Raw genomic sequence first — 115,343 nt, 5'->3', positions numbered from 1 at the left:
TGGGTAATTTGATTAGGTGTTAACTTCATCGTCATCAATTGCTGATAAATAGCATGACGTTTATCAAGATATTCGTTCGAGTAAACAATGTTTTCTTCTGTAACTTTTTTATTATTTGTTTCTTGACCTAATATCAACACAGTATTTAAAGACTTTAAAGCGCTGCGTGCCTCATCAAAAGAACTAAAACTATCACTCTTATCAGTACAACCAACAAGATTTAAACACAATAACAATGATACAAAAAACGTTTTATACATAGTGATCCTAATAAAAAAAGCCCCAGAGGGGCTTTTTAAAAATTACTAATGTTAGCTAATATTAAATTTTAACACCGTTGCGAGCGGCTTTATCTTTAATATAAGTAGACCAACCTTTTGCAAACTTACGTGTGCGTGGGTCGTCCATAGCTTTAACAATAGCAGCATAAGCTTGCTTGTACTTACCTTGGTAGTAATACGCCTCAGCTAAATCTGAATAAATTGTACCTTTTTTGTCAGAGCCAAGCTCTAACGCCTTGTTCAAGCGAACAACGGCAGCACTGAATTTCTCAGATTGTAAAAGTAATGAACCTGCTTTGCGGTAAAGCTCAGCGTCGTCATCAAATTTAGCAGCTTCTTCATAATACTTAGCAGCTTTCTCTATATCTTTAGAGCGATGATAGTTACTTGCAACAGCGTTGACATTTTGCTTAGTACGTTTAACTTTTTCTTCTTTAATTGCCTTTTCAAGCGTTACTGCTGCTTTGTAAGGAATTTCATTTAAAGAGTAAAAGTTAGCAAGTACTTTGTATTCAACTTCGTTTTCAAAGTAACCGTTTTTGAAAGCCACTTCCATTGTTGCAAGGCCTTTCTGATATTCCTCGGTTTGTAGGTAGTATTTACCTAAACCAATCCAAGCTTTTTTATCATCAGGCCAAACTCTAACAATTTCTTCACCCACTTTAACCATGTTAGCAAAATCTTTGGTTTCAAAGTATGCGCCAAGTTTAAGCTGGTAAGGGCCTTTGTTAGGCTCTTTTTGAAGAGCTATTGCTTTGTTAGCAGGCTCAAAAACATCACTGAATTGCTCTAACCGAAAGTTGGCTTGCGCAATACGAGTATATACAGTTGGGTCTTCCTCACCTGTGAAGTCCATCCAAGCTGTGTATGCCTTTTTTGCTTCTTTGTATTTCTCAGTACCCGCGTACAAATCACCTAATAACTTAAGTGTTTGTTCATGGTCTGCAAAGTTCAAAATATCAGGCGCTACTGCTAGCTTGCTGTATTTGATTGCATCAGCGTAGTTTTCTTTCTGCGCGTACATGCTACCTAAGTAACGATTTACAGTCGCTTTATCAAACTCATCTGAAGGGTCAATCTCTCTCAGCAATACAATCGCTTCGTCAACTTTTTCTTCGTTATACAAGTCAAACGCTTTAATTACTTTTTTACCAGTACGCTCGCCCATGATCTTAGTTTTTGCTTTCTTACGCTCTTCAATTTTTGCGTAATCTGGCGCCGCTAATACAGATGAACTTAAAGTTACACCTGACACAGACATAAGAATTGCAAGAGCAGTTACTTTAGATAAATTTCTCATTACTCGCCTCCTTAGCCCTGATTAAGTTTAAAGTCTAGTTGAACTTGTAAACCAACTTGTTTTTGTGGCTTACCATCAATAATTTTCGGACGGTATTTCCACTTACGAAGTGCACGTTTAGCTTCACGGTCAAAGATACGTTTAGGCTCTGCGTCGATTACATCAACGTCAATAACCCCACCTAACTCATCAATTGTGAACGAAAGTTGTACCCAACCCTCTTTACCATCACGCGCTGCTTGCGTTGGATATTTTGGTTCAATACGAACGATAGGTGTCGCATCACCATCTCGTCCAAATGCACCCGGACCACTTAGTCCACCAGCAGAACTCCCTACGCTGATGCTTGGCATATTAAATGACATTGCACCTGGGTTAGGATTAGTATCCGGCTGGGGCGGCTGCGGTTTAGGCGGCTGCTTTGGCGGTGGCGGAGGCGGAGGCGGTACACGCTTCCTCTCCTGCACCTTAGATTCAGGCGGATTCGTCATAATTTCGACTATGATCTGCTCTTTTTGTTCCGTATTACGGTCAGCCCCACCAGAGATGAGGTAAGCCATGAAGTAGAACAAGCCGAAAGTAACTGCCCCACCTGCAATCAGTGAAAACAGAAAACGAATCATTACTGATCTCCAGCTATTGAAATTCTTAGGTTATCGCCCGTTGCTTTAATCTGGTCCATAACTTTAACCACTGTGCCGTGTTTTGCTTCTTTATCAGCCTGCAAAATTACAACGTCAGTAGGTTGTTCCGCTAGTAAGCTTTCAATTTTCGCTGAAACACGTTCAACGTCAACTTGCTGCTTATCAATCCAGATTGCGCCATCACTGCGTATAGCAATAAAAATGTTTGCATTTTTTTGCTTCGTAGCTTGGGCAGCTTTAGGTTTATTGACCTCGATACCAGCCTCTTTAACGAACGATGTAGTTACGATAAAGAAAATAAGCATGATAAATACGATGTCAAGCATTGGTGTCATATCTACCGCTGCTTCTTCTTCTTCACGAAAACGTTGTTTACGTGCCATATTTAATTCTCTCTCTAGTGATGAGGCATGCTATCTACAAGTTTGGCTTTCACCATTCTCGCTCTTGCCTCAAGGCGTGAGCTAAAGAAAACTCCAGATAGTGCCGCAACCATTCCAGCCATTGTTGGGATTGTTGCCATTGAAATACCTGATGCCATTAAACGTGCATTACCAGTACCTTGGGTTGCCATGGTTTCAAAAACCGCGATCATACCCGTTACAGTTCCAAGTAAGCCTATTAAAGGACAAACAGCTACTAATGTTTTAATCAACAACATACGCTGATCTAATTTTTCAGACGCTTCAGAAATCCATGCTTCACGGATTCTGTGTGCGTACCAAGACGTAGTGTCTTGGCGGGCATCCCACTTAGCAACAATATCCTTCGTTAAACGAGGAAACTCTGCAAGTAAGAACCAATAGCGCTCAATCATTAAAACCCACATCAGAAAGAGTGCTATCGCGACCACGTATAAAACCTGGCCGCCTGTGCCAACAAAATCCCTGATAGATTCCCATATCTCCATCAGGACTAGCATTAGGCTTTCTCCTTCTCCGCGTGAGTAGCGACGATACCCGCGCTTTGCTCATCAAGGATATGTAATACCGACTTACTACGACTTGCAACAATAGAGTGAAGTAGAATAAGTGGTAATGCTGCGATTAGACCTAGCGCTGTAGTTACAAGTGCTAGAGAGATGTTACCAGCCATGATCTTCGGATCGCCCGTACCGAACAATGTGATTGTTTGGAACGTTAAAATCATACCGATTACCGTACCTAGTAGACCTAGTAATGGTGCGATAGCAGCAAGGATCTTGATGATATTAATACCAGCTTCGATGCGTGGCGTTTCACGTAGAATCGCTTCATCAAGTTTAAGTTCAAGGTTTTCAACATCTTGAGATTTGTTGTCAGAGTACACTTTAAGAATACGACCCAGTGGGTTGTTTGTATTCGGTGTAGACAAGTTCTTAAGTTGTGATTTGATCTTAGAAGTAGTAAGCGCTAAGTCAAGGAAACGAACTAAGAAGATTAATAGACCTACAGCAAGTAGTACAGTGATGATGTAACCAACTGTATCACCCTGGTGGTAGTATTCCATTAGCGTTTTCTTCTGCGTATTAATACGTAAGATTGCGCCGCGTGTAGGGTCAATGTAAACGCCCGCGTAGCTATCAGAAGATGTTGCTTCTAGGTTTGAAATGCCATCTAAAATGTAGCTATCAGGTTGTTTACCTAAAGGCTGGATAGACTTTGTTTCTGGCGAGTAGATTAAGTAACCTTCGTCAGCAACTAAGTTAAAGTTACCAATACGAGTGATTTTCTTAACCGCAGTGTTTCCGTCAAGGCCAGCAACTTCAGATTCAAAAGTAGATACTTTTGCTGATTCTGTCATTTCTGTTTGAAGTGAAATCCAAAGCTCTTCTAACTCACGAACTGTTGGAAGTTCTTTAGCTGCTGCTAATGAACGAAGTACTTCAGCACGACCTGGCTTTTCAGCACTTACTAAAGATGCTTCGATAGAACCGATAGCGTCTTGCGCTGCACGACGTACAACACCGAACATCTCACCTAACGTACCTTGAGCATTTTGAAGAGCTTGCTCTTTTTCCGCTAAAGTGTTTTCGTTTTGTGCGTATTGCTTAGCTAAAGAATCACCACGTGCTTTTTCAGCAGCTAGTTGGCTTTTAGCTTTATTAAGTAAAGATTGCTTGTCAGCACGTTCTGATAAGAACTCTTGCTCACGTTGCTTATTGATCTTACCTTCTGAGATACGCTCTTGCTTAACTTGCTCAAGAATTTTGTCTAAAGCGTCAGTGTTTGCGTGTGCGTTAAGCGCGGTACCTGCAGAAACAGATAGTACTGCTGCAACAGCAAAACCTTTAAATAGTTTCTTCATTATTGATTACTCCGCGCCAAAGATTGGTAGTTTAACAAGTTCTAGTGTCGCTTGCTTACGTGCCATGCGGATCACTTCTTTAACAGGTTTTAGGTATTCTTCACCTAATTTTTTCCACTGTTTAGTGTTGTTATCCCACACCCAAGCATGTTTCAAGTCAAAAGACTGAGCAACATAAGTAATACGACCTAAACGACCGATATCTACGTTGATATTTTTGCCATCAATTTCAAGCGTACCTTGAGAAGCAGTTACTGCAGAGCTGTAAGCTGTTTCAACTGTGTATGCTTCAAGAACTTGACGGAATTTTTCAGACGTAGTAACAGAGGCAGATGCCATGATGTCACGAAGTCTTTCAACACGGCCTAGACGCGTTTCAAGATTGAATGGAACGTCCGCTTTGATGAATTGCTCAAGCGTATCGATCATGCGATACATCAAAGGCACAACGTTTTGTTTAGTGTTATCGATAGTCGCGATTTGACGATCGAACGACTCAATCGATGCATTTTGGTCAGCGACCAAACGTGCAACGTGATCGTTATACACTTTCATAAGTTCAGTCTCATCAACGATGCTACGGTACTCAGCGATTAGCTCTTGAGTTTGACCATATACATTGTCAATTTTAGTTTGAGACTTAACAGCAGCCTTTTGAATTTGTTGACCTGCTTTTTGCACGTCATTCAAAGGATCTGCAATCACATTGCTGCTTGCAAATGCAAAAGCGCCAACCAACGCTGTTGCTACAAGACTCTTTCTGATTTTAACAGACATAGTTCCCAACCAATTAAGTAATGTTACTTTTATAATTTAATTATCCTCCGAGGAGAACAACCCTGATATCTTTTAATAGATATCAACCTTTCAATAATGCTAAATGCAATAAGCGCTGTCAACTTGATGTTAGGTGTAATTAGCAAATAAATCACCTGCCGATGGACTACATTAAAGTAGCACCAATAAAATGTTAACATTATTGCAACCAACTGTATTATCAACAATCCTAGCAAACCCCAATAAGGTTGATGTTTAACTGGATAGACCTCTAAACAAACAACATAAATGCAACATTTAGTTCAAACTAGATGTATGTAAAAAAAAAATAAAAACATTTAAAAAAAAACTCTTTTAGGGGCTCTATTTGACGGTTTTTTATCATTTTTAAGCACTTTAACTCAAAAAAGGAACGGTTTAACGCACAAAAATCAAACGTTACACATATTGGAAGTTGTAAAGCTAATAGAAGGATTTCAATATTGAATTTGTGAAGGTTTTTTGACACTCAATTACAATCAAGCAACGCTCTACACTGATAGACGAAATAAGGCCTCATTAATGGCTTGGGCACAATCAACATTAAAAAAAGCTTACTTTAGTTAATCATTCTTATGATGTTCAAACCGAGTCTTGCCTAAGTTCACTGTATGTTACTTCTTAGCTCACTATCCAAACTCTAGGCTTTGTCGTTTATCCATATAATCCAGTTTGAGGCTGAGTTTTGTAAATATTAATACTTCTAAAACTTGCAAGTTAATCTAGGAAGGTAATAAAAATATTAGAAATTTATAGGCAGCACAAAATTAATAATACATAGAATTCTGTTTAGCGTATTTAATTAAAATTAGGTTTTATAGCAAAATTAAACCATATAATGGTCTTTTGGAGTTTAGATATAATAAATGAGCGCTATTAATGATTGGAGGTATAGTGGTTTATGGGTATATGAGGAACTTACTGAGCATGTGAGAAATTTTAAGGAATAATGGTGAAACAGAGACCTGCTTCACCAAGATGAACATGAGTTCACATAATTAAAATTATGCTGCTTCAACGTTCTCAGCTTCAGGGCCTTTTTGACCTTGTTTGATGCTGAATGTCACTGCTTGACCTTCGCTAAGAGTGCGAAAACCAGAACCAGAGATTGCGCTGAAGTGTACAAACACGTCAGGACCGTTTTCTTGTTCAATGAAACCAAAGCCTTTAGCTTCGTTGAAAAACTTTACTTTACCAGAAACCGACATACTAAATTTTCCTGTAAGTCAATAATTAAAAATTCTGCCACGTTATTGTGGCAATAGCCTCCTTGAGTCAATGCTCATAAAATAGAGGTATAGTACAGGAACAAGTAATAACCTAACTGGTAACCTTAAACGCAGCACAATATCCGTAAATTCAATTCATAAAAACTCAAAGCAAAGTAAGATTAACACATTCTATTTTTTTTCGCTCTATTAATTGAAAATAATTTCTAAAAAAACTTACTCCGTGACTAAAAATAGATAAGACATTGATTAAAATAAATAAAAATAAAATATTATTGTAATATTTATTATAAAATCCTAATAAAAATACAGCGATTGTTAACTCTTAGCAGGCTGATTTCTGTTCATACTAAAACAAACAAGAAATAATGATTAAGTAACAAGCCAATTTACAACTTTTTTTACAAGCCGTGAGCCTAAATATTTACATAAAAAAAGCCGCTTAAGTAAGCGGCTTTGATTTCAAATACTTAATTTTACTTTAAAACAGCCCAATCAATTACGGATTCTGCTTTTATTGGTACGACTTCAGAATCACCAAGCGTATAACTTGCAGGCACAGTCCAAGGCGACTTTTGCAGTGTAATTGTATCGCTATTACGCGCTAAACCATAAAAGTCTGGCCCAAAGTGGCTTGCAAAGCCCTCTAGCTTATCTAATGCACCAGCTTCTTCAAATGCTTCTGCGTAAAGCTCAATAGCAGCATGAGCCGTGTAAGCCCCTGCGCAACCGCACGCAGCTTCTTTCTTATCTTTATAATGAGGCGCTGAGTCAGTACCTAAAAAGAACTTTTTACTGCCACTCGTAGCTGCAGCCATAAGTGCTTGCTGGTGAATATTACGTTTGAGTATAGGCAAACAGTAATAATGAGGACGAATCCCGCCTGCTAACATGTGGTTTCGATTATACAGTAAATGGTGGGCAGTAATCGTTGCCGCAACATTACTTGGCGCATTATTGACAAAATCAACCGCATCTTTTGTCGTTATATGCTCAAGTACTATTTTAAGCTCTGGAAAGTCGTTAACTACATCACCTAGAATCGTATCTAAAAACACTTTTTCTCTGTCAAAAATATCAATTGAAGAATCCGTCACTTCACCATGTACAAGCAAAAGCATACCAACATCTTGCATAGCGCTAAGCACTGAATATATATTTTTGACGGACGTTACACCAGAATCAGAGTTGGTTGTCGCGCCGGCAGGGTAAAGTTTAGCAGCAAATACTTTGCCAGATGCCTTAGCCTTAATTATTTCTTCAGGTGTTGTCTTATCAGTGAGGTATAACACCATCAAAGGCTCAAAGTTACCTTGTGGCTTAGCAGCCATTATACGTTCTCTGTAAGCTAAAGCGGTGTCCGTGCAGGTCGCTGGAGGAACCAAATTTGGCATTATAATAGCGCGCCCCATATAGCGGCTAATATCGCGCACAGTGTCTTTAAGCTGATCACCATCGCGTAAATGCACATGCCAATCGTCAGGTCGGGTAATTGTTAACGTTTTTACAGAGTTTGTATTATTACTGGTCATCACTTCATTCCACAGCTGAATTTATGTGATCATAGGCATATGATGTTTTCGAGTAAAGATTTTATTCATATAATCGGCTACTAAATTGCCCTATTTTATTTACAGCTTGGTTAAAACGTTTATCGTTTTATTTTGTAGAACAGTTGATATTAGGTTAACTTAATGTGGTGTTTATAAAAAAAGAATAATAAATTTTGCCTATGTCGAACAGTATCGATACCTCTAAAGCGCTTGAAGTAAAAACAGATCAGCTAAGTATCATAAATCAGTTTTCATCAAGCCTATTACAGCTAGACACCTTAGATGAGCTATTTGAATATGTAACGACTCAAGTTGTAAATCGTCTTGGATTTGTTGACTGTGTTATTTATCTCGCTGATGAATCAGCCTCTAAACTGAACCTTGTTGCTTCTATGGGAATCGATCGCCAAAGATATAAGTATAAAGCCCAACGAAAAGTAATTAATTTTAACGAAGGAATATCAGGTTTTGTTGCAACAACAAAAAAGGCAATAATTTTAGATGATGTCACAAAAGATAGCCGCTATATTGCAGACGAACGCCCTGCTCAATCAGAACTTTGCGTGCCTCTTGTATACAAAGAACGTATTCTAGGTGTTATTGATTGTGAACACCCCGCCATGAACTACTTCACTAATGCACACCTTGAAATATTAACAACAGTGGCACACCTTTTAAGCGCTAAAATAAACCAAGTTAACATGGTAAATAGCCTGCAATCGACTGTTGAGCAGTTAAATGACGCGCAAAAGCTTGAAAATAGTCTTCTTCAAATAGCCAACTTAACCTATAAAGCCAGTGACTTAGATACATTTTTCGAATCTTTGCACACTATTATTAATAGCTTATTAAGGGCTGATAACTTCTTTATTGGCCTTTACGATAAACAAATCGACATTCTAGATATTGTTTACATTGTTGAAGCTGGAATTCAAACAAACACACATCAAAAAATCTCTAAAGAACAACTTAAAGACACCGCGTCTTACTTTTTATTGCAAACTGACCAAGCGATGTTATTAACAAAACAAGACTACATTGATCATATAGAGCAAGGTCATTTTAAATTAATTGGTCGTCAAGCCGAATCTTGGCTAGGTGTACCATTTAAAGCCAATGAACGTATGAGTGGTGTCATTGTTGTGCAAAGTTATCATGAGGCACATCATTATAATGAGCACGATAGTGCTTTGCTTACCTATGTGAGCAGGCAAATAAGTATGGCAATAGATAGGCAGTTAGCTAGGCAGGAGCTTGAACACAAAGCTTTACATGATGGATTAACTGGGCTTGCTAATCGTTCATTACTTATTGAACGAATAAAGCATGCAATTTTACGCTTAACGCGTGTAAAAAAAGGCACTGTTCATGCCCTACTTTATTTAGATTTTGACCGTTTTAAAAGCATCAATGATGCGCTCGGCCACGAAGTTGGCGATCACTTTTTAATTAAAATTTGTGAGTTGATCAAAGGTACAGTTCGTAACACTGACACTTTTTCACGCTTGGGTGGCGACGAGTTTGCTATTTTAATGGAAAACATTACACATCGTAATCAAGTTAAAGAGGCACTAGGGCGCATAAAAGAAGCACTTTCTAAACCAATAAATGTTGATGGCCATTTATTGCAAGCCTCTACCAGCATAGGTATTGCCTATACTGATAATGTTGACGATAAAGCATACCTGTTACTGCAACAAGCAGACGCCGCTATGTACGAGGCTAAATCAACAGGCCGCGGACAAGTTAAGTTTTTTAACAACACAATGAGAAAAAAGCTTAAAACACACGCCGACATAGAAAACGACCTACAGCACGGTATTGAACACAACGAATTTGAACTCTACTTTCAGCCAATTTTTACAATCTTAGATAACCACGTTATTGGCTTTGAAGCACTTGTGCGTTGGCACCACCCTAAAAAAGGGTTTGTTTCACCTAATGACTTTATTCCTATTACAGAAAAAACAGGCCAAATAATTAACCTGGATTTACACCTACTCGACTTAGCTGCACAGCATATTTCAAAGTGGCACCAACAAGGTCATCGTTTCTTAAAAGTGACAGTAAATGTATCATCGCGTCATTTTGCAAGCCTAGATTTTGTAGCTCAGGTCCACGCTATCTATAACAAATACCAATTGCCTTTAGGTTCTTTGTGCTTAGAAATAACCGAATCTGGATTAATAGAAAACTTAGAGCTCGCCACACAAATTATCGAAGGGCTCTCACCTCTAAAAGTAAAACTATGTCTTGATGATTTTGGAACAGGTTACTCTGCACTAGGCTACTTACATCAGCTGCCCATTCATATTCTGAAGATCGATAAAAGCTTCATCGATCATGTACAAGATTCAACAAATCCCTTGGTTGAGGCTATTTTGTCACTTGCTAAGTCGTTAAAACTTGAAGTTGTTGCTGAAGGAATTGAAACCACCGGACAGCTAGAGACTTTGCAAACTACGCATTGTGAATACGGACAAGGTTATTTAATGTCAAAACCAGTTCCAGCAAAAGAAGCTATATTACTAATTAATCAACCACTTTAGCCCCACATCTGTAAAGTTAAGGCTTGGGGCACTTTGAGCGCGGCGCGAGGTATATAACCTAGTGGGGTAAATAAATACCCAGCAACAAAGAGCAAATAGCCCCAAAAATAACCCAAAAGGCAGCATACTTTTGGGTTTATTGTTCGTTATTGCCTATTTATTAGGAATGACCACAATACATAAATTATGTTTGCCTGCATGACAAACTGACAGCTGTAAAGTCAATCACCAAAGATCAACCTTCCTACACTCCAAAGTATTTTTATTTTCTACAAAGGTCACTACTTTTTTATCTATTAGCGTTAGTTAACTAAGCGAGTTAAAAATTTTTTATACCAGCCCCTTTACCTTTAAACATGAAGTAAATTAATACAAGCAGTAAAAAATCGGCTTTAATCTAGTTACTTACGCTAAACTATAAAAATATTAATCAGTAAAACTATATTTATTAGGTTAATTTAGACGTCTAGACGTTGAAACGTTTTTTATATAAGCGTAGTATTGAAAAATAATGAGCACTACTCAAATTTTCCATGAGAATTATTAAAGATGATTGGTATAAAACACTTAAAAACTATTGCAACCCTTAAAGAAACCGGTTCATTAGTGAATACTGCCCGCGAATTATTCTTAACTCAGTCGGCTTTATCACATCAAATTAAAGACTTGGAAAACAAGTTAGACTGCCAGCTGTTTGAACGCAAAACGCAGCCTGTGCGTTTTACCCCGCAAGGCATGTTATTGCTTGAGTTAGCCCACGAAATACTGCCGAAAATTGAAGCAACTAAATGTCGTTTAAAAGAGAGCCTTAATCAGCCAATTTCAAAATTACGTTTAAGTGTAGAATGCCATGCTTGTTTTCACTGGCTACTTCCAACAATTAAAGATTTTAATAACTTTTGGCCAGATATAAAAATTGATTATGAACGTGGTTTTAGTTATGACGCAATTCCAGACTTACTTAACGATGAATTAGACCTAGTACTCACATCAGACATTCGTGAACCCGATAAGCTAGAGTATGCCCATTTATTCGACTTTAAGTTAAAGTTAATTGTTGCACCTGATCACGATCTTGCTAAAAAAGCATACGTTACAGCGTTAGACTTAAAGAATGAAACCATTATTTCTTATCCTATTCCGCGCGAACGCCAAGATATATTTAAACATTTCATTCAAAATGCACGTTTTGACGGAACGTTAAAAAACGTAGATCAAGGGCTACTAATTTTTCAGCTAGTCAGTGCTGGAATGGGTGTAGCTGCATTACCTGATTGGTTGGTTACACCATACGAAAGCCAAGGACTCATCAAATCGATTCCACTAGGTGCACTAGGTTTAACTCGACCAATGTACTTAGCGATGAAAAAAGATATGAAAGATAACCCTGTATATCGCCACTTTTTAAATACGTGTAAGTTAAATAACGGTCGATAAACTACTCATTAATGAGTAACATAACTTAAATTATTGCTTTTATGTTGCTCATTATGTTCGCTTTGAAAAAGTTACTTGGCGGCTTGCTTATGCCGCTCCCTTTACTTGGTTTTTTTGCACTTATAGCTTTGTTTTTGGCATTCAAGGGTCGCAAGTTTTCTTTAGTAATTGCATTTTTTGGGCTTTCAACATTGTTGGCAATCAGTACACCATTTGTTGCTAACCAAATTTTAAAAAACAACGAGCCAACAAGCCTTTCTTTTCACCCTTCAAAACACCCAGAATTAGACAAAATAGTAGTGCTTGGGTGCGATATAAATCCTAACCCTGTCTTAAGTGCCAATAACCAATTAGGTAATTGCGCGCTAACCCGACTAGTTGAAGGAGTCAAACTCGCTAAGTACTACCCAAAATCACAGCTTATTGTTTCTGGCGGCGGTTATGAGAATATTACTAACAGCAGCTTGATGTATCAAACCGCCATTGAGCTAGGCATTAATAAAAATAGGCTTTTGCAAAACCCAAAGGCAATGGATACAGCGCAAGAAGCGGCGCTACTGGCGCCTAAGCTAGTTGATTTTAAAGTAGCGTTAGTAACTTCGGTATTGCATATGCCAAGAGCCCAGGACTTGTTTTTAGCCCAAGGTGTAATAACCATTCCTGCAGCAACTGACTTTCACAATTTTTCAGCGCTTCCTTTTCATAAACAGCTCGTTCCAAATGCGCAAGCACTACTAGCCGTAACGCAATACAGCCATGAAGTTGTAGGAACAACGTGGATAAAAGTCCGTCGATGGCTAGACCCTGAGGCACTTTAAACAACTTGCATAAAGCCAACTGTTAACCTGTAAATTTGATTTGTTTACAATGAATGTTTGTCGAGCAAAGCACAAAGTATCAATAATTTATGATATGTGGGTAAAGCTCTTCGCTAGATTTTTTGCTAAACAATAACGTCACTTTACTGTAGTTGTTTTTGTAGGTGGGTGTTTTGTCCAAAGCCGATAGAGTATAACTAAAAATATCCCTAACAATAATATACTCAGTGCGGTTAAGCTCTCTACACCTTTAGACTCAAATGTAGCTCCAAAAGTATAGCCTCCGCCAACTAAAATAATGACCCATAAAGCAGCTGAACAGGCATTTAAGGTGCTAAATAGGGGCCAAGATATATCGGTTAGCCCTACAGGGAGTGCTCCAATTGTGCGCATACCTTTGGGGTATCGATATAAAAAAATGTAAGCCATGCCGTAACGGTTAGCAAGCGCACTCGCTGTTTTAAATAGTTGACCAATTTTATTAGGTTTTTCAAGCCATGAACTGCCATAAGCTCTTGCAAGAGCAAACCGTATCTCATCGCCAATATACCCTCCCATAAAAGTAGCTAAAATAACTAATTTAATATCAAGCGCGCCGATTTGAGCAGCATAACCTGCAAATAAAGGTAACCAGCCGCTTTTCAATGCACAATAGCCAAATAGCAATAGGTAAACAAATAAGCCGTACTGCTCAAGTAGAGCTAAAACACCTTCCATTGCGGTCCTTATAAGGTCATTTTTAATAAAACTAGAAATACATAACGAATTAAGTAAATTAAAAGATCTTTATGAGAGACCAAACCACTTACCTTACTTTTACAACCGGTTTATTTTATTTGCTTTCATTTAAGCAGTGTATATAAAGAAAGCGTGTCTACTTCCCTCGCTCTGAACACTCTCAATTTATACTCAACTCACTAGACAACAAATTTAAACACGCCCTCACTTCAATATAAGTAAATAAAGTCTATTAGAGCAGAGCTTGTACACTATCCGTTGTCGCCCCTATTTAACTGGCGTTAAATTCAAGGCTTTAAATTTTAAAATATAACGAGTACTAAAATTAATAATCTTAAATATCACAGCACCTTAAACAGGATTATCAATATCAATAAAGCTAACCTCAAAACCGTACTCCAGAGCAAGTAGCTCGCCCAGAGCTTTTATACCGTAGCGTTCGGTTGCATGATGCCCTGCTGCAAAAAAATCAATATTTTGTTCTCGTGAACTATGAATAGTTTGCTCAGACGCTTCACCTGTTAAATAAGCGTCAATACCTTGCTCCGCAGCTAAATCAATATAACCTTGACCTCCACCAGTGCACAGCGCAATAGTTTGTATTTTACTTGAACGAACTAAGCTTGTGAGAGGGGCTCGATTAAGCACCTTAGCTATTTTTGATGCAAATTCATCTCCACTTAGCGCTGTTTTAAGGCGCCCTTTCACTGCTACACTGTTAGCAACAGGCTCAAGGCCTTCTTGAATTTCAATATCTAATAATTTTGCAAGCTGCGCGTTATTACCAATCTCTGTGTGAATATCTAAAGGGAGGTGATAAGCAAATAAATTAATATCGTTAGCCAATAAGGCGCCTATTCTTCGCTTTTTCATCCCGGTAATAGGTTGAGACTCGCCTTTCCAAAAATAACCATGATGGACCAAGATAGCGTCTGCTTGCTCATCAATTGCAGCGTCAATTAAAGCTTGGCTCGCTGTTACTCCGGTAACAATTTTTTTTATTTCATTTTTACCCTCAACTTGTAATCCATTTGGGCAAAAATCCTTAATATTGTGAGGCTTTAAAATATCATTTAATAATTGGTTAAATTCTTGACGTTGCATACGCGTAACCTTACTTTGCACTGAATTTTGTGCAAATTTTGGCGTTTATTGCTTTAAAATGGAAGGAAAATCGCAAAAAATTGAAAAACTGATTCAAAATAGGTATAAATAGCTTCTCTTTATCTGTGTTCACAACGTATAGGGTCTCTGATGAGCAAACTAGACAAAACAGAAGTACTATCTGCCTTTGAAGCAGCGTATGAAGCTGCTAATGGTAAAAAACCTGAAATTACAACTAAACCAGGCTGGTACAGCATCGATGGCGGAAAAAACTTACGCCTAGCTGACGTAGCTGAGCTAACTAAAGAATTAAGCAGTGGTAAAGCAACACCGGCACCTGCTGAAAAAGCGCCAGCTAAAAAAACTAAAACCAAAAAAGCTGCGCCTGTTACTGCTCAGAAAAAAGCGCCATTCACTGTGGTTACACAAAGTGAAGATGGTTACACCGCAGAAGAATTGTGGATTGTAATCCTAGCGCGTAAAGATCATGACTGTCGCCTACCGCGCGGTGTTGTTTAATCAACATTAATGATTTTAAAAGAAACCGCGTTAAGCGGTTTTTTTATGCCTGCTGTTTATAATTTGTAAAATAAAAAAGCGGCATAAAAGCCGCTTTTTAAAGACGTTAATTAAAATTCTTACTTTTCAAAATAAAGCGGCTGGCGTGCTTTTTTGCCAACCTCATTCATCGTTTCTGCATTAAATAAACGACCATTAATCATTGTATAATCAACCTTATCAGAGCTGCGAATATCAATTAACGGATCGCCATCAATCACCATTAAATCAGCCAGTTTACCCACTTCAAGCGAGCCTACGTTTTTATCAAGCCCTAAGTACTTAGCTGGATCGAGTGTTGATGCGCGTATGGCTTCTAGTGGCGTCATGCCACCTTGGGCAAACATCCACATTTCCCAATGTGCACCTAACCCCTCACGTTGACCATGCGCTCCTAAGTTAACTAAAACACCTAAGTCTTGTAGCTCAGCCGACACACGTGCGTTGTTAAAATGATTATAGTGATGATCGGGTGCTTTAACACGACGCATAGAACGCGGCAGCAACTGATTTTGAGGCACAAACTTACTTAAACGTGGATGGTTCCACACGTCAGTTTTATCATACCAATAGTTTTCACCCCATATACCACCATAGGCAACAACAAGCGTTGGTGTGTAACCCACATCACTTTGTGACCATAATTGTTTTATATCATCGTATATGTTTTCTACAGGAATGGAATGCTCAATACCTGTATGCCCATCAACCACCATGCTCAAATTATGTTGCAGTAGCGAACCGCCTTCTGGCACAACCATCATTTCAAGTTCGCGACCTGCTTCAACGACTTGTTGGCGCTGCTCACGACGGGGTTGATTGTATGATTTAACACTAAAAGCACCGACTTTCTTTAAGCGTTCTAAGTGAAATTTAGCATCTTCTAACGAATCAATATGCGAGGTATAACCCGGCATATTAGCCCCATACAAAATAGTTCCTGTAGAGAAAATACGCGGACCAACAATCATGCCTGCTTTTTGCATTTCGCTTGCAGTGAATATTTCGGTGGTGTCGTTAGAGGGATCATGAATAGTCGTAACACCTAAAGCTAAACCTGCAAAGTTTTTCCAATTTTGCTGAGGAATTATTTCATTGCTCCCTTGAGAACCATGAGCATGGGCGTCAACAATACCTGGCATGATGGTTTTACCTGTAACGTCTATAACGTCTGCATCTTTTGGTATGCTTAATTCAGAAGCTGGGCCTACAGCTTTTATATGCTTGCCATCAGTAATTATTACTCCGTTTTCAATGACTTTATCACCATTCATCGTAATAATTTTACCGCCAGTTAAAGCAATCATGCCTTTTGGCTCATTCACCTTCTTACTAAATCCGATGTTTTCGCCATTTTTAACTTTAAAATCAGCGTCGCTTTTACTGTTAATCGCAAATACACCGTTTAAATTTGCATGGTAAAGCTCAGGCCCTAGTGTCCAATAAAGTTTGCTGCTATCGGCACTCCAGCTAATACTTTCACCAGCACGCACAGATAGCTGCTCTATAGGGAATTTACTGTCTTTAGGTCCAATATTTATGGCCTTCCCACTTTCAACTAATGGCGTTACATACACTTTAAATCGCTCAGCAAAAGCAAGATACTCCCCATCTGGAGATACTCTAAATTCAGTAGCATGCTCAGATTCATAAAGTTTAGATACTTTTTTGCTCTCTAGCTCTACAACACTCAGCGATGGTTTTGGCCATGGACTCATTACAAATACACGGTCGTTGTCAGCCCCAAATTGTGGCTGATATCCACTTTTAGAAATCAGTTCACTTTCACCGCCTTTTGCGCTAACGCTATAAATACCTGGGTTCAATGACCATTTAGGATTTAAAATACTGCCACCGCTGGCTTTGCGATAAACAACCGTTTTACCATTTGGGCTAAACGTTGGTTCTACATACTTGCCTGGCTCTTGTGTAATTGTGTCGCCTCGACCACTGCGAGAAGATACAACGCGCACTTGCCCTTGCTTGTTATCGTTCCACGTGGTGTAAACTATTTTTTTACCATCGCGAGAATACTGCGGAAATAATTCAAAATGATCTGTTTGTTTTGTTAAACGCTTAATTTTTCCAGATTCTAAATCGCGTTTATAAATATAGCCTAACGCTTCAAAAATAGCGGTTTCACCGTCGGGGCTTACTTGTACATTACGCAGCATTTTTACGTCAAATTCATCAGTGTCTAAATTTTGAGTAAAACGAAGCGCTGGTTGAATCTTTTTAGTGGTTTCTACTTTAAATGCAATCGGACTAACTGATTTGTCAGTCACGTCAACAGATTGAATTTTACCACCCGCCCAAAATACCAATTCTTTATTATCGGGTGTCCAGGCAATTGTAGGATAAACACCGTGAATAGCCCACGTTTCTTGCATGTCACGCTCTAACTTATCGTATACCTGAGTGTGCTCACCCGTGCTTAAATCATAAAGATACAAACTAGTTTGAAAGTCGTCTCGCTTAATGTAAGCAAGCGTTTTTCCATCTGGCGATGGAGTTGGTCTAATTGCGCCACCCATACCATCAATAATTGTTTCTATTTCACCTGTTTCACGATCGTAGCGCTTAATTTTATATATACCCGCTACAGAATCCTTCGAATAGTGAAACGTTTTGCCTGGTGTAGCATCATGAGAAAAATACACATAACGCCCATCAGGTGAAAACATTGGCTCACCTAAATCTTTTTGGTCGTTCTCGCGTTTAGTCAGCTGAACCCCTTTACCACCCGCTTTATGGTATAGCCATACTTCACCAGCACCTAGTGAACGACTAGCCGTAAAGTGTTTACGCGCCACTAAAAAATCGCCATCAGGGCTCCACGCTGGACTATTTAATAATCTAAACGTTTCGTTGGTTACTGCACTTTGGTTCTCACCGTTTAAATCCATAACCCAAATATTGTCGCCGCCACCTTGATCAGAAGTAAACGCAATGTGTTTACCATCGGGGCTAAAACGAGGTTGCATTTGCCATGCTATATCAGAGGTTAATTGTGTTGCTGTACCGCCACTCATTGGCATTGTGTAAATGTCGCCTAGTAAGTCAAATACAATGGTTTTGCCATCTGGGCTAATATCAATGTTCATCCATGTGCCTTGTTCTACGCTAATTTTAGCGTCAACAAATTGCCCTTTAGGAGAATCTACTTGCCATTTTTGTTCATCTTTTTTATCGGTTGATTCAGCATGTGCTTGCCCAAGAGCTAATGACACTGACAAAGCCAACGCCGTATGCAGCAATTTCTTCATAACTTTCTCGCTTATTATTGTTGCTGTTTGTTTTAACCGATTGCAACAAAAACAACCAAAAGTTACCAGCGTTATTTGATAAAGCGCAGTTTATTACGTTTAATGCCAAGAAATGGGGTCAAATTGATAGTAGTTAACCAGCATTCTATATATTTCTGGATCGTAGCGCCGTAACTCTGCTGGTTTTTCAATAAAGGTTTCGGTGATCACCGCAAAAAATTCGGCCTCGTTTGTTGCGCCATAACTATGAACAACGTGAGGCATACTATACGCCACATGACTTTTAAGCTGCGTAAAGGCACGACTAAATACCCTTGCCCACTCTTTATAATCCGCCGAGCTTTTTAAAAGTGGCGTACCTGTTGTTTTACCTGTTTCCTGATCTAACTGATGAGCAAATTCGTGAAACACCAAGTTATGCCCATCACTGGGTAAGCGGCTTCCTTCTAATACATCATGCCAACTGAGTACCAATGTTCCCCCAGGCCACGATTCACCTTGTCTCACCGTATTATGATAACTGACTAAACCAGCACTATCGCGCGTGGTTTGCGGTGCGTAATAAGCACTTGGGTACAATAGTATTTCTTTTACATTAGTATAAAGAGGCCACGGCTTGTTAAGCACGAGTACGCAGGCATCAGCAGCAACAATAAGTTTCATGGCAGGTGTGAGCTTTAATCCATCGCAGCCAATAAAGCGCTTTTCATTTAAAAACCAAACAATATGTCTCTCAAGTTTGGCTCTATCAGCATCCGTCATCTTTCGGTAAATAGGCATACAGCGCAATAAGATATCTTTTTGCTGAGAGCTTAAACCCATACGTTGATACTTATTGCGCCAAAGGGAGGCTTGGATAGAAGGCCATTGCCAAAGTATCGCCACAAATAACACTAAAACACCAATTAACAGTCCATTTATCATGGCAATACCCTAAACATATATGTGCCTTTATAAATATGTTCACCGGGATGAATTTTCAACTGCTGTGGTTATTATAGATTTTTAAAATACTTTTTTTACTACCGTCATTTACATTTAAAATGATCACACTCAGCTTGTAACACCTTTACAAAGCGCGCAACGTGTAGACCATCCATTAAAGAGTGATGTACGTCAACAGACAGTGGCATCGTGCCAGCTTCTTTGTCGTATTGACCAAATACAAATTTAGGGATCCCTAAACTTTGCCCTTCGCTAAATGCATGTGAAAAAGCGCTAAAATTAAGCCATGGTAAAACAGATATATGAATTAAATCAGCTTGCCCCTCTGTATTGGCAAATGCGTCGCTAAATAGTGAGTTTGACTTAGATTGTTTACTTACTTTGTCGCTATTGGCTGAGAACTCTTTGAAAGAGCCCAAATAATCAAAATAACTAAATACAAAGCACTCGTCTTCATCAAGTTCAACAACACTTGCACGGATGCTTGTAAGTAACCAGGGCTTGGATTCTATAATTCGTAACATAATTGGTTCATAAGCGAAGCAAGCTTTTAGTGTGCAATAAACATAGGCTTGAAAAAACGATATATTTTGAGCCTTACAGTAATCAAACAGTTTTTGTGCGTTTAGCTGAACACACACATTAAAGTATGGCTGGGTAAAATTTTTAAATAGTTCAAAATGTTGTTTACGAGGCCAGCTATCAAAGTCGATAGGCTGCATATTCGAAGTTGACGTCATTATACATACCACACTTAATTAAAAATAAAGTGTAACGTTGTTTCATAAAAATAGCATTAATAACAAAAAAGGGGACGCAAATGCATCCCCTTTCTTCAAGACCTAAATATAAACCTAAAGGCCATTTTGTATTATTTCTTGAGCAAGCTCATCTGCAATTAAGTGCGTCGATTTTTGCTCTTTTTCGCTGCGAGCAAAAATTTCTGTTAGCGTATTAAAAATACCCTCAACGTGTTTATTAGAGGCCTCAACGGTATAACCTTCTGGCGCAGTTTCGTAATAAACATTAATAATACCCCCTGCGTTTATAACGTAATCTGGCGCATACAAAATGCCTTTTTCACGAATAATTTCACCATGGCGTGATTGTGCTAACTGATTATTAGCACAACCAGCAATAATGGTTGCTTTAATACGAGGTATAGTGTCATCGTTTATGGTTGCGCCTAATGCACAGGGTGCATACACATCTACATCTAAGTCATAAATGTCATCAATACCAACAGCTGTTGCACCAAAATCGTTAACAACACGATCAATTGCAACCTGGTTTATATCTGTCACAAACAACTTAGCACCTGCATCAGCTAAGTGCTGACACAAGCCGTAAGCAACAGCCCCTAAACCTTGTACAGCTACTTTTATGCCCGAGAAGTCTTGGTGGCCGCGTTGATGTTGCAGTGCAGCTTTAATACCTAAAAAAGTGCCGTATGCAGTAAAAGGAGATGGGTTTCCACTTTTGCCTTCAAGGCCAAGAACGTAATTTGTTTCTTTGTTCATTAAAGCAACGTCGGCACACGTAATATTGACGTCTTCTGCTGAATAATAGCTACCATTTAAACGCTCTAATTGGCGACCAAATGCACGAAAAAGTTGTTCCGATTTAATTTCTTTGGCGTTACCAATAATGACAGATTTTCCACCACCAAAAGGAAGGCGCGCAACCGCGTTTTTGTAAGTCATCCCTTTTGATAAACGCAAAACATCATACACTGCGTCTTCATCTTTAGCGTAATCCCACATTCTACACCCACCAACAGCAGGCCCCAACTTGGTACTATGCACAGCAATAATTGCTTTTAAACCTGACTCTTTGTCAGAACAAAAGACTACTTGTTCATGGTTATCAAATTCAACTTGATTAAACACAGCCACTTAAAATACTCCGAAAAATTGACCCGTGAGAGGGTGTACGCGCTGGAAATTGTCGAGACTTTACCACTTCAAGATAGTGTTCGCCACACATCAAGATGATAAAGCTAACAAACACCAAGTGATTAAATTAAATAATCAACTTATAACTTATTAACAAATAAAAAATTTAAAATAAATTACAAAAATAGACATTAAAACTAAAATAACACAAGGGTACACTTCTTTACGTTTACGTTAGCGTAACTATTGATTTTTACGTAAAGTTTTTAATACATCCACCATTAACACGCAAGCAATTGTTATTTAATGATTTATATTTATATAAACAATTACCACACAACTGGTAAGATCAGTTTTCACTCAATATTGATGATTTTAAAATAAAAAAGCGAGCACATGGCTCGCTTCATAAACAAAGGTAACAATTACTTTAATTTGCTATCAAGCTCAGCAATTTTTGCCTTCCAAATCGCAGGACCTTGCGTATGTGCATTGGCACCTTCGCTATCTACTGCAACCGTTACAGGCATGTCTTCAACTTCAAACTCGTAAATCGCTTCCATACCTAAATCTTCAAACGCAACTACACGCGCTTTTTTAATCGCTTTAGATACTAAATACGCAGCACCACCTACAGCCATCAAGTAAACAGATTTATGCTCTTTGATTGATTCAACCGTTGCAGGGCCGCGCTCTGCTTTACCAATCATGCCTACAATGCCAGTTTTTTCTAGCATCATATCGGTAAATTTATCCATACGTGTTGCTGTAGTTGGGCCTGCAGGGCCCACCGCTTCATCACCAACAGCGTCTACAGGGCCAACGTAGTATATAAATTTATTATCAAAATCAACGCCTTCAGGTAAGCCTTCGCCAGAGTTGATCATGTCTTGCAAACGTTTATGCGCTGCATCACGGCCAGTTAAAATGGTGCCTGAAAGTAAAACGGTTTCACCCATTTTCCATTCTTGAACATCATCTTTCGTCAGCGTGTCTAAATTTACACGACGTGTCCCCTCACCCACTTCAAAAGTCACTTCAGGCCAATCCTCAAGCTTTGGCGCTTTTAAATCAGCAGGACCTGAACCATCCAAAGTAAAGTGCACGTGACGAGTTGCTGCACAGTTAGGGATCATCACCACTGGTTTTGAAGCTGCATGGGTAGGAGCGGTTTTAATTTTAATATCAACAACCGTTGTTAACCCGCCCAGGCCTTGTGCACCAATACCTAGTTTGTTTGCACGTTCGAATATTTCTAGACGAAGCTTTTCTTCTGTAGTTTCCGCCCCACGCTCCATAAGCTCATGGATATCAACCGGATCCATCAATGACTCTTTAGCCATTACTGCAGCTTTTTCTGCTGTGCCACCAATACCTATACCCAGCATGCCTGGTGGACACCAACCAGCACCCATTGTAGGCAGTGTTTTTTCTACCCAGGCAGCAACATCGTCTGAAGGGTTTAACATAACCATTTTACTTTTGTTTTCAGAGCCGCCACCTTTTGCTGCAACCATGACTTCTACTTCGCCACCAGCTACCAAATCGATGTGAACAACCGAAGGTGTATTATCTTTTGTGTTTTTACGAGTACCAGCAGGGTCTGCAACAATAGAAGCACGAAGCGGGTTGTCTGGATTCAAATACGCACGGCGAGTACCTTCATCAACCATTTGTTGAACTGTTAAGTCTGTTTTATCCCACTTAACATCCATACCCACTTTTACAAAACACGTAATAATACCTGTATCTTGACAAAGCGGACGCTTGCCTTCAGCCGACATGCGCGAGTTAATTAAAATTTGCGCAATAGCATCTTTAGCAGCTTTACTTTGTTCTTTGTTGTAAGCTTTTTCTAATGCTTGAACAAAATCAAGTGGATGGTAGAACGAAATATATTGCAATGCATCTTCAATGCTATCAATAAAGTCTTGCTGACGGATTGTACTCATAATGGTTCCTTAAGTTAGCTTTACGCTTAAGCGTAATCTATACCAAACCGGTGACGGTGGTTTGTACTGTTTTAATTACAACGTTGATTTTATACTAAACGCTGCCAAAAAAATTTGACTTATGATACCCTCCCAGCCCGTTTGGAGCCAGTTCTTATAGGGGTAGTAAATGCTAAACAATAAAAATAATTGTATAAAATTATCAATAACACAAAATTGTATTGATGTATTTTCGCATTTTTCTCATCTGCCTCATGCCATACTGCTCGACTCTGCTTATAGCGACCATGTAAATAGTCGCTACGACATAATTTCCATAGAACCTGAACACTTGCTTGAAGTGAGCGATAACAAAACATTATTCAATGGCGAGCAAAGTGAGCTAAGCTGTTTTGAGATAATGAATACCCATTTGCGCAAACTCAGTGACACAAAAGCACCTTTTGACTTGCCATTTAATGGAGGCTGGTTAGGTTATTTCGGCTATGACTTGGGTCGTATAATTGAAAAAATGCCAACCATAGCAGAGCAAGATATACACTTACCGCAAATGGCTGTAGGCCTTTATTTAGATGCACTTATTTTTGATAGACAGCAAAATGCGTGGTTTTATGTTTCACAGCCACATGTTGAAAGACGCGCGCTTTACGAGAAGTATCTAGCATCAACTCCAATTGACGCAAAGTTTGAGTTAACGTCTGAGTGGTTTTCTAATATGAGCCAAACACAATACGCCAAAAAGTTTGCTGTAATTGAAGACTATTTAAAAAGCGGTGATTGTTATCAAATTAATCTAGCGCAGCGCTTTAAAGCCCAATATAGCGGTGACCCTTGGTCAGCGTATGTTAAATTACGCGAAGCTAATAAAGCGCCTTTTTCAAGTTTTATTAATCACCCTGCAGGCGCTATTTTGTCAATTTCGCCTGAGCGCTTTATATCGATTCAAAACAATATTGTAGAAACTAAACCAATAAAAGGGACACTTGCACGTAAAGCTGACGCCCACGAAGATAGTGCACAAGCGTTAAAACTTGCAAACTCATCCAAAGATCGCGCAGAAAACGTGATGATTGTAGATTTACTTCGTAACGACTTAGGTAAAGTAGCCAAACCCGGCAGCGTTAAAGTGCCTTCTTTATTTGCAATTGAAAGTTTTCCGGCCGTACACCATTTAGTAAGTACAGTGACCGCCGAACTTGATATTAATAAAACAGCCGTTGATCAACTCGAGGCCGCTTTTCCTGGGGGGTCTATTACTGGAGCACCCAAAATACGCGCGATGGAAATTATAGAAGAACTAGAACCTCATCAGCGCAGTGTTTACTGTGGCTCTATAGGTTATTTAAGTGCCTGCGGTAATATGGATACCAGTATTACTATTCGAACTTTAGTTTGTTATGAGCAGCATATTTACTGTTGGGCCGGAGGCGGAATTGTCGCTGATTCTAAAGTCGAATTGGAATACCAAGAGACTTACGATAAGGTAAATAAAATTTTACCTTTATTAAAGAGTAGGTGATCTTGAATAGTGACTTTATTAAAACGCGTTTTCAATTAAGCCCAACCGCTGCGCCAAATCAAATAAAAGACTCTCGAAATAAACGCGCCAGTGCCGTTATGCTGCCCATTATAGATGTAGCTGGGCATGCACATATTTTACTGTGTAAGCGCCCTACTTATTTGCATCATCACCCAGGTGAAATTTGCTTACCCGGTGGTAAATATGAGGCAAGCGACAAAACGCTTCGTACAACGGCACTACGTGAATTGAAAGAAGAGTTAAACATTGCGCACAAAGACGTAAATGTCCTTGGCAATTTACCAGAGTACTCCACTTTAACAGGGTTTAGTATTCGTCCCTACGTATGTGTTTTGCATAAAAATACGCAGTGGGTAAACGATCACAATGAAGTACAGGCTAGCTTTTTACTCTCTTTAAATGAATTAAGCACTGAAGCTAACTGGCAACCTTTGCCATTTCAACGTTTTGGTAAAGAAATAACCCTACAGGGGTTTGTTACCCCCCATGGGTTACTTTGGGGAGCAACTGCTAGCATTATAAAAAACTTTACAAAACAACTAGCCTTACCAGTTTAAATCTTCGTTAATAATAGTTACATGCTAACAATTCCGCGTTATTATGCTCGACCGTTCAAAGAGCAGCCTCGGGCTGAGTAAATTAATAAGAGACACACACTATGATCAGTGCATTTGATATGTTTAGCATTGGTATTGGCCCTTCGTCATCACACACCGTTGGCCCAATGCGCGCATCACGCTTATTTGTTAATGAACTCCATGAAAAACAGCTATTAAAAAGTGTTACCGATATAAAAGTAGAGCTATATGGATCGTTAGGTCAAACAGGTATAGGTCATGGTTCTGGCAAAGCTGTTGTACTTGGCTTAGCAGGCTATGACCCAGAAACAATCGATGCCGATTTAGTCGATGATATTTTATTAACTATCGAGCAAGAACAAGTTATTTATTTAAACCAAACACACAAAGCCAACTTTCCTAAGCAAGGTGCTATTATTTTTCATCGTCGTAAAACGCTCCCAAAGCACTCTAATGCAATGGAGATTATTGCTTCAGCTAATGGTGAAAAGCTTTATAGCAAAGTGTACTACTCTATCGGCGGCGGCTTTATTGTTACCGACGAAGAATTTGAAAACGAAAAGCAAGCAGCGCTCGATATTAGAGAAGAAAACCCAGCGCCATATCCTTTTAGTAGCGCAAAAGAGCTACTTGAAATGTGTAAAGACTCAGGCCTGAGTGTATCTAGCTTGATGATGAAAAACGAACGCACACTTCGAACCGAAGACGCTATAAAAGATGAGTTATTTCATATTTGGCAAGTAATGAAAGCCTGTATTGAGCGCGGAATGCGTACAGAAGGAATTTTACCTGGCGGTTTAAAAGTAAAACGACGTGCACCCAGCCTATACTTAAAACTGAATATCGAAGTGAGCAACGATCCACTCAGAGCAATGGATTGGGTCGACCTATTTGCACTTGCCGTTAATGAAGAAAATGCCGCCGGTGGACGAGTGGTAACAGCTCCTACTAATGGTGCTGCTGGCATTCTACCCGCTGTGCTTATGTACTATCATACATTTGTAAAAGAAGTAGACCGCGACATTGCCACGCGTTATTTACTAACAGCCGCTGCAATTGGTATTTTATATAAAAAGAATGCGTCTATTTCTGGTGCCGAAGTGGGCTGCCAAGGCGAAGTAGGTGTTGCGTGTTCAATGGCCGCCGGAGCATTAACTGAAATTGTGGGTGGTAATGTTGTACAAGTTGAAAACGCAGCTGAAATAGGCATGGAGCATAATTTAGGTTTAACGTGCGACCCTGTTGGCGGCTTAGTGCAAGTTCCTTGTATTGAACGTAATGCGATGGGGGCTATAAAAGCCATCAATGCTTCTCGATTGGCAATTCGTGGTAGTGGCGAGCAAAAAGTATCACTTGATAAAGTAATAAAAACCATGCTTGAAACAGGTAATGATATGAAAACAAAATACAAAGAAACCGCGCGCGGTGGTTTAGCCGTTAACATTATCGAGTGTTAGGCTAACCTTAAACAAAAAAACCGACTATCAATAAATAGTCGGTTTTTGTTATCAGACCCAGTGCTACTTTACAGGTAACTCTATATCTTCAAATAACTTATCTACATCGTCTTGATTACGTAATAAACTCGCGCGCTCCACTCGCTCTTTAGTTAAATGCGGCGCAAATCGTTCTATAAAGTCATACATATAAGTACGTAAAAAGCTGCCTTTTCTAAAGCCAATTTTTGTAGTGCTAGCTTCAAATAAGTGACTTGCATCAATGCAGACTAAATCAGTATCAGTGATTTCATCAATCGCCATTGAAGCCACTACCCCTACGCCAAGCCCTAAACGCACATAGGTTTTAATTACATCGGCATCAGTCGCCGTAAATACAATATGCGGCTCTAACCCATGGGCGCTAAATGCTTTGTCTAATTCAGAGCGACCCGTAAAACCAAATACATAAGTAATTAGCGGGTATTCGGCAATATCTGCTACCGTTAAACTATTGGCTTTTTTAGCAAGTGGATGATCCTTTGCAACAACAATACTGCGATTCCAATGATAACAAGGCAACATAACTAAATCAGAGTATAAATGAAGCGCTTCAGTTGCAATGGCAAAATCGGCATCGCCCCTTGCTGCGGCATCAGATATTTGTTGCGGTGTACCTTGGTGCATATGCAATGATACTGCAGGGTATTTTTTCATAAACCCCTGAATCACACTAGGTAAAGCATAACGTGCTTGAGTGTGCGTTGTTGCTATATTGAGCTTACCTTGGTCTGGTAATGTGTGCTCGTTAGCTACCGCTTTTATACCTTCTACCTTTGAAAGTATCTCACGCGAGATATTTATAATATCTTCACCGGCACTAGTTACATGCGTTAAATGCTTGCCACTTCGCCCAAAAATTTGAACACCTAACTCATCTTCTAACATACGTACTTGTTTAGAAATACCAGGCTGTGAGGTAAATAAACTCTCAGCCGTTGCTGAAACATTTAATTTATGATTTTGTACTTCTACTATGTATCTGAGTTGTTGTAATTTCATGGTTGCATTTTTACGTTGTAATTTATTATAAATAAAGGCAATTCTATAAAGCTAGATCAGTTTTACTGGTAGCGTTGATTAAGCTTATAGCGTGCATTTATCGAAGTGGTGCTCAAGGCTAGCATAATAAATATACTTGAGGTAGCCAAGATTAGACGAATTAATCTCATAGTCCTTATATTTAACGACAGTTAATTTACCTAATTTGAAGTTAATTCGCGCAAAACTACCCCGATGGCTTATATTTAATGTAATATTAAAAAATTAGGTTATGAATCCGAGAATTACACCATGATCGTGTCTATTATAATTGTCCTTATAGTTGCTTTGGTTGTGATTGCACTTTGGGTAAGTGCTGTTCAGCAACACAAAGAAAAACAAGAAAATGAGCGCCGAAAAGAACTCACAAAACAAAAGGCGATCATTGAAGAAACTGAAGAAGCATTAATGAACCAGGCTAATATTCCGCTATCTGAAAACGTTATTAGGGTTCTACAAAGCCGAATTGCCGAAGCACTCAAAACAATGGTTACGCATTCGCCAACCTCAAAAGCGCTAAAGAGCCGTTTAGAAGAAATGAAACAGCATCTCTCTAACCCGGTGCAAGGAACCAGTAGTGAGTCATTAGCATTACCAAGTAACGACAAACAGCTTGTTGCGCTAATTCAAGGGATTAAAAAATTACGTGTGATCCTACGTTCTGAACACACTAAGGGCCGTGTTAATAGCCAAGTATTTACAGGCGAAGACAAACTGCTTGAGAAATTGCAGCTTAAAATAAATATAGAAAGCCAAATTAAACGCGGTATTTCGGCACGTTCTGCGAGTATGGTTGGCTCTGCTAGACAATATTTTGAAAAAGCCTACGCAACGCTTAGTGCAGTGCCTTATTCAGACGAATATGTAAATGCTAAACGTCAAGAAGTGGAACGTTACTTAGAGGAAATTAGCGTCGAGCTAAAAGCATCTAACGCAAGCGCCCTAAAAAAGAAAAACGAGCAAGAACAAGACGATTTAGATGTGCTGTTTGCTCCAAAAAAGAAATGGTAACAGCAGCTTTCCACTGAATAATATAAAAGCCCATACTGTGTATGGGCTTTTTTAGCATTAAATTTTATAACCGAGAGTTTAGCTTCCCCAACAGGGATAAATCACATAACGTCGCTGGTAGTTATATATCAAAACAAAACTTTGTTATTTATGATAAAAACGCGAATTTAACAATAAATAACACGGTTAATATCCATACACTAATTGTTATTTCACTGCGTTTACCACAAAGCAACTTAACCGCCGTATATGAAATAAAACCAAGCGCAATACCATGCGCAATTGAAAACGTAAGCGGCGTCATTAACAGCACAACGGCTACTGGAATAGCGTCAGTCATATCGTCCCAGTCCACAAACTTTAGGTTTTGTAGCATAAGTACAGCAACATATAAGATTGCGCCCGCTGTTGCATAAGCTGGTACCATATTAGCTAACGGTGCAAAGAACATCATTAGCAAAAAGCAGCAACCAACTACCACTGCAGTTAAACCTGTACGCCCACCAACAGATACACCCGCAACTGACTCTATATAAGATGTGGTTGTTGAGGTACCTAACATTGCACCTGCAATGGTGGCTGAGCTATCGGCACTGAGTGCACGTCCTAACCGTGGCATGTTTCCTTTTTCATCTGCAAGACCAGCCTTTTGCGTTACAGCTACAAGTGTACCTGACGTGTCAAACAAATCGACAAACAAAAATGCAAAAATAACACTAAGCATTGAAAGTTCTAAAGCAGCAGCAAAATCCAACTGCATAAAAGTAGGTAAAATTGAAGGCGGTGCAGCAATAATTCCCTGGTATTCAACTAAACCTAAACCAAGTGAGATAGCAGTAACCAATAAAATACTGATCAACACTCCACTTTTAAAATCACGATATAACAATGCCGCAATAATAAAAAAGCTAAATATAGCCAGTAACGGTCCCGCAGATGTTATGTCACCCAACTGCACAAATGTAGCGGGGCTTGCCACAATAATGCCTGCATTTTTAAGTGCTATTAAGGCTAAAAATGCGCCAATGCCTGTCGCAATAGCCCGTTTTAAAACTAATGGAATGGCATTTATTATCCATTCTCTAACCTTAAATAAACTCAATAATAAAAATATACAACCCGACATAAATACTGCGCCCAACGCAGCTTCCCAGGTGTATCCCATACCTAATACAACGCCATACGTAAAAAAGGCGTTTAACCCCATACCAGGTGCTAAAGCTAATGGGTAATTGGCCCATAACCCCATAATAAAACAACCTATTGCAGCAGCAATACAAGTAGCAACAAAAGCAGCCCCTTGATCCATTCCCGCTTCTGCTAACATCGCAGGGTTCACAAATACAATGTAAACCATTGTGATAAAAGTAGTCATTCCGGCGATGCATTCTCGTCGAACCGTTGACCCATTTTCGTTAATTTTAAATAAAGCTTCTAACATAATGAACTTAAAACAATAAAAAGTAGCGAGATTTTATCATAAAAAGTATATTTTTCAGGACATTTTACCTTGCGATATACTAAACTATTGAAGTAGTTAACTATACCGAATGACAGCATATGATAAAAACCACACCAACAGGTTATGATTTAGAACAACAATTAGACAACATTTTGTCTTTTGTGACACAGCCAGGCGATACTAATTCGTCGCCTGAAAATGATAGCTCTCAACAAAGTACGCTTAATAAGGCGCTATATTATTTAAAAAATAACCAGCCTGCTTTAGCTGCAAAGTGGATGCGTTTATCGGCAATGTCTGGTGATCACCGAGGGCAATTTTATTTAGGCTTGTTTTTTGTAAAAGGCCAAGGTGTTCCACAAAGTGTATTTCATGGAGTTGCTTGGCTTAGCTTATCGAGTAGCCAGGGTCATGAGCCAGCTACAGTTGCGCTTGCTGATTTAAGAAAATATATAGAAACAAAGCGTTTTAAGGATGCCCAATGTTATGCAGCCAGTTTATATGAACAAATTCATCAATTACAATATGCCCATTTAATCCCCCCTTCCCCTTAGTAAAAGCCCGAAACTTAGCTCGTAAAAGTACTGTATACAGTACAGAGCTATAATTTAAATTTATAAAAAACGTAAGCAAACCTTTTCAGCTTGTATAAAAAAACTCACCCACTAACATTCAAATTTAAATAAAAGCGATAAATATCAACAATATATACATTAAAATACATATCCTTAAAAATAGAATATAAATTTGTATAAAAAAATAGCAAAAAAACACTTGCGCCATAACACTGTATAAACTACTGTATACATGTACTGTATATAAACCCAGTGAGCGAGATGATATGTTACAGCCAATAACCGTAAGAACAGTAAAAAGCTATCAACAAGACGAACTATCTGATTGTGTTAACGTGATTCAAATTGAAGATGATATATCGGCAACGTTTGAGCTATTGAAGGTGTTACACCAGTACAATAGTTTAAATGCTTGGACTTTGTTAATCGCACCAGATCATGTTCCTAGTAAAGCTTTGCTTGATTCATGTTCAATAGACACAAGTAAACTATTAGTCATTAGGCAAAAACATTTAGTAAATTTAGAATATGTACTGCGTAGCGCACTGCATAATGGTAACTTTGCAGCGGTCATTACATGGACTGATATGTTAAACAATCAGTTATTGAGCAACTTATCGCTTAACTTAAGTAACACAAAAACAAAGTTATATTGTTTTACTAAAAATTCTGACGTACTTGATATACCTTACATACAGCAAGCTTGCTAAAATGATGTTTTAAATCTTATGTAACAATTATGAATTATTTAAATAACAACACTTGCTTTTGTGGAAACCAAAAAAATTACGAAGATTGCTGTGAACCACTGCTATTAGGTGATAAACAATCAGAAACACCGGAGCAGTTAATGCGCTCTAGGTATACAGCTTACGTACAAAAAAATGCTAAATACGTATACCAAACATATGCAAGTGAAAAGCAAGCTGAAAACCCTATAAATGAAATTAAAGAATTTGCGACCAGTTGTCGATTTGTAAGCTTATCTGTTATTGAAACAAACAGCGATGAAAATAAAGGGGTCGTTGAGTTTAAAGCTACCTATTTTTATCAAAACCTATATTGTGTGTTACATGAGCGCTCTCAATTTATAAAAGAGCAACACCAGTGGCGATATCTCGATGGTATTATATTTCCGGTCGCTGATATAAAAGTTGGCAGGAATGATGATTGCCCTTGTGGCAGCGCAAAAAAATACAAAAAATGCCATAGCGCGTAATCCCCTCTTTTTAAGTGAAGTACATTATTTACTTCACTCCGTTGCTAATTAAATACTCACATTTAATGCATAGCTTCGTAAATTTATTAAACACAACTCCCTTTATAACCTTTTAGATTTAGTACTAACTCTATTAATGAAGTGGTTAATATTGAGGGAAAAGGTAGCATTAATAACAATTTAACAGTTAAAGCCCTAAAACGATGTAAAATACTTTGAGCTAGCTCAAAAGAAAAAAGCTTGAAGGTAATCTATAGGCATAAAAAATGGGCCAATGGCCCATTTAAATAATTTGATATGCACAAACGCTAATTATTACTCGTCGTTATCAAGGTCTAGCTGTTGACGCTGTGCAGGTTTTGCCAATATTTCTAAGTAAAAAGACATCAATTCTTGCTTTTCAATATCGCTAATACAGTTGCTGATTTCAGCTACATGAACCACTTGCGCATCTTCAACCGTTTTACCAAACTTACAGTCAAATGCCCAATAATCTGCATCTTCTGGTAGAGTTTTGTTGCGCTCTCTTTTCAAATATTTTTTCACTTCATGCTTTGCAGCATCAACCATACGAGGGTATTTGATTTTCTCGTGATTTAGCGTGAATGTTTTCTTCATTACGTTCCTAATTACCTTGGTTTAATGATAACGGCATTCATGTCATACCATTTGTAGCCATTATAGCAATTGCATTTAATTTTTGGATGCTTTTTTTACATTAAATCAATTTTTAGTCAATTCGGATTTGGCGCAGTCGTAAAATTTAATCAGTGATGGGTAGTGTTACTAGACACTATTTGATGAAATCATAAATTATGCCATCGTCAAATGTAATGGTTCACGCTGATTTACGTCTGTTAGAACGTCATAAAAGCCTGCGACATCCATTTTTGGATTATCTATTTCTATTTCGTCTTTTTGTAAACGTCTTCGCACAGCAAGTTCACAATTATCTATAATGGGTAGGGGTATGTGGTTTACATCATCTCTAATCGAAAAGGGCTCAGGGTTTAAACACTGATTTAGCTTTATATCGGCCATGCCTTTATTCTCACCAACCAAAGACAAACGCTGTGCATTAAACTGCCCAATTAGCATATTAAATTCACTGGGTGCTAATGGCTGCTTTGGTCCTGCTCCTAATTGCTCTCTTAACTGCGCTTCTTGAGTTGTGTTATCTTCAATTTCACTTTTAGGTAAATGAAATTGACTAAAATCTAAAGCATCTTGTGAAAGCATTGCTAACAGCAATGAAAATTCACCACGGCGGTCTGCATGTACACTTTGGTTTAACCGAGTACTTAATTGCTGCTCTGTGATTAACAAATCATCGATTTGCATAGACTTTAGCCGATTGGAATGAGTAATGAATATTTATCGGCTTTATTTAAATTTTCTTTAGCTTTTTTCTTTACTTAAAGGCACATTTTGCTATTATCAGCGCCGTTGCATTGGAGGGGTTCCCGAGCGGCCAAAGGGATCAGACTGTAAATCTGACGGCTCAGCCTTCGCTGGTTCGAATCCAGCTCCCTCCACCACTTTTCTTACCGCTAAGTTAAGTGGGGCCAAATGTAACAAAAATAGTGTGGAGGGGTTCCCGAGCGGCCAAAGGGATCAGACTGTAAATCTGACGGCTCAGCCTTCGCTGGTTCGAATCCAGCTCCCTCCACCACTTCTTCTATATTCCTATATTCCTATATTAAAATTAGCTTAAAACACCCACTGTAAACTTGTTCCCTGTGTTTTTAGCCAATCTGATGCAATTTTATGATCAGGAAAAAATGCCTCTACTCTAGCCCAAAAGTCCTTACTGTGGTTTAAATACTGCAAATGAGCCAGTTCATGCACTATTACATAATCAATAACGGCATGAGGAGCCCCTATTAGGTGTAAATTAAAAGTTAGTTCTCGCCTGCTGTTGCAACTCCCCCAACGGCGCTTATATATGGCAATACTTAATTTTTGAGGCAATTCTTCTTTCATTATTTTGCAATAATAGTTAATACGCATTTCAATATACGCCGCCAACTTCTCTTCTAAATACTGTTTAATCAAACTTTCGTATTTACCATTGTAATTTTTTACTCTAGTAGAGTGTGTTACCAACAAAACATTATTGTGCTCTTGAATATCAGATAATGAGCTTTCTAAAAAACTTAATTTAACCCAGTCAGAAAATATCTTAATTTTATTATGGATAAGGGGATACTGCTTAATATCGACTGCATTAAGCTGCTTTTTTAATTGTGCTTCAATCCAGGGTTGCTTTTCAAGTAACCAGCTATCGATTTGTTTTTGGGCAACATAATGGGGGGCATATACAGTGACAGATTGATCATGAACCTTTATAGCGACTGTTTTTCTTCGTTTACTTTTTTTTAGTTGGTAATCAAACACTGCTTTCTCTCATTGACCTAATTTTAAGTACTCACTACAAATATTTATGCGCTAATCTGATGCAACCCTATTTTGGTTATCATCTGTGTCATTCATATGATAGCAAAATGCTTCTCTATCAGTTTGACAAAATAAATATAAAAAATAATAACTTGAAAACTATACGTTAAAAAATTGAAACAAACTCATTTTTTATACCGCTCTAGTTAATTAAGTATTTATTTATATGATGAATATATTAAACTGGCTACCTAAAGACTAATTTTTGAGCCAATATGCTATCTGCATTTTTTATTACAGACCACGACCCTAGCCTAGTAGTTAACGGCGTTTACGACCCTCTTTTAGTATCTATATCTGTTTTAATAGCAATATTTGCTTCTTTTTTTACAACCCGATTGATTGATTTAGCCAAAGAAACAAAATTTCATAATTATGAACGCCTAGCAAAATTTACTGCCGCAGCAATATTTTCGGCCGGTATTTGGAGTATGCACTTTATCGGTATGCTGGCCTTCTCGCTCTGCACAAATATTAAATACGACCCAACAATAACTATATTGTCTTTTCTTCCTGCTTTTTTTGCTTGCCTATTTGCAATTTCTATTTTAATTAACAATAAAGCGAGCTTCAAAATACTTGGTTTATGTTCTGTATTATTAGGCGCAGGCATTGGCACAATGCATTATAGCGGCATGGCCGCTATGGAGTTGGCTCCTTTATTACGCTACGACCCACTTATGTTTGTTTTATCAATATTTGTTGCAATAGCACTTTCTTTTATTGCTCTTTATAGTCGATTTAACTTAGATAAATTTTTCCCTACATTAACGCCTCTACAAAGCCGCACCATAAGCGCAATTATTTTGGGCCTTGCTGTTGCAGGAATGCACTATATGGGCATGGCAGCAACCCGTTTTGTTGCAACTTCGCCACTGCTATTCGATGATATTAACGCATCCGCCGGTCTTACATTTGTCGCAATTGCTGTTGCTACAGCAACGGTTGCTATTACAAGCGTCGTGGCGGTTATTAACGGAATGGTTCGTTATAAAATGTTGCTAGAAGAAAAGTCTGCCGATGAGTCTCGTCTGAATGCCATACTCGAAACAGCCATCGATGCCATAGTAACCATTGATCACAGAGGGCATATTTTAAGTTTTAATGCCTCAGCCACACATATTTTTGGCTGGCAAGAACATGAAGTAAAAAACAAAAATATAAAAATGTTAATGGATGAAAAGCTGGCTAAGCATCACGATGAATACCTCTCTAATGCAAAAGATGTTAACTCAAACAAGGTGCTCGGTGTAAACCGTGAAATTTTTGCAAAACACAAAGAAGGCCATCTTTTTCCTATTAGAATAGGCATTGGTGAAGTTAACCAGCCAGGACAAACCCCACTTTATGTTGGTTATATCACTGATTTAACCGAACAACGTGAATTACAACGCAGCCTTGTTGAAAAAGAGCAAAAATACCGTTCTTTAATAAACAATATGCCGGGTGCTGTATTTAGATGTAGGCTAGATGATAATTGGAGTATGTTATTCATAAGCCCAAGTATTTTAGAGTTAACAGGTTATCAATCAGATGAATTTACTGAGCATTGCTTAGAGTTTAACGACCTTATTTTAAAAACTGACCAACAGGCAGTAATAGATGCAGTAACTTCAGCAGTTAAAGAAAAGCGCCAATATTCTATCGAATATAGAATTCGTCATAGAAATGGTAAAGTTTTATGGTTATTAGACCAAGGTAGTTTTTACTTTAATAATAAAGACGAAGCTCAGTGGATAGATGGCGTGTTTGTTGATATCACCGAGCGTAAAGAGTACGAAGAGAAGCTCGAAAAAGCGAAACTCATCGCTGAAGAAGCCGCACAAGCAAAACAGTCGTTTATGGCTAATATGAGCCACGAAATACGCACCCCTATGAACTCTATTATCGGCTTTAGCGACCTGCTCATGGATACACCACTCAATAATGAGCAGCAAAAGCACCTTGTTACCGTTAATAACGCAGCCCGGTCGCTTCTTCGCTTGCTTAACGAGGTACTCGATTCAGCTAAATTAGAACGTGGTAAGTTGACCATTGAGGCAGTTCACTTTAGCCTTAAACCCGTTATAGACAGCATCATTTCAACGTTTTGGTTAGAAGCAAAAAAGAAAGATCTTTTACTTCATCTTATTATTAAAGAATCAGTGCAAAATACCTATTACGGTGATCCAGACAGGTTAAGACAGATTTTAACTAACCTTATTGGCAATGCGATTAAGTTTACAGAGCATGGCTCTGTGACCATTACCGTAAGCACCACACAAAATGGGCATTTATTTTTTGAAGTACAAGACACCGGCATTGGGATTGAAAAGGATAGAGTGAGCGCTATTTTTCAACCTTTTGTCCAAGCTGACGGAACGACTACCCGCCGCTTTGGTGGTACAGGGCTTGGAACAACTATCAGCAAACAACTTGTTGAGCTGATGGGGGGAACTATAAATTTAGTCAGTGAAATAAATAAAGGCACCTGCTTTTATTTTTCGCTTCCTCTTAAAGTGGGTGATGAAGAAAAAATTGACTATTTTGATGGCCTTCATACACAGTTACCTGCCCTAAGAATTTTGGTCGTTGACGACATAGAACAAAATACTGAGCTTCTCTCGTTATTACTTTCCAGGGATCACCATGCGGTTACAAAAGCGAGTAATGGTCTTGAGGCAATTGACACCTTCAAACAACACGATTTTGATGTCATTTTAATGGATATTCACATGCCAGAATGTGACGGTATTGAAGCTTCGATAAAAATACGCGAGATAGAAAAACAACAACAGTTAAAAAATATTCCTATTATTGCTTTAACCGCCAGCGTTTTACAGCAAGATAAACTATTAGCTAAAAAAGCAGGCATGAATGGGTTTGCAAACAAACCAATTGACATTAATCAATTAAATCAAGAAATTGCACAAGTACTTGGTTTAGGTGTTTCAAAAGAAATCGAAATAGCACAAACAGATCCAAATGCAAAACACATCGACTTTAAAAAAGGATTAGCGTTATGGGGATCGAAGTGTAAACAGCTGACTGAAATCACTAAATTTATTAAAGACAATGACAAACGCTTCGACACACTTATAAACGAGCCTCAGCTAAACACTCAAAATAGCTATAGTTTAATACACACTTTAAAAGGGATTGCTGGAAACCTTGGTCTTATTGCACTAATGAGACTTTTATCCAATCTAGAGCAAGCTATTAAACAAGGCGAGGACGTTGATAATATTTTACAATCAATAAAAGCTGAACTGGCTGTTATTTCACAATTATTAACGACAAAAGAATGTGATCAAACTGATAAACCTGAAAGTAAAAATAATGTAGTGTCAATTGATGAATTAACACAGCTGTGTGAAGCACTTTATGACTCAGCACAAAACGCTGAATTAAACGATAATGCATTGACGAACCTGCAAACGTTTTCAGGTGAACCCTTTTCAGATGACATTGCCGCAATAGCTGATGCATTTGATGAATTTGATTTTGACAATGCGATTCTCAAATTAGACGCATTACTAAAAAAACTAAACGATATATGAGTATATAGATGATTTTTGCTACACACAGGCCTCGGGTTTTAATTGTTGATGATGAGCCTGCGAACCTTAAGGTTATGCGAGAAATACTGGGCAATCAGTACCGACTCTCCTTTGCAAAATCGGGAGAAGCAGCCTTAACATTACTTGAAAAAGAATTACCCAAACTCATTTTACTCGACATAATGATGCCACATATGAATGGGTTTGAAGTATGTGAACACGTTAAACGTAATCCAAAAACCGCACACATCCCCATTATTTTTGTCACAGCCCTTGGTGACGAGAGCGATGAGTATAAAGGGTTTGAATTAGGTGCGGTCGACTACATAACCAAGCCAATAAGCCCTGCTATTGTAAGAGCGCGTGTTAAAACACACCTTTCTTTGGTACAAGCAGAGCAATTAAAGCAAGCACATATAGATTTAGTTCAGCGCTTGGGGCGTGCCGCAGAGTATAAAGATACCGATACGGGTGAGCACATAGTTCGTATGAGCCAGTACAGTAAAGTTCTTGCGCTAGGTATTGGCATGTCAGAAAATCAAGCAGAGCTTCTGCATCAGGCAGCGCCTATGCATGATGTTGGAAAAATAGGTATTCCCGATGCAATTTTATTAAAGCCCGGAAAGTTATCAGAGCAAGAATTTGAACACATGAAAGAGCATGCCTTAATTGGCGCAAAAATCTTAGCTAATTCATCTTCTCCATTGCTTCAACTCGCGCACACATTGGCAATAGAGCATCACGAAAAATGGGATGGAACAGGTTACCCTTACGGTTTAAAAGGCGATGAAATTTCAATCGAAGGTAGAATTGTTGCTGTTGCAGATGTATTTGATGCACTCACATCTAAGCGACCATATAAAGACGCGTGGAGTGTAGAAAAAGCAGTTGCTCATATGAAAGACCAAGCAGGTAGCCACTTTGACCCAGCTATTATTGATTTATTAGTTAATAAACTAGACGAAATACTCAATATCAAGCAAAGCAATCAAGAACGTTAACTCTTTTTAGCACTGTGTGATCCCTGCTCAACAGATGGGTAAAACATCTTAATATGTTCATAATCATGAGATGTTATTTCATGACTATTATCGCTTTCATCTTTAAAATATATTGAGAACGTAACACCGTGGTCGGCTAATACTGTTTTTATGTCCATTGATTTGAAGTGCGCAAGCCACGCTATAAATTGTTCTCCAGTAGCACCAAACGCAATTCCTTTGCTGCGAACTTGACCTTCAAACAATGCTAAGCGTGTTGTGGTATTTTGGTCTTGGAGTGTTAAAGGCCCTTTGCCTGTCTCGTCCCAAAACGCAAGCTCCTCAACTACTTTAAAGCCAAGTACTTTTTCATACCAAGCCACTGCATTCGAAAGGTTATTTACGTTTATGTGGCAGTGATCAATCCCCGATAATATAGGCTTTGTTTTGTTGCTCATATTATTCACCAATCTCTGATTTTAACTGCTCTAAAAACGCATGCATATAGTGGGTGCGTCTTTGTGCTTCAGCTTTAGCTGATGGTGTGTTCATACTCTTAGCAATATTTAAAAGTTTTATAAAAAAATGATCTAAAGTAAATTTTTTATCGTCAGGCTCTCTATTTGTACAAAAAGGGTCATCAGGGCTGTAAAGTAAGCGCCCTATAGAACCCCCTACTTTCATGCAACGGCTAACACCAATGGCACCAAGAGCATCCATTCTATCTGCATCTTGTACTATTTGCGCCTCAAGCGTTTTAATTTTAATGTTAGCACTAAAGCTATGTGCCGCTATTGCATGATGAATTTCATCAAACAAGTTTGCGTCATAACCTAAGCCTTTTAAAAACCCAATCGCCTTATCGGCTGCCATAGTCGATGCTTTGGCTCTGTCAGGGTGATTTTTAGCCACTGCTACACAGTCGTGTAACCATGCTGCAGGCAAAACAATTGCCATATTGGCATTTTCAGCTTCACAAAGTTGTATTGCTACTCTAACCACACGTTCTATATGGGTAATATCATGAGCAACATCAGCATGTTTAAGCGATGTAATAAAATCACGACATTGCCCAGAGAGTGTTTTTAATGCGGGAGATAACGTGGTTTCTGCCAAGGTAGTTTCCAAAAATTTATTAACACTATGAATTAAACATACTTTACCGTGCTTTATAGGCTTCATGCAAAACATTCATTGTATGTTGTCCCTGCCTTGACTAAAATACAGCGCTTATTTAATACAACCGAGAAGCCTTATGTCATCTGCCGTTTATCTCCAAGCTGGTCGCGATAAATCATTAAAAAGAAAACACCCATGGTTATTTTCAAAAGCCATTAAAAAGATCAAAGGTAAACCGGGACTGGGCGATACGGTAACTATTCACGACAGTGAAGGTAAGTATTTAGCAACAGCAGCATATAGCCCGCATTCTCAGATTCGAGCGCGTGTTTGGAGTTTTGACGAAAAAGAAATTATAGATCAACACTTTTTTGAGAGACGCTTACGCCGAGCACTTGAGGCTCGTAGCCAAGTAATTGAAGAAGGCGGATTAACTGGTTACCGATTATGTGCCGCAGAGTCTGATTACTTACCGGGTGTTACAATCGATAAGTTTGATAATGTACTTGTATGCCAACTACTAAGCGCAGGTGCAGAGCGCCATAAAGGTGAAATTGTAGGCGCACTAATGGCTATATTTCCGGGCAGCAGTATTTATGAGCGTTCAGACGTAGACGTGCGTACAAAAGAAGGGTTAGAGCCAATTAAAGGGATACTCTGGGGCTCGGAGCCAACGCAGCCAGTGCTTATTGAAGAAAATGGTTTAAAGCTTGAGGTAGATATTTTAGAAGGTCATAAAACCGGATTTTACCTAGATCAACGCGATAGCCGTGCAGCACTTGAGCGTTTTTCAAAAGATAAAACTGTTCTTAACTGCTTTAGCTACACAGGGACATTCTCACTTTATGCGCTGCGTGGTGGCTGTACACATGTTACCAACGTTGACGTATCACAACCAGCACTCGATACCGCTAAACGTAATGTTGAGCATAATAATTTAGATTTAAATAAAGTCGATTTTGTTAAGCAAGATGTTTTTAAACTTTTACGCCAGTACAGAGACGAAGGTAAACAGTTCGACACCATTGTTATGGACCCACCTAAATTTGCCGACAACAAGGCGCAGCTAACAGGTGCATGCAGGGGCTATAAAGATATCAATATGATAGCTATGCAAATATTAAAGCCAGGCGGCACACTATTAACATTCTCTTGCTCTGGCTTAATGGAACAAAACTTATTTCAGAAAGTAGTAGCAGACGCAGCACTAGACGCGGGTAAAGACTTGTTAATAATGGAGCGTTTAAACCAAGCAGCTGACCACCCAATTGCGGGCAGCTACCCTGAAGGCTTTTACTTAAAGGGGCTTATCTGTAAAGTTTATTAATTAACATTTAATTAGTTAATTAAACTCTATTATCTCAAGCCCTGCCGTAATCGTGCCATCATCTTCTTTGCTGGCACGTATTACCTTAGCGGTCGCTTTTAAAGGGGCAATACTTGGATGGGTTGATGCAATATCAACAGACAAAAGTGTATTTGGTTCTAATAAATCATCTAAATGCAGCGACAATCCCGTTGCACTTAAATCTACACATTCAGCAGTGTAAGTTAAGCCGGCAACCGGCTCAATAGTTGTAAGCATTGCAGTAGCGTTTACCTGCATACGTCTATAGTTTCGTTTGTCTTCTGTGAACATAATTCCCTCTAAACTATTGTGTTTATTTGCTCTAACAGTGCACTTATGGCAAACGGTTTGACTACATAAGCATCACAACCAGCGTCAAACCCTGTTTTCTTCTCAAGCTCAGACTCTAGGCCTGACACCATAACCACAGGAATGTTTTTAGTTTCTGGCGTATGTTTTAGCATTCTGCATGTATCATAGCCATCAAGGCCTGGCATACATACATCGAGTAAAATAATGTCAGGAGGATTGGCAATTGCAGACGCAAGACAATTCTGACCAGAGTCAGCATAACTAACGTCAAATTTAGACTCAAGTGCAGGTTTAAGCATTTCGTAATTAAAATACTCATCATCTACAACTAATAGTCGTTTTGTTTTAGGTTCAATCACCGAGGACATGCTTATGTCGTTTCCTTCTCAAAACAAAAATAAATCCTACCTTTAAGGTACTAACCTTCTTGATAAATGCAAGCATTATTCAACTTCTTTTATAGCATTTAAAATTCGTTTAGACGAAATAGGGTAAGGCGTTCCTAGCGTTTGTGCAAATAATGAAACTCTTAGCTCTTGTTGCATCCAAAATATAGCTTCTATCTCGCTGGGTATTGGCATACCTTTGGGTATTTTATTAGTCAGCTTTTTATACTCAGCTGCCACTTTATCAAGCTCAAGTACACACACTCTGTCTCTGTTTGGGTCAACAGGGAGCTTTTCTAATCGCTTTTGAATCGCTTTCAAATAACGAATTAAATCAGTCAGCTTAGTCGCACCATGTTGACTAACAAACCCTTTAAAAATTAACGACTCAAGCTGAGACTTAATATCGCCATGCGCAGTGATCATGGTCAAATCAACCCGCCCTTTCATTTTTTTATGTAGCGCATGCGCAATGCTAAGAACTTGTTCAACGTGAATAGCTATATCGACTACAGCGTCACCTAGCTCGCCACGTATTTCTTCTTTTACACTTTCAAACTCACTGCTCGTTCTAATATCGCCATATTTGAGTAATAAGCTATCAACACCCGCGGCAATACAATCATTAATTAAATCGGCTATTTTTCCAAAAGGATTAAAGTACAATCCCAACTTAGCCTTATTAGGCAGATTTTGCTGTAAATATTTAATAGGTGAAGGCACATTTAATAATACCAATCGGCGAAGGCCTTGCTGGTGTGCAATCTGTGCCTTTATTTCGTTATCAAATAGCTCAACCGCAGCACTTGATTTTTTATCCACCAGCGCTGGATACGCTTTTATTTCGTACTGGCCTTGCTTTTTAACGTAAGACTTAGGTAGTTCACCAAAGTCCCATTGTGTTAAGTCTGCTTTTTCTATACCGTCATCCGCAACTTTAGAAAGTGTTTCGGTTACCTCTCCTTGAAGCTCTGCTTTGAGCTTCGCAAGGTCTAGACCGCGAGCAAGTAGTTTATTGTGCTCATCGCGTACTTCAAAATGTAAGCGTAAATGAGAAGCAAGTGATGTTAAATCCCACGCTTCAGGGTCAACGCGTACACCGGTCATTCTCAACAAACGTGTGGTAAGTGCGTCAAGCAACGTGCCTTGCATCGGCTCTACCGCCGCAATAACAGCATCGGCATAATTAGGAGCGGGCACAAAGTTACGTCGAAGTGATTTTGGTAGCGATTTAATCAAGCCACTAACAAGTTCGTGCCTAAACGCAGGGATATGCCAATCAAAGCCGGTTTCTTGCACTTGATTTAATAAGGCAACGGGTATTTGCACCGCAACACCATCAACCGCTTGACCTGGATCAAAGTGATACGTAAGCGGTAATATTAAATTATCTTGCTGCCATGTATCTGGGTAATCAAACTCTGTAATACTGTTTGCACCATGGCGCATTAACTCATCGCGAGTCATATGTAGATAGTGTTTATTTTGTTGTTTTTGAGTTTTATACCACTTTAAAAAAGCGGCTCGATTGTTAATTTCTTTTGGTATTTTTTTATCGTAAAACTCAAATAAGGTTTGCTCATCAACTAAAATATCACGGCGGCGCGACTTATTTTCAAGAACTTGTATGTCTTCTATTAGCTCACGGTTAAACTGTAAAAAACGTTCGTTTAAACCAAGCTCTTGTTCAACCAGTGCTGTGCGTACAAACAGCTCACGACTAACTTTAGGGTCTATATTGCTATACACACAGCGGCGCTTATTAACAACTAACAATCCATATAAAGTTTGTTGCTCAAAGGCAATAACAGCCCCAGGTTTTTTCTCCCAGTGGGGCTCAGAGTAGCTGCGTTTTACCAAATGTTGGGCTAAAGGTTCAACCCAACTGATATCGATTTTTGCATTAGTGCGCGCATACAATTTACTCGTTTCAACAAGCTCTACTGACATAATCCATTTAGGCGCTTTTTTAAATAAACCTGACCCCGGAAAAATATGAAACTGACTATTACGCGCACCTTTGTAAGCTTGTTTTTCGTCCTTAAAACCAATATGGCTAAGCATACCGCTTAGTAAGGCTTTGTGTACGGCTTCACTATCAGCAACATCACTTGTTGCCTTCATGCCCATTTCGTTACACACAGTACTTATTTGATATACAATATCTTGCCATTCACGCAGGCGCATATAGGCTAGGAAGTCTTTTTGGCATAATTTTCTAAACTGACTGTTTGTCAGCTCGCTTTGTTGCTCTTCTAAGTAATTCCACAAATTTAAAAAGGCAAAAAAGTCTGAATCAGGATCATCAAAGCGGCCGTGTTTTTCATTCGCTGCTGCGCGTTTTTCCTGAGGTCGTTCACGTGGGTCTTGAATAGATAAAGCAGCTACAATGATAATAACTTCACGAAGTGCACCTAACTTATGCGCTGTTAACACCATTTTAGCTAAACGCGGATCAACGGGTAATCTGCTCAGCTCCCTACCCGATTGCGTTAACGCAGTTCTATTATCTCGTTTAGACGACTTTACTGCTTGTAACTCCTCAAGCAGAGTCAAACCATCATTGATATTTCTGCTATCTGGCGCTTGCACAAATGGAAATTGCGCCATGTCACCCAAGCCCAAAGCAAGCATTTGTAAAATAACAGAGGCTAAGTTTGTACGTAGAATTTCCGGGTCAGTAAACTCGGGGCGAGATAAAAAGTCATCCTCAGAATACAGGCGAATACAAATACCCGCTTCAACACGCCCACAACGGCCCATACGCTGATTAGCGCTTGCTTGTGAAATAGGCTCAATTGGTAAACGCTGTACTTTTGTACGGTAGCTGTAGCGACTTATGCGCGCAGTACCTGGGTCTATAACATAGCGAATACCCGGTACCGTCAATGACGTTTCAGCCACGTTAGTCGATAAAATAATATGGCGGCGCGAATGCGGTGCAAATATTCGGTTTTGCTCTGCATTTGATAAACGCGAATACAGTGGGAGTACATCAGTGTGTTTTAAATTTCGCTTACTCAACGCATCTGCAGTGTCGCGAATTTCACGTTCACCATTTAAAAATATAAGTATGTCGCCAGGGCCTTCTGCACACAGCTCGTCAACGGCATCAAAAATGCCTTGTAACTGGTCACCTTCTGCTTCCATACCCTCTTTTTTAATATCGCTAATTGGGTTGTAACGAACATCAACAGGGAAAGTACGACCTGATACCTCAATAATTGGCGCATCGTTAAAATGCTGAGAAAAACGCTCAGGATCAATAGTTGCTGAGGTAATTATAACTTTTAAATCTGGACGCTTAGGCAGTAAGTTTTTTAAGTACCCTAAAATAAAGTCAATGTTTAAGCTACGCTCGTGGGCTTCATCAATAATTATGGTGTCGTATTGATTTAAAAAGCGATCTTGCTGAATTTCGGCCAGTAAAATACCGTCTGTCATCAGTTTAATGTATGTGCTGTTAGAAACCTGATCGCTAAAGCGGATTTTAAAACCCACTTGTTGGCCAAGTTCACACTTCATCTCATCAGCAATACGGTTTGCAACGGTGCGTGCGGCTAACCTACGTGGTTGTGTATGGCCAATAAACCCATCAACGCCGCGGCCAAGCTCTAGACACATTTTAGGTATTTGCGTCGTTTTCCCCGAGCCCGTTTCACCGGCAATAATAACAACTTGGTTATTTGCTATTGCGTCTTTAATGGCTTGTTTTTTTTGACTTACAGGCAGCTGCTCAGGGTATGTTACCTGTGGCAAGTTAGCTAATCGTTTTTCTTTTGATTGTTGGCTGCGGGTTATATCTGCGGCTATTTTTTCAAGCGCATTGGCTTGTTTAGTTTCGTCGGCTATTTTTTTAACACCATGAAGGCGCTTTTTGAATATGAATTGATCTTTTTTTAAGCACGTTTTTAGCTCGCCAAACAACTGACCTAGGTTAACCACCCGCATACCTTATAAAATATATAAAAGAGCCGTAATTGTATCAAAGTTAACGGCTGGGGTTAATCCTACAAATCATTAAACACTCAGTTGTTTGACATTTAATCACATGTATCAGTCTGTATTCCTATTCGCCTTTAAAAATGCCTACATAAGTTGCTTGCGTATTCGATTTACTCGCGCGATACATTCCCGACGTGTTAAACGGTAAGCTAATATTGCCTTGTGTGTCGAGAATAATAACACCGCCTGTACCACCTATTGGCTTTAATACCTTGTTTATTACTTCATCACCGGCTTGGGAGATTGTACTGCCTTGGTATTTAACACGAGCGCAAATATCACTTGCCACGTTGTAGCGAATAAAATATTCACCATGGCCGGTTGCTGATACCGCACATGACTCATTCTCAGCAAACGTACCAGCACCTATAACAGGAGCATCTCCAACACGGCCGTAGCGTTTTGCCGTCATTCCACCAGTTGATGTGCCTGCAGCTAAATTACCATTTTTATCAAGGGCAACAGCGCCAACAGTGCCCATTTTAAAGTTATCTGGTAGCGCATTGTGTGCAGCCTGATATGACTTAGTTGTTGCTTTGGCTTTATCGAGCTTATCTTTTGCTTTAAGCAGAGCATCGTAACGATGTTTAGTATCAAATATGTTATTTTCGATAAGTTCAATACCTTGCTCTTTTGCAAATTCCTCAGCACCTTGTCCACTGAGCATAACGTGCACTGAGTTATCCATAACTAAACGAGCAAGTTTAATTGGGCTCTCTACATGTTTTACACCTGCAACAGCCCCAGCTTGGCGGTTACGCCCGTCCATAATTGATGCGTCGAGTTCATGCCCACCGTCGTAAGTGTATACTGCACCGCGCCCTGCATTAAAAAACTCAGACTGTTCTAATACTGTAATTGCAGCAGTCACCGCATCTAAGCTTTCCCCGCCTTTTTCAAGTACGCTGTAACCTGCTTCAACAGCTTCGGATAATTTAGCACGGTAGGCTTTTTCTTGCTCAGGGGAAAATTTTGCTTTATCTATTGTTCCTGCGCCACCATGAATGGCAATGGCAAGCGGAGATTCTTCACTTAGTACACTGTGACTAAACCCTATGCACGCACTGGCTAAAATAGATAATAAGATTATTTTTTTCATGGCTGGCCTTTATCAAATCAGTATTTAAACCAATGTGAACGGTTAAAACGTAAATTTCAACTAAAGTAAGTTTAAAGGTATAAAAAAAGCGCCTTGAGGCGCTTTTTATAGTAAACGTGTTTAAATTAAGCTTGTTTAGCTTTTAAACGCGCTAAACGTGCTACTTGGTGAGTAGACGTTAAGAAAGAGTAAATTGGTGCTAAATAGCCGCGCTTACGAAGCTCTAAGAAGTCTGCATCGCTTAGCTCATTTAGTTTTTTCTCGTCGATAAGGTAAATACCGTTGATGTCTTTTTTCTCGCCCTTGATGTCTACTGTTAACGTTTGTGCTATCAGTAGCTCTTTGTCAGCAAGGAATTTAGTGAACGCATCTGTTACTTGAGAAAATTCAATGAAAGACACTAGCGACTCTTTGCGACGTTTAAGGTAATCTGTTTCTTCACCGTTTTCAAATAACGCATTACCGTCTGTTTCGCTTACAAGTGGGCTTGCTTCATCAATAACAATACCAAATTGGTCTTGCTCTGGGTGTTTAACTAAACCTAGTGGGTAACGTGTAGACGCCATTGGTGCAAAAGAAGCTGTCCATTTGTCGCCTTCAACAAATAAGTTTTCGCCTGGCTCTAAGCCAAACATTGCAACTGCTTGGAAAGTACCTGCTTCGTTATTTTTAACAAACGACATAGGAAACTCATTTGCTACACGCGCAAACTCATGTGCTACTACAGGCACTAAATGTTGAGTTTTCATAAATTCTACATTGATGCCGTTTTGAATTTTAATGTTGGCATGTTTTTCATTGTGTAAAGGCTGTACTTGTTGCTCCGCCATGTTACTACTCCGTTTTTAATTTTATAAGTTTCATTGTTAATGCACTAAGGCTAATGCTTTTGAGGCGAAAAAGGAAGGGAAAGTTTTATGACATAAGCCATCTAAAAATAAAATTTAAATAAATCTGCACGTTGCCAAAAAACATACACGTAATAATTTTAAAATACGCTTAAAAATAAAGCGTTACGCGGCTATTTAGCATACAAGACTAAGCAACCCATTTACAATAGTTAACAGATTTTCACCTATAAACTTACTCATATTGGAGAATATTTAAACAAACAAAAAGGCAGCTAATTTAGCTGCCTTTATAAAATTGAGTGAGTACTGCAAATTTGATTAAATTATGGAGCCCAATAAACTTCAATATTTATATCAGGATGGTTTAGCACAGCACGCAGAGGCATATCGTTAACATCGCCCCCTGCCTTAGCTTGCTTATAAACAGCGAGCTTTTCTTCACCGCTAATAAGTAGTTTTACCACTTTAGAATTTGCTATTGCATGCAAGGTAAGCGTCATACGCTCGGTAATACTCCCCGTCACGTCGCTTTGTATTGCGTTAATCGCACAAACCGTTTGAGTGGTGGTTAAACCATGCTCTAACCCATCTGCGTGTGGAAACAAAGACGCAGTGTGCCCATCAGGCCCCATACCTAAAATAGTTACATCATAAGGCGCTTTGAGTGCACTATACGCGGCTTCACATTTTTCAGCACCTTGTTGTGCAGTAGAAGCATCGTTTTTCATTGTTATAAAGTTGGCTGCATTGCCAAAATTTTGCAACAACGTACTTTTAATGAAAGCTTCATTACTTTTCTCGTGATTTGGCTCAACCCAGCGCTCATCAACCATGGCTACATCAACGTTCTGCCAATCTAAATCAAGAGTTGATAAATGCTTATATGCTGCAGCGGGTGATGACCCGCCTGATACCATTAGTACCGCGCGGCCATCATCTTTAATACCATCTATTAATGATTGTTCTAAGGTTGCCGATAACTCTTTTGTGAGAGCATCTTTATCATCAAAAAATTTTTCAACTAAAGTCGCCATAATTATGCCTTATCACCTGTGTTAAACCACAAGTGGTTGTTTTCTGCTAATAACTCATCGGCATCATCAGGCCCCCACGTTCCGGCGCGGTAAAGTGCAGGCTTACCTTTATCTTGCCAACGCTCAACAATCGGGTCAATCCATTTCCATGCTTGACGAACCTCATCACGGTGAATAAACAACGATGGGTTATTTGCAGCCGCATCAAGCATTAAACGTTTGTATGCATCAGAATGGAAACCATTGCTGTAAGCTTGTGATAACTCAATGTTCATCGTTACCGGCTCTAATTGCATTTCAAGGTTATCCAAACGCTTTGACATAAGCGTTAGCTGAATCGTTTCTTCAGGTTGAAGGCGAATAACTAAGCGGTTTGGTTCAATGTTGCCAACATTTTCTTCATAAATATTGTGCGATACTTTTTTGTACTCAACCACTATTTCAGCACAACGTTTTGCCATGCGTTTACCTGTTCGAAGGTAAAATGGTACGCCAGCCCAGCGCCAATTATCAATGTGTGCACGAATAGCAACAAAGGTTTCTGTTTTACTAGCGCCTTCGTTTAGCTCTTCTAGGTAGCCAGGAACTATTTTTCCGTTTAAATCGCCCGGTACATATTGACCGCGTACAATGTTGCTATCAACATCTGAATCAAAAAGTGGACGAAGCGCTTCGAGTACTTTTAGTTTTTCGTTACGAATACTATTAGCATTAAGCTTATTAGGAGCTTCCATTGCAACAAGGCACAAAAGCTGTAATAAGTGATTTTGAACCATATCACGAAGTGCACCGGCTTTGTCGTAAAACCCAGCTCTGCTCTCAAGGCCTACGGTTTCAGAAAGACTAATTTGAATATTATCAATCGATTTAGCATCCCACATGTTTTCAAATAATGAATTTGAAAAACGCAGTGCCATTAGGTTTTGTACTGTTTCTTTACCTAAGTAATGGTCTATACGGAAAATTTGGTCTTCTTCAAAAAATTCAGCAATTTTAGCGTTTATTGCTTCTGCAGATTCACCACAGTAACCGATTGGTTTTTCTACGACTACACGCGATGTTGGCGTAATCAAATCTTTTGTAGAAAGAATTTCACAACACTTGCCATAAACGGCTGGTGGTAAAGATAAGTAAAACACGCGAGATTTAGTACTATCGTGCTCATCTAAGATCTCTTTGAGTACATCCCAGTTATCGTCAGCTTCGGTAACATTACTCACCACTGGCACTAAGTAAGTAGAAAATGCTTTCCAATCTTTGGCGTTAAATTCACCTTTACTTAAAAACTCTTGCAGTGCTTTGTGCGCTGTTTCAATGTATTCGGCACGTTTGCTTTCTTCACGAACTGTTGGCAGGATGCGTGAGCCTTCAGGTAAGTTCCCTTCTTGATATGCTCTGTACATTGCAGGTAGTAATTTGCGTAACGCAAGATCACCACCGCCCCCAAAAATTATGATATCAAAAGGATTAAGCATAGTTACTCTCTACGTTGTGATACCCCGTCCTAAAATAAGTTCGCGGGTATGCCTGTTTATAACTTGGATTATGATAGCTTTTATAATGTGTTAAAAAGCCTGCTGAATTGTTCTTAATTGATGATGTATTATTATTTTTTTATCATCTACGCTTTATTAAATGAGCCTTAGGATTCTGTATCTCCTCTCACAAAAATACAGACCCTAAGCACTCCAGCGCTACCCGTTCAAAGGTACTCGGTTTACCTACTTTTAAGCAGGTTAAATTGTTACTGCGTACGGTGTTGCTTATAGTACGCCATCAGTCCACTTGTAGAGCTATCGTGATCGTGATTTACACTATCATCTGTCAGCTCACTTTCAATTTTAGATGCCAAGCCTTTGCCCAGTTCAACACCCCATTGATCAAATGAACAAATGTCTAAGATTATGCCTTGGCAAAAGATTTTGTGTTCGTATAACGCAATTAAACGCCCTACCGTTTTAGCATCAACAGTGTCTAGCAGCATTGATGTTGTTGGGCGGTTCCCTTGATGAATTTTGTGATTTAGTAGTTCATCAATCTGCGCCTGCGATTTACCTTTAGCTGTTAAGTCGGCTGTAACTTGTTCTGCATCAACGCCACTCATCATTGCTTCTGTTTGAGCAAAAAAGTTTGATAATAAAATGTCATGATGCTTATCAACATTTATTTGTGGTTTAACAGAGGCAATAAAATCTGCTGGCACAATCACATTACCTTGATGCAGGCATTGATAAAACGCGTGCTGACCGTTAATACCAGTCATACCCCAAATGATTGGTACCGTGGTGTACGGTACTACTTTGCCTGCAAAGTTAACATGCTTACCGTTACTTTCCATCTCACCTTGTTGTAAATACGCAGGTAACATGTGAAGAGATTGGTCGTAAGGTAAAATTGCTTGCGACGTATACCCTAAAAAGCTGGTATTCCAGACACTTAATAAAGCCATTATTAAAGGAATATTCTGCTCAAGCGGAGCATTTTTAAAGTGTTCATCAACTTCAAAAGCACCTGTTAGTATTTCTTCAAATGCGTCATAACCTAAATACAGCGCAATCGGTAAGCCTATCGCACTCCATAATGAAAAGCGACCACCTACCCAATCCCACATAGTGAATACGTTTTCATCAGCAATACCAAAGGCAGCTGTTTTTTCTAAATTTGTACTTACTGCAACAAAATGTTTAGCAATTGTGCTTTCATCTTTTGTTGTTTCTAAAAACCAATCTACCGCTGTTTTAGCGTTCGTCATGGTTTCTGATGTGGTAAATGTTTTTGACGAGATAACAAATAGTGTTGTTTCAGGATCAATATTTTTAAGTACAGAAGCAATTTGTACACCATCAGCATTTGACACGTAGTGCACATTTAACGTGTTGTCTGCGAGTGCTTTTAACGCCTCAGTTGCCATTTGAGGACCTAGATTCGACCCGCCTACCCCAATGCTAACAACGTCTTTCACCGCTTTGCCCGTATAACCAAGCCATTGGCCGCTTCGCACTTTTTCAACGAATACTTTAATTTTGGCAAGCTCATTATCAACCGCTTGTGTTACATTTTCCCCATCAACAATTAATGGAGTATGTGCACGATTACGTAATGCTGTATGCAGTACAGAGCGTTCTTCGGTGATGTTGATTTTTTCACCACTAAACATTTTATCTCGCCAAGAGACAATATCGCACTCTTTAGCAAGCGACACTAAATTAGCGAAAACATCGTTATCAATTAATTGTTTAGAGTAGTCGAATAATACACCTGGGATCTGAGTTGAAAACTTAGAAAAGCGGGTACCGTCTTGTGCAAATAACGTTTTAAGATGTGTTTGTTTCATCTTAGCAGCACTTTGTTCAAGGGCTTGCCAACTTGCTAATTGCGTTCGGTTCGACATTTAAATATCCTCTAAAAATTTTAACCGGTTGATTTATAGTTTCTTTTTATAATGTAAAAGTCTTAAATACACGCTAAACACACTAAAATAAAACGCTGATAGTATAGTTAAAAACGTAAAAAAAGCGCTGCTTTTACTATTTTATACGCAGATGATAACGCAATTTTTGTCTTTTGACACCGGTATCATAAATATTTTGCAAATTATTTTACCCGCAATTTCAAAGGCACCCACAAAGCTTAATCGATTAAGTTGCTATGTTCGTGAATTTTACTAAACGTTCAGTACTTTTTTAATAGTTATGACATTTATATGAATAAATAAAAATCGGCTACCAGAGCCGATTTAATTTGAATCCTTTTAGTGTCGTATAATTAGAGGCTCAATGCCAAACCACCCTCTAAGTTATACACTGTTTGATACCCTAGTTGCGTTAGATTAGCAGCCGCAAGCTTTGATCGGTTACCGCTACGACATAACAATATATATTTATCGCTCTTACTAAGCTGACCTTCCATCAATGCGTTAGCCATTCTACTAAGCGGTATATTAAGTGTTTTTATTTTTTGGGTGCGAAACAATTGCGATACATTATTAGCACCATGCTCGTATGGCTCTCTAGTATCAATCAAATATGCATCGTTTTTAGTAAGCATTGCCTTTGCACTATCAAAATTTAATTGCTGAATAGATAATTCGGGCAACGCGGTGACATAACCACACAATTGTGACCTCGATTTTTCTTTAGCCTGATCATCAAGCTGTTTTTTAATAACAAATTCATCAATACTCATTTGGCCGTTTATTAATCCGTTTAATAAAGGTGTTTGTTGTTGCTCGGCCTCCCAGTTCATTGCAAAACATTGTAAATAATCATGTCCTGAGCAAATCACACTTGTTTTATCTAGCTGCTCAGCAAGCGCTAGAATAGAATGAGCCATGGTCTTTGCACTGCCACCAGCTAAAGACGTGTTCCCCAAGCCTGCGGGTAATATTAGGTCACCACAAAAGCAATAATTGATGTGATTATCTTCATTTTTTAGAACATAACTTACGCTATCTTCACTGTGCCCTGGTGTGGCTATTTTTTCTAATCGTTGGTTATTGAGGTCAATATACGCTGCATGTATTGGCCAACCCAGTTTATCTATTTCAATGTCATCGCATCGACTCCCTAATACACTGCGTAATAAAGTAACGCCGCAATGGCGCTCTTGGTGAGCATGCGTATTCAGCACTGCCTTAATAGTGAGGTTTTGTGTATTGGCTATTTTTTCTAAACGCGGTATGAGCTCTACAATAGGATCTATAATAATTGCCTGTTTATTCTCACTTACATATAACCAACAACAGGCTCCTTGGTGCCTAAACTGCGTTAAACCAATCGCGCACACATCTTGGTGAGGTGTTGCGCTATCAGATACGATTAAACAGTTAGCCTGCAAAATGGCTTTTAATGCACGTATAGATTCACACGCATTTGCTATTTCTTCGGCTGTAGCTGCGGGACCAAACGATAGCCTAATTGCATTTTCACTCTGCCATTGGTTAACGCCCATAGCATCAAGCACAAAGCTCGTTGAAGAACCCGTGCTACATGCAGACCCTCCACTGACACGAATACCAGCAGCATCAAATAAATCAATCACTTCTTTGCTTGTTAGTTCATTTACAGCAAAATTGAGTGTTGTTGGTACCGAATGCTCAAAACTATGATTAAGCGTAACCTCACCAAAAGTATCTTCAATTGCGCATTTTATTTGCGCGCGGTAGCTATTGAGCACATCGATTGGTTTAAACGTGGTATCTGACCTGTCTAGCAGTAAGCTAAATAGTTTATTTAACCCGGCAATACCGGGTAAGTTCTCGGTACCCGAACGCATACCGCTCTCTTGCCCGCCCCCTGCTATAAACGGTGTATAGGCGCTGCCAGCTCGTATATATAAAAAACCGATGCCTTTGGGTGCGTAAAGTTTATGGCCTGAAAAGGGAGCGTAATCTATTGTGGTCGCGCTCAGATTAAGTTGCTTTTTGCCCAGTGCTTGAACACAATCGACCATCCACGACACGTCAGGGTTTAAAAAACGGATCGTTTGTTCAATAGCATCTAAATCTTGATACACACCGGTTTCATTGTTTACCGCCATTGTGCATATCATAAGCGCATTAGGAATGTGTTCTGCAATAAAAGTAAGGTCTAGAATTCCATTGCTATCTACCGGAATTGCTAAAATTTTGGCATTAATGCCCAATACATCATTCCAATGCTTTAAGGTATTAGGTACCGCTTTGTGCTCTGTAGCGCCATACAATAGCACTGGATTATCTATTTTATGAGTTTTAGCATTAATGAGTGTGGAAACGACAGCGGTTTGAATGCCTTCAGTCGCGCCAGAGGTAAACAAAATATTTCCCTCTTTTGCGCCTATCACTGTTCGTGCGTTTTTACGAGTTTGCTCTAACAAATGCTTAGCTTGAATACCTGTAATGTGTGGGCTTGATGGATTACCAAAGCAAATTTGCATTGTATGAGAGACCACCTGAGCAATGCATGGCAACACCGGCGTTGTTGCATTTGCATCGAGGTAAATTTGCTCAGAGCTTAATAAAGAGTCAGACATCTAAAAACGCACCTTATTACTAAAAGATATATCTTATTACTAATATTACATAACTTTAGACGTATTGAGTAATAATCAATTAGTACTGACGGTGCGTTTTCTATGCCTTTTTGAACTAACCCTCTGTCAGTTTATTATTCAGCTCTTCTTGCGTTGAAGACCAAGCAGTAATTAATGCCTTAACAAGCGAAGCCAAAGGAATGGCAAAAAATACCCCCCAAAAGCCCCAAAGACCACCAAAAAACAAAACTGCGACAATTATAAATACAGGATTTAAGTCAACCGCTTCTGAAAATAACAATGGCACAAGTACATTGCCATCAAGGGCCTGTATAATCCCGTAAATAATCAAAATAGTCCAAAATTGAGTTTCTAATCCAAATTGAAATAACGCCACAGCAGCGACCGGAATAGTCACCAGCGCAGCACCCACAAACGGAATTAACACAGAAAAACCAACTAACACACCTAACAAGGCTGCGTAGCGTAAATCTAAAAATGTAAACGCAATAAACGAAACGCCACCTACAATTAAAATTTCAAACACTTTCCCGCGAATGTAATTCATAATTTGTTGGTTCATTTCATTCCACACTTGCAAAATTAAACGGCGCTGTTGCGGAATTAATTTAGCCACACTACCCGTTAACTCGAGCTTATCTTTAAGCATAAAAAACACCAGCAACGGCACAAGTACAAGATAAATTAACCACGCTACAACATCTTTTAGCGACGTTAATGAAAACGATAAAACGACTTGGCCAAATTCAATGACTTTAGCCTCGACAGTAGCAACAATGCCTTGTACTTGGTCGGCATTTATTAAACTTGGGTATTGCTCGGGTAAGGCAACTAAATACGACTTACCTTGCTCTAACATATGAGGGGTTTCTTGCACTAAGTTACTGGTTTGTTTCCAAAGAACAGGACCAATCACTAAAATTAAAGTAAGCATAATGCCTGTAAATATAAGCATTACGATCACGGTTGCTGTAAAACGGCGTAAACCAAGACGCTCTAGATGTACAACAGGCCAATCAAGTAAATAAGCAATAACTAATGCCACTAAAACCGGCACAATTAACGAGCCAAAAAAGTACAGTAAGGCAACAGAAACGAGTAGTAAAAATAATAAGGTGACCGAATGAGGATCGGAGAATTTTCTTTCGTACCATGTTTTTATATATTCAAACACGTAATGGCTCCACTAATAATAAACCTTGTTGTTTATCTAAGTTGTAACTGTAAGCATATTTTTTTAAATATCGCTCAATATCATCCATGCTCTCATCACTATTTACACTAAAAGTGATGGCTTGCCGTGTAGATAATGCTTCACGTAGCCCTAATTTAAACTGAATAAACTGTTGAGGACATCTATAACTTCGTAAATCTTGGTGTAACATACTCGCTTTACCGATTTATTAAAATGAATAATAAGTCGCATTGCTGTGCATCAGTAGCCAGTAAAATATCAACAAATGTAACTTTTTCTTAAAACAATGCCTGCAATGGTTTATTCTGTAATACATAGTTAGTAGTAAGGACAGGTTAATGTCTCGCACGCATAATAAAGCGCATTTACCAAGTAATCCAACACTCAAAGAGATTAATTGGTATAAAAAGCAAATAAATTGGGGGGAGCTTCCTCCTTTTTATCATTTAGTTGCCTCTTCAGTTAGCGAGTCTGAAGGTGTTTTAGAGCATGGATTTGATAACGCCGTAAAACAACTTATCGACAGACGTAACTGGAATCTAGACATACTCGACGGCTTTGAGGACGATTTAGGTGAGATCCATACCAAACATAAACCTCGCATTGCATTACATCAGGTATTTACAGACAGGGGCTTTGAACTGTGGGCACTGCCTTATGCAAAAGATATTGTTGTTGACCAATACATAAAAGATAACCGCTTTATGGAGTTTAGAGTATGGGATCCGCATTCAATGAAAGTGCTTTTAAGGCTAAATCAACTACATAAATTTATTGGTTTTTACTTTGAGCGCGGTGATAAAGCCGATAAAGCCCTTATTTTACATTCACACAAAGTGGTTCATAAAATTATTACTTTTTTGCAGCGGGAGTTGAACGTAATAAAGATAGATGGAGTCTCAATAAAAGAACTCTACCAGTTGTGCGAAAAAGACAGCCGTGCAAGCAGTGACGAAATAGACATAGCCAAAATTGCCATTGGCGAGCCAATAAACAAGGAATAAGATGCAGCTAAAATCAGCCTTTATCTCTTTATGCAGTGCCGTACTTACACTTAGCCTTCTAGTAAGTGAGCCATTAAAGGCGCAAACTAACTTTAATCTTCCTGACTTGGGAACTTCTGCATTACAAGTACTCCCCCTCGAAAAAGAACAAGCGATTGGGGAAGTAATGATGATGCAAATACGTGGTGGCTCACCGATTATTAACGATCCCGTATTAGATGAATACCTAACTACCATTGGTAGAAAGCTTGTTGCAAACGCAAACGATGTACGTTTTCCGTTTTCATTTTTTTGGATCAATAACTCAGATATTAACGCCTTTGCTTTTTACGGCGGACATGTCGGTGTGCACACAGGCCTTATCGCGCAAGCCGATAGCGAAAGTCAGTTTGCATCTGTGCTCGGTCACGAAATCGCTCACGTGACTCAGCGCCATTTAGCACGCAGAATCCAGCAACAACAAGATAACAGCGCAATGACTATAGCGGGGATGATTGCCGGTATTTTAGCAACTATTGTTGCCCCAGACGCTGGTATTGCCATTATATCAGCAAGCCAAACACAATCTGCTTTTAGCCAATTAACGCACAGTCGCTCTGCTGAACAAGAAGCTGATCGAATAGGCATGCAAACACTTAATAATGCAGGGTTTGATGCGCGTGCATCTAGCGACTTTTTAACTAAACTGGCTGCACAAATTCGTTATAAGTATAAACCACCTGCATTTTTGCTTACTCACCCACTGCCAGAAAGTCGAGTGTCTGATGTACGTCTTCGTGCTGAGCAGTACCCAAAGCGTCGCTTACCTGCAAGCCTCGAATTTAACCTTGCTAAAAGCCGAGTACTTGCGCGTTACGACAATAAACCAGAAAATGCTGAAGCCTTATTTAGAAAACTCCTTCGTGAAAACAGCTACAGCAATACAGCACTTAATTACGGTTTAGCGTTAAGTTTACTTGATCAAGAAAAACTTGATGAAGCAGACACTATTTTAAGCAAGCTATTAAAAAGTGACCCTAAGAATTTATTTTATATTGATACGCAAACTGATTTACTCATAGCGCAAAAAAAAGCCGACGAAGCCGTTTCATTTTTAGCTGAACTACATAATTACCGCCCTAACAATCAAGTAATTACGCTCAACTATGCAAATGCAGCATTAGAAGCTAAGCAATACGAACTTGCTGAAAACGTGCTTAAAGGTTTTTTATTAGAAAAACCAGAGCATAGTTTAGGTAAAGAGCTACTGGCTGACGCGTACAAAAAACAAGACAAATTGGCGGCCTATCACGAGGCAAACGCTGACGTGCTATCTCAATACGGTGCTTACATGAAAGCCGCTGATGAAATCCAAAAAGCGCTTAACTTCGTAGAATCAACAGAGTTAATAAAACAGCAGCGATTAAAAGCATTACTTACTCAGTACCGCCGTTTACAAAAAGAGCTTGCAAGGCTTTAAGTCTGCAAGCTGTTGCCCTAAAATAGAGGCAATTAACACTATGGAAACTTTTATGTCTGTTACTATTTATCATAATCCGCGCTGTTCTAAATCGCGTGAAACACTTGCCCTTTTACAAAGTAAATCAATTGAGCCCACCGTTGTTGAGTATTTAAAAACGCCTTTAACATCTGATCAAATAACCACACTTATAGAACAACTTGGTTTTAGCTCTGCTCGTGATTTAATGCGTACAAAAGAAACCGAGTACAAAACGCTAAATTTAAAAGACGAAACAAACGAAACCACGCTTATAAACGCCATGGTTCAGCATCCAAAATTAATTGAACGCCCTATTGTTGAACACAATGGTAAAGCCGCAATTGGTCGCCCACCAGAAAACGTTTTAAGCGTTTTATAATGAGTACAACCATCGTGGTACTTTACCACTCGAGCCATGGCTCCGTTGAAGCAATGGCCCATGAAATAGCTGAGTCAATAGAGCAACAAGGCGCAACAGCCCTACTGAGAACGTTTGTAGCTAAAAACCCGCACGATATTGTCATTAGTAAAGATGATCTTATACAGTGTGATGGCTTGGCTTTTGGTACACCTACCCGATTTGGTATGATGGCTTCTCAAGCCAAAGCATTTTGGGAAACCACCAGCGAGCTATGGCTTAAAGGCCAACTAATTGATAAGCCCGCATGTGTGTTTTCATCGTCAAGCAGTATGCACGGCGGTAATGAGGCCACACTGCTTAATTTATCATTGCCCTTACTACACCACGGAATGATGCTACTTGGTGTACCTTACGATGTGCCCGAATTATTAGGCACTCAAACTGGCGGTACCCCCTATGGCGCTACGCACGTTGCCGGTAGCAACAATAGTGCCCAGTTAAGTAAAGACGAAATTAAAATATGCCAAAGCGTAGGTATACGCCTGACAAAAATTGCGAGTAAACTTCAATGAACACAGCGCAACCCCCTGCTAAAAAGCCAATAACCGTAAAATTTCAACGCATTGCATTAATTGGCTATATTGGCCTGCTCGTTTTAATGCCATTATGGATGTATTTTGTGCCGCCTCAAGAAGGCCCGCTCGATGTTATGTCGCTATTTGTACCTATAATTCCTCTATTACTACCGCTTAGAGGTATTATAAAAGACAGTACTTATACCTACGCTTGGGCAAACTTTGTTGTTATGCTTTATTTTATTCATGGCTTAACTATGCTTTGGGTTGCACCTGACGAGCTGATTTGGGTGTTACTTGAGTTGTTATTTGCATCTTTCATGTTTATTGGGTGTACTTATTATGCAAGACACCGCGGGCAAGAGTTAGGCTTAAAAATTCGCAAACTAAAAGAAGATTTAGCTGACGAAAAAGCCGCTAACGAGCTTCACAAGTAAAATAAAAAAAGCGCGTTTACTATTGGGCAAACGCGCTTTTATACATTTTAAGTACGTATTAACTATTTAAACCAATTCACTTAGTGCAGCCAACGTCACTATACCCGCTAAACATAGCTGAGCTAATAAGCTCAATAACGAAAAGCCCCTCAATACAAATAACCCCCAAGGGTGTTTTATATGTGGATACAAAGCGCAGCGCTTTAAGCTCATAGCAAAGAAAAAGCAAATCACCGTAACCATAGTTAAACCAAGCGTCAGTTCACTTTTTATGGTCAGCGCTTCATCAAAAAAGAAAAATAACTGTAATGGCAATAATAAAGTCACAATAGCATGTAAAACATGCACTTTTTTAATACGATCAAATTGCCCTTCTGGGGATAGCTCTTTAATCCCAAAATCACGCTCTAGGCATTTAACTAGGTTTTGCGCTTTAATGCTCACAGCCAATCGGTAGCAACTTAGGCCCTCGTTATTACGCGCTCTAAAATCAAAGCCTGCTTTTATTAGCATCACCATTAACGATTCATTTTTTGAGAGCACAGCATAATGCAATGCAGTATTACCAAGGCTATCAAGGGCTTTTTTATCTTGCTTAGGTAGTAAGGTTTGCACAACGTTTACAAAACCACGCTCTGCCGCCCACATAAATGCCGTTTTACCGTTATCATCAGCTAATGTGCCTGTTGCACCTTGCTCAATAAAGCGCATAGCCATTGTTTGCTTGGCCGTTTTTTTACGTAAATGTGTTAGGAGCGCTTGCTCAAGTAAAACCACAGAATCAACATCAGGCGATACTTGTTTCAATAAAGTAAAATAGTCTTTACCCATTGCTACTTTGTCACTTGCAAGCCCACTTAACACTTCTAAGTCAGCAATTGACTCAGGTATAAAGTGACTTAAGCGATCTCTAAAATCAACTTCTTTCCATAGCGATAACGCATCAACAGCACTAAGCTTACTGCCATTATTTAAAGCATGTTCAATGAGTGTAAAATAGCGTTTGCTAAAAAATAAATTAAACAATGAAAGCGGTGTTTCAACTGCATTTTGTGCGGCAACACTTGCGTATTTCTCTAAACGCTGACACAACAATAGCACTAAGCTCTCTGGAGTATATTCGTTATCGTAAAAGTGGGTTTTCATTGCGCCTACGTATGCCTGTGCATCTTCGTCGTATTCACAAATATGTTGAAAATAGCATTCTTCAAAAGGTTCAAGCGGTGTTAACCACGCCAAATAATAAATCGGGGGCAAAACAGTGGTACACACACCATCGTCTTCATTGGTAGAACGACAAGCTGGCCAAGCTTCTAAAGCATCTAAAATAAAGGCACCGTTTTGCTCTACAAGGCCTTTAATGAGTAACGGATATTCCTTTGGCCAAATCAGTACATTTTCCATTAAAACAACACAACTCCAGTGTAGCTTGGGTAAGTGGTCAGGTTATAACAGCTTTCAGCTGACACCACGCTTAATCAAAGAGGCGATATTCTAGCACACCCAGATCGCCACGCTAGAACAAAGTAGATGAATAATGAAAAATATAAAAGCAGCCAAGTAAGTAATTACATGGCTGCTTTTTAGGTTGGAGTTGGGCTTAATCTCTTCCACACAAAAAGATTAATTATTTATTCTTTAACTCGCTAATTACTTGGTCAATGCCTACATCTGAAATGCGCTGAATTATCTCTTTTTGCTTAGCACTTAAAAGCGAAATACCCTCGGCTACAATATCATACACCTTCCATTGGTTATCTTTACCTAGGCGTAACTTAAAGCTTAAATCAATTGTGGGGGCGTTAGGCTCTATAATTTGCGTATTAACCGTGGCATATTCTGAATCGCTTTGTGCATTATTGTGCTCAAAAACCACTTTTTGGCCTGTGTATTTCATTAATGCACCGGCATATGTACCAGTTAAGTAATGCTCAACCGCGTCAATAAAATCAACAGCTTGTTGGCGCTCAATACCTTTAATGTGTTTACCTAATAGTTTAAAAGATACAAACTTAATATCAATGTGTGGCATTAAACGTTTTTCAACAATTCCCGACATTTCAATTTTACTGGCATTACCTTTACTGTTCACTTTACCTATATCAGCAAAAAGGGTGTCTGCAACAGACTCTAAAAGTATATCTGGTGATTGCTGAGCTTGTGCATAAAGCGATGTGCTTAAAAATGCGGTAGCAATTAAAAATAGTTTAATAAGTTTCATAATATTTTTTGTTTGTGTGATTAAGTTAAGGCTAATTTACGTCATTAATACGCAATAAAAAAGGCACAAATAAGCAACTTATTAATGCCCAAAAAGCACCAATAGATTAAGTAATTAAATTTCAATAAGTTAATAAAACCTATTAACACACCGTATACATCCCCATTTTCTCTCGTCTTGAATTTATAACCTCCCCACCCTCATCATTTGTTTTTTCGATAAACCAACTATCAGCGAGCAGCTATGAAATCCTTTTTTAAAATACTTATTTTATTAATCGCCTCACTTTTTATTAATAACACAGCATTAGCGCAATCAAACCATGGCTACGCAGTCGACTTACTTAAAGGCACGGGTAATATAAATGGAATAAAATTAGCTTATCAATACCATATGCCAAAAATGCAAAACTTAGTTGGAGATACCCGCTTTTATATCGAAACCAGTGTAAACCTGTGGGAATTTGCGCATAACCACCACTCACAATCTAACTTGGTATTAGCGGTATCGCCTGTATTGCAGTTTCCAGCATTTAGTTTTAATAACACCCCGTTTTATGTTGAAGCAGGCATTGGTGTTTCACTTATTGACGAAACACAGTTTGGTGGTAAAAATTTAAGTAGCCATTATCAATTTGAAGATCGTATTGGACTCGTTGCCGACTTAGGCGATACAAACATTGCTTTGCGAATTATTCATTATTCTAATGCGGGGTTTCAAAAGCCCAATCCAGGCCTTGATTTTATGACCTTATCGGTTGCCAAGCGATTTTAATACCCTCTGATTTGTTTGCTGGTAATTACTATTTAAAAACGTAAAATAATAAGCAAACAAAAACTGAGAAATTAAAATGCAAACATGGCAAGTAATCCTCATTGTGGTGATGGTATTTGGTGTTGTAATAGGAAATATTGCCTTGATAAAACACAGTGCTAATATGGAATTTAAAAAGTCAGACTCGCACTTAAAAAACAAACAAGACACAAAAAAGCCCTGATAAATCAGGGCTTTTAATTTAAAAAATAAGCTTAACCAACAAGCCAATGTGCCATTAACGAAATAATCGGCAATGTTATAAGTGTTCTGAGAATAAATATTACAAACAACTCAACAATGTTTACTGGGATTTTGCTTCCTAACAGCAGCGCCCCCACTTCAGACATGTAAATAAGCTGAGTCACACTCATCGCGGCAATGATAAAGCGTGTTACATCACTCTCAATAGTCCCAGCTGCAAGGATTGAAGGGATAAACATATCGGCAAAACCAACCATGATTGTTTGTGCTGCAGCCTCAGCTTCAGGCACTTGCAACAATTCTAAAAATGGAATAAACGGCATACCTAAATATTGAAAAAGCGGCGTATATTCTGCAATAATTAATGCAAATGTACCCACGGCCATAACAACAGGTAATACAGCAAATACCATATCAAGTGCGTTGTGTACGCCTTCTTTTAACGTCCCCACTATACCCGGCGATTTATCTGCCTTGGCCAGCGCAATATCTAAAGAATGACCCACTAATGATTTACCTTCAGGCACCAGCTCAGCGTTTGCATCAGGCTCTGAGCCATCAATAAGTAAATCTTTTTTAAACCTAAGCGGTGGCAAGCGCGGCACAATAATAGCAGCAGTAATACCTGCCAAGCACACCGTTAAATAAAACGGAGCAAATAAATACTCAAGCTTTACTTGGCCAATCACCACTAAACAAAACGTAATTGAAACAGCAGAAAATGTAGTACCAATAACAGCGGCTTCGCGTTGTGTGTAGTATTTATCTTCGTACTGGCGCGCAGTCATTAATATTCCCACACTGCCATCACCTAACCACGATGCCACACAGTTAACGGCACTTCGCCCTGGAACGCCAAATAACGGGCGCATTACTTTAGTTAATAACGTACCTACCAACTCAAGCAACCCAAAGTTAAGTAACAAAGGAAGTAAAAGTCCTGCCAGTATAAATACCGAAAACAACACAGGAAGTAAGTCGTTTAACACGAGTGCCCCTGTATTTTCAGACGTGATCGCATGCGGCCCCACGCCTAAAAAGGTCATTAATACAAATGCAGTACCAAATAAACGCGTAAGCAACCAAACCCTACTAACATTAAATAAGTGGTTAAACAGTGGTACTTTACAAATCACTTGAGGCTTAAAAACACTTACAATGAGTGAAAACGCACCCGTTATACAAATTATGGCAGTAATAATGGCTTGTGCTGTATCTGCAAAAAATACTTGCATGGCTTTGGCCATCATTGCAATAGGAATCGTCATTGCTTCACCGCTCGACACCGGCGTCATAAACAAAAACACACCAATTAGCGAAGGCACAAGGAACGCAAACCAAGTACGCCAATCGTACTGAGGTGAAGTTGATAATTGAGACATATTTTTAACCTATAAAAACCACAAAAAGAGCTAAGCGCTCTTTTTGTGGTAAAACGTATTATTATTTATATTTTAATGCCGCGCTTAATAAGTGCTGCTTCTAGTGCTTGCTGTAAACCATTCATGGTACCTGGCTCTAGCGTTTCGCCTTTATCGTCCATCCAGGTTAAGCTTGTGCCACCTTGCTTAGTTTTACTCACTAAAATTTGGTATTGGCCTTCATCTATTGGTAATTGCGCAACATCGTCGCCCCAAATCGAATCCCACATACTGCTTTCTGGTGCTTTATAGTCAGCTGTAATTAAACCTGTATCTTGGTTTATTTCAACAATAGTAAACGACAAACGCTCTAAAAAGCCTGAAAAACGATCAAATACCGCATCGTAAGACTGCTCAGTAACCAGCGCTGCATTACCTTTATTGTCAAAGCCCATTTCTAAAGAAATAATACCTTGGCGCTTGCGCATATCAACCTCAAGCTGGCGATAGCGGAAATCAAATTCAGTAATAACTTGGTTAAGTGCACGCACTTCTAATTGCTGTTTAAGCAAGTCTGTAAGTGTTGTATCACCTTTAAAATCGATTAACTCAGCACGTAAAGAGGCTGTACGTTCATGCGATTTTTTTTCAATAGAAAATCTAAAACGTTGCTGGTCATCGTTCTTTTCATCGCCCCACAACCAGCTTTCTTCGGTTTTAATAATTGCGTACCAATCGGTTTCAATAATGCCAAGTAGCTTATCTTCTTTGGTAGTAGCGGTGTTGTTTTCAGCTAAAACAGCTTTAATTGAATCCCAAATAAAGTCATCTAAATCAACAATGCCATCGTTTTTATCAAAATATACGCGTGCTAAATTATCAGCCTCTTCGACCCAGCTGCCTTTTGCTACAGTGAGTACTTGAGCTGGTGGACGATAATTGGTTGCGTCTGGATTATTGTTATACTGACCTACTTCCATTTTATAAACTGGATCTTGAGCCGGCTGAGATAAAGACGCTGGCGCTTTTACAGGCTCATGCGCGCGGTAATTACGTTCATTATGCGCATCGTTAACAAATACACTACACCCTGATAAACTTACCAATACACTTACTGCAAGTGCTTTTGGGATCCAATACTGCACAGATAATTCTCCTTAGCATACCCTTTAATTGTTTTAACAAATATATGAGTGGGTTATGCCGATTTGGTTCAGTGTAAAATCAATATTAACTTTACATTTTTATTTGGCTGCTTAATTGCAATAAAGTTCAGCACCTCAACTTAGAAAAAACTAAGGGCAAATAAGCAAATTTTAACTATGGTACTTTCCTGTGCTAGTAAAAACAAGAAACACCGTACTTTAAACGCGCTTAATTAGCCCGCATTGTAGTTTACACACTGTTTTGTGTTAAACTTCGCCGCCGAGCAAGTCCTCGAGTGTATTTAGTAGTGTTATCCATTGCGTTGTTATAACCCTTGTAACTTAGGTATTTTAACCCATGACTGCATTTTCAAATCATCAAATTGTGTTAACTGCTATCGGCGAAGACAGGCCTGGTATTGTCAGTGAACTGACGCAACTAGTCAGCGACTGTCACTGCAATATTATTGACAGCCGCATTGCCATTTTAGGCTGCGAGTTTACCTTTATAATGTTATTGCAGGGCGATATGTCGGCCATTAGCCGAATTGAACATGTGTTACCAACCAAAGCAATGGAACTTGGCTTGTTAACCATGATGAAACGCACAACCAGCCATACCCCTAGCGAGTTTTGCGCCGGTTACACATTAGAATACACGGGTATAGATACCCCTGGTACGCTAAGCAAAGTGACACGCTTTTTTGCCGATAACCACATCAGCATTTGCTCTTTAAAGTCAGATACGTTTAATGAAGAAACTGACACTAAAATGCGCTGTGAAGTAGAATTTAATATCCCCATAGATGTAGATATAGATAAATTTAAAATTAGTTTTGAGAGCCTTTCTCATACCCTAAACGTAGATTATATTTTTAAACGCATTCGTTAAGGAAATAGCATGAACACAATTAGTCCATTACAAGCTGGTGATACAGCACCCGCTTTTAGCTTACAAAACCAAAACGACGAAACAATCACATTAAGTGAATTGTTAAAAGAACAACAAGTACTTGTGTACTTTTACCCTAAAGCGTCTACACCAGGTTGTACCGTGCAAGCAGAAAACCTGCGCGACCAACAAGCTGAGCTTGCTAAATTTAACACCCGTGTTGTAGGCATCAGCCCAGATCCAATTAAGCGCCTTAAAAACTTTGAAACTAAAAAAGAGCTTAACTTTGATTTACTCGCCGATGAAGATCACGCCATTGCAGAAGCATTTGGTGTATGGGGCTACAAAAAGTTTATGGGTAAAGAGTACGACGGTATTCACCGCTTAACGTTTTTAGTAGGCCAAGACGGTAAAATTAAACACTTATTTGATAAATTTAAGACCAAAGATCATCACCAAGTGGTGCTTGATTATTTGGCGGCAGAATAAGCTCGCTAACTACGACCAAAAAAATACATAAAGCGTTGCCCTAGAGCAGCGCTTTTTTATGTTATTTACTAAATAACGTGGTTAAATAAAGCATCTTCGAAAAATAAATAAACAACTGCACGTTTTGAATTTAAAGTTACAGTTTGTTCCTTTTTGTTTTCACCAATACGCTTTATTAGGTTACTCATATATGAGACAAGAATTAAGAACTAAAATCATTGAAGTATGTGATAAAAAAATTGCCAGTAAAGGTGATAATGTAGGTCTGTCTTTCTACGCTTTTTTTGCTAATAAAAACAACAATCCTGAACTTTTAATGGAAGCTGCTACTTGGTGGATTCAAACTCATCAGTTAGATCACTTCGTTAAAGCTCATAAAATAAAACAGATGATGCTGAGTAATTTATAAGCCCTAAAGTGTTCATATTCAATGTGCATAATGCTTTAAGCAACAGTTAAAAGCGCGATTTAAAGTCTCTAAATCAAGGAGTGTGTATGTCTTTTGTAAAAAAGCTATTTCGGTGGTCACGAGGCAGGCAAAAATCGGGCTATGATAAAATGCTGCTTTGTGGTGCATTTTGGCCCATAAAGTTTGATTTGTATTTATTAAAGTTCCCAAAAGGAAGTGAAATACCACCGCACACTGATCTTGTTAAGGATGGTCAGCATTACAGACTAAATATTGTGTTAAAAAAAGCGGATATAGGCGGAGAGTTTATTTGCTCTAGCCTCATATTTGAAACAGAAAGGATCAAGTTATTTCGCCCTGATATCAGCAGGCACCAAGTATCAAAGGTAGAAAAAGGTAACCGATATATACTCAGTATTGGCTGGATAAAAAACAAAATATAAGGATTTAAATTTGAAAAAGGCAGTTAGATTTAAAGCGTATTTAGTGGCTTTAATCACATGTATTATTGGGTTTCAGTTTTCGCCGGCAAGTAATCAGTTTTATGCAAACCCGTTTTATATTGGCGGTTTTATTTTTGCAATCGTACTAATTGTTAATGTTATTAATTACTTCTGCCCAAAGTGTAAGAAAAACCAAGTAATGCAATCGGCTAAAGGCTATCGCCTGCCTACAAATAAGTGCTATCACTGCGGGGAAGAAATTAACTAACATTGTCGGAGGCGCTTTGCTTATCCGACCTACGTGTTTAAATAAGCTTGTTAGAGTTTGATATAAAGAGTGCTTGGAAAGAGTGAGCATTGAAGTTGCTGTGTTGGGTTTCGTTTCACTCAACCCAACCTTTTATCTACAGAATATAACTTAACGCAGAGCAGCTTATCGCTTACAGCTAACCACTTAAAGCCGCCTTTGCGCTTTAACTAATTCCTAAATACTTGTGTACTTGTATTGATAGGCGCCAGTTTTTGGCAATACAGGTGTCGATTGCTAATTTGGTTGCTGATACTTTTTGGCTAATTGGCTGTAAGTAAACAAGCTTTGGGTTAACACCTGTTTTAGCAAATAATTCTTCAAGCTCTTCTACGTGCTTTTGCATCGCTACTGGGTGCTTTATCTCGTTGGCGCGTTTCATGGCGCTGGTAAGTACTTCATAACCGCCGCGCATGTTTATTTTAGGCGATACAGTAACCCATGTTTGCTCAGGGGCAAGTATTTCAAACGTGCCGCTGGTTTCTATTTGTGTAGTAAAGCCTTGTGCATGTAATAAGTTACATACTGGGTTTAAATCGTACATACACGGCTCGCCGCCGGTAATTACAACATGCTTGGCTGTATAGCCACGTGATTTAAACAGCTCAAGTACTTGCTCGGCGCTGGCATCGGCCCAATGATCTGAGTCGGCTTTTTTCTCTACGGTTTCGTCAAGAGACACTTTGTATACGTTGTCTACATCCCATGTTTGTTTTGTGTCGCACCACGAACACCCTACAGGGCAACCTTGCAGGCGTAAAAATATTGAGGGTGTGCCAGTAAAGCTTGCTTCACCTTGAATGGTTTCAAACACTTCATTAATTTTGTACAAAAGAGATCTCACTTACTACCTAGCAGCAACATTGCTACTATTAAAGACGAAAAAGCGCTGAGCAAAAATTGTTATTTAAGCCGCGGCCGTGTAGTATATCGCGCCCTGATATAAACCTCTATTAAAACTAAGAGCAAAACAGATATGACGCAAAAAGTAGTTGTTATTTATTCCGGCGGTATGGACTCATTTACCGTGTTAAATAAAGCCCTGCAACAAGGCCATGATGTATATGCCCTTTCGTTTGACTATGGTCAGCGTCATGTAAAAGAGCTTAAAGTTGCAGCGAATGTGTGTGAAAAGCTTAATGTTCCACACAAAATAGTTGATATTTCAGCTATTAATCAGCTTATTGGTGGCTCATCATTAACCGATAACATTGATGTACCAGAAGGCCATTACGAAGAAGAGAGCATGAAGAGTACGATTGTGCCAAATCGTAATATGATTTTGCTCTCGCTTGCAGTTGGTTACGCAGTATCACTTAAAGCAAGCCAAGTTTATTACGGTGCTCATTCTGGGGATCATGCTATTTACCCCGACTGCCGCCCTGAGTTTGTGAAGAAAATGGATGATGTGTGTCGTATAGCTAATTATGATGCCGTTGAAATTTTTAGCCCATATCTTAATAACACCAAGATTGATATTTTAACTGACGGGATAAAAATGGGTTTAGATTACAGCCAAACATGGACATGTTACAACGGCCGTGAAAAGGCCTGTGGTAAGTGTGGTGCGTGCCAAGAACGTTTAGAAGCATTTGCACTAAACAATATTACAGATCCGTTAGAATACGAATAAGCAACACATAAATAAAAGAGAAAGGCTATGTTACATAGCCTTTTTTATTGCATAGTAAATTAATTACACGGCATTTCAGACTCTATAGCCAGCGCCTTACGCGAGCTTTATAGATAGTAAATTCATCACCAAATAACTTAGTAAGCGCACGTTCTTCTGGCATTATTTGAAACAACGTTAAATAGCCAATAAACCCAATAACACCTAACATTGCCCAAACAGAGCTTAACCACACACCCCACCCAGCTAAAATAAATGCAAATCCTAAATACATGGGATTACGTGAAATTCGGTAAATACCGCTGGTAACTAATTTTGATGCCTGTTCTGGTTTATTGGGGTTTACTGTGGTTTTGGCTAGCTTAAAGCTCACAACACCCGCAACACAGCTTGCACACCCAATAATAACTAAACTTGCCGCCAAGTAGGCAACAAATACAGTAAAGTCAATAACACTGTAATGCGCTATAAGCGCCATAATGCCTGCAAAAAATAGAACAACTATAACGGGAGGTATTTTATTATTTAGCATAATAACTCTCTGATAAAATTAGTTTATAAAATAGTGTGTTAGTAACTATATGGCGATTGGTTTTACATTAAACAACCCTGTTACTGTATAAAGTATGAACACCAGACAAAAAGCACTGATGCACATGTTTATAGCCACAGTGTTAATTGATTGATTTCAAATCGTCACTCTTTACAAATAAAGTTACAATTGTCAGCTTTATCTAAATTGAAGAAAGCGTATACTTTAAAAATAAAAATATAAAAGGAATGTAGTTATGTCTGGTACTACGATGATTGTACTTATCGTGCTTATATCTGTGGGTTCGGGTGTGGTTTACGATATGTATAAAAAGCATTTAGAGTTTAAACATAAAATGCAAAACAACAATAGCGATGCTCATAAACAACTTGCTGAAACAAAAGCAGAAGTGGTTGCACTAAGAGAACGTGTACAAACACTCGAAGCCATTGTGACCGACTCAAGCTTTAACGTTAAGCAAGAAATCAACAAACTGTAAGCGTTGTTAAACGCTTACTTGTTCGCTAAGGCCATTAAAGGTAGTTTGGGTATAAATGGGCATTTTCTGGTTGCTCTATTCCATGGGCTGCTAAAAACCCACCTATAGCTTGCCCACACCCCTGAGGTGCTCGCCCGCTGTCTATTTCGAAGTTTAATTGATTAGCTTCTTGCTTACCCATTGAGCACAAATCAACTGTATTTGGTGAGCGCATTGCAATGCTTAACTTACCAATACTTTCTACCGCCACACTTTTACTAAAGCGGGCAAAACCTTGATACTTAAACTGCTCATTTACGTAGTCGTTGCTAGTATTAACTAAGGCTGTAATAAAACCATGTAAAAAGTGGTTAGTAGACGAACCCGTAGTTAAAAACGCAATTGTTTTGTTATTAAATTCATTAAGCTGAGCGTTGTCGCAATGAAGCTTTACTGTATACAAGTGTTGCTGCTCGTTTATAACTTGATGGCTAGTAAGCTCAACAGTCGAGTCAGCAAAAACAATACGGCTGATTAAATCTTTAACGTCATTATTATGCCGAGCTTGTATGACTAGTTCAGGGTTTTGCGCCATGACAGGTAAGTCGTGGTGATTATTAAATGGTGTGCTAATTGCACCATTTTGTTTTAACTGAAACAACTCTCTCACTTCGTGCTCACGCGCTACTTTTAAAGCTAAAAAAGCAGTTTGAATAAGTTCTGAAGTGGGCAAGTTTTCTTCTACTATCCAGCGCCTACCGAATAGCAATTTTTTTGCCTTATCGGCATTTTGATGGCCACTTTTTTTGTAGTTGTCAGGGCTTAGTACTGCAACTTGTAGGTAAATTTCATCGCCTTTTTGTGCAGCAAGAACTCTAAAGTGCGCCGAAAACTCTATGCTTTCGAGCACTTCATTTACACTTTCAAGTGTATGCTTGTAACGTAAAAAATGCTGTGGAACGACCCAATTATTATTAGCTAATTGCACAAGCGGCGCATAGGGAATTGGCTGCTCGTAGCTATGTTGCCATTTTTTGTCGTTACTGAGTAACGTATTTAGGTGACTATTTTTATCTGACATAAATAAACCAAATAAACTCGCACTGGGCAAGATATTAACTGTGCTTACATTACGTGTTTTGTTATGTAATTAGATCACAGCCGCCCGACAAAATTGGGCTTTTTTAACTATCGTATAGACTTTGATAGTCGCTTATAACTTTTTGATAATAAAGCTCATCTTTATTGAGCATTTTATTATAATGATTTAACAGTCGTTGAATGTAAGCCGTATGCTGTTTATTATTTAAGTCCCACATGGCATCACCTGTTTTACTTACCGTTTGGTTGCTTTTAAAGCTAACCTCTATGAGTTCGTATATACGGTTTTTATCGCTTATGATGTGCTCACTATGCAAACCCAAATTAAGCGTGTGTAAACCACTGCGCAGTAAATAGGTGTGGTGAATTGGGCATAAAATAAATCGCACATGCTTTACAGACTCTGGCGAGTTGTTAGCTATTATTTGCTGCACTAAACGCAGCGCTAATTCACCACCTATACCTGCTATAACCACTACCTGATTTGCTACATCATCAAGCTTTATACTTCCAACGTCCTGACACAAGACCTGCCATTCAGGCTTTTTATCACCAGGCGTCCTTAATTTTTTGTTACGTGTAAGCGTTGCCTCAAGGTCAGCCATGATATTGGGTAAAATATCAACAAATATGACCTTATCCGCAGCTGAGCGCTTTAACAAAGCCATTCCCAAATAGCCATGATCGCAGCAGCAATCCCAAATAGTGTTTTGCTGGCGAGTGATCAGCGCATCAATCGCAGCCAGTCGTTTACTGAGCTTCATTTAATCAGGCGAATGTGACATTTTATAGACAAGCGCTTTTAAACTTTTATCACTGTCTATTTCAATAAAGCGTGCGGTAGGTGCAAGGCGCGCTACAAATTCAATCGCACCTTGTGTGTGCTCAGCAATAAGTGCTTTAAATGCATCCTCAGTTAGCTCGGGGCTATTGGCGCATAAGAGCAATTTAGTTGTTTGATTAAGTAACTCAGGGAGCCTACGAAGCACTTTTTGGTAATCTTTAGTTAAAATAAAGCTGCCTTTTTGAAAACTTGGTGGGTCAACAATAATCAGATCAAACGGAGCCGCTTTTTTTAATTTACCAAACGACTTTAAAATATCGTGAGGTAAGTAACTCACGCCTTTGTCAAAGCCATTTAACTGATGGTTTTGCTTACCTACTTTGAGTACTCCTTTGCTCATATCCATATTCATTACGTGATCAGCGCCGCCCTGCATTGCTGCTAACGAAAAGCCGCACGTGTACGAAAATAAATTAAGTACTTTGCCATGCTTACTATTCGCCATTACAAACTCACGGCCGCTTCGCATATCTGGAAAAATCCCCGTGTTTTGGCGGCTTTGCAAATCAACTAAAAAGCGAATTCCGTTTTCGGTTACTGTATGCGGATTAGGAAGCACTCCAAACATAACGGTATTTTGGCTTTGTACACCTGCGCGCTGCTGATAAACAAGCGAGGTAATTAACTCTGGGTAATGCGCTTGCGCCCACTGCCAAAGTGTTTCGGTTAGCTGATTAAGCGTGTTGTCGTCTATTTCATCGTAAGAGACTAAAAATAAGCTTGGCGGATAAAAATCTAAATTTAAGTGGCTTAATGCCTCAATACTATGGCCTCGCCCGTGAAAAACACGACACAGTTCGTTATTTAAAATAGGGGCACTCTCAAGTGCCGTGATAAGAGGCGTAAAATTTATAGTCATTTTTTAATTAATCAACTGTTGTTGTAGTTCGTGTATTTCGTCGCGCACAGAGCCCGCCTTTTCAAATTCTAAATTACTCGCATACGCGTGCATTTTAGTTTCAAGCTGCTTGATTTGCGCTGCAATTTCTTTCGCGCTCAGCACCTTTTTAGACTCTTTACGAATAAGTTGTAGGTTATCTTTAGGGCCAGCTTCTTCACCTACATCCATCACATCAAGAATCTTTTTGGCTAAAGCACGTGGCTCTATGCCGTTATCTATATTGTATTGATGTTGAATTTCGCGCCTGCGGCTTGTTTCATCTATCGCTTTTGCCATAGATTTAGTCACTTTATCGCCATATAAAATAGCACGGCCATCTAAGTGACGCGCGGCACGACCAATAGTTTGAATAAGCGAGCGAGTTGAACGTAAAAAGCCTTCTTTGTCAGCATCCAGTATGGCAACCAGTGCCACTTCAGGCATATCTAAACCTTCTCTTAGTAAGTTAATGCCTACTAGCACGTCAAACACCCCTGCGCGTAAATCACGAATTATCTCTACGCGCTCAACAGTATCTATGTCTGAATGCAAATAACGAACTTTTACGCCGTGTTCACTTAGGTAATCGGTTAAATCTTCAGACATACGTTTAGTAAGCGTAGTCACTAATACGCGCTCACCTTTTTCAACACATTGGTATATTTCTGATAATAAATCATCAACTTGGTCGCCAACAGGCCTTACTTCTATAAGCGGGTCTAAAAGTCCTGTTGGACGAATAATTTGCTCTGCAACTTCCCCGCCACTGCGCTCCATTTCAAAGTCGCCAGGCGTTGCCGATACATAAATGGTTTGCGGAGCAATGGCTTCAAACTCCTCAAACCTAAGTGGGCGATTATCCATGGCTGAGGGCATTCTAAAACCATATTCTACAAGGTTTTCTTTACGGCTTCTGTCGCCTTTATACATAGCGCCAATTTGCGACACCGTTACATGAGATTCATCAATAATCATTAATGCGTCATCAGGCAGGTAATCAAGCAATGTTGGTGGCGGATCGCCAGGGGTTCGCCCCGATAAATATCGACTGTAGTTTTCTATTCCCGAGCAATAACCCAACTCGGTCATCATTTCTATATCGTACTGAGTGCGCTGCGCAATACGCTGCTCTTCTACCAATTTATTAGCACTGAGTAATTGAGCTCTTCTATCTTTTAGTTCTATTTTAATATTTTCGATTGCGCCTAGAATTTTTTCTCGCGGAGTTACATAGTGCGTTTTAGGATAAATAGTGGCACGCACAATATGTTTTTCAACAGCACCTGTCAGCGGATCAAAAATACTCAAGCGCTCTATTTCGTCGTCAAACATTTCTACCCGCACTGCGTATGTTTCTGACTCTGCCGGGAATATGTCGACCACTTCGCCGCGAACTCGGTAAGTACCTCGGCTAAACTCTATGTCGTTACGGGTATATTGTATTTCGGCTAAGCGGCGAAGCATGTCACGCTGGTCAACTTTTTCGCCTACTTTTAAAAGCAACATCATTTTCATGTATGACTGGGGGTCACCCAAACCATAAATAGCCGAAACCGATGCAACAATAATGGTATCGCGGCGTTCAAGAAGTGCTTTAGTAGCACTTAAACGCATTTGTTCTATGTGCTCATTTATTGAAGCATCTTTTTCGATAAACGTATCGCTCGATACAACATAGGCCTCTGGTTGGTAATAGTCGTAATAAGAAACAAAATATTCAACGGCATTTTTAGGAAAAAACTCTTTCATTTCACCATAAAGCTGCGCAGCCAACGTTTTATTGTGGGCCATAATAATTGTTGGGCGATTTAAGTCGCTAATAATATTAGCCATGGTGAAGGTTTTACCCGTACCTGTAGCTCCTAACAATGTTTGATGAGCAAGCCCGGCCTCTAAACCTTCGCACAACTGCTTTATTGCGGTGGGTTGATCCCCTGCTGGTTTAAACTGTGATTTTAACTGAAAATGATCACTCAACTATTGCACTCCTGTAACGACTGACTGCTCAAAGACTCAAGCTCTTTTATAAACCATTTATACGCTACCAATGCGGTAAATAAATTACCGACAGCAGCACCTATAAATAATCCCGTTAACCCTGCAAAATGACTACCTAAATAAGCAAACGGAACATAGAAAACAAACAACCGAATAATACTTAAAAACAGCGCGTTCATTGGTTTATGCAAAGCATTAAACGATGAGTTCGATAATATGATCACACCTTGCAGGCCATAACTAAGTGGAATGATATAAATAAAAAGTTTAATTACATCTATTACCGCTTGCTCTTTACCAAATAACTGACTTATAACGCCAGAAAAAATAATCAGTAAAATATAAATTATGAACTGCCAAACCATGACAAACTTCAAGGTACCTATGTATGCATCTTTCACTCTACATAACTTTCCAGCCCCAAAATTTTGACTAACAAATGGAGGGAGTGTCATTGATAAGGCAAGAACTAAAATACTTGCAATAGACTCTATTCTGCTACCAACACCAAACGCGGCAACAGCCTCAGGGCCATGATTAGCAACAAGTGCAGTCATAACTGCCATTGCAACAGGCGTGAGCATATTAGCACCTGCAGCCGGCACACCTATTTTTAAGATTTTTCGGATTGCCCCCATAACCGTTTGTGAGCCCGCTTTTAAGCTAAGTAGTCGCTTTTTTACAGTTAATATATATAAAATAATCACAACGGCTACAGCCCAAGCTATTACACTTGCAATCGCAGCTCCTTGAATACCCATAGCAGGTATAGGGCCAAAACCAAATATCAGCATTGGGTCAAGTAATGCATTTATTAGCCCAGCCCCTCCCATTACAATACTTGGCGTTTTAGTATCGCCACTGGCACGTAATACGGAGTTACCAATCATTGGTGTGATCAAAAATACACTGCCAATAAACCAAATATTCATGTAGTCATGAATTAACGGAAGCACCTGCTGTCCTGCCCCCAATAATGTAAATACAGGGTCAATAAGTAGATAACCAATAAGCGATAACGCAAGCACCAATACAACAGCCACCATTATAGAGATGCTGGCATCAAATCGGGCTTCATCTATTTTGTTACTGCCTAATGCTTTTGCAATGACAGCTGAAGTACCTATTCCTAACCCTATAGCCAAACTAATGACTGTAAATGTAACAGGGAATGTAAAGCTCACTGCCGCAAGGGGCTCAGTACCTAACAAACTAATAAAAAAGGTATCAACAATATTAAACATCATTAACATGATCATGCCAAAAATCATTGGAACAGTCATGGTTTTCAACGTGGGCAAGATGGGATCGTTTAGTAAATCTGGGCGAGTCTTGGTATTTTGTGTTACGCGCATGAAATAAATAGCCTCTTTTACTGAGTTGATTATTTTAAAGCATCAGGGCAATTCAAGCCACGGATTTATCAATAGATTTAATGCAATAAAACTGCTTAAAGTGCGCCCTCGAAGTAAACATTGCTTTTTAAACGGTTTTGTTAAAACAGCGGCTTAACGCGTCAAAAAACAATTAAGACACATAATTGTTACTTTTATTACAAAACACACGCGTTACCTGATGCTTTTTTGCACAAATCTCCTTTTTGATTTATCGTAACGAAAAATTCCACTCATCGTATCACACACAATAAAACAAAAACCTTAAGCCATTGTTTTTAAATGAAATAAAAATAATGATTTAAAAGCTTGAAATCGTTGTAGCACTCTAAATTACTGGTGCTGCTGATGTTCTTAAAGTTTCATAAACAGAGTTATCCACAGAAACCGTGGATAACTCATTGGACCCCGCATTTATAAAGGGTTTAAGAGAGATACATTTTTACTACTAACTTAAAAAGTGATGAGATTTGCTTTTTTAGTGTTTTATAACCTTTGCAAACCTATTTCATCAGGTTAGTAAATTTTATTTGCAATGTGATTATTAAGCTAACCTGTTTTCAGCATTTATAATTGCAAGTTATTGATTGTATTATTTATGAGCACCTTTGCTTTTACTTGCATATATGGTTAGGTGCTAAAATTACAAATGTTTAAAAAGCATACGCTTTAGATTTTATTACTTAGGATTAAAAATACCCTAACGTCAGGTTTTTGAGTATAAATAGCTAAAACGAAGAGTCAGTACTTTTAAATTTTGTGTTTTACACAGACCAAATCATTTCAAAGTCGTATTTTATTTACTCAATTGGCTATAGCAAACGATCACTTAGCGCTAGTTTACCACTGATGGTTTTATTGAAAGGCCAATAAATGGTTTCAAATAAAGCTATAAAACACGCAGATTGCACATAAAAACAACGAATAAACCTCTTTTTTTAATTTATGACTTTTATATGTTGACACTTTGCAGCGCGGTCATTAATATTTCGCCCCGTTGAAAGGCAAGACGCTTCCCCCTTAGCTCAGTTGGTTAGAGCGACGGACTGTTAATCCGCAGGTCCCCCGTTCGAGTCGGGGAGGGGGAGCCAAGCTTTTTAACCATAAACGATTCCCCCTTAGCTCAGTTGGTTAGAGCGACGGACTGTTAATCCGCAGGTCCCCCGTTCGAGTCGGGGAGGGGGAGCCAAGTTTATGTATATGATGTAGTTCCCCCTTAGCTCAGTTGGTTAGAGCGACGGACTGTTAATCCGCAGGTCCCCCGTTCGAGTCGGGGAGGGGGAGCCAATATCATACAAGTCAAAATTTAGTTCCCCCTTAGCTCAGTTGGTTAGAGCGACGGACTGTTAATCCGCAGGTCCCCCGTTCGAGTCGGGGAGGGGGAGCCAATTCTCAACAATTCCATAGACATTTACTACTATTTCCACTACCCTTCTACTCTAGAACTAAAACATTGAAAAAAAACTAATAAATGTTGCATTTAGTTAAATAATCAAGGACTTGATTCCTTTCCTCTGTAATATCAAAAAGATTGAAAAAATGGCTGGATTTAAAAAACTTATTTTAATACAAATAATATCTTGGTTATTGTGTGTTGCAGCAGGAAGCTACTTCATTTCAGTGGGCTTTGATAACGCGGTGAGCGAAGCACAAAAAAGTGCTCAAGTAACCGTTAGTAAGTATATAAATGAGCTGTCTATAGACGATATTTCCGCAGAAAACTTAAAAAAATCAATTGCAAACGGCAATACCTTTTCAAACTTCACGCTTAGAGATTATCAAGGCGCGGAAGTTTTTAGTGTTAGTTCGTCTGAAGAGTTGCCAGCATTCGCCGAGTTTATTCAGTCTCAATTTAACTCTATACGTCCTCAATTTGCTGTCAACGATGCAGCAGATGTAAAAGTAGAATTTACGCTCAATATTCAACAACTAGCTTCGCAGCTACAAACAGCCCTCTTCATTGTAATACTTATATCAGCGGTGTTGGTGATCATTCCTATCATCTTACTTAAGTCAATTTTTTACCAGCTGAACAAAAATATCAGCACTACGGTATCTGACATCATTGATATATATATTAACCAAAACCAAATTGATGACGATCTACAAACTGCACTCGATGGTTCTAGTCTCAAAAAGCTGGGGAAAGATTTAGTTCCAAGCTTTAACCGGTTATCGCACTTTTTAAAGTCTAAAAGTCAAGATATACAAAATGCAGCAATGAGCATTAAACAAGAAGCCTATAAAGACGTTATCACTTCTTTAGGTAACCGAAATATGTTTGTTGAGTATTATGAAAAGCATATCGAGAACTGCGAGCAAAGTACGTTTGGCTCGTTAGCTATGGTGCGCTGTAGTGAGTTACAAGCAATTAATCAAAGCCGTGGCTACCAAAAAGGTGACGAGTACGTAAGGGGTGTTGCTGATATAATTAAACACTTGAGCGGCACTTATACTGGCAGCCAATTGTTTAGATTAAACAGCTCTGACTTTGCTGTTATTTTACCGCATACACCGCTTAAAGAAGCTGAGCGCTTTGGTGAAAACTTACAGTCCCGCTTTACTCAATATCAACAAAACCAAGAATTAAGCTCTGTGGCTAATACCGGCATTGTGGGTTACGAAAAAGGTAAACCATTAGGCGAGCTGCTTTCGGTGGTTGATAACGCGATGAGTATGGCTCAGTCTAAGCAAACTAATGCATGGCACGTACAACGCGAAACCGATTTAGTTAACAATGTAAGCGCAGGCTTTGGTAACCAAAACTGGCGTAAAGTAATAAACGAAGTTATTGAATCAAAGCGCGTGCATTTAGTAATGCAAAATATTATGCCTTTGGGTAAAAGCATTAAGGCATACGCCGAGATACAGGTTAGGTTTAAAACCGAAGATAACCAAATGCTCCCTACTGCATCGTTTTTAGCCATGGCTGAAAAACTCGATATGGCAATAGAAATTGACCGCCTTATTATTGACTCATCGCTTGAAAAAGTGAAAAGCCGTAATTTATCCGAGAAATTCTTTGGCTTAAATGTAACGGCCTCAAGTGCACATAACGATCAGTTTGTAATTTGGCTAGAGCGTCGCCTATTAAAAGATACCCATATCGCATCTAAACTCGTTTTCGAAGTAAGTGAATTTGGTTTACAACAAAATATTAAAGCCAGTAAACGCTTTATTGATATGGTTCACCGAGTAGGTGCACGTATTACCGTTGAGCGATTTGGTGTCGGTTTAACATCATTCAAGTTTTTCCGTGATTTAAAACCCGATTTCATAAAAATGGATGCCAGTTACACTCGCGGTTTAGAAGACGATAAAAATAATCAATACTTTATGCGTCTAATGGTAGATCTAGCACACAGGATTGGCGTGAGTGTATTTGCCGAAGGTGTAGAAAGCCAAGAAGAAAAACACATAATAGAAACCTTGTGCTTAGATGGCGTTCAAGGCTACTACATCGAAAAGCCGAAAGATATTTAACCCCCTATTTTAAAAAAGAGCACTCGTTGCTCTTTTTTTGTTTGTGCCCTTCCCCTTTATTTAGCGCTACGGTGATCACTGCCCCCCTCAAATTAGTATGATTAAAGTCATCATGTTAAAGAAAAAAGTATGTCTAACTCATAGGTCTATTACATCATTATTACTGTTAGTTAATTTAATAATGTTTATTTAAATGATAATCACTGCACATGTTGTTAATCAGAGCAGAAAAAAGGATAATACACGGGACTTTAAAAGCGCGAGGCTCGCATGACTGAATATGTATTGTTATTGATTGGAACCGTTCTAGTTAATAACTTTGTGTTAGTACAATTTTTAGGCTTATGTCCGTTTATGGGTGTATCAGGAAAACTTGATACAGCAATCGGCATGTCTTTAGCTACCACCTTTGTACTTACGCTTGCTTCAGTAACTAGTTACTTGGTTAATCAGTATATTTTAATCCCTTTGGATATAGAATTTTTACGCACCATGAGCTTTATTTTAGTTATTGCCGTTGTAGTGCAATTTACAGAAATGGTGGTACGTAAAACAAGCCCTACACTCTACCGTTTATTGGGTATATTTTTACCACTTATCACTACAAACTGTGCAGTACTAGGTGTTGCTTTACTTAATATAAAAGAAGACCACTCGTTTTTACAATCAGCAGTGTATGGTTTTGGTGCTGCGGTTGGCTTTTCATTAGTGCTCGTACTATTTGCAGCGCTGCGCGAACGCCTTGCTGCTGCTGATGTTCCAACACCTTTTAAAGGTGCCTCTATTGCTATGATAACCGCCGGCCTTATGTCTATGGCGTTTATGGGTTTTACCGGATTAGTGAAATTTTAATATGACCTTGTTTTATGCCTTAATTGCGCTTGGCTCACTCGCGCTGGTTTTTGGGTTAATTTTAGGCTTTGCTGCAATACGCTTTCGCGTAGAAAGTAACCCCATTGTTGAACAAATCGATACCATTTTACCGCAAACGCAATGTGGTCAATGTGGTTACCCAGGCTGTCGCCCCTATGCAGAAGCAATTGCCAATGGGGATGAAATTAATAAGTGCCCGCCTGGTGGTGAAGCCACCATGAAAAAGCTTGCTAGCCTGATGGGCGTTGATGAGAAACCCCTTGCCGGTGGAGAGCAAGCCGAGCCAATTAAAACCGTTGCATACATACGCGAAGACGAATGTATTGGCTGTACCAAATGTATTCAAGCCTGCCCTGTAGATGCCATTGTAGGTGCTACTCGCCAAATGCATACTGTTTTAATAGACGAATGCACAGGTTGTGATTTATGCGTTGAGCCCTGCCCTGTAGATTGTATTGATATGCTACCGGTTGCTGAAACAAAACAAAACTGGAAATGGCAGTTAGATGCTATTCCTGTTACACAAATAGATTAGAGGTTTGAGTGGAAAAGTTACTTGAACAAATACAAAAAGGTACTGTTTGGCAATTTCCTGGCGGCGTGCATCCTCCACAGCAAAAATCACTTTCTAACGGTGCAAATATTGCTCGCCTTCCACTGCCTGACAAACTTGTAGTTGCGCTAAAACAACACATTGGCGCTAATGGTAAATTACTTGTAGAAAAAGGCCAACGCGTACTTAAAGGTCAAGCCTTAACTAAACCCGTTGCTAACTGGTCTGTACCAGTACATGCTCCTAGTTCGGGTGTAATTACAGAAATAGCGCCAAAGCTCTCGGCTCACCCGTCTGCACTGCCAGAGCTAAGTGTTGTTATTGAGCCTGATGGAAAAGACGAGTGGTGCACACTTAACCCAATAAGTGAGCCAAAAACACTAAGCCATACTGAGTTAGTTGATATAGTTCATCAAGCGGGTATCAGTGGCATGGGTGGCGCTGGTTTTCCAACTTATATCAAGGCCGATACAAAGCAAAAAATAGACTTCTTTATTGTCAATGCTGTGGAATGTGAACCCTATATAACCGCTGACGACACACTAATGCGTGAGCACGCTGCTGAAATTATCCAAGGCATCGAATTAATGCAGCAACTTTTAGACCCAACAATTTGTATTGTGGGCATAGAAGACAATAAGCCAGAAGCTATTGCTGCAATGACTAAAGCGGCTGAACATAACAACAAAATTATTGTTCAAACCGTGCCAACAGTTTATCCCTCAGGTGGCGAAAAACAACTAATAAAACTGCTGACTAATCGTGAAGTACCCAGCATGGGAATTCCTGCTGATATTGGTGTACTCATGCACAATACAGGTACCCTTTATGCCGTACAACAAGCTGTTTACGAAGGGAAACCTCTTATAGAGCGAGTGGTTACAGTAACGGGTAACACTATACACAAACCAGGTAATGTATGGGCTTTATTAGGTACAGAAATCAAACACCTGCTCGACTGCCAAGGGTTTTCGCCAGTACCACAACAACGTGTTGTAATGGGTGGCCCAATGATGGGCTTTACATTGCCCACCGTACGGATTGGTGTAATTAAAACAACTAACTGTATTTTAGCCCCTGATCATAAAGAGCTTGCAGAGCCAGGACCTGAAAAAGCCTGTATACGCTGTAGTGCGTGTGCAGACGCGTGCCCGGCTTCGTTACTACCGCAACAATTACAGTGGTTTGCAAAATCTAAAGAGTACGACAAACTCCAAGAACATAACCTGTTTGATTGTATTGAATGTGGTGCCTGTGCGTATGTGTGCCCAAGCGAAATCCCACTTGTGCAATATTACCGAGTGGCTAAAGTTGAAATAAAAGAACAACAAGCTGAAAAAATAAAAGCAGATAGAGCAAAAGAACGCTTTGATGCGCGCAAGGAGCGTTTAGAGCGTGAACAAGAAGAGCGTAAAAATCGTCATAAGCGCAAGGCACCAGATAAGTCTGATGATGAAAAGCAAAAAGTAGCGGATGCCCTTGCCCGTGTTAAAAACAAATCGAACGATGGGAATGAAAAGTCAGCCGTTGCTGCTGCAATAGCTCGCGCAAAAGCCAAAAAACTTGAAGGCCAAAATACAGAGATTGAGCCAGATAATAGTGAAGTCGCTAAAGAGCGTACACTGCGCAAAGAGCAAGCTCGCAAATATAAAGAGCAAAAAGAGCTTTCTGAAGACGCTACAACCCCTGACGACAAAAAATCCGCAGTCGCTGCCGCAATTGCTCGCGCTAAAGCTAAAAAGGCAGCGCAAGCACAAGGTGCTCAAACTAATCCTAATGATGCCAATACTGCACCAGTTGATGATAAAAAATCAGCAGTGGCCGCTGCAATTGCTCGTGCTAAAGCTAAAAAGGCAGCACAAGCTGCTCAAGCTAATACAGATGATGCCGTTACAGCAGCGCCTACTGATGATAAAAAAGCGGCTGTAGCTGCCGCGATAGCACGCGCTAAAGCTAAAAAAGCAGCTCAAGCACAAGGGGCTCAAGCAAATACAGATGATGCCGATACAGCAGCGCCTAATGATGACAAAAAAGCGGCCGTAGCCGCCGCAATTGCACGTGCTAAAGCTAAAAAGGCAGCGCAAGCACAAGGTGCTCAAGCTAATATAGGTGATGCCGATACAACAGCATCTACTGATAATAAAAAAGCGGCTGTAGCCGCTGCAATTGCTCGTGCTAAAGCTAAAAAAGCCGCTAAAGAAGCTGATAAAATAGAACAATTGGACGAATCGAACAGTACTGTAGAACAAGCAGACAATGTTAAATCTGAAAGCTCAGAAGCAGACTCACCAGCAGAGAACAAAAAAGCGGCTGTAACGGCTGCTATTGCCCGTGCTAAAGCTAAAAAAGCGGCAAAAGAGGCGCAGCAAACACAAAGCGATGAAGATACTGATCAAGTGGCGATAACTGAGCCTGAAACGCCAAGTGAAGCTACCCCAGAACAAACCGCCGCCGAAAAGAAAAAAGCTGCAGTGGCCGCCGCTATTGCTCGCGCCAAAGCCAAAAAGTTACAAAAAGAAGGAAATGATCAGTCATGAAATTAACCATGGCCAGTTCGCCGCATAATCATAGCCATAAATCGCTAACACGATTAATGCTAACCGTTATTGCTGCGTGTATTCCTGGACTCATTGCTCAAGTTTTCTTTTTTGGTACAGGTGTACTTATTCAACTCGTCCTTGCTTTTGTGGCTGTCACAGCTTTTGAAGCAGCAGTAATGCTAATACGTAAGCGCCCTGTTTGGCCTGCATTAAGTGATGGCAGCGCATGGTTAACCGCGGTGTTACTTGCCTTGAGTATTCCACCATTTGCACCGTGGTGGATTGTTATTATTGGTTGTTTATTCTCCATAGTGATTGTAAAGCAGCTTTATGGTGGCTTAGGTTTTAACCTATTTAACCCCGCTATGGCAGCTTATGTTTTGCTACTGGTATCGTTCCCTGTGCAAATGACTGCGTGGTTACCTGTTACAGATCTAGCAAGTAACCCTATTGGCTTTACAGAACAATTACGGCTTATTTTTACGGACTTTAACTCTACTGGTTATAGCTTAGATCAAGTACGTGCTGGTGTTGATGGCACTACAATGGCAACGCCACTAGACACTATCAAAACAGATGTAGCTCATGGTTTAACAGTGAGCGAAAGCATGCAAAAGCCTATTTTTAACGAATGGGCAGGCCAAGGTTGGATGTGGGTTAACCTTGGTTTTTTAGCTGGCGGGTTGTATTTACTAAAAGAAAAAGTAATTAACTGGCATATTCCTGTCAGTTTTATTGGTAGCTTAGCATTATGCAGTGCTATTGGTTACATAGCGGCACCGGGCACAGAGCCGGGTACTGTATTCCACTTGCTAAGTGGCGCAACTATGATGGGCGCATTTTTTATTGCAACCGACCCAGTCTCGGCCTCAACCACAAATAAAGGTCGCTTGATTTACGGCGCACTAATTGGGTTATTTGTTTATTTAATTCGTACCTTTGGTGGCTTTCCTGATGCGGTTGCCTTTGCAGTACTATTGCTAAATATTGCAGTACCACTTATTGACTACTACACACAGCCACGAACTTATGGCCATGGAGCAGTAAAATGATTGCTTCATCTATGGCAAAAAACGGCGCTATTTTAACTGCGTTCGCCCTTGTAACTACTGGGCTAGTGGCAACTATTGATGCACTAACGGCTGATAAAATTGCAGAGCAAGAGCAACTATACTTAACATCACAATTGCACGAAGTACTTGACCCTAACACCTACGACAATGACTTGTCGAAAGACTGTATCGTTATTACAGATGAGCGACTAGGACCATATAATTCGCAAGTAATTTACCGTGCACGAAAAAATAACCAACCAGTCGCCCTTGTTGTTAGGCACGTAACACCAAACGGTTACAGTGGCGATATAAAGCTTTTAACCGCCATATTACGCGATGGAACTGTAGCGGGAGTGCGAACCACTAAACACGAAGAAACACCAGGGTTAGGCGACAAAATAGAAATTAAAAAGTCATCATGGATCACCACATTTAAAGGCTTAACGGTTCACAGTGAAGACGATAACCGCTGGGCTGTGAAAAAGGATGGCGGCCAATTTGATCAGTTCACTGGGGCAACAATTACGCCTCGTGCAGTTGTAAATTCAGTTAAAAACGCCGTATTATTTGCGCAAAATGAGTTTGATACTATTTTTACAGCCCCAAGTAGCCAGTGTGAAGAGGTAAGCCAATGAGTGAATTAAAAACACTGTACAAAGAAGGGATGTGGGTAAACAACCCTGCTCTTGTTCAACTTTTAGGGCTTTGTCCGCTGCTTGCTGTGACATCGACTGTTACAAACGCACTGGGCTTGGGTCTTGCAACACTTTTGGTATTAATCGGATCAAATGTAAGCGTATCTATTGTACGAAACTGGGTACCAAAAGATATACGTATTCCCGTTTTTGTAATGATCATTGCTGGGTTTGTAACCATTGTTCAATTACTGATGAACGCCTACACATTTGGACTTTATCAATCGCTGGGCATATTTATTCCACTAATTGTAACTAACTGCGCCATTATAGGCCGCGCCGAAGCGTACGCCTCAAAAAATCCAATTCATTTATCTGCCTTTGACGGATTAATGATGGGACTTGGATTTATGCTTGTACTCGTTGTACTGGGTGCAATGCGAGAACTCATTGGCCAAGGTACGTTATTTGACAGCGCCGATTTATTACTGGGTCCGTGGGCACAAAGTTTACGCATTGAAGTGTTTAGCTTTGACAATCAGTTTTTGCTTGCTATTTTACCACCTGGCGCATTTTTAGGGCTTGGGTTACTTATAGCCGCTAAAAATGTGATTGATGCACAAATAAAATCAAAACAAATTGCACCGCCAGAAGCCGAAAAAGGCCCTCGTGCACGTGTTACCAGTTTAACTTAAGGGGAAACGTACTGCTTTTTAAGTAAGTACGTTTAAGTTATATGAATAAAGAAAAACGCTACCAAATACTCACACGCTTGCGCGATAACAACCCAAACCCAGAAACGGAGCTTGAATATTCAAGCCCGTTCGAGTTACTTGTTGCTGTTACACTGTCAGCGCAAGCCACTGATGTTGGTGTTAATAAAGCAACCCGAAAACTATTCCCTGTTGCTAATACACCACAAGCCATTTTAGATATAGGCCACGATAAACTCCGTGATTATATAAAAACCATAGGCTTATTTAATTCTAAAGCTGCCAACGTTTATAAAATGTGCCAAATATTGGTAGATAAACATGACAGCATCGTACCCGAAAATCGTGAAGCCCTAGAAGCCCTACCCGGTGTTGGCCGAAAAACAGCAAATGTGGTACTCAACACCGCCTTCGGCTGGATAAAGGATAATGAAGGTAGATACTTTTTAGCAGTAGATACTCACATCCAACGTCTTGCAAACCGTTCGGGTTACGCTAAAGGTAAAACTGTTGAGCAGACAGAACAGGCCATAATTAAAAATACGCCAAATAAAAAAGAGTTTATGTTTAACCTCCATCATTGGTTTATTTTACATGGGCGCTATACGTGTACAGCGAGAAAACCAAAATGTGGAAGCTGTATAATCGAGGATTTGTGTGACTATAAAGAGAAAACTGAGTCATAGCTAAGAGTAGTTACTTTTTAGTTAGTATAAACCTTTTAACAGCCACATTTTTTAGTTTCCATTTAATAAGTTGGCTATTTGGTTCTCATATGAGCCTTTATTAGGCCAGCACCAGTTAAATTGAAAATTTGCGTTAACTTAAGAATAATTTGAATTTAAGCAAGGTGTTGCAATTAGATTATGATTTATTAATTAGAGCCCAGCTTAAACCTAAAATTTAAATACAGAATTCATTGGAAGCTATTTCTGGTTTGTGCCAAAAGCAGCCCTTGAGTGACTTAGTGATAAAGGCTGCAATGATACGATTGCTGACATTTCACTATTTCTTTTTATGCCTTCTCATTGCCATTAATAGACTGTCATTTAGCTATCGCAACAACTTTGACCTTCTTGAATTGGCGGGCATTTCACTGTTCCATAAGAGCAATATACGCAACAATCGCCTTTCAAAGGCTTTAGGAGAACTTTGCAAGATTCACATTCATAATACCACTGGCAAGCGTTGGTTGGCATTTCTTCAGTTTTACTGAAGCCACACTCAGGGCAAGTAATGGTAGAATTTAACTCTATACTTTGCATGTTTGCTCCTTCAAAGGTTTAACAATGTTAAATACGGACATTACAATCATCAAACAAATACCTACATAAAACAAATAAGTGCTCCATTCGTATTGCCATAGTGGATAGAGGGTTAACAAAACCGCTATAGGGCCAATAACCCCAAGAATACCTCTCGCATGATTTTGGTTTTTATACCAGTTATACAAATTTACCAACAATGCCAGAGTTGCAAATATAGGTAACAAGGTATTTACAGCAATTCCCTCAAAGTGAGAGAGAAAGCCTAATCCTAATGCTGATGCTAACGAGCCGAGTGCGGGGAAGCACCCCGTACAACTAAGAGCCGCAAGCCAAACACCACCTGAGCTAACTTTATCTAAAATCTTATTAATCATTTTTAACGTCTAACATTATTTGAATGATTTGAGTATGAACTCCGTAGGTAGGTACGGAGTCAATACTATTTTAGCGAATCGATTATTGGGCAGTGGGATTGATCGTTATTGTTGCGGCATGAATTAGTCATTTCTTTTATGACGACTTCTAAGCGTTGAAGGTCAGCTATCTTATTTTGAATTACGTTCAATTTCAGCAAGCCTAGGGATTCTACTTTGGCACAATCGCCATCCATTGACATCAATGAAGCCACTTCTTTTAGAGTAAAGCCAAGTGCTTTGGCCTTACAGATGAATTGTAATTGTTTGGTGATTGAGTCGTCATAGACACGATAACCATTTTGAGGTTTTTGAGGCTGTTTTATCAAGCCTTCCCGCTCATAAAACCGTATAGTTTCTACGCCTATATCAAGTTCTTTAGCCAACTTGCCTATTGTTTTCATCGTCCAACCATAAAATCAACTTTAATCATGACATTAGTATATCAATACGAAGTAAAATTGCTCGAACTACAATGACTGGTTTTCGCTCTTTTGAGGCATTCGCCTCAACACGTTTTGGGGCAAAGGTGAGTTATATTGATAAATCGTCGATGGACATAAATGAGTTAGAGCCGAAGGACGGCTCTGTGCCATAAGCCGACCTTGAGACACATAAAGATTAAGACTGCAAAGATACGAAAGCGGAAGTTAGCTTTGGCCTGTTTAACGACAAATATTCCGACAAAGCAGTCATGACTATTAGTTTATTGTTAAATCTAATCTTTCTTTTCGTTCATCTACTCAATAACCCCACGCTAAACGTGACTTTAGCGTGGGGTTAGAGTTCACAGTCATTTTATCTGGATAGCTCTTTTATTTTTTTCTCTGAAAACCAGCGATATAAAACAGGTAAAACAAATAATGTTAACAGTGTTGCAGTTACCAAGCCGCCAACAATAACACTCGCTAAGGGGCGCTGTATTTCTGCACCAACACCATTAGACATTAACATCGGTATCAAACCTAAAGCTGATGTTATAGCAGTCATAAGTACAGGTCTTAATCTTGAAGTAGCGCCTTCAAAAACGGCTTTAGATGCTTCTAGACCGTCTTTAATACGTTGGTTGATACTTTCTACCATAACGACCCCATTCAATACCGCTACACCAAATAAGGTAATAAAGCCAACGGAGCTTGGTACAGACAAGTATTGTCCAGATAAATATAAGGAGAAAACTCCGCCAATTACAGCAAGCGGCACGTTGACCAATATCAGCATAGCTTGACCAACAGAACCAAAGGCAAAGTAAAGTAGTAGTGCGATTAGTGCTAACGATAAAGGTACAACTATAGCTAACCTATTTTGAGCACGTTTTTGACTTTCGAACTGGCCGCCAATCGAAACAGAATAACCTGAAGGTAAGTCAACCTTTTCAGCAATTACCGTTCTGATATCGGCAACCACGCTTCCCATATCTCGATTTTGTACATTTGCTTGGATAACGACTCTTCGTTGTACATCATCGCGTCTAACTTGTGGTGGGCCTGACTCAAATGAGACTGAGGCTACGTCACCCAGTCGCACCCAAGCACCAGTAGGTGATTGAAGCCGAATATCAGCAATAGCTTCTTTGTTACTTCGGTACTCTTCCTCTATGCGAACGTAAATATCATAACGTTCATTACCATTGATTATTTGTCCGGCTTCAACACCACCAATACCATCACGCACAACCTCCATTATGTCACTCACAGACAATCCAAAGCGCGATAGTTCTTGCCTGTTAGGACTTATCACCAATTGCGCTTCACCAGCAATTTGCTCCAATGCAACATCCCTTGCACCTTCAATGTTTTTAATTGCTGTTTCTATTTCTTGACCTTTAGCCGCCAGTACCTCAAGTTCAGGCCCAAACAACTTTATCGCCAACTGAGCCTTAACACCAGATAGTAGCTCATCGACACGAGTCGCAATAGGTTGAGAAAAGTTGAGTAGCAACCCAGGGAATTCTTCTAAAGATCTCTCCATTTTCCCTTGAAGTTCATATCGATTAGATGCACTGGTCCACTCAGAAACAGGCTTCAACCCTATGTAAATTTCGATGTTATTCACAGGCTCTGGGTCTCCACCTATTTCTGCTCGACCAATTCGGCTTAATGCATAGGTTACTTCAGGGAAAGCCATTAGTTTTTCTTCTAGAATTGGTGCCACAGTGAGCGCGGTATCTAAACTGGAAGAAGGTGCAAGCGTTGCTCTTAAGTTTATCGTCCCTTCTTCTAACTCAGGTACAAATTCAGTACCAATTAATGGAACTAATGCAAAGGCAGAGAAAACTAATATAAGTGCGGCTGAAATGACTAATTTGGTGCGTTTTAGTGCGAATGTAAGCCCTTTTCTGTAGAGTTTGTCTAATGGCCTAAGAACAAAGCTTTCCCTCTCTTTTACACCTGACTTAAATAAATAAGTAGCTAAAGCGGGTACAACAAACAACGCAACCACAATAGCAGATATAACAGCTAAAATGATGCTTATTGCCATAGGTTGAAATAACTTTGCCTCAACACCTTCAAAGCTAAATAAAGGCGTAAATACGACTAAAATAATAGAAGCTGCAAAAAATACGGGACGAGCCACTTCTTTACCCGCATTTTGAAGACGTAACTTAATACCATGCTCATCTTGTTCTACATCATGTGGATCAGTATCAGCACTAGGCACTCTTTCTTTTACAGTTTTTAAATGGGTAGAGTCTGGTCTATTTAAATGCTTAAACATGTTTTCAACCATCACGACTGAACCATCAACTAGCATACCAATGGCTACGGCAATGCCACCCAATGACATAAGGTTTGCAGAAATGCCCCACCAAGCCATGATCATTAACGCGATACCAATTGAAATTGGAATAGATATTAGGACAAGGAAGGTTGCACGTATATTCATTAAAAATAGTGCTAATACAATACAGATGAAAATAAATGCTAGTAATAGTGCATCAACTACTGTATCAACGGCTTTTTCAATCAAATCAGCCTGATCATAAAATGGTTCAAAGCGAACACCTTTAGGCAATGCTTGATTAATTAATGGGATTCTTGCATTGATACCATCAATGGTGGCTTTAGTATTAGACCCCATGCGTTTTAAGACAATGCCAGAGACAACTTCACCTAAATTTTCGACTTTACCGTCTTCGGTTTTGCGCGTCATTGTGACAGCACCTTGACGAATTTCACTGCCCATTTCAACTTTAGCAATATCCGAAACCGTCACAACTGTCCCATCAACTGTTTTGACGGGAACTTGTTTGATATTACTAATACCAGCGTCACCACTTTCAAACCAACCTGCACCTCTAATAACAAGCTGCTCTTGCCCACGGTTCATATACCATCCGCCAACATTGGCATTGTTGTTATCTAGGGCACCAACAACGTCTTCTTGCGTTAGGTTATAAGAAAGAAGCTTAGATGGATCTACATTTACTTGGTACTGCCTAACAATACCTCCAAAGGAGAGTACATCAGTAACACCATCGACAGGCATAACGAGTAATTTTACTACCCAATCATTGAGACTCCTGAGTGCCATAGCATCATAGCCTGCATCTTTATCTGAAATAAGAAGGTACTGAAATACTTGGCCTAGCCCTGAGGTGTTTGGCCCCATTTCGGGTGTGCCGACACCTTCTGGTATCAGTTCTTTTGCGGCTTGAAGACGCTCAAATACAAGTTGTCTTGCAAAGTAAATGTCGGTGCCTTCTTTGAAAACAACCGTGACGCCAGACAAGCCTGTTTTAGAAATTGAGCGCACTTGTTCTACATCAGGTAAGGCATACATGACCGCTTCAATGGGGTACGTAATGAGTTGTTCAACTTCTTCAGCAGCTAGTCCTGGCGCTTCAGTATTTACAGCAACTTGAACATTAGTAACATCAGGAAAGGCATCTAAATTTAGTTTTGGTATAACCATAATTGCGCCGACAATTGTGGCAAACAGCGCAATCAAAATCAGGAGTCTATTATTAACAGACCAATCTATTATTTTATTAAACATAGTCTTGCTCCTTAGTGGTTATGCGGATCAAATCCGCCTTTAGCGATTTCAGAAGCAACAAAAAATGCGCCTTTGGTTACAATTCGCGTCCCACTATCAAGGCCAATGATTTCCCTAAAATCACCTAAGGCTCGGCCTAGTTCTACTTCTACAGCTTTAAATTCTCCAGGGTGGTCTTCGACAAATACGGTCCAATCACCATCTGCGCTGCGGATCAATGCTTCTTCTGGCACAGCCATCACTTTCTGCTTTGTGGCAAACTGAAAGTAAACTTTTACAAACATACCTGAATGAAGGTTATCATCAGCATTCTGTACCCCCAATCTAATAATTCTTGTACGAGTTACGGGATCAATTGTATGGGCTTCTTGGATAACTTTGGCATTGTAACTCTGGCCTTCTAATTTAAGTACCGCAGGAGAATCAATTGATAAATTTAGCTTTTTATTTGGAGAAACTTTTGCTTCAACCCATAGTTGTTTTTCATCAGCTAACAACATGACTGAATCCCCAGCATCAACACGTTGCCCTTGGATAAAGTCGTCTTGAAGCACGACACCTTCACGGTGCGCCGTTAATGCATATTGCCCAAATGCTTTAATGTCTTTGTTAGAAATACCATTTATTGCTTTTTCAGTTAACCCTAAAGCAATGAGCTTGCCATAGCTCGCATTGTATGTTGTTTCAGCTTGTAATAATCGACTTTCACTCACCGTCTTATTACCCAGCTTTTTTACACGTTGCCATTCGGTTGAAGCGATTAAATAGTCAGCTTGTGCTTGTGCCATTGCTTCACTAAATAATGTAACTAACTTCTGACCTATTTCTACATACTCGCCAAGCGCTGCATGGCGACTGATAATGACTGACTCTGTACGTGGTGATACCACATAACTTTTATAGCCATTAGCTTTTATTTCGCCAGGTGCATATACGGAGCTAAATTGATATTCAGGCTTAACACTTTCCACTTTAATTTTAGCAAGCGACATCTTCTTTGGATCAATAGTGATACCTTCTTCATGTTCTTCTTCTCCCTCTTTATTACCACCTTCATGGCCGTGCTCGTCATGGTCACCTTTATCTTCTTCATGTCCCTTTTCGTGTTCATGCTCATCTTGATGTTCTTTTTCTTCTTGTTTCGAAACGTTTGTGACAGAACCAGTTCCATCTGACGACTGTGCAAAAGCATCATGATTTGTAGTAAACCCAACTAACAGGCTGCTAATTACTACGGCTAAAAATTTTTTACTAATTACTGTATTCATTTTTGTAACCTATATTTTTAATAAATTTAAGATTTCGTTTTTCGCTACTGAAAAAACAAAGCGCTCAAATATCAAATTTGGATAACTGACCCATACTTAAAATGAAGGATATTTCTGCAAGCTTGAATTGATTTTCCAAACGTATTCCTGCATGAAGCCCTTCCGCACGTTGATTTAATGCAAGTAAGTAGTCAGAAGTATTAATATCACCAGCTTGCCAGCGCTTATTTAATAAGTTTTCGCTGCTATCTAATCTGCCTTTTGTCAGTTTTTGCCATTGCTCATAATATTTTCTACTGACATTAAGCGATTCATAATTAGCTTTTGCTTCAAAAGACTGCTTTCGATATACCGACTGAAAATTCGCCTCGGCTGCAATGGCTTCTGAATAAGCGGCTTTAACATTATCTGTATAGTTATTTCTGATGTTTAAAGGCATTGAAAAAGTCACACCAACCAAGTCTTCATCTCCACTTTTCCCTGCGCTAACGCCAATGGTTGGATTAGCTTTAGATTCCATAGTGGTTAGTTGAGCTTTAGATTGTTGTCCCTTCCATTTCGCTCTAGCAAGTTTAACTTTTGGATGTTCCTCAACCCACTGGGAGTTAAATGAGTAGCTTGTTGCTCCAAAAGTAAATGAAAACAAATTGGTAGTATTAGGCGTCCAATCAGGCAATAACTCCTGAACCTTTACCTCTGCATTTTTCAAAGCAATTTGAGACTCAGATATTTCACTAAAAATTTGCGACAAGTTTAAATAGACTAGCTCAGCGTCAAGTGGCTCTAGAAGTCCAGCTTTTCGTTTGTCTTCAACAATTCCAACGAGCGTTTGCAATTGCTCTTCTCTTTCTGAAAGTAACTGAGCAGCTTTTTTTGCTGCTTGCCAATTAACTAATGCAGTTAAGGCATTAGCCTTTTTAGAATCGAGTAGAGATAACAATTGTTGCTGGTTTGCATAAACATCAATTTCACCAATGGTTTTATTTGTTGATTGCTTATCCCAAAAATCTATCGTTTGACTGATACCAATAGAGTAATTATCAAAATCACCTTCTTTTTCATAGCTTGCTTCAAGCTCTGGGTTATATACGGCTTGAGTTAAGCTTTTGGCTCTATGATTACTTGCATTAAGTAACTCTTTAGCCGCAACAACTTCGGGATCTTTATTTATTTGACTATCTAGCCATGAAATACTTTTCTGTTTGCCATAAGTGGCAACTGAAAAACTCACAGCCATGCATAAAGACAGGGTTAAACCTGTATTTTTTAAAAATATATACATAAAACTTCTTAATTTTTTAATTTATAAACACGAACCCTTTATCCTTCTCATGGACAAATAGGTCATTAAAAATCAATCTAATTAAGAAATGGGTGGGCGAAGTATCGCTTCAAGGTAAGTATTTGTTTGATCAATTTGATAAGGCGTTTTATTGATAATGTTTAGTTTGCCCGTGGTATTTGAATTACTGACTAAAATCCAAGATAAGTGGCTGCCACTGCAATGACCGCAGTGATGACAATCTTTTTCATTATGCTGCTCATCACCTACATTATCATTTGAGACATTTCGATCATCTGCATGATCATGTTGAGTTTGAAGGTGCTCTATATCTATTTGGTGATTCTCAGATGTTGAGGATGCTACAGCAGTTAACGATTGTAAAACAATCGAAATAACCAAGAGCATTTTTAGTACAACATTAAGGTTCAAAGTTATCACCAGTTAAATATAGTATTTAAAATACTAGCAGAAACTATTTTCTTAAACTAGCTTTTCAATTCAGTTTCCACGCTTTTACATTAAATAATTTTTTATTTGACTCTATAGCCACTATAGATTTTATACTTATTTTAATATTATTACGGAGTGTTAAATATGTCAGAAAAATGTAGTGGTCAGTGTCAATCATCTTCTACCAATGAAGATGTAAAAATTGATACACAATTAGATAACTATAGTGGCGCGTTTGTCAGTACATTTAAAGTACCTCAAATGGACTGTCCTTCAGAAGAGAGATTGATTAGGTTAGCACTTGACTCAATTGAGCCTTCAGTTGGGTTGCAATTTGATATTCCTAGCCGTTTAGTCAAGGTTTTTCATGATGAAAATTTAGATGAGATAACAAAAAAATTACAACAACTCAATCTCGGTGCAGAGTTGGCATCAACTAAAGAAAGTTGCAGCACCGAAGCTGCAAAAGCAAAAGATCTAGCCCAAAAAAATGAGATGAAAGAAGCATCAACGCTAAAATGGTTGTTAGCCATTAATGGAGTCATGTTTTTTATAGAAGTAATTGCTGGGATTATTGCGCAATCTGCTGGCCTTATTGCCGACTCATTAGATATGTTTGCTGATGCTGCTGTTTATGGTTTAGCTATATATGCTGTCGGTAAAAGCATAAGCATGAAACTTAGAGCGGCACATATATCTGGTGTACTTCAAATTATTCTAGCGCTAGGTGCTTTGAGTGAAGTCGTAAGACGCTTTATTTACGGTAGTGAACCTATCTCTTCTTTAATGATGATATTTGGTGGAATAGCACTAATCGCTAACATTGCTTGTCTGTTTTTAATATTTGGCAACAAAGAAGACGGCGCTCATATGAAAGCGAGTTGGATTTTTTCCGCAAATGACGTAATCGCAAACGTAGGTGTAATCTTAGCTGGCTTATTAGTTACAGTAACTAGCAGCCGTTATCCAGATTTAGTGATTGGTTTGATTATTGCTGTTGTCGTTTTAAACGGTGCTCGCCGCATCTTACAGCTAAAGTCTTAAGTAGAAAGTAGTTAAAAGAATGCACCCGTCATATTTTAAACCATATATATCATACGTGATAATGATTTTAATCGCGGTGCAGTCTGTGTTTTTTTCGCAAGAAGAGATTGAAGGAAACTTAATTGAAAGTTCTTTTAATATATCACTAACTGAGTCTATTACCCCGCTAAAAGCTCCTGAAAGCTCTAATTTATTTGAGGAGGGTAATAGCCAAACTTTAATTGATAATTGTAATTTTTGTTGCTGCTGTCAGTTATTTTTAAATACAGATTCTTCTTGTAATATTTTACAAGCAATAGAATATTTCCCTACCTACGCCTTAGTTTCCCCTGAGCTAAAAGGCTATATCTCGGTGCCATTCCGCCCACCTAAATACGCCTAAATTTTATAGAAAATTAAGAAAGGTCAAATGTTAATGACCTAAATATCACATATAAATTTATAGGAAAGTATACATGGCACTTAATACCTGTGTGCATCGCAAGATAGCAATTTTAAGGTGTGTAACACCTCGGCTTAAATATATCGCGTTTCTCGCTTTGTCACTTTTTACATTTAATGTTTATGCCTTTGAGAAGCAGTTAAACCTTCAAGAGGCAATTCAGTGGACGCTTAAACAAAATCCAGAACTTAAAATATTTGATTTCAAGCAAACGGCATTAATTGGACGAGAACAAATCGCAAGTTTAAATCCTGCTTATGAACTAGAGCTTGAAGCTGAGAACTTTGCAGGCTCAGGTGAATTTAATACATTCGACAGTGCTGAATTAACAGTCGCTCTATCTTCGGTTATCGAAATGGGAGATAAACGCTCAGCGCGGATTGGAATTGTTTCAAAATCAAGAACACTACTCACTGCTGAAAAAGAAGTCTCTGCGCTTAATTTAATGGCTCAAGTCACTGAGAAGTACGTGGAAGTACTTGCAGCCCAACAAAGAGTTATATTGGCAGAAAATGCTTTGAGCTTAGCACAAGAAACCTTAGAGATTGTATCTCAGCGTAACCGCGCAGGTGCTACTCCTGAGGCTGAAGTGAAACGCTCAAAAGCAGTTATTGCTCAGGCTAACCTCACCCTTCAATCTGAACAAAAGCGCTTGGAATATCTAAAGCTTTCTTTATCAGCTTACTGGGGAGAAACATCAGTGTCATTCTCTAGAGTAACTGGAGATCTGTTTCAGTTTGGCAATGATAGTGATTTTAGTAGTCTCTTTGCGAAATTAGAGAAAAACCCTGCTATTCAAGTTTATGCAAGTGAGCAGCGACTAAAAGAGGCCGAGTTACAGTTGGCTAAAACAGAGTCAACGGCCAATATCAAATGGTCTGTTGGTGTTAGGCGCTCTCAAGAAGCCAATGATACGGCACTGGTCGCTGGCTTTAGCTTACCTTTGTTTGCTGAAAAGCGAAATTCTGGCGCAATCGCTAGTGCGCTAGCAGAGCGTGACCAAGTTGCCATAGAGAAAGAGGCGACTAAGTTAAGATTTAGAAATCACTTACTACGAGCATACTCCAATAGAAAACAAGCCATATTAACAGCTAATTCATTAAAGCAGTCGGTTATCCCAATGCTTGAAGATGCACTGGAAGATACTCAAGACGCCTATCAAAAAGGTCGATATGGATATCTTGATTATGTATCGGCTAGACAAGAGCTGTTAAATGCTCGGCGAACCCTTATTGACGCGGCATCTGCTGCCCTAATTTATGGCGCAGAGATAGAAAAACTAACAAACGAAGCGCTGTCACTCTAAATAAACATCACTTTAAGTTTAATAACAATTTATTGATTCAGTGATTAACTGAATCGTTTAGGAATTCAAAATGAAAAACTATTTACTCGCACTATTGATTTTTATTGGGTATCTATCACCCATTCAAAGTGTTTTCGCTAGTGAAGATGAACATGAAGGCGAAGAAGGCATAAGCAAAATCGACAATAACATGGCAAAAAAGGTTGGTGTTGAAACAGCCTATTTAGCTTCAAAAACGTTGAACCAAACTATCCCTGTATACGGCTCTACGACGATAGGCGCTGAACAATTATTTCAAGTTAGCGCTAGATATAACGGCGTTATAAAGACAATAAACTTCACTGTTGGTGATACGGTAAAAAAAGGCGATCTATTAGCCGTTATTGAATCTAATGAGAGCTTAAATACTTATAAAATAACATCGCCTGTTTCTGGGACTGTTTTACAGCGAAATGGAAATATTGGCGGTATCACGCAAAACACTAGCTTGTTTGAAATCGTCAAATTTGACACCTTGTGGGCTGAATTTAAGGTGTTTACCAGCCAATATAATCAAATCAAAGTCGGTCAGCATGTTGATATTGAGCAAGGTGAACACGCATTCAGTTCAGTCATCACTAATATTATTCCAGCTAAAGATCAGCCTTATGTTTTAGCACGGGTACGATTAAACAACACTGAGTTAAAGCTAACGTCAGGTCAATTATTAATGGGCAGCGTAAAGATAAACCGATTTGAGGTGGATTTAGCCGTCGAGAAAGTTGCGATACAAGAACTGGGAGGACAATTTGGTGTCTTTGTAAAAGAAGATGAAGAGTACGAGTTTGCGCCACTTGTGCTCGGACGTTCAGACAAAAACTATATCGAGGTCATTGATGGCCTCAGTAAAGACGCTGAATATGTAAACAAAAACAGTTATCTGATAAAAGCGGATATTTTGAAATCTGAAGTAGAAGACGACGATTAGGAGACGCAATATGATTGAATCAATTTTGCGTCTTGCAATAAATAGACGCTATTTAGTATTAAGTCTGCTGATGGTAATCATCGGCGTTGGCATGTGGAGTTATCAAAAACTTCCCATTGATGCTGTTCCAGATATAACAAACGTGCAGGTACAAATAAACACTTCTGCCCCCGGTTATTCACCTTTGGAAGCGGAACAAAGGGTGACCTTTCCTGTAGAAACCGCCTTAGCCGGATTGCCAAAGCTGTCTCACACCCGCTCCCTGTCAAGATATGGATTATCTCAAGTAACCGTTATCTTTGAAGAGGGAACCGATATTTATTTTGCTCGCAACTTAATCAATGCAAGATTAGCTGCGATAAAAGGCGTTATTCCCTCTGGCTTAGAGCCAGAAATGGGTCCTATTTCGACAGGGCTTGGCGAAATATTTATGTATACCGTACAAGCTTCTCCTGACGCTAAAATGCCTAATGGAGAGCCTTATACCGCTATTGCCTTAAGAGAAATACAAGACTGGATCATTAAACCGCAATTGGCTCAAGTTAAAGGCGTCATTGAGGTCAACAGCATCGGCGGCTATAACAAGCAGTATCATATAACGCCGAAACCCGAAAAATTACTTTTTCATCAGGTAAGCTTTGAAGACGTTTCTGATGCATTACGTAAAAATAATGATAACCGTGGCGCGGGTTATATTGAGCAAAACGGACAACAAGTGTTAGTGCGCTCCATCGGGCAACTTGCGACAATGGATGAAATCCTCAATGTCATCATCAAAAAGAACGATGGTATTCCTGTAAAAATAAGTGATGTTGCCAATGTTGCTATAGGCAAAGAACTTAGAACAGGGGCTGCTACTCGTAATGGCATTGAGACAGTGCTTGGTACAACCATGATGCTGATTGGTGAGAATTCTCGCACCGTTGCTTTAGAAGTGGAACATAAGCTCAGCGAAATACAAAAATCTCTGCCAAAGGGCATTACCGCAGAGCCTGTTTACGACAGAACAACGTTAGTAGATAAAGCGATTGCAACCGTTACCAAAAACCTCGTTGAAGGTGCGCTTTTAGTTATTGTTGTGTTATTTATTCTACTTGGAAATTTACGTGCAGCTCTCATTACCGCTGCTGTTATCCCTATTTCCATGTTAATGACAATCACAGGTATGGTGCAAGCAGGAGTATCTGCCAATTTAATGAGTCTCGGCGCATTGGACTTTGGCTTGATAGTGGACGGGGCTGTAATCATCGTTGAAAACTCTGTCCGTAGGTTAGCACAGGCCCAACACAACGGTCATAGGCAAGACTTAAGAGAACGCCTAAATACCGTTTTTGAAGCCACTTCAGAAGTGATACGTCCAAGCTTGTTTGGTGTGGCAATTATCACTGTTGTTTACATCCCCATTTTCACGCTAACTGGCGTTGAAGGGAAAATGTTCCACCCTATGGCGGCAACTGTCGTTATGGCGTTAATTTCCGCAATGATCCTTTCAGTTACACTGGTTCCTGCTGCTGTAGCTGTGTTTATGAAAGGTAAAATCAGCGAAAAAGAAAGTGTAGTTATTCGTTCAACCAAGTCTATTTATGAACCATTGTTAAAAATGGCGATGAAATTTCGTTGGATTATTGTTTCATTCTCAACGCTGTTAATGGGGTATAGCCTTTGGTTAGCAACTACGCTTGGGACAGAATTTGTTCCTCAATTAAATGAAGGTGATATTGCACTACAGGCATTAAGAATTCCATCGACTGGCCTAGAGCAATCAGTAGAAATGCAAGAAGTACTTGAGCAACGTATTAAAGCGTTTCCTGAAGTTGATAAAGTATTCTCGCGCATTGGCACACCAGAAGTAGCAACCGACCCAATGCCACCGAGTATTGCTGATATCTTTGTTATTTTAAAACCACGTAAAGAATGGGCCGAACCTTCAAAACCAAAAAGTGAATTAGTTGAAGAAATGGAAAAAGTACTGAAAAACATTCCAGGCAACAACTATGAATTCACTCAGCCTATTCAAATGCGTTTCAATGAATTGATTTCTGGCGTTAGAGCTGATGTCGGCATCAAAATATTTGGTGATGATTTGGATCGGTTATTACTTACCGCAAAAGATATTCTAAATATTGTGAAAACCGTGGATGGTGCCGCTGATGCTCGAATGGAACAGGTCACAGGTGTTCCATCTTTATCAGTAATTCCTAAACGAGAAGCGCTTGGTAGGTATGGATTGAACGTTACCGAATTGCAAGACTGGGTTGCCACTGCGATTGGCGGTGAATCTGCGGGGATCATTTATGAAGGTGACAGACGGTTTGAGTTAGTTGTTCGCCTACCAGAGCAAATAAGAACGGATATCGATAGCTTGAAGCATCTGCCGCTTCCACTTGAGAATGGTAACTATGTGCCAATTGAAGAAGTTGCAGAGCTTAAATCAGAGTCTTTACCCGCGCAGATTAGCCGAGAGAACGGAAAAAGAAGAGTTGTGGTTACCGTCAATGTTCGTGGTAGAGATTTAGGCGGTTTTGTAAAAGAAGTTAAAGCTAAAATTAATCAGGAAGGAGAAATTCCAGCAGGATACTGGCTTGATTATGGTGGAACGTTTGAACAACTAGAATCAGCAAGTAAGCGATTAAGCCTAGTTGTACCGATAACATTGGTTGTTATCCTAGGTATTTTGATTATAGCATTTGGTTCATTAAAAGATGCATTAATCATTTTCAGTGGCGTGCCTTTAGCATTAACAGGGGGCGTATTTTCACTTTATTTAAGAGACATGCCCTTATCAATTTCGGCAGGTGTCGGCTTCATTGCATTGTCAGGTGTCGCAGTATTAAATGGCTTGGTTATGTTGGCTTTTATTCGAGATCTTTGGCATGAAAAAGGCGACCTATACGTAGCGATCATTGAAGGCGCCATCATTCGTTTAAGACCTATTTTAATGACGGCACTGGTCGCAAGTTTAGGTTTTATTCCAATGGCGTTAAACACTGGAATTGGTGCAGAAGTACAACGACCACTAGCAACAGTTGTTATCGGCGGTATTGTATCTTCTACCATTTTAACTTTGTTTGTATTGCCTATTTTATATCAATGGGCGCATGGCGCTGAGAGTAACAAACAGCAATCCGACGAAATCTAAAAGCAAAAAAGCAGCTTAATTACTAAGTTATGCCTAATTAAGCTGCTTTTTATATTGTATGCTCCAAAATTTTATTGATAAAACTTACTCTGCTTCATCCCTACAATTTTCATTTAAAAACTCAAACTCTATCGTCGTATGCGATAAATGATAGGAAGATAATTTAGCTGCAACCTCTTGTTTAAGCTTAATTAATTCTTTAACGTCAAAGTTGTCACTCAGCTCAAGGTGCGCTGTTAAAACGTGACTTTCACCATCCAGTGACCAAAAATGCATATGGTGTATACCATTTACTTCAGGAAATTCATTTAATGACTGCTTAATACGCTCTTGGGTCTCTTTATCGGGTGCAGCTTGAAGAAAAAGCACCAATGTTGATTTAAGATTTTTGAAAACGTTAAATAAGATAAACAGCGTAAACCCTATTGATAATAGAGGATCTAATATCGGCAGTTCAACGAACAACAATACAATAGAGACTATAAGAACGGCAACCCAACCGAGTACATCTTCAAGTAGGTGCCATGTCAGCACTTTTTCATTTAGTGTTTCACCCGCTTTTAATTTGAATACCGCATAACCATTTACGGCAACACCGAGTATGGCTAGCCCTAACATCCCCTCAACTACAGGCATTTCAGGATTGGACAGCTTAGGTATTGCTTCAAATAAAACCCAAATAGAGCCGATAATCAAAACAATACTATTTACCAATGCACCAAAAAGTGTAAGTCGGCGATAACCATAGCTGAATTTGTCTGATGCTTCTTTATCTGAAAAACGACTTAAAATCCACGCAAAACCTATTGAAAGACTATCACCAAGATCGTGAACGGCATCCGCCATTATCGCCGTACTGTTTGTGAGCCAACCACCTATAAATTCGATAATGGTAAATATCACATTAAGGAAAAATGCCCAACCAATCCGGTCGTCTTTACCATGCTGATGACTGTGACTATGGTTGTGCATTTTGTACCTCCAGTACTTTTTTATTTCTTATTTTTGATACATTCATATTAATCAAATGTCGGATCACTCGTTGATACAACCAACGTTTTACACCTGATAGATTAGTACCTTTTTCGAGATAGAACTTATCTGGTGAATCATAAAGCCCAAAGTCGTCATGAATACCTTCTTTTTGAATATAGGTATCCTCTCCACGCCAATCCGTACCGGGTGAAGATAAGCACTTTGTTGCAACACCATAACCACAAAACTCATCTTTTGCTTGGCTAAATTTCTGCTGTAGTGAGCTTAAGTATTGCTCATCCAATATAAAGCCCTCTAAGTTTATCCAACGCCCTTCAAAGTAAACTTCTACCCAACTATGAATGATGTATTTAGGTGCTAACCAAAATACAAGCTTGGGATAGCACCTTTTTATAGTTGCTGATCAATGGTAAAACCTTGGAAACGACACTGGATACCTAGTCCACGCAATAGTGCCATTAACAGATTACCCTTAGTATTACATTGTCCATAACCATCTGCTAGCACATCGCTTGCTGAAATATCATCACTCTTGTTATAGCCAAACATTATTTCATCTTTTACAAACTGATAAGCGGCACCAATTTTGTTGAAATTATCCAAATTTTTCCACCCTCGTTGATCGATCAGGGATTGGATATCTTTGTGTTCAAAATTAACGATATTCGTATTGTTTAAATATTTCTCAGTCATTTTTATATATCCCTTTCGTTGCATACCTATACTATAGATCCTATAGTAACTATAGAGTCAAATGTCTGGGGGAAATTGATGAAAATAGGCGAATTGTCAAAAAAATCGGGCTGTTCAATACAAACGATTAGATATTATGAAAGAGAAGGATTACTGTTAAATCCAAACCGTTCAGAAGGTAATTTCAGGCTGTATGATAGTAAAGCACTTAAACAATTGGAATTCGTAAAGCATTGTCGCAGCCTAGATATATCACTCAATGATATTAAACGTCTTATCGAATTAAAAAATAAGCCAGAAGAAAGCTGCTCTAGCGTTAATGCATTAATTGATCAGCAACTTGCACTAGTGAATAAACGTATGAAAGAATTAAGGGCGCTTAAAGCTGAATTACAACAGATGGCAAGTGCTTGTGGTTCAGACAATACAATTGAAGCGTGCGGCATCATCAAATCATTGGATAGCTAAACTAAATATAACTTTAGATTAGTAGTATTCACAAAGGCAATAATGTAAACCATTGGCAAATTAGCACAATCATTAAATTTAAATGTAGAAACCATTCGTTTTTATGAACGAGAAGGGCTGATTACACAACCTGAAAAACCAATATCTGGTTATAGACAATATGACGAAACAATAGCAGGACAACTTAGGTTTATCACAAAAGCCAAAGCGCTCGGCTTTACGTTAAGAGAAATAAAATCGCTAATGTCTATGGACAGCAACTGCACTCAAGTTGAGCTATTAAGCCGACAAAAGTTAGCAATCATTCGAGACAAAATTAATGACCTTCAACGTTTAGAGAAAGTAATTGTGGATATGACAAATACCTGTATGCAAAACGAAGATCCAACACATTGCCCCATAATTGATTCATTAAAATGATTGACTCCGTACTTATATACGGAGTTTAGAATGATGGTAATATCAACCAATAGACTTTCAAATGATAAATAAAATATTAGACAGAGTAGGCTCTAGTGGCGTTTGGCTAGCGGCACGGCCTGCTTCCCTGCATTAAGGTCACTTGCATCGGCATTAGGACTAGGCTTCTTCTCTCACTTCGAAGGAATAGCTGTAAATACGCTTTTACCTATTTTTGCATCTTTGGAACTATTGGTAAACTTATACAACTGGCACAAAAATAAAAACCATACCAGAGCTGTCTTCAGCATTCTAGGGCCTGTAGCAGTGCTATTAACGCTTTATCCTCTTTGGCTATATGATTGAAGCACATACCTATTTTACTTTGGTATTTGCTTAATGGTCGTTATGTCGGTTTTGGATATCGTAAAACCAGTAAGGGAGCAAACATGCAACGTATGGCTAATTGCCGTCGTTGAAACGATTAACGGTCAATGTCTGCTTTTCGCTCATAGCAGTCTGCCTGATGAAGTCTAAACTTATTCACTTAAACTGTGAGATCTGATATGAGCTAGTACAGCTGATATGCTATTTACGACAAAGTCGCTCGGTAATTAGAGCGACATAATCCCTTGGTAATCACACTAGTACATCATCATGTTTTTAAATTAAAGCTGTTATTTACCTAACAAACATCCAAATACCGGCAGCTATCATAAATAAGTTTTCTGTTAGAGAGATAAACCCTAGTGGTACGTTACTGTCACCGCCTACACACGCACATTTTAACTCTCGTTTATCTATATAGACTGCTTTTATCACTGAAACAGCACCAACCCCACCTATGAATAATGAAATAGGGGCAATAATATAGGCTGGTAATCCGGCTATCATTCCAATGCCAACAAATGCTTCTAAAAATGGGTAGACATAAGCGTACCTGACTACTTTCATAGCGACTAAGTCATAGGTTATAAATGAATTAGTAAAGCTAAATAAGTCTTGAAGCTTTTGTATTGCTAACACTGCCATTGTTAGGGCTACAAACAGTTCAGCGGTTTGCATTGATAATAAGCTATTATCCGATGCAAAACTAAATGCCACACTAAGCAAAAAACTAACCGAAAAAATCGCAATCACGGGCGTGTAAGTTGTACCTTCTTGGGCTGCTTGTGGCTTATTAAAGTAATCACGTAAATCGTCGTAGCCACCTATACGTTTATTATCAATAAATGCTTGAGGTGTAGTTTCTACACTGTGTTGTTTTTTAAATTCATCTGTTTGCTCTCGAGAAGTTAAAAGCTGATCATCAACTGTATATCCCTCTCGCTCTAGTAGGTCTTTTGATTTTAAACCAAACGGACAAATATGCTCATCTGTTGCCATTCTAAAAAGTTGGGCTGATTTACTCATGCTTTACTCCTTATGTTATGCGGTTTATTTATTTGAATTGAAATCTGGAACAGCTCTTAATTGTGCTTGAGCATTGGTTTGTGCAATGCCGTTTTGCTCTATATCTTTTAGGAGCCATTGCATTTCTTTTATTTCTCGCTCTTGGGCTTCAATTATATTTGTAGCAAGCTTTTGAACGCGTTTATCTTTGATTTTTGCCCTGTCACTGGTGAGTATGGCAATTGAATGATGTGGGATCATCGCCGACATCCATGAGCTATCATCAACAGTCACTTGTGAGCGAACTAAAAATAAACTTCCTGCAAATACGGCAACACTAGCAATGAGTACTGTTATATTTTTCTTTTTATCTTTATACATATTGAGCATGAAAAGTAGCATTATCACTGCCATCGTGGCTCCCATATAAAGCGCCATATAAGTACGAGTTTCACTAAAATAAACATGACTAAGTTGGTAGGTGTTCAAATACATCAATACAAACATGGTTATTGTGGATGTTGCTATCATTAAAAAAAATTTTGAATAGTGTGACATTGTATTGCTCCTTAAAAGTTTTGTATTTTGTTTTTACATGTGAGTAATTTTTACACTATCAAGCTCACAAATCAGTGTTTCCTGTTGTGTAAAATGGGTATTTAACAATTAAATCAAAAATTATGCCGTTAGGCTAAAATTGCTCGCTGGATTTACTTATGTATCTGTAGGTTTCTTCATTTGAGTTGTCAGTGAGTAGTTCAATATTATATTTGTGAAATATACCCTCCATTTCCATTCCGGGAGTGCCAATAGGCATGGCTGGTACACTTAAGCCTGTAATGTGCGGAGCGTGTTGCCCAGATAAAAACTGTTTTATATGTTTAACGGGAACATGACCTTCAAATACAAATCCATCGGCTGACACGGCTGTATGGCATGAGCGCATATTAGGTTTTATTTGATACTGAGATTTAATCGACCCCATGTCATTAACGTTAATTGCTTTTGTTTGAATATTGTTTTCACTCAAATGAGCAATCCACTTATTACAACATCCACAATTTTTACTTTTATAAACGGTAAGCTCAATTTCAGGTTTTTCTGAATTTTCATAGATTATTGATGTTTTATGCTGTTTTTCGATACTCATTGCCGAAAATGACATAGTTAATGATAAAAAAAACGCTGAGGTAATGTAGATTACTCGCATTGTTAACTCCTTAATTAGACCAGTGAATATGAGTGATTTTCCAACCTGTATCGGTGTTTTTTAATGTGATTGATTCCATTCCCATAGACTTAATATCTTTTCCTTTGTACTTTCCTTGAGTTTTACTTCTTGAAATTGAGTAAGCTATGTCTCCATTTGTGTAAACTTGATGCTCTAGTAGTTCACTATTAACAGCACTTAAGAATTTCATATCCGCTATCATATGATGTTTCGCGTATTCATCTGCAGAACGCTCAACACTTCCGCCTTCAAAAATGATGACATCGTCGGCCAGTAATTTACGTGCAGCTTCGCGATTACCTTGTTTTAGATATGCATGAAATAGGCTGACTGTTTTTGCAGCCTCGCTATCAACATTGACAAAGGCCTTGCCTTTTTTTGAATATTTTTCATCGTCATGTGCACTAACAGTAAAAGAACTAACAGTGCTAAAAATTAGTAGCAATAAAATTTTTAAATTAAAGGATTTAATTAACATACGTTTCCCTTTTTATTAATCGTTAAATAGGCGGACCAACAAGTGTGGTAAATACACTTGTTGTAATAAGTACAAACAGGGCAATTACTATTTCAACAGTAATCGAGCGTTTTAATATACTTATATGGTGTTGTTGAGTGATTTGCGGGACTAAAAAAAGCTTATGCCATGCACCTAGTAACAGCATCGCGCTGACGAGTAACAGCTTTAATAAAATTAGTTGCCCATAATTTGATGTAAACAATGCAGAAAATGACTCTAGGTACTGCAGGAGCAGAGTTAAGCCCGAAATAAGTAGTACAAATACAATAACAATAGCGAGTTGACCAAAGTAATGCATTAACCGCTTTACTTCACTGGTAGGTAGTAAAGTGCAGCTTTTGTAAAGCGGCCACAATGACCCTAACCAGCTCGCAATGGCAATAAGGTGAAAGGTTAAAATACTTTTCACTAACCCATTTTCATTTGCACTGTGCCCAGTAAAAGTGAAGCTATAAGCGATAAACCCAAGCATGATTAGTATAACGGCAACGTTTTTATAACCTGCTACGTTATCATCTGATTCCACACTCCACATACATGCGCTAATTAGAGCAATAATGAGCGCTGGTATTCTAAACGTTGCTTGGTCACCTATGACTGATTGCCAAACAATTTCAAGCATAAAGGGGTCAAACATTCCCATAAAGCCTGATTCAGCCATTGCTCCAGCTTCTATTGGTACTTGTAAAAGTGCAGCAATACTACCTGTAACTACACACGTAATTTGCCAACGTTTTAAGAACTGATAAAAGCTAATTAAGTGATGCCCTGCAACATTGCTGTTGCCACACATAAAGCGCATTAATAAAGTGCCCGCAAGCCCTGCAATTGCGATATAGCTTGCTAGTTTTAATAATAGTAAGAGTACTGACCATTCACTTAATTGCATTATGTTGCTACTTAATGATTATGTTTGCTGTGGGTATTAGATTGTTCTTGCATCATCTTATGCGATTCACTTTTGTGTACCATAAATCTAAACGTGTCGGTCATTTTATGTCCATCACCACCCAGTGCTGTCCATTTAACCGTGTAAGTGCCTTGGACTAAGCTCGGCAATGACCAACTAAAGTCTGTGCTTGGGGTAGAGCTTGGTTTGAAATCAAAGTTTATTGATTTATTTTTTTCATCTTTGATGATGACTTTTGCTAGCCTTACTTCACCACCAAAAGTTAACGAAAGTTGCTCTGGGCTTTTCATTAACATGGCTTCTTGCGCAGGTGTTGATTGCTTGAGTGATATATGCGCTGATGCGGAAAATGTAAGTACTAAACCTAAAATAGCTACTGCAGAATTAAAAAACTTCATAATTACCTCTTATTTAAAATGATTAAAACCAAAATTTAATACCCGTAACAAATGCGGTGTTGTTGCTACTTTGTCCACTTGATGTGGCATAGTCGGCGGTATTGCCAAATTTATTGCTCCATTCAACGCCAATATAGGGCGCAAACTGGCGTGTAAATTCATAACGAACCCTAAAGCCAATCGCGCTGCTTGATAGGCCACTTCCAAGTTCGTTTTGTTTATCGTTTTTGCCATAAAGTGTAATTTCGGCTCGCGGTTGTATAATTAGCTTTTGCGTGAGTAATAGTTCGTACTCTGCCTCTAACGTAAATGCGGTATTGCCTCGCTCACCTACGTATGCTGTCATATCAAGTTCAAACCAATAAGGGGCTAAACCTTGTAAGCCAAAAGCCAACCATTGCCGATTTTCACCTTCTTTATTGTAATCAAGACGAACACCTGCTTGAGTATCCCAATATGCTGATACGGCGTGACCCCATAAAATATCGGTTTGGTTTTCTTCAATACTTCCTTCGCTGAAATCACCCTCGGTTTTAATTACCAATCGATCAAAGGTAGTGCCGTACCATGCTTGTAAGTCAAATACACCTGCGTTTGCTTGCTCGTTATATTCAAGACGATCGCCTAGTAATGCGTAAAATGGATGCTCATCAGCGAGTGTTAATCGCTCATTGCCCTCAAGCGCATATGGGCCTTCTGTTAAAGTTGTTCCCGCAGAGTAAGCATGGGGGTCTCTTGCATCTTTAGGTGCACTTCCTCCTTGTGGTTGCATCTTAGCGCTATTCATTTGTGCCATTTCACTTTGCGCTAATAAAGGGAAACTAATTAATGAAGCCCCTGTTAACATTAATAAACCTAATGATTTAGATAGTTTTAATTGTTTCATGATACGACTACCTCTCTAAACATACCGGCATCCATATGGAATAATAAATGGCAATGCCAAGCCCAGCGACCTACATCGTGAGGGGTGGTTAAAAAGCTGATTCTTTGTGCGGGTTGAACAGGTATCGTATGACGTCGCACTTGCACATCACCTTGCTCGTTTTCTAAATCACTCCACATACCATGCAAATGCATAGGGTGCGTCATCATGGTATCGTTTTGTAAAATAACTCTTAAACGTTGGTTATGCTTCATATGCACTGGCGTGCTTTTACCAAATTCTAAGCCATCAAATGACCAGCTATAACGCTCCATGTTTCCGGTTAAATGCAGCTCAATTTCAGCTTCTGGCTCTTGCTGGTTAGTGATCCCTTCAAGTGAGTGTAAATCTGCAAGTGTTAAAACACGACGACCATTTTTACGTAAACCAATACCAGGATCATCAAGATTTGTTCTAGGCATATCAACGCGCATATCAACTGAAGCTCCATACTCCGTTTTTGCATGACGCACTTTAGAGCTGGCAACCGCTAATGGGTTTTCAGACATACCATGTTTGCTATGATCCATCGCCATTGCACCGTGGCCCATAGCGCTATGATCCATTTCTTTAGAGTTCATACCTGACATGCCTGCCATACCAGCCATTGCAGAGTGCTCACCGCCGTGGGTCATATTGCCCATCATATCGGTCATCGTTAACCATTCAACAGGGTCAAGTGCAGGTACTGGCGCATCAATATTAGGCGAGCTTGATAAAGTTCCTTTTGCGTAACCAGAGCGATCCATACTTTGAGCAAAAATCGTATAGGCATCATTTTTAGGCTCAACAATTACGTCGTAGGTTTCACCAGGGCCGAATCTAAATTCATCAACTGTCACTGGTTCAACGTTTTGCCCATCTGCTTGTACAACCGTTAGTTTTAACTCGGGGATACGCACGTCAAAAAAGCTATTACTAGAGCCATTAATAAACCTTAACCTAAGCTTTTCACCGACTTTAAATAATCCACGCCAGTTTGCCATTGGAGTACTACCGTTCATTAAAAAAGTCATTGCTGATGCAGATAAATCAGCTAAATCTGTAGGATTCATTCTCATTTGATTCCACATTTTGCGGCGTTGCAAAGCATTCGAAACACCGCTATTTGAAACGTCATCAAAAAATTCTGGAACAGTGGGCTGATTGAAGTTAAATACATCACTCTGTATTTTTAATTTGCGGAACAGCGCCATTGGGTCATCATCAGTCCAATCAGATAATTGAATAACATGCTCGTTATCTGCACTAATAATATCTTTTTCTCGCGGTTCAATAATTAATGCACCGTACATGCCAGTCATTTCTTGAAAGCCACTATGTGAGTGATACCAATATGTACCGCTTTGTTGTAATTTAAATTTATAAACAAAGGTTTCGCCAGGCATAATGCCTTTAAAACTGATACCAGGTACGCCATCCATTTGATACGGTAAAATAATGCCATGCCAATGAATTGAACTCGGTACTGATAACTTATTTGTTACTCTAATAGTAACGTCATCGCCTTCTTTGAGGCGCAAGGTAGGAGCGGGTATAGATCCATTGATAGTTGTCGCCATACGTACTACGCCAGTAAAGTTAACCGGCGATTCATCTATAACCAGATCAATTACTTCGCCGCTAAGTTCGGGCACAGTGCCTGTTATTGTTCCTGCTACTAAAGATGATGCAGCATGTAATACACTCGGAAAAGCAGCAAGTACACCTCCTGCAATTAAGCCTTGAACAAATCGTCTTCGTGGTGTGCTAACCTGTTGTGATGACTTTTTAAACCCCATTTCCTTACTCCTTCATAGCAGAATATGTATTGAGTATAGAAAATAGACCTGTCTTCAACATGACGCGAACATTACAAAGTTGTAATCTTGGTGTCATGTTGCTGTAGTGACAGATACTGCATAATATTTGCAGAGGTAGTTGTTAGGACTTTAATGAAGGAATTGTATGCGCTTATTAGTTGTTGAAGATGAAGCAAAAACGGGAGATTATTTAAAACAGGGACTAAGTGAAGCTGGTTTTCAGGTTTCTTTGGCGCGCAATGGTCTTGACGGTCATCACCTAGCAATGACCGAATTATTTGATGTAATAATACTTGATGTCATGTTACCTGACGTATCCGGTTGGAAAATTTTACAGTCGCTACGTGAAGCAGATAACAAAACCCCAGTACTATTTTTATCTGCTCGCGATAGCATAGACGATAGAGTAAAGGGGCTCGAACTTGGTGCTGATGACTATTTAATAAAGCCTTTTGCTTTTGCTGAAGTTTTAGCAAGAGTACGCACTCTTATTCGCCGTGGTGCAGTACAAACAGTTGACGATATACTGATCGTTGCTGATTTAGAAATGGATATTCCAAAGCGAAAAATACAACGTGCAGGCAAGCGTATTTTATTGAGTAATAAAGAGTTTAGCTTACTTGAACTATTGTTACGGCGCGAAGGTGAAGTACTGCCACGTTCGTTAATTGCTTCTCAAGTATGGGATATGAATTTTGATAGCGACACCAATGTGATTGATGTTGCCATTCGTAGGCTAAGAGCAAAAGTTGATGATGACTTTACTATTAAATTAATTCATACAGTTCGCGGTATGGGCTATAAATTAGAGGTTGAAACTGATGGCTATTAAGTCACGGCCTTTATCACTTACGATGCGTGTTGTGTTGTTTGTGGCTGTAACCGTTATTGCGTGCTTAACTTTAGTTGCCACCTTAATAAATAGTTCGATAAAACATCATTTTTTCCAGCAAGATAGTAGTGAACTGCATGTTATTAATCAATCTATTGAATTAGTTTTAAGACAACACTATAAATCAAACCTGAAATTTAAAAATGAATTATCTAACGCTGTAGCGGGTCATCACGGTGTTTACTATCAGGTAAATACCGCAAAAGGAGATCTCATTTTTCAAAGCTCTGAACGAGATTTTAGTGATTTTGTAATGAGTGCTAAGGTTTCAACTGGCTTTAACCGTAACAACATTACCTCATGGCAAAATGATACCCACACCTACCGAGCTCTGGTGAGTAATTTAAGTACTGAGCAACAGCAATACAAAATTACTACAGCGATAGACATGAGCTTTCATTTACACTTTCTCAATCAATTTCAACAAAGTCTTTGGGCTATTATGTTTGGCTCTGCGGTACTCATTTTATTGGTGGCTTGGTTTGCTATACATCAAGGATTGAACCCTTTACGAGGTTTGAGTCAGAAAATGCATGACATCCAAACTAATAAGATGGATGTAAGGCTTGATGAAAATAAAGTGCCTATTGAGCTTGTTAATATGGTGCAGTCGTTTAACTCGATGCTCGACAGGCTCCAAGGTGAATTTATTCGTTTATCAAATTTCTCTAGTGATATTGCGCATGAGTTACGTACTCCACTAACAAATATAATCACTCAAACACAGGTTGGTTTATCTAAAAAAAGACAGTTGTTAGAGTATCAAGAATTATTGTTTTCTAATCTAGAAGAGCTGGAACGACTAACTAAGATGGTTAGTGATATGCTTTGGCTTGCAAAAACTCAGAATGGACTGGTTAAACCCGTTCAAAATACTCTAAAAAGCCATGATGAAATTGAAGCATTATTTGAGTACTTTGATGCTTTGGCTGAAGACTCATTGATTACATTTAAGAAAAAAGGTCAAAACCTTTGTTTTTATTGTGACAAATTACACTTTCGCCAATTATTATCAAACCTCCTATCCAATGCAATAAGGTATGCCCCAAAAGGCTCATCAATCACAGTAAATAGTGAAATATTTACCGCTGATAAAATATGTATTTCAGTGATTAATACTGGGGAGAGAATACCTTCTGAGCATTTACCTTATTTATTTGACCGCTTTTATCGACCCGATAAATCGCGCCAACGACACAGCGATGGAGCTGGTTTAGGGCTTGCAATAGTTAAAGCTCTAGCGCAAGCAAACGGTGGAAATATAGAGGTCAGTTCAAATAATCAAACTACCAGCTTTAAAGTTTTTCTAAATTTAGCTAAAAGCTAATTATTAAATTTAATAACCCAATGTTTGCTTGTACCTCTAGACTTCCCAGCTTTCATTAAACACCGGTTTATAAACTTAAAGTACAAAACGGAAGTAAACTTCCGGTTTCTAACCCAATATTGCTATATTTCGGAAGCAAACTTCCGTTTATAGGAATTCAAAGGTAGTTATCGGAAATATACTTCTGTTTTTGAAAGCGTTGGCCTAGATAGCTATATGAGCCATTTTTCGGGGTCTTATTTGAGCGAAAAGCGGAGGGTCGGGTAAACTCGTTTTTGGACAAAAACGAGTTAGAGCCGAAGGAC

The 115,343-nt window shown here is 39.1% G+C and carries 107 protein-coding genes, 6 tRNA genes and 1 pseudogene (1 of these 114 running past the window's edge); 52 read left to right on the top strand and 62 right to left on the bottom strand.

Annotation, left to right across the window (positions count from 1 at the left end):
• From AC27JL_RS07810 to pyrC, 9 genes are all read right to left on the bottom strand, one after another.
• A protein-coding gene (locus tag AC27JL_RS07810) for a hypothetical protein (RefSeq protein ID WP_487195292.1) crosses the window boundary here: on the bottom strand, nt 1-260 show its 5' portion. Its footprint begins 787 nt before the window's first position; only the first 260 of its 1,047 coding nucleotides appear in the window; it begins with the start codon at nt 258-260; its stop codon lies off the left edge, out of view.
• Between the two features lie 61 nt (nt 261-321).
• A complete protein-coding gene (locus AC27JL_RS07805) occupies nt 322-1,581 on the bottom strand; it encodes a tetratricopeptide repeat protein (protein WP_305473435.1) in 1,260 nt (419 codons plus the stop codon).
• 11 nt (nt 1,582-1,592) lie between these two features.
• Nucleotides 1,593-2,204, bottom strand: a complete 612-nt coding sequence (locus tag AC27JL_RS07800; protein ID WP_039036739.1) for an energy transducer TonB — start codon at nt 2,202-2,204, stop codon at nt 1,593-1,595.
• Nucleotides 2,204-2,608 (bottom strand): ExbD/TolR family protein, encoded by a 405-nt coding sequence (locus AC27JL_RS07795; protein ID WP_006792384.1) that lies wholly within the window; start codon nt 2,606-2,608, stop codon nt 2,204-2,206. The genes AC27JL_RS07800 and AC27JL_RS07795 overlap by 1 nt, the downstream gene beginning before the upstream one ends.
• 14 nt (nt 2,609-2,622) lie before the next feature.
• Nucleotides 2,623-3,147 (bottom strand): MotA/TolQ/ExbB proton channel family protein, encoded by a 525-nt coding sequence (locus tag AC27JL_RS07790; RefSeq protein WP_004588135.1) that lies wholly within the window; start codon nt 3,145-3,147, stop codon nt 2,623-2,625.
• Nucleotides 3,147-4,511 (bottom strand): MotA/TolQ/ExbB proton channel family protein, encoded by a 1,365-nt coding sequence (locus tag AC27JL_RS07785; RefSeq protein ID WP_039036738.1) that lies wholly within the window; start codon nt 4,509-4,511, stop codon nt 3,147-3,149. Before AC27JL_RS07785 ends, AC27JL_RS07790 begins: the two co-directional genes overlap by 1 nt.
• Before the next feature lie 6 nt (nt 4,512-4,517).
• On the bottom strand, nt 4,518-5,288 hold the full coding sequence (locus AC27JL_RS07780) for a DUF3450 domain-containing protein (protein ID WP_006792381.1): 771 nt from the start codon (nt 5,286-5,288) through the stop codon (nt 4,518-4,520).
• A 1,043-nt stretch (nt 5,289-6,331) separates the two neighbouring features.
• The gene (locus AC27JL_RS07775) at nt 6,332-6,535 is read right to left on the bottom strand and encodes a cold-shock protein (RefSeq protein ID WP_006792379.1); all 204 of its coding nucleotides are present in this window, start codon (nt 6,533-6,535) and stop codon (nt 6,332-6,334) included.
• Between the two features lie 497 nt (nt 6,536-7,032).
• Nucleotides 7,033-8,088 (bottom strand): dihydroorotase, encoded by a 1,056-nt coding sequence (gene pyrC / locus AC27JL_RS07770; RefSeq protein WP_039036737.1) that lies wholly within the window; start codon nt 8,086-8,088, stop codon nt 7,033-7,035.
• Nucleotides 8,089-8,288: 200 nt separating this feature from the next.
• Here pyrC and AC27JL_RS07765 point away from each other — a divergent pair, with 200 nt between their 5' ends.
• The 3 genes from AC27JL_RS07765 (at nt 8,289) to AC27JL_RS07755 (ending at nt 12,913) form a co-directional block, all read left to right on the top strand.
• Nucleotides 8,289-10,658: a bifunctional diguanylate cyclase/phosphodiesterase gene (locus tag AC27JL_RS07765; protein WP_487195291.1), complete on the top strand. Its 2,370-nt coding sequence runs from the start codon at nt 8,289-8,291 to the stop codon at nt 10,656-10,658.
• Between the two features lie 549 nt (nt 10,659-11,207).
• Complete coding sequence (locus tag AC27JL_RS07760) at nt 11,208-12,095, top strand: LysR substrate-binding domain-containing protein (protein WP_008127992.1); 888 nt, start codon at nt 11,208-11,210, stop codon at nt 12,093-12,095.
• A gap of 53 nt (nt 12,096-12,148) precedes the next feature.
• Entirely contained in the window at nt 12,149-12,913 is a 765-nt protein-coding gene (locus tag AC27JL_RS07755) for a YdcF family protein (RefSeq protein WP_487195290.1), read from the top strand.
• A 138-nt stretch (nt 12,914-13,051) separates the two neighbouring features.
• Here the strand turns inward: AC27JL_RS07755 and AC27JL_RS07750 are convergent, their stop codons facing one another.
• Both AC27JL_RS07750 and AC27JL_RS07745 read right to left on the bottom strand, forming a co-directional pair.
• Nucleotides 13,052-13,630, bottom strand: a complete 579-nt coding sequence (locus AC27JL_RS07750; RefSeq protein ID WP_487195288.1) for a DedA family protein — start codon at nt 13,628-13,630, stop codon at nt 13,052-13,054.
• Between the two features lie 372 nt (nt 13,631-14,002).
• Entirely contained in the window at nt 14,003-14,755 is a 753-nt protein-coding gene (locus AC27JL_RS07745; protein WP_487195287.1) for a Nif3-like dinuclear metal center hexameric protein, read from the bottom strand.
• 150 nt (nt 14,756-14,905) lie between these two features.
• Between AC27JL_RS07745 and AC27JL_RS07740 the strand changes: the two genes are divergently transcribed.
• A complete protein-coding gene (locus AC27JL_RS07740) occupies nt 14,906-15,274 on the top strand; it encodes a hypothetical protein (protein WP_008127699.1) in 369 nt (122 codons plus the stop codon).
• Nucleotides 15,275-15,393: 119 nt separating this feature from the next.
• Here AC27JL_RS07740 and AC27JL_RS07735 read toward each other — a convergent pair whose 3' ends face one another.
• The 5 genes from AC27JL_RS07735 to AC27JL_RS07715 all read right to left on the bottom strand — a co-directional run bounded on the left by AC27JL_RS07735 (nt 15,394) and on the right by AC27JL_RS07715 (nt 23,371).
• Nucleotides 15,394-18,579, bottom strand: coding sequence for an amidohydrolase family protein (locus AC27JL_RS07735; protein WP_039036732.1), 3,186 nt, complete (start codon nt 18,577-18,579; stop codon nt 15,394-15,396).
• A 99-nt stretch (nt 18,580-18,678) separates the two neighbouring features.
• Complete coding sequence (locus tag AC27JL_RS07730) at nt 18,679-19,503, bottom strand: M90 family metallopeptidase (protein WP_487195286.1); 825 nt, start codon at nt 19,501-19,503, stop codon at nt 18,679-18,681.
• A gap of 104 nt (nt 19,504-19,607) precedes the next feature.
• On the bottom strand, nt 19,608-20,246 hold the full coding sequence (locus AC27JL_RS07725) for a CatA-like O-acetyltransferase (RefSeq protein ID WP_487195596.1): 639 nt from the start codon (nt 20,244-20,246) through the stop codon (nt 19,608-19,610).
• 132 nt (nt 20,247-20,378) lie between these two features.
• Complete coding sequence (locus AC27JL_RS07720; RefSeq protein ID WP_006792367.1) at nt 20,379-21,419, bottom strand: Leu/Phe/Val dehydrogenase; 1,041 nt, start codon at nt 21,417-21,419, stop codon at nt 20,379-20,381.
• A gap of 425 nt (nt 21,420-21,844) precedes the next feature.
• Nucleotides 21,845-23,371, bottom strand: a complete 1,527-nt coding sequence (locus AC27JL_RS07715) for a fumarate hydratase (protein WP_006792366.1) — start codon at nt 23,369-23,371, stop codon at nt 21,845-21,847.
• Nucleotides 23,372-23,540: 169 nt separating this feature from the next.
• Between AC27JL_RS07715 and pabB the strand changes: the two genes are divergently transcribed.
• The 3 genes from pabB (at nt 23,541) to AC27JL_RS07700 (ending at nt 26,946) form a co-directional block, all read left to right on the top strand.
• Nucleotides 23,541-24,890, top strand: a complete 1,350-nt coding sequence (gene pabB, locus AC27JL_RS07710) for an aminodeoxychorismate synthase component I (protein WP_487195285.1) — start codon at nt 23,541-23,543, stop codon at nt 24,888-24,890.
• 2 nt (nt 24,891-24,892) lie between these two features.
• Complete coding sequence (locus tag AC27JL_RS07705; protein ID WP_487195284.1) at nt 24,893-25,468, top strand: NUDIX hydrolase; 576 nt, start codon at nt 24,893-24,895, stop codon at nt 25,466-25,468.
• A gap of 101 nt (nt 25,469-25,569) precedes the next feature.
• Nucleotides 25,570-26,946, top strand: coding sequence for an L-serine ammonia-lyase (locus AC27JL_RS07700; protein ID WP_487195283.1), 1,377 nt, complete (start codon nt 25,570-25,572; stop codon nt 26,944-26,946).
• 63 nt (nt 26,947-27,009) lie between these two features.
• Here AC27JL_RS07700 and cysB read toward each other — a convergent pair whose 3' ends face one another.
• Nucleotides 27,010-27,987: an HTH-type transcriptional regulator CysB gene (cysB, locus tag AC27JL_RS07695; RefSeq protein ID WP_006792362.1), complete on the bottom strand. Its 978-nt coding sequence runs from the start codon at nt 27,985-27,987 to the stop codon at nt 27,010-27,012.
• A 291-nt stretch (nt 27,988-28,278) separates the two neighbouring features.
• Here cysB and AC27JL_RS07690 point away from each other — a divergent pair, with 291 nt between their 5' ends.
• Nucleotides 28,279-29,037, top strand: coding sequence for a hypothetical protein (locus AC27JL_RS07690; RefSeq protein ID WP_006792361.1), 759 nt, complete (start codon nt 28,279-28,281; stop codon nt 29,035-29,037).
• Between the two features lie 148 nt (nt 29,038-29,185).
• Here AC27JL_RS07690 and AC27JL_RS07685 read toward each other — a convergent pair whose 3' ends face one another.
• Nucleotides 29,186-30,478, bottom strand: coding sequence for an NCS2 family permease (locus tag AC27JL_RS07685; RefSeq protein ID WP_167378159.1), 1,293 nt, complete (start codon nt 30,476-30,478; stop codon nt 29,186-29,188).
• Between the two features lie 119 nt (nt 30,479-30,597).
• Between AC27JL_RS07685 and AC27JL_RS07680 the strand changes: the two genes are divergently transcribed.
• The 3 genes from AC27JL_RS07680 to AC27JL_RS07670 all read left to right on the top strand — a co-directional run bounded on the left by AC27JL_RS07680 (nt 30,598) and on the right by AC27JL_RS07670 (nt 32,293).
• On the top strand, nt 30,598-31,053 hold the full coding sequence (locus tag AC27JL_RS07680) for a tetratricopeptide repeat protein (RefSeq protein WP_487195282.1): 456 nt from the start codon (nt 30,598-30,600) through the stop codon (nt 31,051-31,053).
• Between the two features lie 287 nt (nt 31,054-31,340).
• Nucleotides 31,341-31,784: a SulA-like leucine-rich domain-containing protein gene (locus AC27JL_RS07675; RefSeq protein ID WP_006792358.1), complete on the top strand. Its 444-nt coding sequence runs from the start codon at nt 31,341-31,343 to the stop codon at nt 31,782-31,784.
• Between the two features lie 29 nt (nt 31,785-31,813).
• The gene (locus tag AC27JL_RS07670; RefSeq protein ID WP_487195281.1) at nt 31,814-32,293 is read left to right on the top strand and encodes a YchJ family protein; all 480 of its coding nucleotides are present in this window, start codon (nt 31,814-31,816) and stop codon (nt 32,291-32,293) included.
• 315 nt (nt 32,294-32,608) lie between these two features.
• On the opposite strand, the gene AC27JL_RS07665 is transcribed toward AC27JL_RS07670, so the two are convergent.
• Nucleotides 32,609-32,911, bottom strand: a complete 303-nt coding sequence (locus tag AC27JL_RS07665) for a DUF6172 family protein (RefSeq protein WP_006792356.1) — start codon at nt 32,909-32,911, stop codon at nt 32,609-32,611.
• Nucleotides 32,912-33,106: 195 nt separating this feature from the next.
• Nucleotides 33,107-33,634, bottom strand: a complete 528-nt coding sequence (locus AC27JL_RS07660) for a VC2046/SO_2500 family protein (protein WP_006792355.1) — start codon at nt 33,632-33,634, stop codon at nt 33,107-33,109.
• Between the two features lie 112 nt (nt 33,635-33,746).
• On the opposite strand from AC27JL_RS07660, the gene AC27JL_RS07655 reads away from it, so the two are divergent.
• Together AC27JL_RS07655 and AC27JL_RS07650 are read left to right on the top strand one after the other, a co-directional pair.
• A tRNA-Tyr gene (locus AC27JL_RS07655) sits at nt 33,747-33,831 on the top strand.
• A gap of 49 nt (nt 33,832-33,880) precedes the next feature.
• Nucleotides 33,881-33,965: transfer RNA gene (locus tag AC27JL_RS07650), tRNA-Tyr, on the top strand.
• Between the two features lie 38 nt (nt 33,966-34,003).
• Here AC27JL_RS07650 and AC27JL_RS07645 read toward each other — a convergent pair.
• On the bottom strand, nt 34,004-34,690 hold the full coding sequence (locus AC27JL_RS07645; protein ID WP_248519953.1) for a M48 family metallopeptidase: 687 nt from the start codon (nt 34,688-34,690) through the stop codon (nt 34,004-34,006).
• 275 nt (nt 34,691-34,965) lie between these two features.
• Here AC27JL_RS07645 and AC27JL_RS07640 point away from each other — a divergent pair, with 275 nt between their 5' ends.
• Nucleotides 34,966-38,289: an MHYT domain-containing protein gene (locus tag AC27JL_RS07640; protein WP_487195280.1), complete on the top strand. Its 3,324-nt coding sequence runs from the start codon at nt 34,966-34,968 to the stop codon at nt 38,287-38,289.
• 8 nt (nt 38,290-38,297) lie between these two features.
• Nucleotides 38,298-39,290, top strand: coding sequence for a response regulator (locus AC27JL_RS07635; RefSeq protein WP_008129762.1), 993 nt, complete (start codon nt 38,298-38,300; stop codon nt 39,288-39,290).
• Here AC27JL_RS07635 and AC27JL_RS07630 read toward each other — a convergent pair.
• A complete protein-coding gene (locus AC27JL_RS07630; RefSeq protein ID WP_487195278.1) occupies nt 39,287-39,727 on the bottom strand; it encodes a VOC family protein in 441 nt (146 codons plus the stop codon). The genes AC27JL_RS07635 and AC27JL_RS07630 overlap by 4 nt on opposite strands.
• Before the next feature lies 1 nt (nt 39,728).
• Nucleotides 39,729-40,460 (bottom strand): HD domain-containing protein, encoded by a 732-nt coding sequence (locus tag AC27JL_RS07625; protein ID WP_487195277.1) that lies wholly within the window; start codon nt 40,458-40,460, stop codon nt 39,729-39,731.
• A 64-nt stretch (nt 40,461-40,524) separates the two neighbouring features.
• Here AC27JL_RS07625 and AC27JL_RS07620 point away from each other — a divergent pair, with 64 nt between their 5' ends.
• Nucleotides 40,525-41,715 carry a class I SAM-dependent methyltransferase gene (locus AC27JL_RS07620; protein WP_010557560.1) on the top strand — a complete coding sequence of 397 codons (1,191 nt, stop codon included), beginning with the start codon at nt 40,525-40,527 and terminating at the stop codon, nt 41,713-41,715.
• Between the two features lie 15 nt (nt 41,716-41,730).
• Here AC27JL_RS07620 and AC27JL_RS07615 read toward each other — a convergent pair whose 3' ends face one another.
• The 11 genes from AC27JL_RS07615 to AC27JL_RS07565 all read right to left on the bottom strand — a co-directional run bounded on the left by AC27JL_RS07615 (nt 41,731) and on the right by AC27JL_RS07565 (nt 56,841).
• Entirely contained in the window at nt 41,731-42,027 is a 297-nt protein-coding gene (locus tag AC27JL_RS07615; RefSeq protein ID WP_006792347.1) for a PilZ domain-containing protein, read from the bottom strand.
• An 8-nt stretch (nt 42,028-42,035) separates the two neighbouring features.
• Complete coding sequence (locus AC27JL_RS07610; RefSeq protein ID WP_008129771.1) at nt 42,036-42,416, bottom strand: response regulator transcription factor; 381 nt, start codon at nt 42,414-42,416, stop codon at nt 42,036-42,038.
• A gap of 75 nt (nt 42,417-42,491) precedes the next feature.
• Nucleotides 42,492-46,379, bottom strand: a complete 3,888-nt coding sequence (gene hrpA, locus AC27JL_RS07605) for an ATP-dependent RNA helicase HrpA (RefSeq protein WP_487195275.1) — start codon at nt 46,377-46,379, stop codon at nt 42,492-42,494.
• A 124-nt stretch (nt 46,380-46,503) separates the two neighbouring features.
• The gene (locus tag AC27JL_RS07600) at nt 46,504-47,538 is read right to left on the bottom strand and encodes an isoaspartyl peptidase/L-asparaginase family protein (protein WP_487195274.1); all 1,035 of its coding nucleotides are present in this window, start codon (nt 47,536-47,538) and stop codon (nt 46,504-46,506) included.
• 125 nt (nt 47,539-47,663) lie between these two features.
• Nucleotides 47,664-48,368 (bottom strand): SapC family protein, encoded by a 705-nt coding sequence (locus tag AC27JL_RS07595; RefSeq protein ID WP_006792343.1) that lies wholly within the window; start codon nt 48,366-48,368, stop codon nt 47,664-47,666.
• Between the two features lie 344 nt (nt 48,369-48,712).
• Nucleotides 48,713-49,423: a 6-phosphogluconolactonase gene (gene pgl, locus AC27JL_RS07590; protein WP_006792342.1), complete on the bottom strand. Its 711-nt coding sequence runs from the start codon at nt 49,421-49,423 to the stop codon at nt 48,713-48,715.
• A gap of 2 nt (nt 49,424-49,425) precedes the next feature.
• Nucleotides 49,426-50,898, bottom strand: a complete 1,473-nt coding sequence (gene zwf, locus AC27JL_RS07585) for a glucose-6-phosphate dehydrogenase (protein WP_008129781.1) — start codon at nt 50,896-50,898, stop codon at nt 49,426-49,428.
• Between the two features lie 269 nt (nt 50,899-51,167).
• Nucleotides 51,168-52,814 (bottom strand): glucose-6-phosphate isomerase, encoded by a 1,647-nt coding sequence (pgi, locus tag AC27JL_RS07580; protein ID WP_487195273.1) that lies wholly within the window; start codon nt 52,812-52,814, stop codon nt 51,168-51,170.
• 374 nt (nt 52,815-53,188) lie between these two features.
• Nucleotides 53,189-55,435, bottom strand: coding sequence for an aminotransferase class V-fold PLP-dependent enzyme (locus tag AC27JL_RS07575; protein WP_487195272.1), 2,247 nt, complete (start codon nt 55,433-55,435; stop codon nt 53,189-53,191).
• 115 nt (nt 55,436-55,550) lie between these two features.
• Nucleotides 55,551-56,630, bottom strand: coding sequence for an AI-2E family transporter (locus AC27JL_RS07570; RefSeq protein ID WP_341218770.1), 1,080 nt, complete (start codon nt 56,628-56,630; stop codon nt 55,551-55,553).
• Entirely contained in the window at nt 56,623-56,841 is a 219-nt protein-coding gene (locus AC27JL_RS07565; protein ID WP_008129787.1) for a sulfurtransferase TusA family protein, read from the bottom strand. The genes AC27JL_RS07570 and AC27JL_RS07565 overlap by 8 nt, the downstream gene beginning before the upstream one ends.
• Before the next feature lie 148 nt (nt 56,842-56,989).
• On the opposite strand from AC27JL_RS07565, the gene AC27JL_RS07560 reads away from it, so the two are divergent.
• Genes AC27JL_RS07560 through AC27JL_RS07540 form a run of 5 tightly spaced genes read left to right on the top strand, consistent with a single transcriptional unit; the run spans nt 56,990 to nt 60,508 of the window.
• The gene (locus AC27JL_RS07560; RefSeq protein ID WP_006792336.1) at nt 56,990-57,655 is read left to right on the top strand and encodes a hypothetical protein; all 666 of its coding nucleotides are present in this window, start codon (nt 56,990-56,992) and stop codon (nt 57,653-57,655) included.
• Nucleotide 57,656: 1 nt separating this feature from the next.
• On the top strand, nt 57,657-59,114 hold the full coding sequence (gene bepA / locus AC27JL_RS07555; RefSeq protein WP_487195271.1) for a beta-barrel assembly-enhancing protease: 1,458 nt from the start codon (nt 57,657-57,659) through the stop codon (nt 59,112-59,114).
• Between the two features lie 52 nt (nt 59,115-59,166).
• Nucleotides 59,167-59,514 carry an arsenate reductase (glutaredoxin) gene (gene arsC / locus AC27JL_RS07550; RefSeq protein ID WP_033019120.1) on the top strand — a complete coding sequence of 116 codons (348 nt, stop codon included), beginning with the start codon at nt 59,167-59,169 and terminating at the stop codon, nt 59,512-59,514.
• On the top strand, nt 59,514-60,068 hold the full coding sequence (wrbA, locus tag AC27JL_RS07545) for an NAD(P)H:quinone oxidoreductase (RefSeq protein WP_006792333.1): 555 nt from the start codon (nt 59,514-59,516) through the stop codon (nt 60,066-60,068). The genes arsC and wrbA overlap by 1 nt, the downstream gene beginning before the upstream one ends.
• Nucleotides 60,065-60,508: a DUF2069 domain-containing protein gene (locus AC27JL_RS07540; RefSeq protein WP_058428672.1), complete on the top strand. Its 444-nt coding sequence runs from the start codon at nt 60,065-60,067 to the stop codon at nt 60,506-60,508. The genes wrbA and AC27JL_RS07540 overlap by 4 nt, the downstream gene beginning before the upstream one ends.
• 66 nt (nt 60,509-60,574) lie before the next feature.
• Here the strand turns inward: AC27JL_RS07540 and AC27JL_RS07535 are convergent, their stop codons facing one another.
• The gene (locus AC27JL_RS07535; RefSeq protein ID WP_487195270.1) at nt 60,575-61,912 is read right to left on the bottom strand and encodes an ankyrin repeat domain-containing protein; all 1,338 of its coding nucleotides are present in this window, start codon (nt 61,910-61,912) and stop codon (nt 60,575-60,577) included.
• 223 nt (nt 61,913-62,135) lie between these two features.
• Nucleotides 62,136-62,729, bottom strand: a complete 594-nt coding sequence (locus AC27JL_RS07530) for an MlaC/ttg2D family ABC transporter substrate-binding protein (RefSeq protein WP_203983997.1) — start codon at nt 62,727-62,729, stop codon at nt 62,136-62,138.
• A gap of 243 nt (nt 62,730-62,972) precedes the next feature.
• On the opposite strand from AC27JL_RS07530, the gene AC27JL_RS07525 reads away from it, so the two are divergent.
• Both AC27JL_RS07525 and AC27JL_RS07520 read left to right on the top strand, forming a co-directional pair.
• Nucleotides 62,973-63,503, top strand: coding sequence for an acyloxyacyl hydrolase (locus tag AC27JL_RS07525; RefSeq protein WP_305473342.1), 531 nt, complete (start codon nt 62,973-62,975; stop codon nt 63,501-63,503).
• Between the two features lie 76 nt (nt 63,504-63,579).
• The gene (locus AC27JL_RS07520; protein WP_006792328.1) at nt 63,580-63,726 is read left to right on the top strand and encodes a DUF2897 family protein; all 147 of its coding nucleotides are present in this window, start codon (nt 63,580-63,582) and stop codon (nt 63,724-63,726) included.
• A 31-nt stretch (nt 63,727-63,757) separates the two neighbouring features.
• Here AC27JL_RS07520 and AC27JL_RS07515 read toward each other — a convergent pair whose 3' ends face one another.
• The gene (locus AC27JL_RS07515; RefSeq protein ID WP_487195268.1) at nt 63,758-65,128 is read right to left on the bottom strand and encodes a YjiH family protein; all 1,371 of its coding nucleotides are present in this window, start codon (nt 65,126-65,128) and stop codon (nt 63,758-63,760) included.
• 65 nt (nt 65,129-65,193) lie between these two features.
• On the bottom strand, nt 65,194-66,252 hold the full coding sequence (bamC, locus tag AC27JL_RS07510) for an NlpB/DapX family lipoprotein (RefSeq protein ID WP_487195266.1): 1,059 nt from the start codon (nt 66,250-66,252) through the stop codon (nt 65,194-65,196).
• 358 nt (nt 66,253-66,610) lie between these two features.
• Between bamC and AC27JL_RS07505 the strand changes: the two genes are divergently transcribed.
• The 5 genes from AC27JL_RS07505 to AC27JL_RS07485 all read left to right on the top strand — a co-directional run bounded on the left by AC27JL_RS07505 (nt 66,611) and on the right by AC27JL_RS07485 (nt 68,753).
• On the top strand, nt 66,611-67,144 hold the full coding sequence (locus tag AC27JL_RS07505) for a glycine cleavage system transcriptional repressor (RefSeq protein ID WP_008129801.1): 534 nt from the start codon (nt 66,611-66,613) through the stop codon (nt 67,142-67,144).
• Between the two features lie 9 nt (nt 67,145-67,153).
• Nucleotides 67,154-67,633 (top strand): thioredoxin-dependent thiol peroxidase, encoded by a 480-nt coding sequence (gene bcp, locus AC27JL_RS07500; RefSeq protein ID WP_008129802.1) that lies wholly within the window; start codon nt 67,154-67,156, stop codon nt 67,631-67,633.
• 190 nt (nt 67,634-67,823) lie between these two features.
• A complete protein-coding gene (locus AC27JL_RS07495) occupies nt 67,824-68,042 on the top strand; it encodes a DUF6500 family protein (protein ID WP_058428667.1) in 219 nt (72 codons plus the stop codon).
• An 86-nt stretch (nt 68,043-68,128) separates the two neighbouring features.
• Entirely contained in the window at nt 68,129-68,485 is a 357-nt protein-coding gene (locus tag AC27JL_RS07490) for a 2OG-Fe(II) oxygenase family protein (protein WP_487195265.1), read from the top strand.
• A 10-nt stretch (nt 68,486-68,495) separates the two neighbouring features.
• A complete protein-coding gene (locus tag AC27JL_RS07485) occupies nt 68,496-68,753 on the top strand; it encodes a hypothetical protein (protein ID WP_008129805.1) in 258 nt (85 codons plus the stop codon).
• Nucleotides 68,754-68,958: 205 nt separating this feature from the next.
• Here the strand turns inward: AC27JL_RS07485 and queE are convergent, their stop codons facing one another.
• Entirely contained in the window at nt 68,959-69,624 is a 666-nt protein-coding gene (queE, locus tag AC27JL_RS07480) for a 7-carboxy-7-deazaguanine synthase QueE (protein ID WP_487195595.1), read from the bottom strand.
• 120 nt (nt 69,625-69,744) lie between these two features.
• On the opposite strand from queE, the gene queC reads away from it, so the two are divergent.
• Nucleotides 69,745-70,425 (top strand): 7-cyano-7-deazaguanine synthase QueC, encoded by a 681-nt coding sequence (gene queC, locus AC27JL_RS07475; RefSeq protein ID WP_336624191.1) that lies wholly within the window; start codon nt 69,745-69,747, stop codon nt 70,423-70,425.
• A gap of 82 nt (nt 70,426-70,507) precedes the next feature.
• On the opposite strand, the gene AC27JL_RS07470 is transcribed toward queC, so the two are convergent.
• Entirely contained in the window at nt 70,508-70,957 is a 450-nt protein-coding gene (locus AC27JL_RS07470) for a methyltransferase family protein (RefSeq protein ID WP_006792319.1), read from the bottom strand.
• A gap of 256 nt (nt 70,958-71,213) precedes the next feature.
• Between AC27JL_RS07470 and AC27JL_RS07465 the strand changes: the two genes are divergently transcribed.
• Nucleotides 71,214-71,456, top strand: coding sequence for a hypothetical protein (locus AC27JL_RS07465; protein WP_006792318.1), 243 nt, complete (start codon nt 71,214-71,216; stop codon nt 71,454-71,456).
• Nucleotides 71,457-71,490: 34 nt separating this feature from the next.
• Here AC27JL_RS07465 and AC27JL_RS07460 read toward each other — a convergent pair whose 3' ends face one another.
• The 5 genes from AC27JL_RS07460 to AC27JL_RS07440 form a co-directional block, all read right to left on the bottom strand.
• Nucleotides 71,491-72,516, bottom strand: coding sequence for a hypothetical protein (locus AC27JL_RS07460; protein ID WP_487195264.1), 1,026 nt, complete (start codon nt 72,514-72,516; stop codon nt 71,491-71,493).
• A 103-nt stretch (nt 72,517-72,619) separates the two neighbouring features.
• Nucleotides 72,620-73,300, bottom strand: a complete 681-nt coding sequence (locus AC27JL_RS07455; protein ID WP_487195262.1) for a tRNA (adenine(22)-N(1))-methyltransferase TrmK — start codon at nt 73,298-73,300, stop codon at nt 72,620-72,622.
• Nucleotides 73,301-74,239 carry a class I SAM-dependent methyltransferase gene (locus AC27JL_RS07450; RefSeq protein ID WP_487195261.1) on the bottom strand — a complete coding sequence of 313 codons (939 nt, stop codon included), beginning with the start codon at nt 74,237-74,239 and terminating at the stop codon, nt 73,301-73,303.
• 3 nt (nt 74,240-74,242) lie between these two features.
• Nucleotides 74,243-76,237, bottom strand: coding sequence for an excinuclease ABC subunit UvrB (uvrB, locus tag AC27JL_RS07445; protein ID WP_008129815.1), 1,995 nt, complete (start codon nt 76,235-76,237; stop codon nt 74,243-74,245).
• Nucleotides 76,234-77,613, bottom strand: coding sequence for an MATE family efflux transporter (locus AC27JL_RS07440; protein ID WP_487195260.1), 1,380 nt, complete (start codon nt 77,611-77,613; stop codon nt 76,234-76,236). Before AC27JL_RS07440 ends, uvrB begins: the two co-directional genes overlap by 4 nt.
• A gap of 1,053 nt (nt 77,614-78,666) precedes the next feature.
• Between AC27JL_RS07440 and AC27JL_RS07435 the strand changes: the two genes are divergently transcribed.
• From AC27JL_RS07435 to nth, 12 genes are all read left to right on the top strand, one after another.
• A tRNA-Asn gene (locus tag AC27JL_RS07435) sits at nt 78,667-78,743 on the top strand.
• A 21-nt stretch (nt 78,744-78,764) separates the two neighbouring features.
• Nucleotides 78,765-78,841: transfer RNA gene (locus AC27JL_RS07430), tRNA-Asn, on the top strand.
• A gap of 21 nt (nt 78,842-78,862) precedes the next feature.
• Nucleotides 78,863-78,939, top strand: a tRNA-Asn gene (locus AC27JL_RS07425).
• Between the two features lie 24 nt (nt 78,940-78,963).
• Nucleotides 78,964-79,040 (top strand) — tRNA-Asn (locus tag AC27JL_RS07420).
• Between the two features lie 151 nt (nt 79,041-79,191).
• Nucleotides 79,192-81,135, top strand: a complete 1,944-nt coding sequence (locus AC27JL_RS07415; protein WP_008131405.1) for an EAL domain-containing protein — start codon at nt 79,192-79,194, stop codon at nt 81,133-81,135.
• Nucleotides 81,136-81,405: 270 nt separating this feature from the next.
• On the top strand, nt 81,406-81,987 hold the full coding sequence (gene rsxA, locus AC27JL_RS07410; RefSeq protein ID WP_008134172.1) for an electron transport complex subunit RsxA: 582 nt from the start codon (nt 81,406-81,408) through the stop codon (nt 81,985-81,987).
• A gap of 1 nt (nt 81,988) precedes the next feature.
• Nucleotides 81,989-82,543: an electron transport complex subunit RsxB gene (gene rsxB / locus AC27JL_RS07405; protein WP_487195259.1), complete on the top strand. Its 555-nt coding sequence runs from the start codon at nt 81,989-81,991 to the stop codon at nt 82,541-82,543.
• 8 nt (nt 82,544-82,551) lie between these two features.
• Entirely contained in the window at nt 82,552-85,098 is a 2,547-nt protein-coding gene (gene rsxC / locus AC27JL_RS07400) for an electron transport complex subunit RsxC (RefSeq protein ID WP_487195258.1), read from the top strand.
• A complete protein-coding gene (gene rsxD, locus AC27JL_RS07395; RefSeq protein ID WP_487195257.1) occupies nt 85,095-86,153 on the top strand; it encodes an electron transport complex subunit RsxD in 1,059 nt (352 codons plus the stop codon). The genes rsxC and rsxD overlap by 4 nt, the downstream gene beginning before the upstream one ends.
• The gene (gene rsxG / locus AC27JL_RS07390; RefSeq protein ID WP_487195256.1) at nt 86,150-86,791 is read left to right on the top strand and encodes an electron transport complex subunit RsxG; all 642 of its coding nucleotides are present in this window, start codon (nt 86,150-86,152) and stop codon (nt 86,789-86,791) included. The genes rsxD and rsxG overlap by 4 nt, the downstream gene beginning before the upstream one ends.
• Nucleotides 86,788-87,486: an electron transport complex subunit E gene (locus AC27JL_RS07385; protein ID WP_008131414.1), complete on the top strand. Its 699-nt coding sequence runs from the start codon at nt 86,788-86,790 to the stop codon at nt 87,484-87,486. Before rsxG ends, AC27JL_RS07385 begins: the two co-directional genes overlap by 4 nt.
• A gap of 41 nt (nt 87,487-87,527) precedes the next feature.
• A complete protein-coding gene (gene nth, locus AC27JL_RS07380; protein WP_487195255.1) occupies nt 87,528-88,190 on the top strand; it encodes an endonuclease III in 663 nt (220 codons plus the stop codon).
• Between the two features lie 363 nt (nt 88,191-88,553).
• Here the strand turns inward: nth and AC27JL_RS07375 are convergent, their stop codons facing one another.
• The 7 genes from AC27JL_RS07375 to AC27JL_RS07345 all read right to left on the bottom strand — a co-directional run bounded on the left by AC27JL_RS07375 (nt 88,554) and on the right by AC27JL_RS07345 (nt 96,175).
• A complete protein-coding gene (locus AC27JL_RS07375) occupies nt 88,554-88,769 on the bottom strand; it encodes a GDCCVxC domain-containing (seleno)protein (protein WP_076916053.1) in 216 nt (71 codons plus the stop codon).
• Complete coding sequence (gene merC / locus AC27JL_RS07370) at nt 88,757-89,146, bottom strand: organomercurial transporter MerC (protein WP_010557531.1); 390 nt, start codon at nt 89,144-89,146, stop codon at nt 88,757-88,759. Before merC ends, AC27JL_RS07375 begins: the two co-directional genes overlap by 13 nt.
• A gap of 65 nt (nt 89,147-89,211) precedes the next feature.
• Nucleotides 89,212-89,589, bottom strand: a complete 378-nt coding sequence (locus AC27JL_RS07365) for a MerR family transcriptional regulator (RefSeq protein ID WP_010557530.1) — start codon at nt 89,587-89,589, stop codon at nt 89,212-89,214.
• Nucleotides 89,590-89,983: 394 nt separating this feature from the next.
• Nucleotides 89,984-93,184 (bottom strand): efflux RND transporter permease subunit, encoded by a 3,201-nt coding sequence (locus tag AC27JL_RS07360; RefSeq protein ID WP_004588883.1) that lies wholly within the window; start codon nt 93,182-93,184, stop codon nt 89,984-89,986.
• An 11-nt stretch (nt 93,185-93,195) separates the two neighbouring features.
• Nucleotides 93,196-94,452 carry an efflux RND transporter periplasmic adaptor subunit gene (locus AC27JL_RS07355; RefSeq protein ID WP_010388432.1) on the bottom strand — a complete coding sequence of 419 codons (1,257 nt, stop codon included), beginning with the start codon at nt 94,450-94,452 and terminating at the stop codon, nt 93,196-93,198.
• A 64-nt stretch (nt 94,453-94,516) separates the two neighbouring features.
• Nucleotides 94,517-95,734, bottom strand: a complete 1,218-nt coding sequence (locus AC27JL_RS07350; RefSeq protein ID WP_010557529.1) for a TolC family protein — start codon at nt 95,732-95,734, stop codon at nt 94,517-94,519.
• Nucleotides 95,735-95,815: 81 nt separating this feature from the next.
• Nucleotides 95,816-96,175 (bottom strand): hypothetical protein, encoded by a 360-nt coding sequence (locus AC27JL_RS07345; protein ID WP_227006932.1) that lies wholly within the window; start codon nt 96,173-96,175, stop codon nt 95,816-95,818.
• A 156-nt stretch (nt 96,176-96,331) separates the two neighbouring features.
• Here AC27JL_RS07345 and AC27JL_RS07340 point away from each other — a divergent pair, with 156 nt between their 5' ends.
• The 5 genes from AC27JL_RS07340 to AC27JL_RS07320 all read left to right on the top strand — a co-directional run bounded on the left by AC27JL_RS07340 (nt 96,332) and on the right by AC27JL_RS07320 (nt 103,085).
• On the top strand, nt 96,332-97,231 hold the full coding sequence (locus tag AC27JL_RS07340) for a cation efflux transmembrane domain-containing protein (protein ID WP_002962256.1): 900 nt from the start codon (nt 96,332-96,334) through the stop codon (nt 97,229-97,231).
• A gap of 61 nt (nt 97,232-97,292) precedes the next feature.
• Nucleotides 97,293-97,613 carry a hypothetical protein gene (locus AC27JL_RS07335; protein ID WP_024598538.1) on the top strand — a complete coding sequence of 107 codons (321 nt, stop codon included), beginning with the start codon at nt 97,293-97,295 and terminating at the stop codon, nt 97,611-97,613.
• Between the two features lie 73 nt (nt 97,614-97,686).
• The gene (locus AC27JL_RS07330) at nt 97,687-98,979 is read left to right on the top strand and encodes a TolC family protein (protein WP_002962255.1); all 1,293 of its coding nucleotides are present in this window, start codon (nt 97,687-97,689) and stop codon (nt 98,977-98,979) included.
• A 70-nt stretch (nt 98,980-99,049) separates the two neighbouring features.
• Complete coding sequence (locus AC27JL_RS07325) at nt 99,050-99,946, top strand: efflux RND transporter periplasmic adaptor subunit (protein WP_487195254.1); 897 nt, start codon at nt 99,050-99,052, stop codon at nt 99,944-99,946.
• 10 nt (nt 99,947-99,956) lie between these two features.
• Nucleotides 99,957-103,085, top strand: coding sequence for an efflux RND transporter permease subunit (locus tag AC27JL_RS07320; RefSeq protein WP_487195253.1), 3,129 nt, complete (start codon nt 99,957-99,959; stop codon nt 103,083-103,085).
• Between the two features lie 84 nt (nt 103,086-103,169).
• On the opposite strand, the gene AC27JL_RS07315 is transcribed toward AC27JL_RS07320, so the two are convergent.
• Both AC27JL_RS07315 and AC27JL_RS07310 read right to left on the bottom strand, forming a co-directional pair.
• Nucleotides 103,170-104,057: a cation diffusion facilitator family transporter gene (locus tag AC27JL_RS07315; RefSeq protein WP_010557526.1), complete on the bottom strand. Its 888-nt coding sequence runs from the start codon at nt 104,055-104,057 to the stop codon at nt 103,170-103,172.
• Nucleotides 104,044-104,774 (bottom strand): annotated as a pseudogene (locus tag AC27JL_RS07310) (transglutaminase-like domain-containing protein). Before AC27JL_RS07310 ends, AC27JL_RS07315 begins: the two are co-directional and overlap by 14 nt.
• Before the next feature lie 78 nt (nt 104,775-104,852).
• Between AC27JL_RS07310 and cadR the strand changes: the two are divergent.
• The 3 genes from cadR to AC27JL_RS07295 all read left to right on the top strand — a co-directional run bounded on the left by cadR (nt 104,853) and on the right by AC27JL_RS07295 (nt 106,007).
• The gene (gene cadR / locus AC27JL_RS07305) at nt 104,853-105,242 is read left to right on the top strand and encodes a Cd(II)/Pb(II)-responsive transcriptional regulator (RefSeq protein ID WP_002962247.1); all 390 of its coding nucleotides are present in this window, start codon (nt 104,853-104,855) and stop codon (nt 105,240-105,242) included.
• A 51-nt stretch (nt 105,243-105,293) separates the two neighbouring features.
• The gene (locus AC27JL_RS07300; RefSeq protein ID WP_028834999.1) at nt 105,294-105,662 is read left to right on the top strand and encodes a MerR family transcriptional regulator; all 369 of its coding nucleotides are present in this window, start codon (nt 105,294-105,296) and stop codon (nt 105,660-105,662) included.
• Between the two features lie 102 nt (nt 105,663-105,764).
• Nucleotides 105,765-106,007 carry a MerC family mercury resistance protein gene (locus tag AC27JL_RS07295; RefSeq protein ID WP_327077832.1) on the top strand — a complete coding sequence of 81 codons (243 nt, stop codon included), beginning with the start codon at nt 105,765-105,767 and terminating at the stop codon, nt 106,005-106,007.
• A 315-nt stretch (nt 106,008-106,322) separates the two neighbouring features.
• Here AC27JL_RS07295 and AC27JL_RS07290 read toward each other — a convergent pair whose 3' ends face one another.
• The 8 genes from AC27JL_RS07290 to AC27JL_RS07255 form a co-directional block, all read right to left on the bottom strand.
• Nucleotides 106,323-107,054, bottom strand: a complete 732-nt coding sequence (locus AC27JL_RS07290; RefSeq protein ID WP_002963060.1) for a MauE/DoxX family redox-associated membrane protein — start codon at nt 107,052-107,054, stop codon at nt 106,323-106,325.
• A gap of 24 nt (nt 107,055-107,078) precedes the next feature.
• On the bottom strand, nt 107,079-107,591 hold the full coding sequence (locus AC27JL_RS07285; RefSeq protein WP_010388415.1) for a DUF305 domain-containing protein: 513 nt from the start codon (nt 107,589-107,591) through the stop codon (nt 107,079-107,081).
• 133 nt (nt 107,592-107,724) lie between these two features.
• Nucleotides 107,725-108,243: a DUF411 domain-containing protein gene (locus tag AC27JL_RS07280; protein WP_002963058.1), complete on the bottom strand. Its 519-nt coding sequence runs from the start codon at nt 108,241-108,243 to the stop codon at nt 107,725-107,727.
• 10 nt (nt 108,244-108,253) lie between these two features.
• Nucleotides 108,254-108,742 (bottom strand): YybH family protein, encoded by a 489-nt coding sequence (locus tag AC27JL_RS07275; protein ID WP_010558007.1) that lies wholly within the window; start codon nt 108,740-108,742, stop codon nt 108,254-108,256.
• Nucleotides 108,743-108,764: 22 nt separating this feature from the next.
• Nucleotides 108,765-109,673 (bottom strand): copper resistance D family protein, encoded by a 909-nt coding sequence (locus AC27JL_RS07270; RefSeq protein WP_010558008.1) that lies wholly within the window; start codon nt 109,671-109,673, stop codon nt 108,765-108,767.
• A gap of 11 nt (nt 109,674-109,684) precedes the next feature.
• Nucleotides 109,685-110,092, bottom strand: a complete 408-nt coding sequence (locus AC27JL_RS07265) for a copper resistance CopC family protein (protein ID WP_010558009.1) — start codon at nt 110,090-110,092, stop codon at nt 109,685-109,687.
• A 22-nt stretch (nt 110,093-110,114) separates the two neighbouring features.
• Complete coding sequence (locus AC27JL_RS07260) at nt 110,115-110,978, bottom strand: copper resistance protein B (protein WP_002963237.1); 864 nt, start codon at nt 110,976-110,978, stop codon at nt 110,115-110,117.
• On the bottom strand, nt 110,975-112,798 hold the full coding sequence (locus tag AC27JL_RS07255; protein ID WP_010558010.1) for a copper resistance system multicopper oxidase: 1,824 nt from the start codon (nt 112,796-112,798) through the stop codon (nt 110,975-110,977). Before AC27JL_RS07255 ends, AC27JL_RS07260 begins: the two co-directional genes overlap by 4 nt.
• A gap of 166 nt (nt 112,799-112,964) precedes the next feature.
• On the opposite strand from AC27JL_RS07255, the gene AC27JL_RS07250 reads away from it, so the two are divergent.
• Nucleotides 112,965-113,651 (top strand): heavy metal response regulator transcription factor, encoded by a 687-nt coding sequence (locus tag AC27JL_RS07250; RefSeq protein ID WP_010388408.1) that lies wholly within the window; start codon nt 112,965-112,967, stop codon nt 113,649-113,651.
• On the top strand, nt 113,641-115,038 hold the full coding sequence (locus tag AC27JL_RS07245; RefSeq protein ID WP_010558011.1) for a heavy metal sensor histidine kinase: 1,398 nt from the start codon (nt 113,641-113,643) through the stop codon (nt 115,036-115,038). The genes AC27JL_RS07250 and AC27JL_RS07245 overlap by 11 nt, the downstream gene beginning before the upstream one ends.
• The last annotated feature ends 305 nt before the right edge of the window (nt 115,039-115,343 follow it).

The sequence above is a fragment of the Pseudoalteromonas sp. 4NS20-0020 genome (genome assembly GCF_057554385.1).
The sequence above is the reverse complement of the archived record's forward strand: the minus strand, read 5'-3'. Positions and strand labels throughout refer to the sequence as shown.

What these genes read in the sequence shown, in the direction of transcription:
- AC27JL_RS07335 (WP_024598538.1), top strand. Translation starts at nt 97,293, where the DNA reads ATGATTTTAATCGCGGTGCAGTCTGTGTTTTTTTCGCAAGAAGAGATT.
- AC27JL_RS07725 (WP_487195596.1), bottom strand. Translation starts at nt 20,246, where the DNA reads ATGCAGCCTATCGACTTTGATAGCTGGCCTCGTAAACAACATTTTGAA.
- AC27JL_RS07530 (WP_203983997.1), bottom strand. Translation starts at nt 62,729, where the DNA reads ATGAAACTTATTAAACTATTTTTAATTGCTACCGCATTTTTAAGCACA.
- AC27JL_RS07615 (WP_006792347.1), bottom strand. Translation starts at nt 42,027, where the DNA reads ATGTTCACAGAAGACAAACGAAACTATAGACGTATGCAGGTAAACGCT.
- AC27JL_RS07385 (WP_008131414.1), top strand. Translation starts at nt 86,788, where the DNA reads ATGAGTGAATTAAAAACACTGTACAAAGAAGGGATGTGGGTAAACAAC.
- AC27JL_RS07515 (WP_487195268.1), bottom strand. Translation starts at nt 65,128, where the DNA reads ATGTCTCAATTATCAACTTCACCTCAGTACGATTGGCGTACTTGGTTT.
- arsC (WP_033019120.1), top strand. Translation starts at nt 59,167, where the DNA reads ATGTCTGTTACTATTTATCATAATCCGCGCTGTTCTAAATCGCGTGAA.
- AC27JL_RS07280 (WP_002963058.1), bottom strand. Translation starts at nt 108,243, where the DNA reads ATGCGAGTAATCTACATTACCTCAGCGTTTTTTTTATCATTAACTATG.
- AC27JL_RS07455 (WP_487195262.1), bottom strand. Translation starts at nt 73,300, where the DNA reads ATGAAGCTCAGTAAACGACTGGCTGCGATTGATGCGCTGATCACTCGC.
- AC27JL_RS07360 (WP_004588883.1), bottom strand. Translation starts at nt 93,184, where the DNA reads ATGTTTAATAAAATAATAGATTGGTCTGTTAATAATAGACTCCTGATT.
- zwf (WP_008129781.1), bottom strand. Translation starts at nt 50,898, where the DNA reads ATGCTTAATCCTTTTGATATCATAATTTTTGGGGGCGGTGGTGATCTT.
- AC27JL_RS07275 (WP_010558007.1), bottom strand. Translation starts at nt 108,742, where the DNA reads ATGTTAATTAAATCCTTTAATTTAAAAATTTTATTGCTACTAATTTTT.
- AC27JL_RS07470 (WP_006792319.1), bottom strand. Translation starts at nt 70,957, where the DNA reads ATGCTAAATAATAAAATACCTCCCGTTATAGTTGTTCTATTTTTTGCA.
- AC27JL_RS07355 (WP_010388432.1), bottom strand. Translation starts at nt 94,452, where the DNA reads ATGAATACAGTAATTAGTAAAAAATTTTTAGCCGTAGTAATTAGCAGC.
- AC27JL_RS07630 (WP_487195278.1), bottom strand. Translation starts at nt 39,727, where the DNA reads ATGAGCAACAAAACAAAGCCTATATTATCGGGGATTGATCACTGCCAC.
- AC27JL_RS07600 (WP_487195274.1), bottom strand. Translation starts at nt 47,538, where the DNA reads ATGAAAAAAATAATCTTATTATCTATTTTAGCCAGTGCGTGCATAGGG.
- AC27JL_RS07740 (WP_008127699.1), top strand. Translation starts at nt 14,906, where the DNA reads ATGAGCAAACTAGACAAAACAGAAGTACTATCTGCCTTTGAAGCAGCG.
- merC (WP_010557531.1), bottom strand. Translation starts at nt 89,146, where the DNA reads ATGATTAATAAGATTTTAGATAAAGTTAGCTCAGGTGGTGTTTGGCTT.
- AC27JL_RS07595 (WP_006792343.1), bottom strand. Translation starts at nt 48,368, where the DNA reads ATGGCGGAGCAACAAGTACAGCCTTTACACAATGAAAAACATGCCAAC.
- AC27JL_RS07290 (WP_002963060.1), bottom strand. Translation starts at nt 107,054, where the DNA reads ATGAGTAAATCAGCCCAACTTTTTAGAATGGCAACAGATGAGCATATT.
- AC27JL_RS07320 (WP_487195253.1), top strand. Translation starts at nt 99,957, where the DNA reads ATGATTGAATCAATTTTGCGTCTTGCAATAAATAGACGCTATTTAGTA.
- AC27JL_RS07575 (WP_487195272.1), bottom strand. Translation starts at nt 55,435, where the DNA reads ATGTCTGACTCTTTATTAAGCTCTGAGCAAATTTACCTCGATGCAAAT.
- AC27JL_RS07620 (WP_010557560.1), top strand. Translation starts at nt 40,525, where the DNA reads ATGTCATCTGCCGTTTATCTCCAAGCTGGTCGCGATAAATCATTAAAA.
- AC27JL_RS07505 (WP_008129801.1), top strand. Translation starts at nt 66,611, where the DNA reads ATGACTGCATTTTCAAATCATCAAATTGTGTTAACTGCTATCGGCGAA.
- AC27JL_RS07750 (WP_487195288.1), bottom strand. Translation starts at nt 13,630, where the DNA reads ATGGAAGGTGTTTTAGCTCTACTTGAGCAGTACGGCTTATTTGTTTAC.
- AC27JL_RS07375 (WP_076916053.1), bottom strand. Translation starts at nt 88,769, where the DNA reads ATGCAAAGTATAGAGTTAAATTCTACCATTACTTGCCCTGAGTGTGGC.
- AC27JL_RS07730 (WP_487195286.1), bottom strand. Translation starts at nt 19,503, where the DNA reads ATGATAAATGGACTGTTAATTGGTGTTTTAGTGTTATTTGTGGCGATA.
- AC27JL_RS07450 (WP_487195261.1), bottom strand. Translation starts at nt 74,239, where the DNA reads ATGACTATAAATTTTACGCCTCTTATCACGGCACTTGAGAGTGCCCCT.
- AC27JL_RS07640 (WP_487195280.1), top strand. Translation starts at nt 34,966, where the DNA reads ATGCTATCTGCATTTTTTATTACAGACCACGACCCTAGCCTAGTAGTT.
- AC27JL_RS07680 (WP_487195282.1), top strand. Translation starts at nt 30,598, where the DNA reads ATGATAAAAACCACACCAACAGGTTATGATTTAGAACAACAATTAGAC.
- AC27JL_RS07265 (WP_010558009.1), bottom strand. Translation starts at nt 110,092, where the DNA reads ATGAAGTTTTTTAATTCTGCAGTAGCTATTTTAGGTTTAGTACTTACA.
- AC27JL_RS07525 (WP_305473342.1), top strand. Translation starts at nt 62,973, where the DNA reads ATGAAATCCTTTTTTAAAATACTTATTTTATTAATCGCCTCACTTTTT.
- AC27JL_RS07270 (WP_010558008.1), bottom strand. Translation starts at nt 109,673, where the DNA reads ATGCAATTAAGTGAATGGTCAGTACTCTTACTATTATTAAAACTAGCA.
- AC27JL_RS07610 (WP_008129771.1), bottom strand. Translation starts at nt 42,416, where the DNA reads ATGTCCTCGGTGATTGAACCTAAAACAAAACGACTATTAGTTGTAGAT.
- AC27JL_RS07675 (WP_006792358.1), top strand. Translation starts at nt 31,341, where the DNA reads ATGTTACAGCCAATAACCGTAAGAACAGTAAAAAGCTATCAACAAGAC.
- AC27JL_RS07755 (WP_487195290.1), top strand. Translation starts at nt 12,149, where the DNA reads ATGTTCGCTTTGAAAAAGTTACTTGGCGGCTTGCTTATGCCGCTCCCT.
- AC27JL_RS07495 (WP_058428667.1), top strand. Translation starts at nt 67,824, where the DNA reads ATGAGACAAGAATTAAGAACTAAAATCATTGAAGTATGTGATAAAAAA.
- AC27JL_RS07535 (WP_487195270.1), bottom strand. Translation starts at nt 61,912, where the DNA reads ATGGAAAATGTACTGATTTGGCCAAAGGAATATCCGTTACTCATTAAA.
- AC27JL_RS07250 (WP_010388408.1), top strand. Translation starts at nt 112,965, where the DNA reads ATGCGCTTATTAGTTGTTGAAGATGAAGCAAAAACGGGAGATTATTTA.
- AC27JL_RS07635 (WP_008129762.1), top strand. Translation starts at nt 38,298, where the DNA reads ATGATTTTTGCTACACACAGGCCTCGGGTTTTAATTGTTGATGATGAG.
- AC27JL_RS07735 (WP_039036732.1), bottom strand. Translation starts at nt 18,579, where the DNA reads ATGAAGAAATTGCTGCATACGGCGTTGGCTTTGTCAGTGTCATTAGCT.
- AC27JL_RS07795 (WP_006792384.1), bottom strand. Translation starts at nt 2,608, where the DNA reads ATGGCACGTAAACAACGTTTTCGTGAAGAAGAAGAAGCAGCGGTAGAT.
- AC27JL_RS07785 (WP_039036738.1), bottom strand. Translation starts at nt 4,511, where the DNA reads ATGAAGAAACTATTTAAAGGTTTTGCTGTTGCAGCAGTACTATCTGTT.
- AC27JL_RS07690 (WP_006792361.1), top strand. Translation starts at nt 28,279, where the DNA reads ATGATCGTGTCTATTATAATTGTCCTTATAGTTGCTTTGGTTGTGATT.
- AC27JL_RS07685 (WP_167378159.1), bottom strand. Translation starts at nt 30,478, where the DNA reads ATGTTAGAAGCTTTATTTAAAATTAACGAAAATGGGTCAACGGTTCGA.
- AC27JL_RS07565 (WP_008129787.1), bottom strand. Translation starts at nt 56,841, where the DNA reads ATGTTACACCAAGATTTACGAAGTTATAGATGTCCTCAACAGTTTATT.
- pabB (WP_487195285.1), top strand. Translation starts at nt 23,541, where the DNA reads ATGCTAAACAATAAAAATAATTGTATAAAATTATCAATAACACAAAAT.
- AC27JL_RS07775 (WP_006792379.1), bottom strand. Translation starts at nt 6,535, where the DNA reads ATGTCGGTTTCTGGTAAAGTAAAGTTTTTCAACGAAGCTAAAGGCTTT.
- rsxB (WP_487195259.1), top strand. Translation starts at nt 81,989, where the DNA reads ATGACCTTGTTTTATGCCTTAATTGCGCTTGGCTCACTCGCGCTGGTT.
- AC27JL_RS07460 (WP_487195264.1), bottom strand. Translation starts at nt 72,516, where the DNA reads ATGTCAGATAAAAATAGTCACCTAAATACGTTACTCAGTAACGACAAA.
- AC27JL_RS07700 (WP_487195283.1), top strand. Translation starts at nt 25,570, where the DNA reads ATGATCAGTGCATTTGATATGTTTAGCATTGGTATTGGCCCTTCGTCA.
- AC27JL_RS07790 (WP_004588135.1), bottom strand. Translation starts at nt 3,147, where the DNA reads ATGCTAGTCCTGATGGAGATATGGGAATCTATCAGGGATTTTGTTGGC.
- AC27JL_RS07715 (WP_006792366.1), bottom strand. Translation starts at nt 23,371, where the DNA reads ATGAGTACAATCCGTCAGCAAGACTTTATTGATAGCATTGAAGATGCA.
- AC27JL_RS07330 (WP_002962255.1), top strand. Translation starts at nt 97,687, where the DNA reads ATGGCACTTAATACCTGTGTGCATCGCAAGATAGCAATTTTAAGGTGT.
- AC27JL_RS07245 (WP_010558011.1), top strand. Translation starts at nt 113,641, where the DNA reads ATGGCTATTAAGTCACGGCCTTTATCACTTACGATGCGTGTTGTGTTG.
- AC27JL_RS07365 (WP_010557530.1), bottom strand. Translation starts at nt 89,589, where the DNA reads ATGAAAACAATAGGCAAGTTGGCTAAAGAACTTGATATAGGCGTAGAA.
- AC27JL_RS07440 (WP_487195260.1), bottom strand. Translation starts at nt 77,613, where the DNA reads ATGCGCGTAACACAAAATACCAAGACTCGCCCAGATTTACTAAACGAT.
- AC27JL_RS07665 (WP_006792356.1), bottom strand. Translation starts at nt 32,911, where the DNA reads ATGAAGAAAACATTCACGCTAAATCACGAGAAAATCAAATACCCTCGT.
- AC27JL_RS07260 (WP_002963237.1), bottom strand. Translation starts at nt 110,978, where the DNA reads ATGAAACAATTAAAACTATCTAAATCATTAGGTTTATTAATGTTAACA.
- AC27JL_RS07350 (WP_010557529.1), bottom strand. Translation starts at nt 95,734, where the DNA reads ATGTATATATTTTTAAAAAATACAGGTTTAACCCTGTCTTTATGCATG.
- AC27JL_RS07625 (WP_487195277.1), bottom strand. Translation starts at nt 40,460, where the DNA reads ATGTTTTGCATGAAGCCTATAAAGCACGGTAAAGTATGTTTAATTCAT.
- pgi (WP_487195273.1), bottom strand. Translation starts at nt 52,814, where the DNA reads ATGTCGAACCGAACGCAATTAGCAAGTTGGCAAGCCCTTGAACAAAGT.
- bcp (WP_008129802.1), top strand. Translation starts at nt 67,154, where the DNA reads ATGAACACAATTAGTCCATTACAAGCTGGTGATACAGCACCCGCTTTT.
- AC27JL_RS07325 (WP_487195254.1), top strand. Translation starts at nt 99,050, where the DNA reads ATGAAAAACTATTTACTCGCACTATTGATTTTTATTGGGTATCTATCA.
- AC27JL_RS07285 (WP_010388415.1), bottom strand. Translation starts at nt 107,591, where the DNA reads ATGTCACACTATTCAAAATTTTTTTTAATGATAGCAACATCCACAATA.
- AC27JL_RS07540 (WP_058428672.1), top strand. Translation starts at nt 60,065, where the DNA reads ATGAACACAGCGCAACCCCCTGCTAAAAAGCCAATAACCGTAAAATTT.
- AC27JL_RS07415 (WP_008131405.1), top strand. Translation starts at nt 79,192, where the DNA reads ATGGCTGGATTTAAAAAACTTATTTTAATACAAATAATATCTTGGTTA.
- AC27JL_RS07490 (WP_487195265.1), top strand. Translation starts at nt 68,129, where the DNA reads ATGTCTTTTGTAAAAAAGCTATTTCGGTGGTCACGAGGCAGGCAAAAA.
- AC27JL_RS07765 (WP_487195291.1), top strand. Translation starts at nt 8,289, where the DNA reads ATGTCGAACAGTATCGATACCTCTAAAGCGCTTGAAGTAAAAACAGAT.
- pgl (WP_006792342.1), bottom strand. Translation starts at nt 49,423, where the DNA reads ATGGCGACTTTAGTTGAAAAATTTTTTGATGATAAAGATGCTCTCACA.
- rsxD (WP_487195257.1), top strand. Translation starts at nt 85,095, where the DNA reads ATGAAATTAACCATGGCCAGTTCGCCGCATAATCATAGCCATAAATCG.
- bepA (WP_487195271.1), top strand. Translation starts at nt 57,657, where the DNA reads ATGCAGCTAAAATCAGCCTTTATCTCTTTATGCAGTGCCGTACTTACA.
- AC27JL_RS07800 (WP_039036739.1), bottom strand. Translation starts at nt 2,204, where the DNA reads ATGATTCGTTTTCTGTTTTCACTGATTGCAGGTGGGGCAGTTACTTTC.
- AC27JL_RS07465 (WP_006792318.1), top strand. Translation starts at nt 71,214, where the DNA reads ATGTCTGGTACTACGATGATTGTACTTATCGTGCTTATATCTGTGGGT.
- nth (WP_487195255.1), top strand. Translation starts at nt 87,528, where the DNA reads ATGAATAAAGAAAAACGCTACCAAATACTCACACGCTTGCGCGATAAC.
- rsxA (WP_008134172.1), top strand. Translation starts at nt 81,406, where the DNA reads ATGACTGAATATGTATTGTTATTGATTGGAACCGTTCTAGTTAATAAC.
- AC27JL_RS07340 (WP_002962256.1), top strand. Translation starts at nt 96,332, where the DNA reads ATGTCAGAAAAATGTAGTGGTCAGTGTCAATCATCTTCTACCAATGAA.
- rsxG (WP_487195256.1), top strand. Translation starts at nt 86,150, where the DNA reads ATGATTGCTTCATCTATGGCAAAAAACGGCGCTATTTTAACTGCGTTC.
- AC27JL_RS07560 (WP_006792336.1), top strand. Translation starts at nt 56,990, where the DNA reads ATGTCTCGCACGCATAATAAAGCGCATTTACCAAGTAATCCAACACTC.
- cadR (WP_002962247.1), top strand. Translation starts at nt 104,853, where the DNA reads ATGAAAATAGGCGAATTGTCAAAAAAATCGGGCTGTTCAATACAAACG.
- AC27JL_RS07745 (WP_487195287.1), bottom strand. Translation starts at nt 14,755, where the DNA reads ATGCAACGTCAAGAATTTAACCAATTATTAAATGATATTTTAAAGCCT.
- AC27JL_RS07805 (WP_305473435.1), bottom strand. Translation starts at nt 1,581, where the DNA reads ATGAGAAATTTATCTAAAGTAACTGCTCTTGCAATTCTTATGTCTGTG.
- AC27JL_RS07670 (WP_487195281.1), top strand. Translation starts at nt 31,814, where the DNA reads ATGAATTATTTAAATAACAACACTTGCTTTTGTGGAAACCAAAAAAAT.
- AC27JL_RS07520 (WP_006792328.1), top strand. Translation starts at nt 63,580, where the DNA reads ATGCAAACATGGCAAGTAATCCTCATTGTGGTGATGGTATTTGGTGTT.
- cysB (WP_006792362.1), bottom strand. Translation starts at nt 27,987, where the DNA reads ATGAAATTACAACAACTCAGATACATAGTAGAAGTACAAAATCATAAA.
- wrbA (WP_006792333.1), top strand. Translation starts at nt 59,514, where the DNA reads ATGAGTACAACCATCGTGGTACTTTACCACTCGAGCCATGGCTCCGTT.
- pyrC (WP_039036737.1), bottom strand. Translation starts at nt 8,088, where the DNA reads ATGACCAGTAATAATACAAACTCTGTAAAAACGTTAACAATTACCCGA.
- AC27JL_RS07315 (WP_010557526.1), bottom strand. Translation starts at nt 104,057, where the DNA reads ATGCACAACCATAGTCACAGTCATCAGCATGGTAAAGACGACCGGATT.
- AC27JL_RS07660 (WP_006792355.1), bottom strand. Translation starts at nt 33,634, where the DNA reads ATGCAAATCGATGATTTGTTAATCACAGAGCAGCAATTAAGTACTCGG.
- AC27JL_RS07760 (WP_008127992.1), top strand. Translation starts at nt 11,208, where the DNA reads ATGATTGGTATAAAACACTTAAAAACTATTGCAACCCTTAAAGAAACC.
- AC27JL_RS07255 (WP_010558010.1), bottom strand. Translation starts at nt 112,798, where the DNA reads ATGGGGTTTAAAAAGTCATCACAACAGGTTAGCACACCACGAAGACGA.
- AC27JL_RS07780 (WP_006792381.1), bottom strand. Translation starts at nt 5,288, where the DNA reads ATGTCTGTTAAAATCAGAAAGAGTCTTGTAGCAACAGCGTTGGTTGGC.